116 protein-coding genes, 17 tRNA genes, 2 rRNA genes and 2 pseudogenes (1 of these 137 running past the window's edge) are annotated in these 115,343 nt (G+C 38.3%); 105 read left to right on the forward strand and 32 right to left on the reverse strand.

All coding sequences use genetic code 11. From position 1 onward, the window contains the following. The 20 genes and pseudogenes from F0527_RS11270 to F0527_RS11365 all read left to right on the forward strand — a co-directional run. Positions 1–124, forward strand: a 23S ribosomal RNA gene (locus F0527_RS11270); the annotation flags it as partial. A 126-nt stretch (positions 125–250) separates the two neighbouring features. Beyond that, positions 251–366: ribosomal RNA gene (gene rrf, locus F0527_RS11275) — 5S ribosomal RNA — on the forward strand. Between the two features lie 15 nt (positions 367–381). Continuing rightward, positions 382–458, forward strand: a tRNA-Asn gene (locus tag F0527_RS11280). 7 nt (positions 459–465) lie between these two features. Beyond that, positions 466–557 (forward strand) — tRNA-Ser (locus F0527_RS11285). A gap of 17 nt (positions 558–574) precedes the next feature. After that, a tRNA-Glu gene (locus tag F0527_RS11290) sits at positions 575–649 on the forward strand. 5 nt (positions 650–654) lie between these two features. Then, a tRNA-Val gene (locus F0527_RS11295) sits at positions 655–730 on the forward strand. A gap of 40 nt (positions 731–770) precedes the next feature. Continuing rightward, positions 771–847: transfer RNA gene (locus F0527_RS11300), tRNA-Met, on the forward strand. 4 nt (positions 848–851) lie between these two features. Then, positions 852–928 (forward strand) — tRNA-Asp (locus tag F0527_RS11305). 29 nt (positions 929–957) lie between these two features. Beyond that, positions 958–1,033: transfer RNA gene (locus F0527_RS11310), tRNA-Phe, on the forward strand. Positions 1,034–1,044: 11 nt separating this feature from the next. Continuing rightward, positions 1,045–1,120: transfer RNA gene (locus F0527_RS11315), tRNA-Thr, on the forward strand. Positions 1,121–1,124: 4 nt separating this feature from the next. Next, a tRNA-Tyr gene (locus F0527_RS11320) sits at positions 1,125–1,208 on the forward strand. Positions 1,209–1,216: 8 nt separating this feature from the next. Then, positions 1,217–1,290 (forward strand) — tRNA-Trp (locus F0527_RS11325). A 27-nt stretch (positions 1,291–1,317) separates the two neighbouring features. Beyond that, positions 1,318–1,393: transfer RNA gene (locus F0527_RS11330), tRNA-His, on the forward strand. Between the two features lie 40 nt (positions 1,394–1,433). Continuing rightward, positions 1,434–1,509 (forward strand) — tRNA-His (locus F0527_RS11335). A 3-nt stretch (positions 1,510–1,512) separates the two neighbouring features. Next, positions 1,513–1,584: transfer RNA gene (locus tag F0527_RS11340), tRNA-Gln, on the forward strand. A gap of 8 nt (positions 1,585–1,592) precedes the next feature. Beyond that, a tRNA-Gly gene (locus tag F0527_RS11345) sits at positions 1,593–1,667 on the forward strand. Positions 1,668–1,685: 18 nt separating this feature from the next. Continuing rightward, positions 1,686–1,760: transfer RNA gene (locus F0527_RS11350), tRNA-Cys, on the forward strand. A gap of 31 nt (positions 1,761–1,791) precedes the next feature. Next, a tRNA-Leu gene (locus F0527_RS11355) sits at positions 1,792–1,872 on the forward strand. 281 nt (positions 1,873–2,153) lie between these two features. Then, positions 2,154–2,659: pseudogene (locus tag F0527_RS11360) on the forward strand (GrpB family protein). A 146-nt stretch (positions 2,660–2,805) separates the two neighbouring features. After that, positions 2,806–3,723 carry a DUF3885 domain-containing protein gene (locus F0527_RS11365; protein ID WP_150284974.1) on the forward strand — a complete coding sequence of 306 codons (918 nt, stop codon included), beginning with the start codon at positions 2,806–2,808 and terminating at the stop codon, positions 3,721–3,723. Between the two features lie 147 nt (positions 3,724–3,870). Here the strand turns inward: F0527_RS11365 and F0527_RS11370 are convergent, their stop codons facing one another. After that, complete coding sequence (locus F0527_RS11370) at positions 3,871–5,073, reverse strand: MFS transporter (protein ID WP_150284975.1); 1,203 nt, start codon at positions 5,071–5,073, stop codon at positions 3,871–3,873. Between the two features lie 247 nt (positions 5,074–5,320). On the opposite strand from F0527_RS11370, the gene F0527_RS11375 reads away from it, so the two are divergent. Then, positions 5,321–5,899, forward strand: coding sequence for a TetR/AcrR family transcriptional regulator (locus tag F0527_RS11375; protein ID WP_150284976.1), 579 nt, complete (start codon positions 5,321–5,323; stop codon positions 5,897–5,899). Positions 5,900–6,172: 273 nt separating this feature from the next. Here the strand turns inward: F0527_RS11375 and F0527_RS11380 are convergent, their stop codons facing one another. Beyond that, a complete protein-coding gene (locus F0527_RS11380; RefSeq protein WP_150284977.1) occupies positions 6,173–6,586 on the reverse strand; it encodes a MerR family transcriptional regulator in 414 nt (137 codons plus the stop codon). Positions 6,587–6,806: 220 nt separating this feature from the next. Here F0527_RS11380 and F0527_RS11385 point away from each other — a divergent pair, with 220 nt between their 5' ends. The 6 genes and pseudogenes from F0527_RS11385 (at position 6,807) to F0527_RS11410 (ending at position 11,212) form a co-directional block, all read left to right on the forward strand. Next, positions 6,807–7,415: a flavin reductase family protein gene (locus F0527_RS11385; RefSeq protein WP_150284978.1), complete on the forward strand. Its 609-nt coding sequence runs from the start codon at positions 6,807–6,809 to the stop codon at positions 7,413–7,415. Between the two features lie 243 nt (positions 7,416–7,658). Then, positions 7,659–8,039, forward strand: a complete 381-nt coding sequence (locus tag F0527_RS11390) for a GNAT family N-acetyltransferase (protein WP_370454670.1) — start codon at positions 7,659–7,661, stop codon at positions 8,037–8,039. Between the two features lie 104 nt (positions 8,040–8,143). Continuing rightward, positions 8,144–8,600: pseudogene (locus tag F0527_RS11395) on the forward strand (GNAT family N-acetyltransferase). Between the two features lie 57 nt (positions 8,601–8,657). Next, positions 8,658–9,314, forward strand: a complete 657-nt coding sequence (locus F0527_RS11400; RefSeq protein WP_150285133.1) for an HAD family hydrolase — start codon at positions 8,658–8,660, stop codon at positions 9,312–9,314. Positions 9,315–9,420: 106 nt separating this feature from the next. Further along, complete coding sequence (gene wrbA, locus F0527_RS11405) at positions 9,421–10,032, forward strand: NAD(P)H:quinone oxidoreductase (protein WP_147196164.1); 612 nt, start codon at positions 9,421–9,423, stop codon at positions 10,030–10,032. A 208-nt stretch (positions 10,033–10,240) separates the two neighbouring features. After that, positions 10,241–11,212: a HEAT repeat domain-containing protein gene (locus F0527_RS11410; protein WP_190323460.1), complete on the forward strand. Its 972-nt coding sequence runs from the start codon at positions 10,241–10,243 to the stop codon at positions 11,210–11,212. 24 nt (positions 11,213–11,236) lie between these two features. Here the strand turns inward: F0527_RS11410 and F0527_RS11415 are convergent, their stop codons facing one another. Together F0527_RS11415 and F0527_RS11420 are read right to left on the reverse strand one after the other, a co-directional pair. Continuing rightward, positions 11,237–12,226, reverse strand: coding sequence for an EAL domain-containing protein (locus F0527_RS11415; protein ID WP_370454671.1), 990 nt, complete (start codon positions 12,224–12,226; stop codon positions 11,237–11,239). Between the two features lie 131 nt (positions 12,227–12,357). Next, positions 12,358–12,567 (reverse strand): hypothetical protein, encoded by a 210-nt coding sequence (locus F0527_RS11420; protein WP_066789666.1) that lies wholly within the window; start codon positions 12,565–12,567, stop codon positions 12,358–12,360. A 103-nt stretch (positions 12,568–12,670) separates the two neighbouring features. Between F0527_RS11420 and F0527_RS11425 the strand changes: the two genes are divergently transcribed. The 4 genes from F0527_RS11425 (at position 12,671) to F0527_RS11440 (ending at position 16,078) form a co-directional block, all read left to right on the forward strand. After that, positions 12,671–12,922 carry a hypothetical protein gene (locus F0527_RS11425; RefSeq protein ID WP_150284981.1) on the forward strand — a complete coding sequence of 84 codons (252 nt, stop codon included), beginning with the start codon at positions 12,671–12,673 and terminating at the stop codon, positions 12,920–12,922. 109 nt (positions 12,923–13,031) lie between these two features. Then, positions 13,032–13,952, forward strand: coding sequence for a S66 peptidase family protein (locus F0527_RS11430; protein ID WP_150284982.1), 921 nt, complete (start codon positions 13,032–13,034; stop codon positions 13,950–13,952). Between the two features lie 107 nt (positions 13,953–14,059). After that, entirely contained in the window at positions 14,060–14,980 is a 921-nt protein-coding gene (locus tag F0527_RS11435) for a S66 peptidase family protein (RefSeq protein WP_150284983.1), read from the forward strand. A gap of 12 nt (positions 14,981–14,992) precedes the next feature. Next, a complete protein-coding gene (locus F0527_RS11440; RefSeq protein WP_150284984.1) occupies positions 14,993–16,078 on the forward strand; it encodes a mandelate racemase/muconate lactonizing enzyme family protein in 1,086 nt (361 codons plus the stop codon). 60 nt (positions 16,079–16,138) lie between these two features. Here F0527_RS11440 and F0527_RS11445 read toward each other — a convergent pair whose 3' ends face one another. After that, positions 16,139–16,831, reverse strand: coding sequence for a B3/B4 domain-containing protein (locus F0527_RS11445; RefSeq protein ID WP_150284985.1), 693 nt, complete (start codon positions 16,829–16,831; stop codon positions 16,139–16,141). A gap of 63 nt (positions 16,832–16,894) precedes the next feature. Between F0527_RS11445 and queG the strand changes: the two genes are divergently transcribed. Both queG and trmL read left to right on the forward strand, forming a co-directional pair. Further along, a complete protein-coding gene (gene queG / locus F0527_RS11450) occupies positions 16,895–18,034 on the forward strand; it encodes a tRNA epoxyqueuosine(34) reductase QueG (RefSeq protein ID WP_150284986.1) in 1,140 nt (379 codons plus the stop codon). A gap of 76 nt (positions 18,035–18,110) precedes the next feature. Continuing rightward, complete coding sequence (trmL, locus tag F0527_RS11455) at positions 18,111–18,584, forward strand: tRNA (uridine(34)/cytosine(34)/5-carboxymethylaminomethyluridine(34)-2'-O)-methyltransferase TrmL (protein WP_150284987.1); 474 nt, start codon at positions 18,111–18,113, stop codon at positions 18,582–18,584. A 255-nt stretch (positions 18,585–18,839) separates the two neighbouring features. On the opposite strand, the gene F0527_RS11460 is transcribed toward trmL, so the two are convergent. Further along, positions 18,840–19,376 carry a DJ-1/PfpI family protein gene (locus F0527_RS11460; protein WP_150284988.1) on the reverse strand — a complete coding sequence of 179 codons (537 nt, stop codon included), beginning with the start codon at positions 19,374–19,376 and terminating at the stop codon, positions 18,840–18,842. A gap of 121 nt (positions 19,377–19,497) precedes the next feature. Here F0527_RS11460 and F0527_RS11465 point away from each other — a divergent pair, with 121 nt between their 5' ends. Then, a complete protein-coding gene (locus F0527_RS11465) occupies positions 19,498–19,815 on the forward strand; it encodes a hypothetical protein (RefSeq protein WP_150284989.1) in 318 nt (105 codons plus the stop codon). Between the two features lie 91 nt (positions 19,816–19,906). Here F0527_RS11465 and F0527_RS11470 read toward each other — a convergent pair whose 3' ends face one another. Beyond that, positions 19,907–20,266, reverse strand: coding sequence for a DUF952 domain-containing protein (locus F0527_RS11470; RefSeq protein ID WP_150284990.1), 360 nt, complete (start codon positions 20,264–20,266; stop codon positions 19,907–19,909). Further along, the gene (locus F0527_RS11475) at positions 20,263–21,339 is read right to left on the reverse strand and encodes a hypothetical protein (protein WP_150284991.1); all 1,077 of its coding nucleotides are present in this window, start codon (positions 21,337–21,339) and stop codon (positions 20,263–20,265) included. The genes F0527_RS11470 and F0527_RS11475 overlap by 4 nt, the downstream gene beginning before the upstream one ends. Positions 21,340–21,491: 152 nt before the next feature. Between F0527_RS11475 and F0527_RS17090 the strand changes: the two genes are divergently transcribed. Further along, positions 21,492–21,647: a hypothetical protein gene (locus tag F0527_RS17090; RefSeq protein ID WP_190323461.1), complete on the forward strand. Its 156-nt coding sequence runs from the start codon at positions 21,492–21,494 to the stop codon at positions 21,645–21,647. A 45-nt stretch (positions 21,648–21,692) separates the two neighbouring features. Here F0527_RS17090 and F0527_RS11480 read toward each other — a convergent pair whose 3' ends face one another. After that, the gene (locus F0527_RS11480) at positions 21,693–22,991 is read right to left on the reverse strand and encodes an NCS2 family permease (RefSeq protein ID WP_147196192.1); all 1,299 of its coding nucleotides are present in this window, start codon (positions 22,989–22,991) and stop codon (positions 21,693–21,695) included. 242 nt (positions 22,992–23,233) lie between these two features. Between F0527_RS11480 and F0527_RS11485 the strand changes: the two genes are divergently transcribed. Continuing rightward, positions 23,234–24,061, forward strand: a complete 828-nt coding sequence (locus F0527_RS11485; RefSeq protein ID WP_150284992.1) for an aldo/keto reductase — start codon at positions 23,234–23,236, stop codon at positions 24,059–24,061. 38 nt (positions 24,062–24,099) lie between these two features. Here F0527_RS11485 and F0527_RS11490 read toward each other — a convergent pair whose 3' ends face one another. Next, complete coding sequence (locus tag F0527_RS11490; RefSeq protein ID WP_150284993.1) at positions 24,100–24,624, reverse strand: thioredoxin family protein; 525 nt, start codon at positions 24,622–24,624, stop codon at positions 24,100–24,102. Between the two features lies 1 nt (position 24,625). Continuing rightward, on the reverse strand, positions 24,626–25,051 hold the full coding sequence (locus tag F0527_RS11495) for a disulfide oxidoreductase (RefSeq protein ID WP_066789636.1): 426 nt from the start codon (positions 25,049–25,051) through the stop codon (positions 24,626–24,628). Between the two features lie 191 nt (positions 25,052–25,242). Between F0527_RS11495 and F0527_RS11500 the strand changes: the two genes are divergently transcribed. Both F0527_RS11500 and F0527_RS11505 read left to right on the forward strand, forming a co-directional pair. Beyond that, positions 25,243–26,358, forward strand: a complete 1,116-nt coding sequence (locus F0527_RS11500) for a GAF domain-containing sensor histidine kinase (protein ID WP_150284994.1) — start codon at positions 25,243–25,245, stop codon at positions 26,356–26,358. 13 nt (positions 26,359–26,371) lie between these two features. Continuing rightward, positions 26,372–27,013 carry a response regulator gene (locus tag F0527_RS11505; protein WP_150284995.1) on the forward strand — a complete coding sequence of 214 codons (642 nt, stop codon included), beginning with the start codon at positions 26,372–26,374 and terminating at the stop codon, positions 27,011–27,013. Positions 27,014–27,115: 102 nt separating this feature from the next. Here F0527_RS11505 and F0527_RS11510 read toward each other — a convergent pair whose 3' ends face one another. Together F0527_RS11510 and F0527_RS11515 are read right to left on the reverse strand one after the other, a co-directional pair. Continuing rightward, positions 27,116–28,027 carry a cation diffusion facilitator family transporter gene (locus F0527_RS11510; RefSeq protein WP_066789630.1) on the reverse strand — a complete coding sequence of 304 codons (912 nt, stop codon included), beginning with the start codon at positions 28,025–28,027 and terminating at the stop codon, positions 27,116–27,118. Between the two features lie 92 nt (positions 28,028–28,119). Beyond that, positions 28,120–29,466, reverse strand: a complete 1,347-nt coding sequence (locus F0527_RS11515) for a hemolysin family protein (protein ID WP_223823591.1) — start codon at positions 29,464–29,466, stop codon at positions 28,120–28,122. A gap of 657 nt (positions 29,467–30,123) precedes the next feature. Between F0527_RS11515 and F0527_RS11520 the strand changes: the two genes are divergently transcribed. The 4 genes from F0527_RS11520 to F0527_RS11535 all read left to right on the forward strand — a co-directional run bounded on the left by F0527_RS11520 (position 30,124) and on the right by F0527_RS11535 (position 38,388). Next, positions 30,124–31,863, forward strand: coding sequence for an ABC transporter ATP-binding protein (locus F0527_RS11520; protein WP_150284996.1), 1,740 nt, complete (start codon positions 30,124–30,126; stop codon positions 31,861–31,863). Further along, positions 31,863–33,605 (forward strand): ABC transporter ATP-binding protein, encoded by a 1,743-nt coding sequence (locus F0527_RS11525; protein WP_150284997.1) that lies wholly within the window; start codon positions 31,863–31,865, stop codon positions 33,603–33,605. Before F0527_RS11520 ends, F0527_RS11525 begins: the two co-directional genes overlap by 1 nt. Positions 33,606–33,800: 195 nt before the next feature. Further along, entirely contained in the window at positions 33,801–37,610 is a 3,810-nt protein-coding gene (locus F0527_RS11530; protein WP_150284998.1) for a DEAD/DEAH box helicase, read from the forward strand. A gap of 7 nt (positions 37,611–37,617) precedes the next feature. After that, on the forward strand, positions 37,618–38,388 hold the full coding sequence (locus tag F0527_RS11535; protein WP_147196205.1) for a hypothetical protein: 771 nt from the start codon (positions 37,618–37,620) through the stop codon (positions 38,386–38,388). A gap of 39 nt (positions 38,389–38,427) precedes the next feature. Here F0527_RS11535 and F0527_RS11540 read toward each other — a convergent pair whose 3' ends face one another. After that, positions 38,428–38,631 (reverse strand): YheE family protein, encoded by a 204-nt coding sequence (locus F0527_RS11540; protein ID WP_066789620.1) that lies wholly within the window; start codon positions 38,629–38,631, stop codon positions 38,428–38,430. 129 nt (positions 38,632–38,760) lie between these two features. On the opposite strand from F0527_RS11540, the gene F0527_RS11545 reads away from it, so the two are divergent. The 10 genes from F0527_RS11545 (at position 38,761) to F0527_RS11590 (ending at position 50,303) form a co-directional block, all read left to right on the forward strand. Continuing rightward, entirely contained in the window at positions 38,761–39,900 is a 1,140-nt protein-coding gene (locus F0527_RS11545) for a DUF445 domain-containing protein (protein WP_223823592.1), read from the forward strand. Between the two features lie 68 nt (positions 39,901–39,968). Next, on the forward strand, positions 39,969–40,316 hold the full coding sequence (locus tag F0527_RS11550; RefSeq protein WP_066789619.1) for a YlbF family regulator: 348 nt from the start codon (positions 39,969–39,971) through the stop codon (positions 40,314–40,316). 161 nt (positions 40,317–40,477) lie between these two features. Continuing rightward, positions 40,478–41,992 carry a coproporphyrinogen III oxidase gene (locus F0527_RS11555; protein WP_150284999.1) on the forward strand — a complete coding sequence of 505 codons (1,515 nt, stop codon included), beginning with the start codon at positions 40,478–40,480 and terminating at the stop codon, positions 41,990–41,992. Between the two features lie 244 nt (positions 41,993–42,236). Then, on the forward strand, positions 42,237–43,097 hold the full coding sequence (locus F0527_RS11560) for a DUF2785 domain-containing protein (protein WP_150285000.1): 861 nt from the start codon (positions 42,237–42,239) through the stop codon (positions 43,095–43,097). A gap of 516 nt (positions 43,098–43,613) precedes the next feature. Next, positions 43,614–44,543, forward strand: a complete 930-nt coding sequence (locus F0527_RS11565) for an ABC transporter permease (RefSeq protein WP_150285001.1) — start codon at positions 43,614–43,616, stop codon at positions 44,541–44,543. Continuing rightward, positions 44,543–45,478, forward strand: coding sequence for an ABC transporter permease (locus F0527_RS11570; protein WP_150285002.1), 936 nt, complete (start codon positions 44,543–44,545; stop codon positions 45,476–45,478). Before F0527_RS11565 ends, F0527_RS11570 begins: the two co-directional genes overlap by 1 nt. 27 nt (positions 45,479–45,505) lie before the next feature. Further along, positions 45,506–46,564, forward strand: coding sequence for an ABC transporter ATP-binding protein (locus F0527_RS11575; RefSeq protein ID WP_147196214.1), 1,059 nt, complete (start codon positions 45,506–45,508; stop codon positions 46,562–46,564). Next, positions 46,557–47,453: an ABC transporter ATP-binding protein gene (locus F0527_RS11580; protein WP_150285003.1), complete on the forward strand. Its 897-nt coding sequence runs from the start codon at positions 46,557–46,559 to the stop codon at positions 47,451–47,453. Before F0527_RS11575 ends, F0527_RS11580 begins: the two co-directional genes overlap by 8 nt. 245 nt (positions 47,454–47,698) lie before the next feature. After that, complete coding sequence (locus tag F0527_RS11585) at positions 47,699–49,336, forward strand: peptide ABC transporter substrate-binding protein (RefSeq protein ID WP_150285004.1); 1,638 nt, start codon at positions 47,699–47,701, stop codon at positions 49,334–49,336. A 181-nt stretch (positions 49,337–49,517) separates the two neighbouring features. Continuing rightward, positions 49,518–50,303 carry an enoyl-CoA hydratase gene (locus F0527_RS11590; protein WP_066789601.1) on the forward strand — a complete coding sequence of 262 codons (786 nt, stop codon included), beginning with the start codon at positions 49,518–49,520 and terminating at the stop codon, positions 50,301–50,303. 58 nt (positions 50,304–50,361) lie between these two features. Here the strand turns inward: F0527_RS11590 and F0527_RS11595 are convergent, their stop codons facing one another. Beyond that, the gene (locus F0527_RS11595) at positions 50,362–50,547 is read right to left on the reverse strand and encodes a YhzD family protein (protein WP_066789599.1); all 186 of its coding nucleotides are present in this window, start codon (positions 50,545–50,547) and stop codon (positions 50,362–50,364) included. A 133-nt stretch (positions 50,548–50,680) separates the two neighbouring features. Here F0527_RS11595 and F0527_RS11600 point away from each other — a divergent pair, with 133 nt between their 5' ends. The 3 genes from F0527_RS11600 to yhaM are packed head-to-tail and all read left to right on the forward strand — an operon-like array spanning position 50,681 to position 55,708. After that, complete coding sequence (locus tag F0527_RS11600) at positions 50,681–51,892, forward strand: metallophosphoesterase family protein (RefSeq protein ID WP_150285005.1); 1,212 nt, start codon at positions 50,681–50,683, stop codon at positions 51,890–51,892. 22 nt (positions 51,893–51,914) lie between these two features. Beyond that, the gene (locus F0527_RS11605) at positions 51,915–54,773 is read left to right on the forward strand and encodes an ATP-binding protein (protein ID WP_150285006.1); all 2,859 of its coding nucleotides are present in this window, start codon (positions 51,915–51,917) and stop codon (positions 54,771–54,773) included. Further along, positions 54,770–55,708 carry a 3'-5' exoribonuclease YhaM gene (yhaM, locus tag F0527_RS11610; protein WP_147196222.1) on the forward strand — a complete coding sequence of 313 codons (939 nt, stop codon included), beginning with the start codon at positions 54,770–54,772 and terminating at the stop codon, positions 55,706–55,708. Before F0527_RS11605 ends, yhaM begins: the two co-directional genes overlap by 4 nt. A gap of 38 nt (positions 55,709–55,746) precedes the next feature. Here the strand turns inward: yhaM and F0527_RS11615 are convergent, their stop codons facing one another. Beyond that, positions 55,747–56,622: a peptidylprolyl isomerase gene (locus tag F0527_RS11615; protein WP_066789591.1), complete on the reverse strand. Its 876-nt coding sequence runs from the start codon at positions 56,620–56,622 to the stop codon at positions 55,747–55,749. Between the two features lie 157 nt (positions 56,623–56,779). On the opposite strand from F0527_RS11615, the gene F0527_RS11620 reads away from it, so the two are divergent. Continuing rightward, positions 56,780–56,890, forward strand: coding sequence for a YjcZ family sporulation protein (locus F0527_RS11620; RefSeq protein WP_147196225.1), 111 nt, complete (start codon positions 56,780–56,782; stop codon positions 56,888–56,890). A 94-nt stretch (positions 56,891–56,984) separates the two neighbouring features. On the opposite strand, the gene F0527_RS11625 is transcribed toward F0527_RS11620, so the two are convergent. From F0527_RS11625 to F0527_RS11650, 6 genes are all read right to left on the reverse strand, one after another. Then, complete coding sequence (locus F0527_RS11625) at positions 56,985–57,170, reverse strand: hypothetical protein (RefSeq protein ID WP_066789589.1); 186 nt, start codon at positions 57,168–57,170, stop codon at positions 56,985–56,987. A gap of 115 nt (positions 57,171–57,285) precedes the next feature. Then, a complete protein-coding gene (locus F0527_RS11630) occupies positions 57,286–57,870 on the reverse strand; it encodes a DUF3267 domain-containing protein (protein WP_066789587.1) in 585 nt (194 codons plus the stop codon). Between the two features lie 221 nt (positions 57,871–58,091). Continuing rightward, the gene (locus tag F0527_RS11635) at positions 58,092–58,607 is read right to left on the reverse strand and encodes an HTH-type transcriptional regulator Hpr (RefSeq protein ID WP_066789585.1); all 516 of its coding nucleotides are present in this window, start codon (positions 58,605–58,607) and stop codon (positions 58,092–58,094) included. 117 nt (positions 58,608–58,724) lie between these two features. Beyond that, positions 58,725–59,099 (reverse strand): YtxH domain-containing protein, encoded by a 375-nt coding sequence (locus tag F0527_RS11640; RefSeq protein WP_066789583.1) that lies wholly within the window; start codon positions 59,097–59,099, stop codon positions 58,725–58,727. A gap of 146 nt (positions 59,100–59,245) precedes the next feature. Then, positions 59,246–59,587, reverse strand: coding sequence for a DUF3147 family protein (locus F0527_RS11645; RefSeq protein WP_150285007.1), 342 nt, complete (start codon positions 59,585–59,587; stop codon positions 59,246–59,248). Next, positions 59,588–59,986, reverse strand: a complete 399-nt coding sequence (locus F0527_RS11650; protein ID WP_150285008.1) for a MarR family winged helix-turn-helix transcriptional regulator — start codon at positions 59,984–59,986, stop codon at positions 59,588–59,590. It lies immediately after the preceding gene. Between the two features lie 293 nt (positions 59,987–60,279). Between F0527_RS11650 and F0527_RS11655 the strand changes: the two genes are divergently transcribed. From F0527_RS11655 to F0527_RS11705, 11 genes are all read left to right on the forward strand, one after another. Further along, positions 60,280–60,807, forward strand: a complete 528-nt coding sequence (locus tag F0527_RS11655) for a GNAT family N-acetyltransferase (RefSeq protein WP_150285009.1) — start codon at positions 60,280–60,282, stop codon at positions 60,805–60,807. A 9-nt stretch (positions 60,808–60,816) separates the two neighbouring features. Beyond that, positions 60,817–62,289: an amidase family protein gene (locus F0527_RS11660; RefSeq protein ID WP_150285010.1), complete on the forward strand. Its 1,473-nt coding sequence runs from the start codon at positions 60,817–60,819 to the stop codon at positions 62,287–62,289. Between the two features lie 104 nt (positions 62,290–62,393). Continuing rightward, complete coding sequence (locus F0527_RS11665) at positions 62,394–62,912, forward strand: NUDIX hydrolase (RefSeq protein WP_150285011.1); 519 nt, start codon at positions 62,394–62,396, stop codon at positions 62,910–62,912. Positions 62,913–62,953: 41 nt separating this feature from the next. Further along, the gene (locus tag F0527_RS11670; RefSeq protein ID WP_150285012.1) at positions 62,954–64,219 is read left to right on the forward strand and encodes an acyl-CoA thioesterase/bile acid-CoA:amino acid N-acyltransferase family protein; all 1,266 of its coding nucleotides are present in this window, start codon (positions 62,954–62,956) and stop codon (positions 64,217–64,219) included. Between the two features lie 63 nt (positions 64,220–64,282). Next, the gene (locus tag F0527_RS11675; protein ID WP_066789572.1) at positions 64,283–64,561 is read left to right on the forward strand and encodes a YesK family protein; all 279 of its coding nucleotides are present in this window, start codon (positions 64,283–64,285) and stop codon (positions 64,559–64,561) included. A 78-nt stretch (positions 64,562–64,639) separates the two neighbouring features. Beyond that, the gene (locus F0527_RS11680; RefSeq protein WP_150285013.1) at positions 64,640–65,044 is read left to right on the forward strand and encodes a VOC family protein; all 405 of its coding nucleotides are present in this window, start codon (positions 64,640–64,642) and stop codon (positions 65,042–65,044) included. Positions 65,045–65,087: 43 nt separating this feature from the next. Further along, entirely contained in the window at positions 65,088–65,228 is a 141-nt protein-coding gene (locus F0527_RS11685) for an NUDIX hydrolase (RefSeq protein WP_150285014.1), read from the forward strand. 29 nt (positions 65,229–65,257) lie between these two features. Continuing rightward, the gene (locus F0527_RS11690) at positions 65,258–65,536 is read left to right on the forward strand and encodes a hypothetical protein (RefSeq protein WP_255476105.1); all 279 of its coding nucleotides are present in this window, start codon (positions 65,258–65,260) and stop codon (positions 65,534–65,536) included. A gap of 38 nt (positions 65,537–65,574) precedes the next feature. Then, positions 65,575–66,063, forward strand: coding sequence for a GNAT family N-acetyltransferase (locus F0527_RS11695; RefSeq protein ID WP_150285016.1), 489 nt, complete (start codon positions 65,575–65,577; stop codon positions 66,061–66,063). A 55-nt stretch (positions 66,064–66,118) separates the two neighbouring features. Beyond that, positions 66,119–66,637 carry a GrpB family protein gene (locus F0527_RS11700; protein WP_150285017.1) on the forward strand — a complete coding sequence of 173 codons (519 nt, stop codon included), beginning with the start codon at positions 66,119–66,121 and terminating at the stop codon, positions 66,635–66,637. Between the two features lie 19 nt (positions 66,638–66,656). Then, a complete protein-coding gene (locus F0527_RS11705; RefSeq protein ID WP_370454674.1) occupies positions 66,657–67,718 on the forward strand; it encodes a DUF2332 domain-containing protein in 1,062 nt (353 codons plus the stop codon). 42 nt (positions 67,719–67,760) lie between these two features. On the opposite strand, the gene F0527_RS11710 is transcribed toward F0527_RS11705, so the two are convergent. Together F0527_RS11710 and F0527_RS11715 are read right to left on the reverse strand one after the other, a co-directional pair. Further along, the gene (locus tag F0527_RS11710) at positions 67,761–68,288 is read right to left on the reverse strand and encodes a tryptophan transporter (RefSeq protein WP_066789563.1); all 528 of its coding nucleotides are present in this window, start codon (positions 68,286–68,288) and stop codon (positions 67,761–67,763) included. Between the two features lie 132 nt (positions 68,289–68,420). Beyond that, complete coding sequence (locus F0527_RS11715) at positions 68,421–68,846, reverse strand: HIT family protein (RefSeq protein WP_150285018.1); 426 nt, start codon at positions 68,844–68,846, stop codon at positions 68,421–68,423. Positions 68,847–69,092: 246 nt separating this feature from the next. Here F0527_RS11715 and F0527_RS11720 point away from each other — a divergent pair, with 246 nt between their 5' ends. Beyond that, on the forward strand, positions 69,093–69,833 hold the full coding sequence (locus F0527_RS11720) for an ABC transporter ATP-binding protein (protein WP_150285019.1): 741 nt from the start codon (positions 69,093–69,095) through the stop codon (positions 69,831–69,833). Further along, positions 69,826–71,007 carry an ABC transporter permease gene (locus F0527_RS11725; RefSeq protein WP_150285020.1) on the forward strand — a complete coding sequence of 394 codons (1,182 nt, stop codon included), beginning with the start codon at positions 69,826–69,828 and terminating at the stop codon, positions 71,005–71,007. Before F0527_RS11720 ends, F0527_RS11725 begins: the two co-directional genes overlap by 8 nt. Before the next feature lie 56 nt (positions 71,008–71,063). Here F0527_RS11725 and F0527_RS11730 read toward each other — a convergent pair whose 3' ends face one another. Then, positions 71,064–71,594: an antibiotic biosynthesis monooxygenase family protein gene (locus tag F0527_RS11730; RefSeq protein WP_150285021.1), complete on the reverse strand. Its 531-nt coding sequence runs from the start codon at positions 71,592–71,594 to the stop codon at positions 71,064–71,066. Positions 71,595–71,934: 340 nt separating this feature from the next. Here F0527_RS11730 and hemE point away from each other — a divergent pair, with 340 nt between their 5' ends. From hemE to F0527_RS11755, 5 genes are all read left to right on the forward strand, one after another. Further along, complete coding sequence (gene hemE / locus F0527_RS11735; RefSeq protein WP_150285022.1) at positions 71,935–72,996, forward strand: uroporphyrinogen decarboxylase; 1,062 nt, start codon at positions 71,935–71,937, stop codon at positions 72,994–72,996. An 83-nt stretch (positions 72,997–73,079) separates the two neighbouring features. Beyond that, the gene (gene hemH / locus F0527_RS11740) at positions 73,080–74,012 is read left to right on the forward strand and encodes a ferrochelatase (RefSeq protein WP_150285023.1); all 933 of its coding nucleotides are present in this window, start codon (positions 73,080–73,082) and stop codon (positions 74,010–74,012) included. A gap of 74 nt (positions 74,013–74,086) precedes the next feature. After that, positions 74,087–74,593 (forward strand): FixH family protein, encoded by a 507-nt coding sequence (locus tag F0527_RS11745; protein ID WP_150285024.1) that lies wholly within the window; start codon positions 74,087–74,089, stop codon positions 74,591–74,593. 113 nt (positions 74,594–74,706) lie between these two features. Beyond that, entirely contained in the window at positions 74,707–75,276 is a 570-nt protein-coding gene (locus F0527_RS11750; RefSeq protein ID WP_147196261.1) for a TetR/AcrR family transcriptional regulator, read from the forward strand. Between the two features lie 65 nt (positions 75,277–75,341). Then, on the forward strand, positions 75,342–78,149 hold the full coding sequence (locus F0527_RS11755; RefSeq protein WP_150285025.1) for a YhgE/Pip domain-containing protein: 2,808 nt from the start codon (positions 75,342–75,344) through the stop codon (positions 78,147–78,149). A 180-nt stretch (positions 78,150–78,329) separates the two neighbouring features. Here the strand turns inward: F0527_RS11755 and yhfH are convergent, their stop codons facing one another. Then, a complete protein-coding gene (yhfH, locus tag F0527_RS11760; protein WP_084246941.1) occupies positions 78,330–78,455 on the reverse strand; it encodes a protein YhfH in 126 nt (41 codons plus the stop codon). Between the two features lie 139 nt (positions 78,456–78,594). Between yhfH and lplA the strand changes: the two genes are divergently transcribed. From lplA to F0527_RS11790, 6 genes are all read left to right on the forward strand, one after another. Then, complete coding sequence (lplA, locus tag F0527_RS11765; protein ID WP_150285026.1) at positions 78,595–79,587, forward strand: lipoate--protein ligase; 993 nt, start codon at positions 78,595–78,597, stop codon at positions 79,585–79,587. Positions 79,588–79,685: 98 nt separating this feature from the next. Further along, a complete protein-coding gene (locus tag F0527_RS11770; protein WP_066789539.1) occupies positions 79,686–80,390 on the forward strand; it encodes a response regulator transcription factor in 705 nt (234 codons plus the stop codon). Between the two features lie 2 nt (positions 80,391–80,392). After that, positions 80,393–81,391 carry a sensor histidine kinase gene (locus F0527_RS11775; protein WP_147196267.1) on the forward strand — a complete coding sequence of 333 codons (999 nt, stop codon included), beginning with the start codon at positions 80,393–80,395 and terminating at the stop codon, positions 81,389–81,391. A 97-nt stretch (positions 81,392–81,488) separates the two neighbouring features. Continuing rightward, positions 81,489–82,262 (forward strand): ABC transporter ATP-binding protein, encoded by a 774-nt coding sequence (locus F0527_RS11780; RefSeq protein ID WP_150285027.1) that lies wholly within the window; start codon positions 81,489–81,491, stop codon positions 82,260–82,262. Next, positions 82,228–84,168, forward strand: coding sequence for an FtsX-like permease family protein (locus tag F0527_RS11785; protein ID WP_370454675.1), 1,941 nt, complete (start codon positions 82,228–82,230; stop codon positions 84,166–84,168). The genes F0527_RS11780 and F0527_RS11785 overlap by 35 nt, the downstream gene beginning before the upstream one ends. 119 nt (positions 84,169–84,287) lie before the next feature. After that, positions 84,288–85,844, forward strand: coding sequence for a fatty acid--CoA ligase family protein (locus F0527_RS11790; RefSeq protein ID WP_150285029.1), 1,557 nt, complete (start codon positions 84,288–84,290; stop codon positions 85,842–85,844). Between the two features lie 56 nt (positions 85,845–85,900). On the opposite strand, the gene F0527_RS11795 is transcribed toward F0527_RS11790, so the two are convergent. Then, the gene (locus F0527_RS11795; protein ID WP_066789530.1) at positions 85,901–87,253 is read right to left on the reverse strand and encodes an amino acid permease; all 1,353 of its coding nucleotides are present in this window, start codon (positions 87,251–87,253) and stop codon (positions 85,901–85,903) included. A 181-nt stretch (positions 87,254–87,434) separates the two neighbouring features. Between F0527_RS11795 and F0527_RS11800 the strand changes: the two genes are divergently transcribed. The 15 genes from F0527_RS11800 (at position 87,435) to F0527_RS11870 (ending at position 102,150) form a co-directional block, all read left to right on the forward strand. Further along, positions 87,435–89,408: a S9 family peptidase gene (locus F0527_RS11800; protein WP_150285030.1), complete on the forward strand. Its 1,974-nt coding sequence runs from the start codon at positions 87,435–87,437 to the stop codon at positions 89,406–89,408. 215 nt (positions 89,409–89,623) lie between these two features. Further along, a complete protein-coding gene (locus F0527_RS11805; RefSeq protein WP_223823601.1) occupies positions 89,624–90,268 on the forward strand; it encodes a DedA family protein in 645 nt (214 codons plus the stop codon). A 286-nt stretch (positions 90,269–90,554) separates the two neighbouring features. Next, positions 90,555–91,787 carry an EAL and HDOD domain-containing protein gene (locus F0527_RS11810; protein WP_150285032.1) on the forward strand — a complete coding sequence of 411 codons (1,233 nt, stop codon included), beginning with the start codon at positions 90,555–90,557 and terminating at the stop codon, positions 91,785–91,787. Positions 91,788–91,966: 179 nt separating this feature from the next. Beyond that, the gene (gene cccB, locus F0527_RS11815) at positions 91,967–92,365 is read left to right on the forward strand and encodes a cytochrome c551 (protein WP_066789520.1); all 399 of its coding nucleotides are present in this window, start codon (positions 91,967–91,969) and stop codon (positions 92,363–92,365) included. 153 nt (positions 92,366–92,518) lie between these two features. Further along, positions 92,519–93,460, forward strand: a complete 942-nt coding sequence (gene hprK / locus F0527_RS11820) for an HPr(Ser) kinase/phosphatase (RefSeq protein WP_066789518.1) — start codon at positions 92,519–92,521, stop codon at positions 93,458–93,460. Positions 93,461–93,488: 28 nt separating this feature from the next. Beyond that, positions 93,489–94,298: a prolipoprotein diacylglyceryl transferase gene (lgt, locus tag F0527_RS11825; RefSeq protein WP_066789516.1), complete on the forward strand. Its 810-nt coding sequence runs from the start codon at positions 93,489–93,491 to the stop codon at positions 94,296–94,298. A 36-nt stretch (positions 94,299–94,334) separates the two neighbouring features. Next, a complete protein-coding gene (ppaX, locus tag F0527_RS11830) occupies positions 94,335–94,994 on the forward strand; it encodes a pyrophosphatase PpaX (RefSeq protein ID WP_150285033.1) in 660 nt (219 codons plus the stop codon). Next, positions 94,987–95,505, forward strand: coding sequence for an acyltransferase (locus tag F0527_RS11835; RefSeq protein ID WP_150285034.1), 519 nt, complete (start codon positions 94,987–94,989; stop codon positions 95,503–95,505). Before ppaX ends, F0527_RS11835 begins: the two co-directional genes overlap by 8 nt. A gap of 193 nt (positions 95,506–95,698) precedes the next feature. Further along, on the forward strand, positions 95,699–97,219 hold the full coding sequence (locus tag F0527_RS11840; protein ID WP_150285035.1) for a tetratricopeptide repeat protein: 1,521 nt from the start codon (positions 95,699–95,701) through the stop codon (positions 97,217–97,219). Between the two features lie 90 nt (positions 97,220–97,309). Further along, positions 97,310–98,257: a thioredoxin-disulfide reductase gene (trxB, locus tag F0527_RS11845; RefSeq protein ID WP_066789503.1), complete on the forward strand. Its 948-nt coding sequence runs from the start codon at positions 97,310–97,312 to the stop codon at positions 98,255–98,257. Positions 98,258–98,532: 275 nt separating this feature from the next. After that, complete coding sequence (locus tag F0527_RS11850) at positions 98,533–99,015, forward strand: NUDIX hydrolase (RefSeq protein ID WP_066789500.1); 483 nt, start codon at positions 98,533–98,535, stop codon at positions 99,013–99,015. After that, positions 99,002–99,889, forward strand: coding sequence for an RNase adapter RapZ (gene rapZ, locus F0527_RS11855; protein ID WP_150285036.1), 888 nt, complete (start codon positions 99,002–99,004; stop codon positions 99,887–99,889). Before F0527_RS11850 ends, rapZ begins: the two co-directional genes overlap by 14 nt. A gap of 4 nt (positions 99,890–99,893) precedes the next feature. Continuing rightward, the gene (locus tag F0527_RS11860) at positions 99,894–100,880 is read left to right on the forward strand and encodes a gluconeogenesis factor YvcK family protein (protein ID WP_066789490.1); all 987 of its coding nucleotides are present in this window, start codon (positions 99,894–99,896) and stop codon (positions 100,878–100,880) included. A gap of 33 nt (positions 100,881–100,913) precedes the next feature. After that, positions 100,914–101,861: a DNA-binding protein WhiA gene (gene whiA, locus F0527_RS11865; protein ID WP_066789488.1), complete on the forward strand. Its 948-nt coding sequence runs from the start codon at positions 100,914–100,916 to the stop codon at positions 101,859–101,861. 31 nt (positions 101,862–101,892) lie between these two features. Continuing rightward, complete coding sequence (locus F0527_RS11870; RefSeq protein ID WP_066789485.1) at positions 101,893–102,150, forward strand: HPr family phosphocarrier protein; 258 nt, start codon at positions 101,893–101,895, stop codon at positions 102,148–102,150. A 229-nt stretch (positions 102,151–102,379) separates the two neighbouring features. Here F0527_RS11870 and F0527_RS11875 read toward each other — a convergent pair. Then, positions 102,380–102,451: transfer RNA gene (locus F0527_RS11875), tRNA-Arg, on the reverse strand. Positions 102,452–102,631: 180 nt separating this feature from the next. Between F0527_RS11875 and clpP the strand changes: the two genes are divergently transcribed. Next, positions 102,632–103,222 carry an ATP-dependent Clp endopeptidase proteolytic subunit ClpP gene (clpP, locus tag F0527_RS11880; protein WP_066789483.1) on the forward strand — a complete coding sequence of 197 codons (591 nt, stop codon included), beginning with the start codon at positions 102,632–102,634 and terminating at the stop codon, positions 103,220–103,222. Positions 103,223–103,304: 82 nt separating this feature from the next. Here clpP and F0527_RS11885 read toward each other — a convergent pair whose 3' ends face one another. The 3 genes from F0527_RS11885 to F0527_RS11895 all read right to left on the reverse strand — a co-directional run bounded on the left by F0527_RS11885 (position 103,305) and on the right by F0527_RS11895 (position 105,231). Next, positions 103,305–103,760, reverse strand: coding sequence for a spore coat protein (locus tag F0527_RS11885; RefSeq protein WP_066789481.1), 456 nt, complete (start codon positions 103,758–103,760; stop codon positions 103,305–103,307). 84 nt (positions 103,761–103,844) lie between these two features. Beyond that, positions 103,845–104,144, reverse strand: a complete 300-nt coding sequence (locus F0527_RS11890) for a hypothetical protein (RefSeq protein ID WP_066789479.1) — start codon at positions 104,142–104,144, stop codon at positions 103,845–103,847. A gap of 187 nt (positions 104,145–104,331) precedes the next feature. Beyond that, the gene (locus F0527_RS11895; protein WP_150285037.1) at positions 104,332–105,231 is read right to left on the reverse strand and encodes a TetR/AcrR family transcriptional regulator; all 900 of its coding nucleotides are present in this window, start codon (positions 105,229–105,231) and stop codon (positions 104,332–104,334) included. Positions 105,232–105,406: 175 nt separating this feature from the next. Here F0527_RS11895 and F0527_RS11900 point away from each other — a divergent pair, with 175 nt between their 5' ends. Beyond that, positions 105,407–106,933, forward strand: coding sequence for a DHA2 family efflux MFS transporter permease subunit (locus F0527_RS11900; protein ID WP_150285038.1), 1,527 nt, complete (start codon positions 105,407–105,409; stop codon positions 106,931–106,933). Between the two features lie 140 nt (positions 106,934–107,073). Here F0527_RS11900 and F0527_RS11905 read toward each other — a convergent pair whose 3' ends face one another. Then, entirely contained in the window at positions 107,074–107,682 is a 609-nt protein-coding gene (locus F0527_RS11905; protein WP_223823593.1) for a spore coat protein, read from the reverse strand. A 165-nt stretch (positions 107,683–107,847) separates the two neighbouring features. On the opposite strand from F0527_RS11905, the gene F0527_RS11910 reads away from it, so the two are divergent. From F0527_RS11910 to gpmI, 8 genes are all read left to right on the forward strand, one after another. Next, positions 107,848–108,426: a LemA family protein gene (locus F0527_RS11910; protein ID WP_150285039.1), complete on the forward strand. Its 579-nt coding sequence runs from the start codon at positions 107,848–107,850 to the stop codon at positions 108,424–108,426. Beyond that, complete coding sequence (locus tag F0527_RS11915; RefSeq protein WP_223823594.1) at positions 108,423–109,253, forward strand: TPM domain-containing protein; 831 nt, start codon at positions 108,423–108,425, stop codon at positions 109,251–109,253. The genes F0527_RS11910 and F0527_RS11915 overlap by 4 nt, the downstream gene beginning before the upstream one ends. A 34-nt stretch (positions 109,254–109,287) precedes the next feature. Next, positions 109,288–109,521, forward strand: a complete 234-nt coding sequence (locus F0527_RS11920; protein ID WP_066789471.1) for a glutaredoxin family protein — start codon at positions 109,288–109,290, stop codon at positions 109,519–109,521. A 557-nt stretch (positions 109,522–110,078) separates the two neighbouring features. Then, positions 110,079–111,131: a sugar-binding transcriptional regulator gene (locus F0527_RS11925; RefSeq protein ID WP_066789468.1), complete on the forward strand. Its 1,053-nt coding sequence runs from the start codon at positions 110,079–110,081 to the stop codon at positions 111,129–111,131. 23 nt (positions 111,132–111,154) lie between these two features. Then, on the forward strand, positions 111,155–112,159 hold the full coding sequence (gap, locus tag F0527_RS11930; protein ID WP_066789465.1) for a type I glyceraldehyde-3-phosphate dehydrogenase: 1,005 nt from the start codon (positions 111,155–111,157) through the stop codon (positions 112,157–112,159). Between the two features lie 284 nt (positions 112,160–112,443). Next, positions 112,444–113,628 carry a phosphoglycerate kinase gene (locus F0527_RS11935; RefSeq protein ID WP_150285040.1) on the forward strand — a complete coding sequence of 395 codons (1,185 nt, stop codon included), beginning with the start codon at positions 112,444–112,446 and terminating at the stop codon, positions 113,626–113,628. 26 nt (positions 113,629–113,654) lie between these two features. After that, positions 113,655–114,416 carry a triose-phosphate isomerase gene (gene tpiA, locus F0527_RS11940; RefSeq protein WP_150285041.1) on the forward strand — a complete coding sequence of 254 codons (762 nt, stop codon included), beginning with the start codon at positions 113,655–113,657 and terminating at the stop codon, positions 114,414–114,416. After that, a protein-coding gene (gpmI, locus tag F0527_RS11945) for a 2,3-bisphosphoglycerate-independent phosphoglycerate mutase (protein WP_150285042.1) crosses the window boundary here: on the forward strand, positions 114,409–115,343 show its 5' portion. The gene runs 592 nt beyond the window's last position; 935 of the gene's 1,527 nt are visible here — the first part of the coding sequence; it begins with the start codon at positions 114,409–114,411; its stop codon lies beyond the right edge, outside the window. The genes tpiA and gpmI overlap by 8 nt, the downstream gene beginning before the upstream one ends.

A 115,343-nucleotide genomic window follows, 5' to 3' on the forward strand; every position in this document is an offset into this window, starting at 1 on the left:
AGATGAGATTTCCCATTACGCAAGTAAGTAAGATCCCTCAAAGACGATGAGGTAGATAGGTTCGAGGTGGAAGTGTGGCGACACATGGAGCTGACGAATACTAATCGATCGAGGACTTAACCAAATTTCTTAAGAACCTTCAATTCACGTTTATCCAGTTTTGAAAGAACAAGAAAATTTTTTCTAAAAAAGTAGTTGACTTAATTAGAAAAAAGTGATATAATAATTCTTGTCTTTGAGAAATAACATGTCTAGTGATGATGGCAAAGAGGTCACACCTGTTCTCATGCCGAACACAGAAGTTAAGCTCTTTAGCGCCGATGGTAGTTGGGGGCTTCCCCCTGCGAGAGTAGGACGTCGCTAGGCTGTTGATTTTATTATTCCGAAGTAGCTCAGTTGGTAGTAGCATCTGACTGTTAATCAGAGGGTCGCAGGTTCGAGTCCTGCCTTCGGAGCCATTTTTTTGGAGAGTTGTCCGAGTGGCCGAAGGAGCACGATTGGAAATCGTGTAGGCGGGTAACCCTGTCTCAAGGGTTCAAATCCCTTACTCTCCGCCATGATTTTCAATACATATGGCCCCTTGGTCAAGCGGTTAAGACACCGCCCTTTCACGGCGGTAACACGGGTTCGAATCCCGTAGGGGTCACCATTTTCGGAGGATTAGCTCAGCTGGGAGAGCATCTGCCTTACAAGCAGAGGGTCGGCGGTTCGATCCCGTCATCCTCCACCATTTTAAGAACTTTATCAATCAAATAAGCATATATTATTATCGCGGGGTGGAGCAGTTCGGTAGCTCGTCGGGCTCATAACCCGAAGGTCGCAGGTTCAAATCCTGCCCCCGCAACCAAAATGGTCCGGTAGTTCAGCTGGTTAGAATGCCTGCCTGTCACGCAGGAGGTCGCGGGTTCGAGTCCCGTCCGGACCGCCATTTTAAATTATAATATTTAAAGTTATTATGGGTCGGTAGCTCAGTTGGTAGAGCATTAGATTGAAGCTCTAAGTGTCGGCAGTTCGATTCTGTCCCGACCCACCATAATAATTTTTGCCGGTGTAGCTCAGTTGGTAGAGCAACTGACTTGTAATCAGTAGGTCGAGGGTTCGACTCCTTTCGCCGGCACCATTCTGGAGGGGTAGCGAAGAGGCTAAACGCGGCGGACTGTAAATCCGCTCCTTCGGGTTCGGCAGTTCGAATCTGCCCCCCTCCACCATTCTTTACAGGGGCATAGTTTAACGGTAGAATAGAGGTCTCCAAAACCTTTGATGTGGGTTCGATTCCTACTGCCCCTGCCAATATAAAACCTTTAAATTTACATAACGGCGGCTGTGGTGAAGTGGTGAACACACCGGATTGTGGTTCCGGCATTCGAGGGTTCGATCCCCTTCAGCCGCCCCATATATAAAATGTAAAGATTAGGTTTTCCTTTAATACAATGGCGATTGTGGTGAAGTGGTTAACACACCGGATTGTGGTTCCGGCATTCGAGGGTTCGATCCCCTTCAGTCGCCCCATTTTGGGGTATAGCCAAGCGGTAAGGCAACGGATTTTGATTCCGTCATGCCCTGGTTCGAATCCAGGTACCCCAGTTATATATGCGGAAGTAGTTCAGTGGTAGAACATCACCTTGCCAAGGTGGGGGTCGCGGGTTCGAACCCCGTCTTCCGCTCCATATATTTTATAATGCCAAGGCGGCATAGCCAAGTGGTAAGGCAAAGGTCTGCAAAACCTTTATTCACCGGTTCAAATCCGGTTGCCGCCTCCATATAGTTAATTAAACTATATAAACACATCATGCCGGTGTGGCGGAATTGGCAGACGCGCACGACTCAAAATCGTGTTCCTTTGGAGTGTCGGTTCGACCCCGACCACCGGTATCATCACATCGTTTGCCAAGCGATGACTAAAAGTTCCTTACATTTGTAAGGAACTTTTTTGTATACATAAAATTGTTTCCACACCCTGTTATCAAATAAAGACAAATAAAAAAGTAGCAATGTGTATAATTGAATTAATTATTGAAACACTGTCTATCATTGATTTACTGAATTAGTGTGAAATAAATGTTAGAGAATACAAGCAAAAAATATTCCGAATATATTTGTGATATTACATTCTAATGTGGAAAAAGCAATCAGGATAAATAAGGAGTGATAAAGTGTTAGGATTACCCAAAGGAGAAGTTTTTCTAACTCCATGGACACAAGAATGGGAAAGAGAATTTTTATTAGAAAAAAGAAAATTCAAAAAGAAATTGGTGATAACATTGTGGAAATTCATCATATTGGTAGCACGGCTGTAAAAAAACTAAGTGCGAAACCAATTATTGATATTGCAGTGGAAATCAATGATTTTAACGAAGGTGAGAATTACGTTTCTTCCTTAGAAAAGATAGGTTATTCATATAAAGGGACAAACATTTTACCTGACAGACACTATTTCAGTAAAGGTGAACCAAGAACTCATCAAATCCATATGTATCAAAGTGGAAACAAATATTTACACGAACAATTGAAATTCAGAGATTATTTGAGAAACAATGACGAAGCAAGAATTGAATATGAACAACTTAAACTCAAATTATCGGAATTAAATAAAAGTAATAAACATAAATATGCAGAGGATAAGACTCATTTTGTTAAAACAATCTTAGAAAAAATTTAGTAGACGTTTCCCAAATGGCGACTAAACGTTTCTTACTTTTCTTCAATACAGTCCTTACATTTTTTTGATTATAAATTTTCACATCTTCGGGTTCTGGTATAATCAGGGTATTAAAGTAGTGAAGTAATAATTAAGGGAGTTTAAAGATGGAGCTATTAAACCAATTGAAGAATAACTCAAAATATTGGCTTCGTTTTGAACTAGGGCTTGTCGAACTAGAAGGCAAAGAATATTTTAAAGAAATTTATCATCGTATATTTTCTATTTTTGACTTTCTTTTTGATACGAAAGATACGATTATGTTTATTACAGCTATTAATGAATCTGTTGAATATAGTGGAAAAGATTTGCCTAATATACAACGTTTCCTTAAAGACAAAAAATTAATATATGGATTAAGTTGCAAAACAGTACCTTATGAGTTTGATGAAGAGGATATTGAAATGAGGACAACTCTATACAGTTTAAAGGTTAAAAAGGAGTCTATCCGTAGAGATTATCTTTTTCAAGCAATTAGTAATCAGGATTTTGCGAGAAAGCCTAGCATAATGGGAAATGTTTATTTGCTGAATTTATCACAGAATACATTATTGCACATGTATGATGACCGTGGATGTGATGTTTATGGTTTAAATAAAGAAAATCTATTGCCTTTATATCATAAATTTAGAAAATGGATCTTAGACTATAATCGTATACAAATTGACCATATTTTTGAGGAAGGGTTATTTAATTACTCTGAATCATCTACTGAAATGGAAGATAGACTTATAACCAATACATTTAGAGAAAATGAAACAGAGATTAATTTATATGGAGGCAATACATGCATAATTACTCATCAACTTGAAATACCACAAGAAGATGCAGAGAAATGTGTATATGAGATGAAACAAACAGGATTTAAAATTGAAATTGACAAAAATCAACTTGATTGTATTGTTCTTAAAGCCATAAAGACTGAAGCACTTGCAATGATTGATTATCAAACTGAATTGATGTCTTTATATTCAAAGAAGTATAACGGAAAGTATGAAGGTTGGTCAGCGAAAAGAGAACATTAATAAAAGTAAATAATAAGAACACATAATGCCAGTGTTTACTGCGTTTATGTGCATTATATTGTATATAAATTAGTTTGACGTAATTAAGAATAAAGCGAATTTGGAAGTTAGTAATTCCAAATTCGCTTATTTTATTTAGTATTAAAACTACTTAGCATTATTTTTTTCAGTAGCAAAATATAATAAGGAAAGTATAGAAGGAATTATTCCAATCCATAATGCAGTGCTCCATCCACCCATTGAGTAGGCCCAGCCGCCAATTGCCGATCCAATTGCACCACCAAAAAAGAACATTGCCATGAATAGACCATTCAGACGATTACGAACTTCTGGACTCAACGAGAAAAGCGCACGTTGACTGAGTACAAGATTTGCGGATACACCGGCGTCTAACAATAAAGATGAAATTACTAGTATAGCTATACCAATAGGTGAGTTAGTATGGATAATAATCGGTAATAAAAGAGAAATGACAACCGTAAGAAGTGCTATCCCAGTTGCAAGTTTCGTCACTCCACGATCTGCAATTCGCCCTGTAATAGGCGCGGCTACTGCACCAGCAACTCCGACAAGGGCAAATAATGCAACTTCTTTCTGAGAAAAATGAAATGATTGGCTAGTTAACAGTTGAGGAACTGTTGTCCAAAATAAACTAAAAGATGCAAACACACCTGCATGATATGCAGCCCGGCGACGTAATATTGGTGTTGTTCGTAACAAATACCACATAGATTTGAGGAGGGCTATATAGTGAGTGTCCGTTGAAGGCTTTCTTCTAGGTAATACCTTTGAAAGTACAATAGCCAAAACCATAATAGCTATGGCAGATAAAATAAATATAGCATGCCAGCCAAAAAAATCAGCAACTAGGCTCGACAGGGGGCGTGATAGCATGATTCCGAGTAACAGACCGCTCATGACATTGCCGACAACACGACCGCGTGACGAATCGGATGATAGATATGATGCAAAAGGAACAAGTACTTGCGCAGCAACCGAACCTAAACCTATGACAAACAAAGCAAATAAGAATAGAAATATTTGTTTCGTCATTGTTGTCATTACAAGGGCTACTGCCGTGATAAGTAAAGAGGAGACTATCAGCTTTCGGTTTTCAAGAATATCTCCTAAAGGCACGATAAACAATAAACCGACAACGTATCCAATTTGGGTTAACGTAACAATTAAGCCAGAAGTGTTTGCTGACAAACCGACTGATGAGCTAATTATCCCAACAAGAGGCTGTGCGTAATATAAATTAGCTACAATGATACCACATGCGGTAGCCATAAGAATGGTTAACCAAGTTGGAATCTTCTTTTCAATTGTTTGTTTCTTTAAATCAATCATTTAGTACAACTCCTTCTATGGAATATATATTGCTTAACAATAAACAATACCGTGGGTTAGATTCCCTCCATATTTGATTTTATTGTTTTCATTTTATAGTACTAAACGTACAGTTTATAAAATGATTAACCATATAATAAACTGAACGTTTAGTTTTGTAAATAGGGAATTCAAACTTTCTGTTTTAATATTAAATTGTTATACTGAACATACAGTTTATTAATTCCAAAGAAAGTTGGTAATTATGATGAATGGAAAAAGAGGCAGACCACGTAACTTAGAAGCACAAAAGTCAATTCTGTCAGCTTCTTATGATTTATTGTTGGAAAATGGGTTTCAAGCTCTCACAGTTGATAAAATCGCCAAATATGCTCAGGTTAGCAAAGCAACTATTTATAAATGGTGGCCAAACAAGGCTGCAGTAGTGATGGATGGTTTCCTTTATGCTGCCTCTGAAAGATTGCCTGTGCCTGATACTGGTTCGGCATACAATGATATTTTAACTCACGCTACAAATTTAACTATATTTTTGACGAGTCGTGAGGGGACGATAATTACGCAATTATTAGGTGAAGGCCAGTTTGATTCCGGATTAGCAGATGCCTATCGTGCTCGATATTTCCACCCCCGCCGACTTGAAGCAAAGAGTCTTTTGGAAAAAGGAATTCAACGTGGTGAATTGAAAAAAAGTATCGATATTGATATATGTATTGATTTAATTTACGGACCGATTTTCTATCGATTACTTGTGACTGGCGAACCATTAGATGAATCATATGTACGACAATTAATATTAAATGCTTTTGAAGGTATTCGTTCTTCCTAGAAGTATAGAATTAATCCAATAAACGTATTTTTTAATCTATATGATATCAGACTAATCAAAAACTACTGATCAGAGCAAATGGTAATGTTTTACTTTGAGAAGGCCAAGAGCAATCCAAAACTATTTGTGCGGACATCGTACACTTATAATTCCGTAAGAATTGAGAATCACTGGAGTAAATTAAAAGCCACGAATGTTGATAATCAACGTTTCGTGGCTTTTCTTATGAAAATGCAGTATCGACATATTTTCAAGTAATACTCAAGATCCTACTTAAATCGGTACTTCGTTGCTCTCTTTAGAAAGCTCGAAATAACCGGATAATTTTTCTTTTGTAAGTGAAATCATGTGCTCTAATTCCTGCTGCTTAGCTTCTAGGTCCATCAGATATTTCGAAAGTATTTCTGTTCGTTTATTTAACGTCTGAGTATATTTTGTAGGGTCTTCCCCTAATTGTATTTTTTCCATCACACAACCCTCACGAGTGAATTCTGTAATCTCTTCAAGTGATAGGCCTATCTTCTTTAGATTAGTCAGACACTGTATATATGATACTTCGCTCTCGGAGTAAGCCCGGGCTCCTCCTTCTCTTCGACTCGGACCTTTCAGAACTCCGATTTTCTCGTAATAACGCAATGTATATGGGGTTAAACCTGTTCTTTCTGACACTTGGCTAATGGTGAGCATGTGATGCATCCTCCTATGTAATACTGAATTGAAGTTATCATACACCTTAGAGCTAACTCTAAGTCAAGTATTTATAGTTTTTAAAATACCTTCTTGACTTCGAGTCGACTCTAATTTGTATACTGTAGCCATAATAATTTAGGAGGAATTGTATGACTTCTGAATGTATCATTAATCAATCTTTTTTAGATAAGAGATAATCAAGAGAGGATGAATCAACGTGGAAATTATTCCAGAAAACCTTACGTGGAAAGACAGTTACAAATTATATACAGGCTCTATCTTGCCTAGACCGATTGCTTTGGTCTCTACTATTTCAAAGGGAGGTATTTCTAATCTTGCGCCGTTCAGTAATTTTTGCGGGGTATGTCCTTCGCCATTTATGGTGGCCTTTGCCCCCTTGATTCGACCCGAAGATGGTACGAAGAAAGATACGACACTCAACATTGAAGAGACGGGACAATTTGTGATTAATATGGTTACGGAGGGTATTGTAACGAAAGTACATGATACATCCATAGAATTTGCGCCTGACATAGATGAGTTTCAAGAGACCGGTCTAACACCTATACCCAGCTCGAAAGTGTTGCCGTATCGAGTTAAAGAAAGTCCTATACAAATGGAATGTGTGTTAGAGAATATGCTGAAATTTGGAGAAGGTCCTGGATCATCAAACCTCGTTATTGGTCGTGTCGTTAAAATACACATTGAAGATACACTATACAAGGATGGAAAAGTAGATTTGTCTAAACTTAAGCCGGTAGGGCGCCTAGCGGGACCGTATTATGCGAAAATGTCAGAGTTATTTACTTTGAAGAGCTCCCAATGACGTTAAGGGAAATCATTTATAAATAAGCGATGAATAGGCGTTTCTTACATTTTGTAAGAAACGTTTTTTTATTTGACTTAAAAGTATGTCTACCTGATTTTAGTGAAGGAGAATTTAAAACGGTAAGGCAAACGAATTTACCATTACTAATCTGTTTAATAGTTAAAGGAAATCTGATCTTTATGTTGAGTTTTACCTGTATAAAAGGAACTGAATAGAAATTGACTTGTGGAGGAGAAAATTTTGCATATAAGTAAACCTAACCTCATTAAGTTAGATGAGATTGTAAACATCGATATAGAGGTAATCGGAAACGATAGTAGACGTCAGTCCATTAAAAAAGCTATCGATGAAGGGAGATGTATAGTAGTTAAAGATAATAATTCTATTGTTGGTTTTTTAATTTATGATACTCATTTCTTTGAATGTAGCTTTATTTCTTTAGTCATCGTTAAACTAACTGAAAGGCGAAAAAGGTATGCTACATCGCTTATTGAGTACTTTATAAGCATTGCTCCAACTAAGAAAATATTCTCTTCTACTAATCAATCAAATAAAAAAATGCAAAAAGTTTTTAAAGCTAATGGTTTTAAACAAAGCGGATTCATTGAAAATTTAGACTAAGGCAACGGGTAATGCTTTTTTCTTTTGGAATAACTTAAGTAGAACAATAAAGGAGATTATCACCAATAAGTCGTATATATAACTATTAAATGGGAGGGGGTAGCGTGTATCAATATTTTAATGGGGTAGTCATAAGAGAGGGAACAGATGGGATTCCTGCTGAAAGTGTTGAGACATTGTTTGAAGATGCGCGGGATGGGCAAGGAATACTCCAACTTGGCAAAAAGAGCAATATTCACATATTTTCAAAAACTCTACCTGCGCATTTACTGTTTGGAATCAAAATCAAATGATTGGTATGGTCAGAGCCCTTTCAGATCAAATTATGGCAGCTAACATAATGGACTTAGTCGTTTTATCAGAGTATCGCGGAAAAGGTATAGCTAAAAAACTTGTGGAGCTTTGTGTTCAAAAACTTCCGCATGGTGATTGGTTTGCCCATACTTCTGCAAACAATTTTAGCTTTTATGAAAAATGTGGTTTTGAGGTAAAAGATCTAACCCAAAAATGGTACATGCGCGTATTACGGCTATAAAGGCAAGGAAAGATCGGCATAGGTAAATTTATAGTATGTATTGTATAGAAAGGCAGTGTGGTTAATTGAGCGGTTATAAGGCAATGCTCTTTGATGTAGATGATACGTTGCTGAATCGGAATAGAGCAGTAGATAAAATGTTCTGCTTAGTTTTAGAAAAGTGTTATGAGGAAGTTGAACATTCAGTACAACAGCAGATGTTAAGGAAATTTAAGGTCTATGACAAAAGAGATTATGGTTATAGCGATAAAACAAAGGTTCTTGAATCATTCTTTGATAATTTCCCACCAAAATATAGATTGCCACACAGCGACATTCAAGAGTTTTGGAATAATCATTTTCCTCGTTGCTTTTCTATAGACCAACATACAATTGATATTGTAAATACTATTAAGAGACATATGAAAGTTGCCATTATTACAAACGGCTTGGCTGAGAGACAAAAAGCTAAAATAATGAACACCAATTTGAATAGTTGCTTTGAGATAGTAGTTATTTCTGAAGAAGCAGGCTTTAGTAAACCAGACAAGCGGATATTCGAAATAGCATTAAATAAGCTGAGTGTGCAACCGGAAGAAGTGCTATTTGTCGGAGATCACATCGAAAAAGATATTGGTGGTTGTCAAAGCGCAAATATAAAAGGCATCTGGTTCAATCCTTATATGCTTGAAAATGATACCGAAATAATACCAGACGCTGAAATAGATTCTTTGGATAGATTATTAAGTTACATAAAGTGAGAAACGGATTTGAATGTATTCTGTCTTTAATAACCTGTTGTTTTAAATATTGAAACTTCTTTTATTTGGGTATAAATATACTATCTACAAAAAAGGAGAGGAAGAAATGTCTAAAGTAAAGTTAGCAGTGATTTTCTACACAATGGGCGGTACGAATTATCAGCTTGCCAAATGGGCAAAAGAAGGGGCAGAAGAAGCAGGTGCAGAGGTAAGAATCTTGAAGGTTGAAGAGCTCGCACCTCAATCAGTAGTTGAGAATAATGAAAAATGGAAGAAAACAACCGAAATGATTAAGGATATTCCAGTTGCTAAGTCTGAGGATATTGAGTGGGCGGATGGTATTATCTTTAGTGTGCCGACACGTTTTGGAACAATGGCTTCTCAGCTGAAGCAATTTTTAGACACACAAGGCGGTTTATGGGCTTCAGGTAAAACTGTAAACAAGGTTGTCAGTGCCATGACCTCTGCACAAAACCCACATGGTGGCCAAGAAGCGACACTGTTATCACTTTATACATCGATGATGCATTGGGGAGCTATCATTGCAGCACCTGGCTACAGTGATCCTGTGCTATTTAAAGCAGGCGGCAATCCATATGGAACAAGTGTGACGGTCGGACAAGATGACAAAATGGTAGAAGATGTTGAAGCATCAGTTAAATATCAGGCCAAACGTACTGTGAACGTTGCACAATGGGTTAAGAATGGACAACAATAAAAAAGAAGCTAGCCATTATAAATTGGCTAGCTTTTTATATGCAATAAATATAAAGATTCACACATCCTAAATAAATAAAACTAAAAGTTCAATCAGCAATAAAGAACGTGTAAACTTTTAGATATCTAGTAAGGCTTTATCTATACATATATGAGTATTAACTTGTGCTACTTACTGCTCCAGAATATCGGAAAGGGAGAGACCTATGATGACTGAAAAAGAATTACTAAATTTAATAAACGACATGGCCAGTGATGAACATATCTACAAAGAGGAAAGTTTTACTAACGAAGATTCTCCATCATGGCTTGCTTATCGACAAGCAGAGGAATTAGAAGATATTACGATGATTCCTTATCTTGCCAATTTATTAGAGAAAACGAAAGATCGAGAAACTAGGATGCATATCTATTTTATACTTGGTAAAATTGGAACTAATACTGAGGAAAGGCATGTTGCTGATATTCTACTGAAAGGACTTGAAACAGAAACGAATAAATATGTGCTAGAGCAAATTCTAAATGCGCTTGCAGAACAAAGGAATGTAGAAGAATACTCAACCATTATTATTAAATTTCTCAATGATGACCGTTCCTCTATCCGACATACTGCTATTGAGGCATTAAATGGATGTAAAAATAAGATAGCTGAGGACGCACTCATTCAAATTATTTCAGAATCCTCAGATGAATATGATTTAATTTATGCAAGCAGCGTTCTTTCAGAGATAGGTTCAGATAGAGCTATTCCTCATCTTATAAATTTACTTAATCATCCTAAAGGTGATGTTAAATGTACAGCTATAGGGGCTTTAATTGAATTAGGAAACTCTTCATTACTTCCGGTTTTTTTAAAAGCCTTACAGGATAGGTCTGTTTATGTTAAAGGCTATGCCATGTTAGCGATTAATAGACATGGAAATGAAACTGCAATTCCAGCAGTAATAGAACGATTAAAGAGTATGTTAAAAAGAAAAAGAAAAATAGTAAGTGATGATCTAATCACAGGATTAGAGTTCCTTATACGTTACAAGGAAGACTATAAGGAGATCAGAGATTTATATGAATGGATAAAGAGCCGGAAAAGTGAAGTCCTCTTTGAGGAAGAAATGGACTGGATGAATACGCATAGCTATTCTGAAAATATTCACGATAAGGTGAGTAATCAAAACAAAAGCTAGCCTTATTAACAGGCTAGCTTTTTCTTATTGAGGCACAGGAGAAGGCTTTCCAAATAGATATCCTTGGAATAGCTGATAACCTTGTTGTTTTAACCATTCAAAGTCTTCTCGTTCTTCTACACCTTCTGCAAGGGGAGTAGTGCCTACTTCATTTGCTTTATGTAAAAAGGCCAGGGCTGTTTTTTGTTTTAATGGATCAGCCGCTACGCCTTGTACATATTTCATATCCAGCTTTATATAATGCGGTTTGAGAGCAGCTACTGAATCGATGGTATTAAAGCCTGCACCTACATCATCCAGTGCATATTCAAAGCCTCTTTCTTTATAATAAGTAAGTATTCTTTTTAGATGGTCTAGGTCTTCTACTTGCTCAGATTCCACTACTTCAAATACAAATTGGTGTGGTTCTATGCCTAGTTTTTTTGCAAGGGCCACAGTTGTTGCTAAACAGTGTTCAGGCGAGTAAATAGAAGTTGGAATAAAATTGATGAATACTTTCTTATTTATGGCGGCAGAGTTTTTAACTGCGTTCATTCTGCATAAGCGGTCCAGTGCATAAAGCCTGCCTCTTTTTTTGGCTGCATTAAATAGTTCATTTGGAAAAATCATCTGATCATTTTCATCTAGAAATCTCGAAAGAATTTCATAGGCATATGTTTCTTCATTTCTATCAACAATTGGCTGGAAGTGGCATGATACTCTTTCGTCTTTTATCACATTATCGACCCAATCACTATTTAAATATTGATCGATAGCAGAAAGAGCTTGCCATGCTTGTTGATCTACTCGAAAGGTAACCTCTTCTGGTGTCATATGGTGATAGAAGAAGTCCATTAACTCTTTCACACCACTTTCACCTACTAGCAATGCATTTTCAGAAGCACTTAGTTTTATCTTTCTTCTTTTCAAATGATTGATGACTTCTTCACGCATCGCAATATTACGGGTGCCTTCAAGCTTAAATTCATATTCTAACTCATTTATAATACAGCTTTTACACGGCAAATTGCCCACCATCCTCCTATATGTAGTAATTCCTCAGAACTATCATACTCAATTATTTCGCAGATGTATGATAAGTGCAATGTATTTTCTCTATGGAGATAGTAATAATCTAAAAAGAGCCCATCTCAGGCTCTTTTGTATTACTTTTTATTCGTTTGTTGTGTTTTGTTGTGGTTGATACTATTGTTTTTATTTTTTGCCTTGGAATCAAACTCAGGACCGAACTCTTCATTAATATTGTCATTTGGATTATTGTTATTGCTGTTGCTGACATTGTGGTCTGTGCTTTGATAGACATCAAAAGGATTATGAGTTCTCGTATTGATTGTTGCTTTGTTGTTTTTGCTCATAACTAGTCACCTCCTCGTTTTAATGTGTACAAAACAGTGAGATTTATGTGTATAATTTTTCCTCTATTTGCCGAGCATAGGGAAAAAACGATGGAGGGATTCTATGCAAGCGAGTACTGATTCTAAAATTCTTTTTTGCTATAATTGCGAAACAAAAACGATTTTTCATCATCAAGACCTGAATCGACACAGCTATGTTGAAAGTCATTGTGCCAATTGCGGTTGGCTAGAATGGCAAAATAGAGCGGTAGAGCGCGAGAAGGATAAATGGATTATATATAATAAAGAACAAGGTATTGGCATCGAAATAGTGGATATTCCTGAAACAGGAGAATGGAAGCGAAAGAGTGTGTAGGAGCAGGCGATGTCCTGCTTTTTTGTTTTGTGAAGCGAGTGGTTTTGTAGCCAATTTGCCTGTTTATTGCTAAAGTAAAGAAGAAATTACTTGTTTAGGAGCTGCAATGATGAAAATACGTCCAAAACGTTTACAAAAGGGTGATACAGTTGGTATTATCGCGCCATCTAGCCCACCGAATATTGAAAGGTTAACTAAAGCCCTCGATTTCCTCGAAGAACTCGGCTTGCGATATGTGCTGGGCAATACGATCCAACGCCGGGAGCATTATTTGGCAGGCACAGACCGAGAACGTGCCGCTGATTTGCAAGAGATGGTAGAGGATCCAACAATCAAGGCCATATTCTGTGCAAGTGGCGGTTATGGAGCAGCTAGAATAGCAGATCGAATCGATTACTTACTATTGGAAGAGAACCCTAAGATTTTTTGGGGCTTTTCAGATATTACATTTTTACATACAGCAATTGGTATGTATGCGGATCTGGTTACTTTCCATGGTCCGACACTGTCTAGCATTGGACGCGAACAAGTAGCAGAGCGTACAAAGCTCATGTTCAACCAATTGTTTGAGCCTGCGGAGATTTACTATGATGAAAGTATATCGAAACTTACGACCATTTCAGGTGGGCGTGCGCGAGGTGAATTGACAGGCGGCAATCTGACCTTGCTTGTAAATAGCTTGGCAACGAAATTTGAAATCAATACTGATGGCAAGATATTGTTGATTGAAGATATCGGGCTGGAGCCAGCACAAATTGACTCACTTTTAAATCAGCTGAAACAAGCGAGGAAGTTTGAAAGAGTTGCCGGCATTGTAGTTGGCGACTTTGTCGAAACAAATCAGCGGGAATATGAAGATTCACCGACTTTTCATGAGTTATTGGATAGTTATTTTGGCCATATGAATATTCCTGTTGTGAGCGGTTTTAAAATAGGTCATGATGAGCTAAATGTCGGCATACCTTTAGGAGTAGATGCAATATTGGATGCGGACAATAAAGAGTTGGCGATTTTGCCAGGGGTGGAATAGGCAGAAAAAGATCGGACTTTCTATTGGAGGAAGCCCGATCTTTTTTATAGTTGAGATTAATTTCACCCATCATCAGCATGCATTTTTAGGAAGGGGAAATAAAGCGAATGAAGAGACAGGTGAAGAGATTGCAGCGGGGCGATACAATTGGCATTATCGCACCAGCAAGCCCGCCAAATGAAAAGTTCTTGAATAAATCCTTAGAGTTCCTCCAAGAACTTGGTTTGGATTATAGATTTGGGGATTCACTCTTGAATGTAGACGGCTATTTGGCGGGGACAGATGACGAGCGCTTGAACGACTTGCACCAAATGTTTGCGGCACCTGATATTGCCGGTATTTTTTGTGCTTGTGGCGGTTACGGTACTGCACGGTATGCCGACCGAATTGATTTTGACTTGATATCGCAAAATCCTAAAGTTTTTTGGGGCTATTCTGATATTACATACTTACATACCGCTATCGGAAAATATGCTGATATAATGACATTCCATGGCCCTATGCTTGCATCTGATGTAGGCAAAGGTACATTTCAAGAGAAATCTGCGGAAATGTTTCAGCAATTATTTGCTCCGAGTATACTTCACTATGATGACACATTCGGTCCTATCCAAACATTTATGCCTGGTCAATGCCAAGGCGAACTCACAGGCGGCAATCTGAGTTTGCTGGCCAGTAGTATAGGAACACCTTATGAGTTGGAAACGTTCGGCAAAATTTTATTGATTGAAGATATAGATGAGGAACCGTATCGAGTAGACGGTATGCTGAACCAGCTGCGCTTGGCGGGGAAACTGCAGGGAGTAGCGGGTATTATTATTGGTGATTTCTCGCATGCTGAGCCGAAAAGAAAAGAGTCACAGACATTAGATGAGGTATTTGGACATTACTTTGATGATTTGCATGTACCCATAGTGAAAGATGTGAAAATAGGGCATTGTCAACCGCATTTTGCAGTCCCGCTTGGAGCGCATGCCTTTTTGGATGCGGATGAGAGAACATTTTCAATTCAACCAGGCGTTCGATAGGAGGAAGCCACCTTGAAGATTCAGTCGGTCGATACGTATAAAGTTGCCATTCCATTAAAAAATCCATTCAAAACAGCCCTACGTACAGTCAATGTAGCAGAGGCAATCTATATAAAAATCACACTGGAAAATGGTTTGTATGGTGTAGGAGAAGCACCGCCAACGCATGTTATTACGGGCGAGTCTCTTTCAAGTATCCAATTTGCTGTAGAAGAAGTATTTGCACCCTTAATTATTGGCAGTGATTTGCACAATTATGAAAGGCTTTTCCATACGCTGCACCGTTCTATGGTTGGCAATACGAGCGCAAAAGCAGCTGTTGATATGGCTATTTATGATTTGCTGGCACAAAGCGCTAACTTGCCGTTATATCAGTATTTAGGTGGCGCCAAGAATTCTATTACGACAGATTATACAGTGAGCGTTAATGCTCCTGAGATGATGGCGTTGGATGCCAAAAAATATGTTCAGGATGGCTTCCATACTTTAAAAGTTAAAGTCGGAATTGGAGAAATCAAAGAGGATATATTGAGGCTTGAAGCGATCCGGCAAGCTATTGGACCCAATCCTAAGATTCGAATTGATGCCAATCAAGGCTGGTCTGCGAAAGACGCGGTAAAAGCAATCCGTGAGATGGAACAGAGGGGACTTGGAATTGAGATTGTCGAACAGCCTGTGCCAGCACATGATTTGGCATCACTGAAATACGTGACGGATCACACACTCACACCTATCATGGCGGATGAAAGTGTCTTTTCTATTTACGATGCGAAAGAAATTATTCACATGCGTGCCGCAGATATGATGAATATTAAATTAATGAAAACAGGCGGTATCTATCAAGCCTTGAAGCTTGCTGCATTAGCACAAAGCCAAGATATGATTTGCATGGTGGGAAGCATGATTGAAACAAAGCTTGGGGTTGGAGCGGCCGCCCATTTTGCAGCAAGCCAGCCTAATGTTGAGTATTATGATTTTGATGCTCCACTGATGTTAACCATGGATTTATTACGTGGAGGGATTCAATACAACGGGGCTCATATTACATTTTCGAATACTCCTGGTTTAGGAATTGACGGGATAGAAGGTATATGCTGAATTTTCAAAGGGGAAGAAAAGCACGAATCATTGGATTGATTCGTGCTTTTATATGTTTTTTTATAGTTCAATTTCTGGTTGAGTTGTTGAAAGAAGACCTATTGTATAATCTCCTCCATGTATTTGAGAAAACATATTCCCAGCAGCGCCAAGTAGCTTCATACTTTCTTCCTCCGATAAAGAAGGGCGAAGATAGAATAACTGGATGGCATTAGTCGTTTGTTCCGTGACTGCTGTTCGTTTAGAATCAACGAATGGACTCCCAAATGGTCCTTCGTTATCTTTTGAATAGGCTATTCCTTTTAAAGAATTATAACGTCCGTTCAAACCCTCGTATCCTGTATTCTCATCGCCAAGGGCAATCTCAATGTCACCTTGAATAAGGTCTGCATCATAAATTCCTACTGGAATCTCATATTGAAGCGAAAAGAAATTGTTCAGATCTACTGCAGAGTGGAAAGGTTGCAAATAGTTTTGCTTTGCAATTCGTCGTAAAAGGCTTTCCGCTGAGAGTCTATAGCGATTGGGGTCAGCACCAAGCGCCTTCCAGGTTTTACGCCATTCTGATATGCCGGGTCTTTCCGTGACAGGTGATTCCTGTAATTCTAGATAAAGGTTTTCTTGATACAATTGTGTCCGTCCTTTAATCATTTGAGGAGATTCGGAGACGATTATTTTGGTATAATGGATCATGCCGATTTTAAAATCAGGCACTATCGTAGTAATGGATGAGTCTAATCTTATTTTCGCCATATACATCACCTAACTTATCATTTTCTTTAGTTTAACATAGAGAGTGAGTGACATAACAAATAAATGAAACCATTGCAATTACAGCAAGAATTAATCGCCTATGCGAAGAGCATCGGTGTGGATAAAATAGGCTTTACATCTGCAGCGCCATTTAGCGATTTAAAAAATAAGCTACGCATACAGCAAGAACTGGGTTACCAATCGGGTTTTGAAGAATCGGATATTGAAAAGCGTACAGAGCCTACGCTTCTTTTAGAGGATGCCGCAAGCATTATTGCGATTGCTGTGGCGTATCCTTCTAAAATGAAAAACGCCCCGCAAGGAAAAAGGGGAGCAAGAAGAGGCATCTTCTGCCGGGCATCATGGGGAACGGATTACCATACAGTTCTGCGCGAAAAGCTAGCACTAATTGAAGCGTTCTTAAAAGAAAAGGTGCCAGGCTGTCGAATCCGTTCCATGGTCGATACAGGAGAGTTATCAGATCGGGCTGTTGCTGAACGTGCAGGCATAGGCTGGAGCGGGAAGAATTGCGCCATTATTACGCCTGAATTCGGCTCTTACGTATACTTGGGAGAATTAATTACAGACTTACCATTTATGCCGGATGAACCGATAGAGGACCAATGCGGAGATTGCACTCTATGTCTCGACGTGTGTCCGACTGGCGCTCTAGTTCAAGGAGGCCAACTCAACGCACAAAAATGCGTAGCTTTCTTAACGCAAACGAAAGGTTTCTTGCCTGATGAATACCGCGGGAAAATTGGCAATCGTATCTATGGCTGTGATACATGCCAAACGGTTTGTCCGAAAAATAAAGGGAAAATCAACTGGCTGCATGATGCATTCCAACCGGATCCGGAAATTGCTAAACCACTGCTTGAGCCGTTATTAACAATTTCGAACCGAGAGTTCAAAGAGAAATTTGGCCATATCTCTGGGTCTTGGCGTGGGAAAAAACCAATCCAGCGCAACGCGATTATTGCACTTGCTCATTTTAAAGAAGAAGCTGCTCTACCAACTTTGATTAAAGTGTTCCAGCAAGACGAACGCCCAGTGATCAGAGGAACAGCCGCTTGGGCAATCGGTAAAATTGGCGGAGACGGAGCAAAAGAAGTGTTAGAAAAAGGGGCACTCATTGAAAAAGATGAAGAGGTCCAATTTGAAATTCAAAAAGGGTTAGATTTATTACTAGCCCAAAAATAAACTACTGCGGACGAGGGGACTCACCGGCTCGACATAAGTAGTCTTTAAATAGCAAAACATAAAGGAAGTGTTCAGTGTGTCATTACACATTGTGTTATATCAACCAGAAATACCGGCAAATACCGGCAATATCGCACGGACATGCGCAGCGACTAATACGCATTTGCATCTCATCCGACCTCTAGGTTTTTCAACAGACGATAAAATGCTGAAAAGAGCAGGCCTAGATTATTGGCATAGCGTAAACATCACATACTATGATTCGATTGATGAATTCTATGAGGCCATACAAGATGGGACTGTTTACTATATAGAGACATTCGGCCCGAAGACGTATTCAGATTTTGATTACAGTAACTCAGACGAAGAAATCTACTTTATGTTTGGGAAAGAAACGACAGGTATTCCAAGAGAGGTTATCCATAACCCAGAAGAGCAGTGCTTGCGTATTCCACAAAGCGATCATGTTCGTTCGATGAATTTATCGAATACAGCAGCTATCGTGATATTTGAAGCACTCCGCCAGCAAGGATTTAAAGGATTACAGTAAAAGTAAAAAAGGACAGCCATAACAGGCTGTCCCTTTTTATTTACATATTATTTTACAGGTTTGTCCTCATAACCAGCAGTAAAGATAGCCACTAAGAATGACAAAATCACACCAAGAATTAAGATTAATCTCATGGTTGTACCCTCCTAATTGAATGAAAAAATGAAAAGTTCTCTTACAAGTATAGCCTAATTTTTGTGAAAATGAAACGCTATTTGTTTAAGAATTGTGGCGATTAAACGATGGTTCGAATAGTTACTTGTTATACCAACTCTTATCAAACTCCAAATGTAATAACTCACCAAACTGTATTGCAAAATCTATAAAAGAGGATCCTTTAGCAGTTAACAGATTGCGATCAACTACAACAGAAGAATTCGCATATATGCCTTCATTGAAAGTTCCTAAAAAGGAACGCTGGTCTTTCGTTAATCCAGTAGTGTATTTTCGCCCGTTTAACAATCCACTCATCGATAAAAGATAGGGTGCGCTTGATATGGCTCCTATGACGATATCTCTTTGCTTAAAACGATGCAAAAAAGATTTTAATTCGGCATGGTTAACTAAGTGTTCGAAATCATCGACTCCTGGAAGAACGATGCTATCCAATTGATTTATGTCAATTTCCTTTATTGTGGTATCAGGCATACAAGGAAGGCCAGCTTCTCCTTTAACTACTTTATGATCTAGACCTATATATAAGATTTGTTTCTGTCCTTGCATGAGTACGGATAAGAGTACCGATAATTCATATTCGCTAAATCTGGGATATAAAAGGATTCCTGTGTACATATGTTTATTCTCCTATGATTTTGAGTGAGTAGATTTCAACCAAGATATTCCTCACTTTAATAATTCTATATTTGTAGTAAAATTGTATTGCAAATCAATTATGCTAGAGTGAGGTGTACATTTGGATAAAAAAGACCATTTTAAAAACTTATTGAAATCAAACTGTATGGATGAAAATATACCTTTACGAAAAGTTAAATATAATTGTACTGATAAGAATGTTTATATCCGTATTAAAAATGATATAAAAAGAGATGTAGAGTTAGATGTCATAGAAATTTTAAGCAAAATACTTACAGTTTTAGTAACCTTAAAAGTAGATTTTAATCACTATTACAGTTTATATCCACATAAAAAAGGGCTAGACGAATTTGTAATAGTATTTAAAAAAGAAGATTATTTAAATTTGAATTTAAAGCTTGAAACAGGAGACTTTTAAGTTGAAAGCCCCACTTTATTTCCACCTTTTTTTTGTTAAAGAGGGGCTATTATTGGACTCTAATATTTATAGAAGCTTAGATACTAATCCTTTATTTCTCCACCTGATAACTCTTAAGTTCCTCACTTAAAAGAAAATCCCCATGTTCATCTCTTAAGAAGGGAAGGACATCTACAATGGCGTTAAGGTTTAATTCACCATAGATATGTGGATATTCTATTCCGTAATTGCGGTCGTCCTCCCATTTGATTTCTGCTTCGACTTTATCGGTGTCTATGCATAATAGCAATAATGGTTCTTTTATTTCCTTAAAGTACGGAGCTACACGCCAAAAGTCTTCGATAGAGGCGCAATGGATAAAATTACTTGAACCGAGCAATTCCTTACCATAATATTTGTCGTTCTTAACAGTTTCCCATTCTTGTTGTGTTAAGCAATGTAAAATGATCATTCTCTTTCTCCGTCCTTTGATAGTAGTTCTTGGCATACCTCTAAAAAGAGGTGAGGTTCATCTGGACTAAGATGAATTTTAGTCACCTTTTTCGTAAAGCCATACATCAATTTTACTTCCTGTGGTGTGTAGCATTCAATCTCAATGGCTGGCTTTTCTTTTATGAAATCAGGGAGTACAGCATCAAGCGTTATATCAGCTTCCGCTTTGGATAGTTTTTCTGACCCTTGATACACGTGCACACTTTTTATTTGTGATAAGGGAATGGATGATTGTTTCATAACACCAATTTGCATATGCAGCATTTTATCTGTCATCACAATGGGACATAATCGAACTGCCTGAATCTCAGCCACGAATATTATTAGCCCATACAGATTCAAAATTAAAAGAATGATGGATACAGTAGGACTCCAATTATGAAGCAACCAATGAAATCCAATTGATTCAAAAATGAGAGCATGAATAAGCATGATATACACTGCGATAAAGCTTGTTTTTTTATGGATTGTAAAGGTTCTATATTTAGTCGTTGCAATAGGAAGCTCTGCTTTCCAAGAAAACAAGCTGTAATACCAGATAGATAATTCAGTACTGAACATATCCAGGGTTCTAGAGGGCTTTAAATGATTAGCAAGTCCTGATCTTAATCGGTATTGAAATATGGGTATGCCTTCCTGTGATAGCTTGAATTGCTTCATTACGGCAGGGAGCTTAGTTAGCAGTTTATATACCACATAAAGTTCTAATGAGATAAAGCTCCCTTCAGCTATAAATAAAATGATAGGAACAGATGAATAGCTTGAATAAATACCGCCTGGGACTATAAGGTTTGCTGTGTAAAAACCAATAATTATGACTGGAAGCACATACTTCAAGGAATACTTTTTACGAATGATAAAGAGATAGGTCAGTAAAGGAATAACAAGCATGAAGTCTAACATAGTGCCTAACACCATGTTTTTTGGAACAGGCTGCAAGGCATCAAGACGATAGGCGACTGTATTCGAGCCAACTACAGCTGTAAGAAGAAAAAGAAACCAAAACCTTTTTGTTTTAGAAATAGAAAGCATCGTATTCCTCCCTTCTATTTTCATTTTATGAAATTCGCTATGGTAATGGTAGTATCAAATGTGAAAAAACCCCTACATTTTGAGAGGCGCATATTTTCGGAACAAAAGGGTATAGATAAAGAAGTAATGCCAATAAGAAGGGTGGTTTGTATATGGATAAAGATAAGATTGAACAAGAGAATGGTTCAATGGCCACTTCATTTGAAGAAGTGCAACAGCTTGGCAAGCAAATGGAAAAACGCCGAGATGAAGAGGATTTAGAGGAAGCAGGACGTCAGCCAGATCCGGAACAATTTGATGATGAATAAACAAAAGGCTGTCCCGTTAGATGAACGGGACAGCCTTTCTTAGCGTTATTGCAAGAATATCAGCTGGATAGCAAATAGGATGGCAAATAGGTAAAGAAGCGGGTGCACCTTTTTCGCCTCGCCTTTCACTATTTTTAGAATTGGGTAAGAAATAAAGCCGAATGCAATACCTGTTGAAATGCTAGATGTTAAGGGCATAATCAAAATAATCAAGAATGCCGGGAATGCTTCATCAAAGCTATGCCAGTCAATGTCTTTTACAGAAGATATCATCAACGTACCTACAATAACAAGTGCTGGTGAAGTAATAGCAGAAACGCCGGATACAGCTGTCACTAAAGGACCGAAGAAAGAGGCAATGATAAAGAATACTGCAACTGTCAATGATGTTAAACCAGTTCGGCCGCCAGCTGCTACGCCTGCGGAAGATTCTACAAAGGCAGTAGTCGGGCTTGTCCCAAACATAGAACCAACAATTGTTCCTAGTGAATCAGCTAATAATGCTTTGCGCGCACGAGGCAATTCATTGTTTTTCATCAAACCTGCTTGTTTCATGACACCCACCAGTGTACCTGTAGTATCAAACAGCGTTACAAGAATGAAAGAAAAGACCACACCATATAGTCCATAATGGATCACGTTGGAGAATGCTTCGATTGGATTCCAAACGAGTATGCCTTTTGGTAGGTGAGGCAGAGCCACAACATGGTGGATTTTAAGCTGCCCTGTTACTATTGCGATAATACCTGTTATAACCATCCCTATAAACAAGGAACCTTGAATATTGCGGACCATTAGAATAACCGTAATTGCAAGGCCAACTAATGTTAGCAGAGCATTCGCAGAGGATAAGTCGCCTAAAGCTACAAGTGTACTGTCGCTTTTTACGATGACATCACCTGATTTCAAACCAAGAAAAGCAATAAATAAACCGATGCCGGCTGTGATGGAGCGCTTTATGTTTTCAGGAATAGCTGTGATCAGTTTTGCACGAAGTGGTGTAAGCGATAGAATAATGAACACAATCCCTGCGACGAACACCGAAGAAAATGCGGTCATATAATCCATTTTTCCGTTAGAGCCGAGAACAACCGAGTAGGTGAAAAAGGCATTTAAACCCATTCCCGGAGCGATAGCGATTGGATAATTAGCACAAAGCGCCATCCATAAGGTACCAACCACGGCGGAGATAATAGTTGCCATAAATACTTGGTCAACAGGCACGCCTGCATCATGCAAGATTTTTGGGTTAACCACAATGATATATACCATAGCTAGAAATGTTGTCATTCCAGCAGTTAATTCTGTTTTTGCATTAGTATTATATTCTTTTAGACGAAACAATTGAAAACCTTCTTTCTAAATACGAACGATAAAAACAACATATTATATATTATTCGTTCTTACATTAAATTTCAACCCTAAATCAGAAATCCGATATTCTCTAAATACTCAGGCAATAGTGTATAATAAAATGAAACTTAACTTCAATGGAGATATTATGCCCTATTGAAGAAAGTGCCAACACACTTTTTAGGCTGTTACCCCATTCATGTGAGGTAAAAACACAATAAGGAGGAGTTAATATGTATTCAATCACTTCTACAAAAAAATTACATAATGGAATCGAAATGCCGCGTTTTGGTCTTGGTGTCTATAAAATGACAGAACCAGAAGAAGCATTCAATGCGATCAAGAAGGCGTTAGATACTGGATATATTGCAGTAGATACAGCCGCATTATATGGCAATGAAAAACAAGTAGGTGAAGCTGTACGGGCATCGGGCAAAAGAAGAGAAGAAATTTTCATCACATCGAAAGTTTGGAATACAGATCAGGGATATGATGAAACATTAAGAGCATTTGAAAAAACGTTGAAAGAATTGGATACAGATTATTTAGATTTGTATCTTACACATTGGCCGGTACCAGATAAATTCATGGATACGTATCGAGCAATCGAGCGTTTATATGAAGAAAAGCTAATCCAAGTGCCTGGGGTATCGAATCATGAAATTCATCATTTAGAAAAAATATTTGCACAAGCAAATATCCAGCCAATGGTGAATCAAGTAGAGCTGCATCCTTATCTTACCCAAGAAGAGCTTCGCCAATTCTGCCAAAAGCATGATATTGCGATTACGGCATGGTCACCACTTGGACGCGGGGAAGTATTGAAGGATGAAACCATTCGAGCGATTGGCGAAAAATATGACAAATCAATTGCTCAAACAATTATCAGATGGCATCTGCAAAGCGATCATATTGTTATTCCGAAATCAGTTACACCAAGTCGTATAGAAGAAAATGCAGAAATATTCGACTTTGAATTAAGTCAAGAGGATATGAAAGCGATTGATGGGCTGAACCGAGACCAACGTTTTGGCTCACACCCTGACCATTTTAATTATTAAAAAATAGTCCATCCTTTTTAGGATGGACTATATTTATTTTACTTATCTTTATCTTTCAAAATCGAAGCTTCAAAGAATTGCTTAAACGTCTCTTTTGTCTGTTCTCCTACTACACGAAGCTGTTCCTTGCCATCTTTATAGTAAACAAGGGTTGGCGTACCTTCGATTTGATATTGATCCCATCCTTGTTCAAATTCTAGAAGGTTGTACTGATCTACGTGAACACCCATATCTTTTGCGAGAGGCATAAGGATTGGCGAAACTTTTTTACAATGGACACAATCTGATTTGAAGAAATACACCATTTCTCTTTTGCCACTTGCAATTTTCTTTTCCAACTCTTCTGGCAAGATGATATTTTGATAATTTTTATCATCTAGCAAATCAATAGTTGATTGTTTAAGCGAGTCTTTTTTATACGGATTGTCTGCTAGTTTATCTTTGTTTGATTGGTTATTCAAGAAGTAGAGTGCTACAAATGCAATAACTACAATTAAACCGATAACTAATAGGACTGTTAGTTTATTGTCATTCTTTTTTGTATTTGATGTGTTTTTAGCCAAATTATTTTTCCCCCTTAAGAACGTTCAGCATAAATATGCTTGTAGCAGCAATTAAGATAAAAGCTATGAGTGATAGAAACGGTATCGTGATAAAACCGAGCCAATTGATGTAATCGCCTATGCACGACACACGGCCGCATGATACAGCGGAATCTTGTAAGAAAGGAACCTTTTGGATTCCATAGTGATAGAGTGCTATACATGCACCTATACAAGAGAAGATAGCTGTAGTGACTGCGATGCGCGCATTTTTTTGGATATAGGCTACGCCAATAATAATGACGAGCGGGTACATAAAGATGCGCTGAATCCAGCATAACTTGCACGGCTCATAATGCTGCACTTCAGAAAAGAACAGTGAGCCCATCGTTGCGATTAGTGATACCACCCACATAAATAGTAAGCTATTTTCCAACTTTTTTGTCATGAGTAAACTCCTAATCTTTCAAAATTGAGATATTGATTGTTGCTATTTTAGCATACCTGCATAATGGTGAAAAGTGCAAGCAGACTTACTTGCTAACTTGCTAGCTTTTGGTCATGCCAACATAAATGCCAATATTAGCTAACAATGATATGATGAATAGTATCAGTAAAAGGAAGAGGGAGCGGTAACCGATGCAGCCGACAGATCATTCAAATATACGCTTATTAAAAGAGATTGCAGAACTGCTAAATGAAGGAACTGAATTAAAGCCTATGCTAGAAGGGGCTCTCCGAAAATTTTTAGGGGGGACCAACTTTGAGACAGGCTGGATTTTCTTCATCAACGGTAAAGGGAAGCATGAACTTTTAGCACACGATAATTTACCGGAAGCTTTGTCCTATAATAAGTGCCAATTTTTAGAAAAGGGTGGCTGCTGGTGTTTATCGAAATATCGCAATCAAGAATTAAAGAAGGCTTCCAATATTATTGAATGTCAGCGCCTAGAAAGCGCAGCTTCTGCTAATGTAGGCGATTGTGCACGTATCACACACCATGCAACAGTACCGCTTCAATCGGGTAAGGAACGTTTTGGTTTACTAAATGTTGCTTCTCCAAATACGATTCGCTTTACTAATGATGAACTGGCACTACTTGAATCTGTAGCTTTCCAAATGGGTTCAGCTATTAAACGAATTCTGTTAACAAAACAAGAGCAGGAATTAGCATTGGTGCAAGAACGTAATCGATTAGCGAGAGATCTACATGATTCTGTGAATCAACTTTTATTTTCTGTCACATTGACTTCTCGTGGTGGAGAAGAGATGACCGATCAGATTGAAATCAAGGAAACATTTAAGGAGATACAAAATTTGACGCAAGAGGCGTTAACAGAAATGCGGGCGCTCATCTGGCAGCTACGTCCTAAGGGCTTGGAAAGCGGACTGATGGAAGCCGTGAAAGGGTACGCTGAAATGCTCGGTTTACAGTTGAAAGTGAAAGTGACGGGGGTACTGCAATTACCATCTCGTATTGAAGAAACGCTTTTTCGACTGACGCAAGAGGCCTTAAATAATATACGTAAACATGCAGGAGTAAAGAAGGCTGAAATTTTTGTCACCATTACAAATCGAGATGTACTGCTCGTTATTAAAGATGAAGGTCGTGGTTTCCAAGTGGATTCGCTCGTAAATCTACCATCGTTTGGGCTAAGGAGCATGAAAGACCGAACTACTTCTTTAGGCGGTACTATTGATTGGGTTAGTGAAATTGGAAAGGGGACGGAGATTTTAATCCGCCTGCCATACTAGGGGGGAAGAAAAAATGATAAAAGTGTTAATCGTGGATGATCATCATGTTGTAAGAAGAGGCCTTTTGTTTTTCTTGAAAACACAAAAGGATATCGAAGTTGTTGGGGAAGCGAGTAACGGTAAGGAAGCGATTGAACTGACGGCATCGCTTCAACCTGATATTATCCTTATGGATTTGGTGATGCCAGAAATGGATGGAATCCAGGCAACCAAGCACATTAAAGCGAAATATCCAAATATCCAGATTATCATGCTGACAAGCTTCTCTGATCGCGATCATGTAGTTCCTGCCATAGAAGCGGGAGCAGCAGGGTATCAATTGAAAGACATTGAACCAGATGAGCTTGTGTTGGCCATCCGTAGAGTGATGGACGGAGAGAATATTATGCATCCGCAAGTAACCACTCAGCTTATCCAAACTCAAGAAATGACCAGCGAACTGCCGCATATGCTGCATCCGTTGACTAATAGGGAACAAGATGTCTTGGGAGAATTGACGAAGGGTAAAAGCAATAAAGAAATTGCGTCCTCTCTTTTTGTAACAGAAAAAACAGTCAAAACCCACATCTCTAACATTTTTGCAAAGCTTGAAGTACAGGACCGTACGCAGGCTGCATTGTACGCAGTTAAACATGGACTAACATCAACTGAATGACTTATTTGGATACGAGTAATATAGGTACACAAAATAAAACCGAGCAGATATGAAAATAAAATTCATATCTGTTCGGTTACTTTTATATGAGCATTTTTTAGGCTATTTTTTATGTGGATTAAATATATTTTGATCCAGAACTCGTTCTAATCCTTCTGGTTCAATGTGGACAAGTGAAACAGCAAAAGGCTTCGCTAGTTTAATTGTGTTTTCAATTTCCTCTGTAATCTGATGGCTTTGCCAAACATCTAATTGGGGATCGACGGTTACTGTCAAATCTACAAATATTAGGTTGCCATGATTGCGTCCCTTTAAATCGACTAGTTCAATCACACCATCTACATTTTTGATGAGAACGGACAAAGCCTCTAGCTCTGCTTCATCAAAGCCATCTGTTAACGCATGGACAGCTTCAAAGAAAATATCATAGGCCGTCTTAATAATTAAAGCACCTACTAAAAATGCTGTGATGGAATCAATAATTGGAAACCCAAAGATAGCACCTAAAATACCAATGGCAGTTCCGAAGCTGACCCAAGCATCCGAACGATTATCATAAGCTGCTGCTTTAATAGCAGAGCTATTAATTCTTTTTGCTAGGCGAATATTGAACATATATACCAGAAACATGACAATGCCACTGCCAAGGGCTACAACAGCTGTTAAGAGGGAAGGAGCCGTATGATGTTCCTCAAAAAAGCTTTTCCCAGCATTTAATAGTACCTGCAAACCGACAATTGCCATGATAAATGACGCGATAAGGGAGGAAATGGTCTCTGCCCGTAAATGGCCATATTGGTGATCTTTATCTGGTGGCTTCTGTGAAATCCTAAGGCCTACTAGAACGGCCGCGGAGGCAATGATATCTGTAGTATTGTTTAGTCCATCTGCTTTTAAAGCTGTCGAATGGCCGATAAAGCCGATGATTAACTTTACGCTGCTTAAGACTAGGTACGTCAGAATACTAAGCCAGGCTCCTTTTTCCCCTTGCCTTAAGTTTGTATATAAGTCCACAATGTTTCCTCCTCGCAAAAGTTTCAAACAAGCGAAAACGACGCACACTACAGAATAGTGTGCGTCGTTCCATGTTTTGTTAAACAAGATAATTAGTTAGGCTGTATTGGATCTGCTACAGTAGCAGCAGTCTCTGAACTCTTTGGAAGTTTTATTACTTCTAAGTATAGTATATGGTGGCCATCTAATTCTTTAATAATAAATTCATAACCTTGCTCAGTGATTTTCTCACCTTTAATCGCTTCAAAATCTTTTGTCATAAACCATCCGCCAATTGTATCGATATCATCCTCTTCAATACGAATGCCTAAGAAGTCATTTACATTTTCAATCAGCATCTTAGCATCGAAAATAAAATGATCCTTGTCAACTTTGCGAATCTCAGGCACTTCATCTTGGTCGAATTCATCGCGGATGTCACCAACGATTTCCTCAATAATATCTTCAATTGTAACAAGGCCGGATGTGCCGCCGTATTCATCCATTAAAATAGCCATATGAATACGTTCACGTTGGAATTTTAAAAGTAAATCACTAATTGGCATTGTTTCAAATACCCGTATAATCGGCTGCATATATTGTGTTACGGATGTATCGCCTTTTGCGGGATTTTTGATATACGCTGTAAGCAAGTGCTTCATATTAACAAGGCCGATGATATGGTCCTTGTCACCTTCAATAATAGGGTAGCGCGTATATTGTTCAACACCCATTACTTCAAATACTTCTTTTAGTGTCAGTTCTTTTTCAATGCCAATGATTTCTGTACGAGGGACCATGATTTCCTTGGCTGTACGATCATCGAATTCAAAAATGCTATTCACATATTTGTATTCGGATTGGTTGATCTCGCCGCCTTTTAAACTATCGGATAAGATAATCCTTAATTCTTCTTCCGTCATGGCAACCTCAGATTCATTTGTAGATTTAAGGCCAAACAGTCTTGCTAAACCATTTGCGGACGAATTTAAAATCTTAATGAATATAAACATCACATTGTGGAAACCAATTAAAAATCCGGAAACGCCGAGTGCGACATTTTCTGCTTTTTGAATGGCCAATGTTTTTGGTGCCAATTCTCCGACGACAACATGTACAAATGTCACAATCGAGAAGGATATGATAAATGAAAGGACCGTTGTAACACTATTATTAAGTTGCAGCAAGTTAAAGAGCGGCTCTAACAATTTGGCTACTGTTCCTTCACCTAACCAACCGAGACCGAGTGAGGTAATCGTAATACCCAGCTGGCACGCGGATAAATATTCATCTAAATTAGAAATTACTTTTTTCGCTTTAATGGCTTTTTTGTTGCCTTCAGCGATTAATTGATCAATACGAGTTGTTCTAACCTTTACGATAGCAAACTCTGTTGCTACGAAAACTGCTGAACATGCGATCAAGACAGCAAACGCTGTCAATCGTATGGCTATGTCCAAAGACTTCCTTTGTTCCAAGACCCAAATGAGGGGGAGAACAAAGTGTACACCTCCTGTGAAATGAAAAATATTTTAGTAAGATAATCATAAAATATTTAGCGAAAAAAAACAAATCATCACCTTCTATTTGTTATGATTTACTAATAAAATTGGTCTTTTGCCACCAAATAGGGGAAATAGTATATTCATTGGTAGTGTATTAACTCTATTAAAGTACCTATCAAAAGACATGAAAAATCAGAAAAAAAGGTTGATTAAATATAAAATAACTAATTTTATAAATTTTTAGAAAAATCATTGACACTAACAAAAACGCAATGCTAATATTAAGGAACACTAAATAATAAATGGGAAATGGAGGTAATTAACATGAAAATGATACGCAACAATCTTATAACTCAATATCATAATGTTTCTCCTGCTCCTATTAACTTCAATTGAATTAGTAGATGTTACGGGAGGGTTCCGTACTCTTTTATGCTGGCGCATGCTCTTATAAGGGTATGCGCTTTTTTGTGTTCCTAATTCAATCATTAGTGCAAAACAAACAAAGGAGAGAGCAGTATGTACTACCAAAAAATGAAAAAGCATTTAAACAAGGATTCGATAGAAGATGGCTAGCTAAGAAAGCGAAAGAAGAGAGGAAGGAAAAGATAAATGTTCGATGTATTAGTGAAATTACAGTGGTTTTTTAAAGAAAATAGAAAAAGATATACAATCGCAGTGGCCTTGCTTATAGTGGCTAACGCTTTTGAAGTTATTCCACCATGGCTAATCGGCAAGTCGATAGACGCTATCCATAGAGAAACGCTGACGACTACCTTGCTATTTCAATTCCTTGGGGGTTTGGCAATTGTCATGACTTTAGCCTATATTGTCAACTTCGTATGGCAATTCCAACTATTTGGCGGCTCCAACGTGATTGAACGTAGGCTTCGTAAAAACTTAATGCAGCAATTTTTACGAATGTCTCCGCCATTTTACGAACGTAACCGTACAGGTGACTTGATGGCAAGAGCTACCAATGATTTACGCGCTGTTTCTGAGACAGCGGGTTTTGGTATTATGACACTCTTAGATTCGACCTTATATCTAGGCACGATATTGTTGATGATGGCTTTTTCTGTATCTTGGAAATTAACGCTAGCAGCTATTATTCCACTACCTATTTTAGCGATTACCATGCAAATGCTAGGGAAAAAAATTCATGAAAAATATACAATCGCCCAAGATGCGTTTGGCCATATGAATGATAGTGTACTAGAGGCAGTTGAAGGTGTGCGTGTTGTTCGTGCATATGTGCATGAGAGAGAAACAGAAAACAAGTTCGGTGAAATGACAGAAGATGTATACAAAAAAAATATGGACGTAGAACGGATTGATGCATGGTTTACGCCCATCACAAGAGTCTTAACAGGCCTCAGCTATATGATCGGTCTTGGATACGGAGCATATTTGGTTTCCATCGGGGATATAACACTAGGCAAACTGATTTCGTTTAACGTGTATCTTGGTATGATCGTTTGGCCAATGTTTGCAATTGGCGAGCTGATCAATGTCATGCAGCGGGGAAATGCATCGCTTGACCGTGTGCAAGAAACGTTAAATGAAACAGAAGATGTGAAAGACCCGTCCGCACCAGTCGTAGTGGAAAGTCCAAATTCAATCGATTTCCAAGACGTCACATTCCAATATCCGCAATCGCAGTCTATTAACTTAGCTCACTTAGATATTTCATTGAAGAAGGGGCATACATTAGGGATTGTAGGGAAAACAGGAAGTGGCAAAACGACAATTGTCAAACAACTACTAAAAGAGTATCCGACAGGTGAAGGGGCATTACAAATTTCTAAAGAAGAAATCGGTGCCCAAAGTAAAGAACAAGTACGGAAGTGGATCGGCTATGTGCCTCAGGATCATGTGCTTTTCTCTCGTACGATTAGAGAAAATATTCTATTTGGAAAACAGGATGCCACAGAGGAAGAGCTTAAAGAAGCGATCCGTGTTTCATGTTTTGATAACGATTTACAGATGCTGCCTATGGGGTTAGATACCATGGTAGGAGAAAAAGGCGTTTCACTTTCTGGAGGGCAAAAGCAACGGATATCTATTGCACGTGCTTTAATCCGTGATCCTGAAATTCTTATTTTGGATGATTCCCTGTCAGCTGTGGATGCAAAAACAGAAAGCAGAATCGTGAAAAATATCCAAGAGGAAAGACAGGATAAAACAACGATTATTGTGACACACCGTTTGTCTGCTATCATGCATGCAGATTGGATTATCGTCCTTGAAAACGGAAAGATCATAGAAGAAGGAACGCATAGCGATCTCCTCAAGCAAAACGGTTGGTATAAAGAGCAACACAATCGCCAGCAGATCGAGGGGGCGAAATAATGAACACTACACAAAGACTTTGGCAATACGCGCTGCTTTATAAAAAAACATTGCTGGTAGGGCTATTCCTCTTGGCAATCGCCGTAGCAGCAGATTTGGCAGGACCGTTTGTCGCCAAGAAAATCATTGATGACCATATCGCCAAATCAGTAACAAATGGTTTGAAATTCAAGCCTATTGCAGTTTTATTGGCAGTATTCTTCGGCCTAGCGGTGACAACAGCTATCTTCCGTTATGGCCAATATATCATGCTGCAAGTGGGCGCGAACCGCATTATTCAAAAAATGCGAAACGATGTCTATAAGCATATTCAAACATTGCCGATCAACTATTTTGACCGATTGCCAGCAGGTAAGGTGGTCTCTCGCGTAACGAATGATACAGAGGCCATTCATGATCTGTTCGTGACAGTTGTCTCGCAATTTGCGGCTAGCTTCATGACTATCTTCGGTGTCTACATTGCGCTTTTCATCTTAGATTGGAAAATGGCCTGCTACGCATTGCTTGTTATTCCGATGCTGATTGTATGGGCCATTCTTTACCGTAAATATGCGGCGAAATACAACCATATCGTTCGTGGAAAACTGTCAGATATGAACGGTATGATCAATGAATCGATCAACGGTATGACGATTATCCAAGCGTTTGGTCAAGAAAAGCAAATTGAAGGCGAGTTCAATGAATTAAATGATGAATATTATAAATATCAAAACAAACTAGTTTTTTTGGATGCTGTGACTTCTCACAATTTAGTAAATGTCATCCGATCACTGACATTTATTATGTTCATCTGGTATTTTGGAAGCGCAGAGTTGGATGGTCAAACAGCCATTTCTGTCGGGATGCTATATGCATTTGTAGACTACATCACTAGGCTTTTCAACCCTGTTACTAATATCGTCAATCAGCTTGCACGCCTTGAAAGAGCAAATGTTGCCTCTGAACGTGTATTTGAATTGCTAGATGAAGAAGGGGAAGCAGTCGATGATACCCGTATTCCACGATATAAAGGTGATGTAGCATTCAACCATGTATGGTTTGCATACAAAGATGAGGAATATGTATTAAAAGATATTAATTTTGAAGCAAAGCAAGGGCAGACAGTCGCGCTAGTGGGTCATACGGGATCTGGCAAAAGCTCCATTATGAATTTGCTGTTTCGTTTTTACGATGTAACGAAAGGGTCGATTACCGTTGACGGCAAAGATATACGAGACTGCTCCCGCCAAACTCTTCGCGAACATATGGGGATTGTTTTACAGGATCCGTATTTATTCACAGGGACCATCGCATCGAATGTTAGCTTAGATGATCCGCATATCTCAAGAGAGACTGTGGAAGAAGCGCTAAAAGCAGTTGGCGGAGATCGAGTGTTAGAGAACTTGCCAGGTGGACTGGATGAGCCAGTGATTGAAAAAGGAAGCACTTTGTCATCTGGACAGCGCCAGCTCATTTCTTTCGCTCGTGCGCTTGCATTCAATCCAGCGATTTTGATATTAGATGAAGCAACGTCCAATATCGATACAGAAACGGAAGAAATCATCCAACACGCAATGGATGTATTGAAAAAAGGACGTACGACATTCATCATCGCCCACAGGCTTTCTACTATTAAAAATGCAGACCACATTTTAGTACTAGATAGAGGCGAGATTGTGGAACAAGGAACGCATGATGAACTTCTGCTTCATGGCGGAAGGTATAACCAAATGTATAAACTGCAGTCCGGTGAAATAAAGTAAAGCTCACTTAGTCGGCTTAAGGAAAATAAGATTTACGCCGCCCTGTATGCAAAAAATCCAACGATGAAGAATCTTTCTTCGTTGGATTTTTTCTTTTTGGCAAATTTCCACACCACGCATAAGGCAAAAAACTGGTATGATAGAAATTAGTTTTTTAAAAAAGAGATTGAGTTTAAAAGAAAGGAAGTTATGTTCATGGGACAAGTTATTGCTAAGCCAAGCACATTGCGTACAAACATCATATTAACGAACAAATCACGTGCAGGCATATTAGCATTCATGAAAGATGAACAAGCTTTTTTTCATCTTCAAAAGTCGTTTGTAGTCCATATTGAACACGTTCAAAACACTGCAAAAGATGAAATGGCAGCTACACTTTATTTCGGACCAGACGAGAACCAATCACTCTCCAAAGTGCTGGATGGTTGTGTTGCCGTGATGAATTGTGTCGTGAAATATGACGGGCTGCTAGCAACAAACTTTCGCGTACTTAGCAGTGGTGTTCCTGTTCACACAAATAGGCGGCTAAAGACTACCATTGACTTTGCTATTAATGCGAGCAACACAGTTGGTTTGCCGATTGAGCTGCATAATGCGATCCGTCAATTGCCTATTGCAGAGGAACGATCTAAATATGTTCAAAAGCGGATCGCCAGCTGGGAAGGCTACTTAAGTATACAAGAACGCGATGCAACGATGGATGACTTCCGTGCTACATTTACAGATTATAAATGCAACGAAAATTTCACTTATATGACTATTGCCATCAATGGGATAAAGGAAAAAGAGTGGCAAAAAGTGAAGGGTTTAAGCGTTAAAATTCAAGGAGCGAAAGAAGACCTTGGAACGGTCATTAAATCAAATCAAAAAAAGAAAACAGTCGAAATCGAACTGCGGCCGTTTATTCAAAGTCAGCTTCGAAAGGACAAATGGCATCCGAAATCGAAAGAATTAGTGTTTAGCAACTTTGCGACACTTAGCCAAATCAGACGTCTTCGCAAGGGGTTCAGCGATTTGGAGAAGGGGCTTGCTGCCAATGCGAATCTAGAAAAAATCTTATTCGAAGAGAGACCGAGAATTAATCAGCCTAAAAAGAAAGTTTCATTGGATTTCGATAATCGCTTAAATGAATTTCAGCGCGAAGCTGTTGCCGGAGCGCTTTCAGCAGAAGATTTATACGTCATTCAAGGTCCGCCTGGTACAGGGAAGACGACGGTTATATCAGAAATCTGCCAGCAAAATGCCAAGGCTGGGCTTAGAACATTAGTGGCGTCACAATCCAACTTGGCTGTCGATAATGCGCTAAGCAGGCTCCTCTCAAATAAAGATATCCGAATTCTTCGCTATGGACGTACGGAAAGCATCGAAGAAGAAGGCAAAAGGTTTATTGAAGAGAATGTAGCGCAATATTGGCGAGAGCAAACGCTGCATGATCTAGAAGAAGAACTGTCGAGACAAACCGACAATACAGCATTATTAGATGAAAAAATAGCCAAAAAAGAAACCGAACTTCAAGGGTTGAGATCTGAAATTGAAAGCCTTCAAAAGAAATTGGAAGAACAAAAGCGGGCCGAAGTAGAGGTTGAAGCAACACAACAAGAAATCAAAGAATTAAAAAAGAAATTGGGCGCTTTAAGAAAAGAATCACGTGAAGCTGAGGAACGCTTAGAAGCCATCATCAAGCAAAAGACACAAGAAGAGCAACAAATCAGGGAGTTCGAGGAGTTGCTTGGGCAATATGGTTCTCTTAGCCAGTTAGAAGAGCTAGAAGCCCAAAAACAATCCGAAAAAGCAAGTCTACAAAAAGATATTTCATATTTAAACAACAAAAGTGAGCTAGAAAAAGCAGAGCACGCTTTGGAAAACGCACGGCTTGCCTATGGAGATTGGCATGAAAAACATCAAGCATTGCAGAAAGCTCAGCAGGATGTTGAAGGTTGCGGCAAAATTCAAGAACTGCAGGGAATCATGGAGAAAAACAACATTCAGCCGAATGCAAAGATAGAGTGGCAACAGCAATCATTTGAACGCATTCAAGCGCAAATGTTCGGATACACCGAGTGGAAAGAAGTAAGAGAACGATTATTTTCTGCAATCGGCTACTTAGAAGGTAAAATCGGTCCCTCAAAAAGCGAGGAAATTCAAAAACAAGTAGAAGCGCAAGCCGCAAATGGCTATTCTTCCTACGCTATCAGAGAAATTGATTCAGCGATTGATCATTTCAAAAGGTTTTTAGTAGATACAAAAGAAGTCTATGTTAACCAGCTGTATGTATATCTTGAACGCCTATATAATCGTCGCATCTTTGTCGACGAACAATTTGGCATGCTTGAAAACCAACGGCAGGAGATCATGCGCCTGTTCCATATGATGAAGGAAGAAGTAGCGAGTCTCGTCTCTTATCTTCTGAATGCTTCATTACAGCATAAAAGCAGCTTGATGAATGCAGGGAACAGATGGAAAAGCGAAGTAGAACAGTTGCAGCAACGATTGCCAGACTCGTCTGAAGAAGATAAAGAATTGCTGCCGCTTGAAGAATTAAAGGAAATTCTTGCAAGCCAAGAGGCAGAGCTACAAGAACTTCTAGCACATAAACAAAAGATCCAAATCACCACGCCAAAAATTGAAGAGATAAAAGGACAGCTGGAACACTCTTTAATAGAAGAAAGAGAAATATCTGCACAGCTGATTGAAATAAAAAAAGATAGCCAAAAAACGAATGAAGAAGGCTTGGCACAAGAGAAAAAATTAAAAGCATTGGAAGAGCTGCTCAGAGAAGATGTAACGCGCAAGCTCGATTATGTCAAAGAAGCGATCCAACATGTAGAAGCAGCAATAGCAGAATTGCAGCATGAGAAACAGCAATTGCCAATAAAGCAAGAACTCCAAAAGCAATGGCACAAGCTTCTGCTTGAAGCTAGCGAACATGATTTAGACGAAATTAAAAAACTATACGTAAACCATGCTAATGTGATTGGGACCACCTGTGTCGCATCGGCTCGTAAAGAATTTATGGACAACTACCCTACATTTGATGTTGTGATCATTGATGAAGTATCGAAAGCAACACCACCTGAATTGTTGCTACCGATGCTTAAAGGCAAAAAGATTATTTTGGTAGGAGACCATCACCAGCTTCCTCCGCTTATTGGCGATGATACATTGGAAGAAACGTTAAAGGCCATGATGGAGGAAAACAAAGAGCTAGATGAAACAAACGAATTAAAAAAACTGCTGAAAGAGTCATTATTTGAACGCCTGTTTAAAAACCTGCCGAAGACAAATAAACAGATGCTGGCAATTCAGTACCGTATGCATGAAAAAATTATGGATACGATTTCTCCATTTTATGAAAATGAGGATGATCGACTTCAATGTGGGCTTGAGGATTCTGATACAGCACGAGACCATTTCTTAGAAAGTCACTTTGTAAAGCGCCATAATCATTTATTGTGGGTTGATACACCGAATGAAAAGCCATATTTAGAAGAGCAGATGAAGAACGGCAAAAGCCGATATAATCCAGGCGAGCTTGATATCATTCGAGATATGCTGCGGGATCTAGATTCTGCGACAGAAATGGCAATCAGCCAGGGTAGTCTTGAAGCTGGTGTGAAGAAGAGTGTTGGCGTGATTAGCTTTTACGGAGAACAAGTGAAGAAGATCGACCATTTAATTCAACAGGAACTACAATTGCCGAACCTTCATTTGCGTACAGGGACAGTTGACCGTTTCCAAGGGATGGAGATGGATGTCATCATTGTCAGTATGGTCCGCAACGCTACACATAAAGGCGGAGACATTGGCTTTGCAAATGACTATCGCCGTTTGAATGTAGCACTGTCTCGAGCAAGGGAGTTACTCGTATTAGTCGGCAGTACTGAAATGTTTACAAAGCGTGCCAAACGAAAAGAATCCCGCAACATGTACAGCCATCTGCTACAAGTGGTGAAAGAGCAGAAGGGATGGCTTAATCATGAAGGAAATCCCGTTGTAAGGAAGTAGAAGAAACATGTTAAATGAATTAGAGAAAAAGCTCACAGAGCAAGTAAACAAAGACCCGCAAGTTAAAATTCTATCCGTATCCCGCTGGTGTTTTCCTGTTCAAACGGTTGAGTGTATCTTCCATCCAGTGAAGCGGGAAACCATGGATATTTTGATGAAAATGATTTTATTAAGCGTCCAGAAGGCAGAAATAAAGGATCCGAAAGAACTTAGTGATTTATTGCTAGTGGAAGAACTGTTTGTGTTGGATTTATTGCAAAAGCTTATGCGTAAAGGTTTGGTTGAAAAAGAAGTCTATTACCAGTTGACCGTTAAAGGGGAGCGTCAGCTGGAGAATGGCATCTATGAAGAGGAAATGGAAGAAGAAACACAGCAGCTTCTCTATAGTGCTACCCATCATCTATTGCTTTCAGGAGATATGGATAAGGTAGACCGTATCGATGAGCTACCGGAACCATTCAAGTACGCAAGCGAAGAGACGATTGATCTAGACGAAATGGAGATCATCGATGCGCTTCAAAAAACACGCGAAATGCAGGAAGAGGAAGATCAAGACGAGGAGAAAGTTCAAACATTCATTACGTCAATTGATTCCAAAAAAACGATTCAAATTCACGATGTACCATGTATTCAATACGTCCTCTATAATCGTGACAGTGATTTACTATATGTACGCGTTTGGAATACATTAACGGATCAATGGGATGAAAACCTTGAAAATATGCTGGCAGCAAAAGATCTACTCGATTTTAGGAGAGAGTATTTGGAGAAAGAATAATTCGCTCGTATGCTTGTACACGCTACGAGCGAATATGTATTAGTCATACACATGAAAAAGCATTAATTCATGTACCATTTTTTTTACTTTTTCTTCATCTGGCGGAATGGCACCAGTCCATTTAATACTGCCATCTTGTTCATATATGCCTTCATAGCGATTTTGCTTATAAAAAAACTGTATAGTCCAACCAGGCAATTGCTGATTGTCAAAGAATGGCTTATAACTAAAATGCTGAATCACAAATCCATCTCCCTTCTCCTACTTTAGTATAAGTTGCGACTGGTTTATTTGAAAGAAATTGCTAATATTTTTATTATCATGAACGTCTCTGTTATAATATAGCTACTTCAGAGAAACGGGTGAAAAAGGTTGAATACTATACTGACAATCGTATTTATGACGGTAATTGGTGCAGTGATTGGCGGATTTACAAACCATATCGCTATCAAAATGCTTTTTAGGCCGCATAATCCTATATATATCGGTTCGTGGCGCGTCCCATTTACGCCAGGTTTGATTCCGAAACGAAGAGAAGATTTAGCAAGGCAACTAGGGAAAACAGTAGTGAATTATTTGCTGACGCCTGAGATGTTCCGCAAAAAACTATTTACCGTAAAAAATAGGGAACTAGTAGAAGGCTGGTTGAATGACAAAATCCGAAAGCTCTTATTCACGGATGAAAAAACACTCAACGATTGGCTGACGCAAATAGGCGCTGCTCATATGCCTGATATAATAGAACAAAAAGTAGATCAGGCTGTAGCGGAGCAGTTGGACAAGATAAAGAACGTACTATCCAACGAATCGATTGAGTCTTTGCTGCCAGAATCATGGGAAGCAAAAGCGAATAAAAAAATCCCAGAAATGTCTCGTTACATTTTAGAAAAAGCAGGCGGCTATTTCGAATCGCCTGAAGGAACACAAACAATCAAACGTTTGATCGATGACTTCTTAGAATCAAAGGGAACAGTTGGCGGTATGATTCAAATGTTTTTAGGCGATTCCAAATCGCTTGTAGGCCGTGTCCAAAAAGAAATCAACAAATTCATTCAGGCGCCTGGAACGATGGTTCTATTAACTAACCTCTTGTCCAATGAATGGCAAAAAGTAAAAGTCCAATCTGTTACAAATTTACTTGGAGATTTAGATTTCACATCAACGACAAACAGGATCCAAAGCTATGCGAAAAAGGAACTTGCGTTGCAAAGCCGCTTGGACAAGCCACTTGTGCATTACTGGCAAGACGGACCAGAATGGTTTGCAGGCAATATAGTACCGCAAATGACCGAAAAGGGTTTTGCTCTTGCTGAAAGTCAGCTTGAAGATGCCATCAAACGCTTAAATCTAGAACAAATCGTTAAAGAACAGGTAGACTCCTTCCCAGTATCTGTACTGGAGGATCTGGTGCTAGGCATCTCGAAAAAAGAATTCAAGATGATTACTGTATTAGGTTTTGTACTTGGAGGACTTATTGGGATTATTCAAGGAATTGTCGTGATCATCTTCTAATTGAAGAGCCTTTTGAATATATCTACTAGAGAGTAAATGACGAAAACAAAAAGAAAGCAGGGGATCATATGGTTAACATTTACAACGAAATCAATGCATTAGAAGGAACTTTCCGTAAAACTAATGAATATTCAGCCTTGAAAAAAGCGATTGAAACAGTAAAGGGCGATAAAGAAGCAAAGGCTATTTTTAAGAGTTTCAGAGAGGTACAAATGAAACTTCAGAAAAAACAAATGCAAGGCGAGCAAATTGGCGAAGATGAGTTGCAATATGCTCAAAAAACTGCACAGCTAGCACAGCAAAATAAAAAAATCGCCAACATGCTGCAAGCAGAAATGGCTTTAAGCGGATTGATTGAAGAAATTAATCGTACATTAGTCAAACCAATTGAAGGATTGTATAATGAATTAAATTAGTTTTGAACAGCAGGCAACGTGAAAATACGTTGTCTGCGTTTTTTTGTGGAAAGAGAATGCACCTAAAACTAATTACGCTTTGCACGATAAAATTTGCTACAATAGGTGAGATGGTTTGAAATCAGAGGGATTGAAACACATGGTAGAAAGAAGTGACTGGAATGAAAGTATTAAAAATAAATCCCGCATATCCGCAAGACTTTATGCGTGTTTTTCATGATATTACAAACTTATTTTTTGAAGATACAAAGATAGCGAAAAAAGAGATGGTGCCTGATTTAGAAGTGTATTTTACACATTCAATCAGTGATGACCATCTAATTAAAACAGAGGCAGAACTACATGCAGAGGATGAAATTTACCGAAGCCATTATGAACAACAATATGCAAACGAAGGCACGGAAAGAGAACAGAAGATTCGTTTGAAAAGAGCTTTATCACATGTTTTGCTCGATACCTTAGAGCAAATGACAGAGATTAAGCAGCAGTGGGGAATCCTAACGGGCATACGTCCGACAAAGCTTTACCATAAATTTCGTAAAGCAGGCTTATCAGACGAAGAGATTCATCAAAAATTGGTATCTGAATTTAGCTTGTCAGATGAAAAGATAGACATGCTCAAGAAAATTGTTCAAACACAATTAAAGACGATTCCTGATTTAGATCAGATACACCAAGAAGTCAGCATCTATATAGGTATTCCTTTCTGTCCCACGAAATGTGCGTACTGTACGTTTCCTGCATATGCAATCCAAAGTAACAGAAAACAAGGACGTGTTGCGACATTCCTAGATGGCTTACATTATGAAATAGAAGAAATGGGCAAGTGGCTTAAAGAAAATAATATAAAAATCACTTCTGTTTACTTTGGAGGAGGTACTCCAACTTCAATAGAAGCAGATGAAATGGATGCGCTATACAAAACGATGTTTGATTCATTCCCACATATGGAGGCTGTCCGCGAAATTACAGTAGAAGCAGGAAGACCGGATACCATTACAGAGGAAAAGTTGGAAGTGCTGAAAAAGTGGGGAATTGATCGCATCAGCGTAAATCCTCAATCGTATACAGACGAAACGTTGAAAGCGATTGGACGGCACCATAGCGTTCAAGAGACCATAGATAAATTTTGGATGGCTAGAAAGTCTGGCATGAATAATATTAATATGGACTTGATTATCGGCCTTCCAAATGAAGGGCTAGATGAATTTGAACATTCAATAGAAGAAACAGAAAAAATGATGCCGGAATCTTTGACAGTCCATACACTAAGTTTCAAACGCGCTTCTGAAATGACGCATAACAAGGAAAAATATAAAGTGGCGGATCGTAAAACAGCGGAAGCCATGATGCACCGTGCTCATAGCTGGACAGAGGAGCATGGCTATACACCGTATTATTTATATAGACAAAAAAATATTTTGGGGAATTTAGAGAATGTCGGCTATTCGCTACCAGGCGAAGAAAGCATCTATAATATAGCAATCATGGAAGAAGCTCAAACCATCATTGGCTTAGGATGTGGTGCTTCTACAAAGCTTGTTAATAATGCCACAGGAAAAATTAATCAGTATCACAATCCTAAAGAACCAGCCCAGTATATTCTAACGTATCAAGATGCCTTCGATAAAAAAATCGACGCACTTAACGAACTATATGATATTGTGAAGAAATAAGCACCCATGCAATTTCTATACGGATTCTGTATAGAAATTGCTTTTTATTTCCAAATACAGACATATCTTGTAGATAATCAGGCTATACATAAATAACACATATTTAGCATAGGATAAATCATGTTAGGCAACGGACAACCTAGAGCAATAATGGTATAATAATTAGTACAATACAGAGTAAACGACATTATTCGACAGATTCATAGTCTTTAGTCGGCGGGCTATTCGTATTGGAGGTTTAATTATGGACGAATATACACTCAAAACACAACTAACGGCAATCCATCAAGGAGAAGCCGAAGAAGAACAAAATCTATCTGAAATCATAACAGCGATGATTGAACATATAGGTTCTCCCGATAGCGACCTTAGAGAAAATCTTATCTACCAAACACTCTCTCGCTATATTGAAGACAATCGTTTGTCAGATGAGATGCTGACAGATCTCTTAAAGCTAGCTTTAAGTGATGATTATTTATTTTACGAAATTGGTGATGTGGGAACAGATCATATTTTCAAAAGAGCATCTGCTGTCTTATTAATTAAGTGGATACTCACGAAGGATCTAGAACGCGCATTCCTTTCTTTGCCACTCCTCGATAAAGCGAGGAATGAATTAGTCTTATATTTAGATTTAGAACAAGATTTAAGAGGTTACATTCCCGAAAAGGGATGGGCATGTACGATTGCTCATACAGCAGATGCAATTGATGCTTTAGTAAAGAATCCAAAATTGGATGTTGAGCAATTCCCTTCTATATATGAAGCTCTTGTGAATAAAGTATTTACAGCAACCATTGTATATGTAGATGACGAGGAAGAACACTTATTGGCACCGATCGTAACCATGCTTGGAATAGGATTATCTATTGAAACGGTTAGCGGCCTATCTCAGAAAGTACCAGTCTTTTTGGAACTCCAAAAAGAAAAGATGGAAGAGGAAAAATACGTAAGACTCTATAAAAATAGCAAAAATTTCTTAAAGAGCATGTATATTGCGACCGAGGAAAAGGAAGAATGGCTTCCTATCCACTCGAAGATTAATGTATGTTTGACTAATATTAATCAGATGCACCCTCAAAGAAACTATATTGGAAAAATTTAATACTCCAAGACCTTCTCATTCATTAAATGAAAGAGAAGGTCTTTTTTATTAGATCTTATTAGGCTAATTAAAGCAAAATGCATGAAAAAAGTGCTATTACGACAATAAATAGATTAAAAAGAGAATTTAATATTAATTTCTAAGTTACCTATCCTATAATATCCGACATAAAAAATGATGATTCTCACTTTCTATCGCAAAATACGTAAAAAAATAATATAAATGTGACAATAGACTGAATATACTGGAACTAATATTTATGCTATTTTATTTATTTTTATTAAGTTAATTAACTATTTAGATGATTATCTATAAATAAAAATACAAAATCAACTAATAAATTGGGAAAACGATGACATTTTTGAATTAGGCTAATTGTATCTCATTTAAAAATATTCTATCAACTTCTTTTTTTCTTGTTATTAGTTTGATATAGTATTAACAAGCAAGGTTGTCGAAAAGCTGTTTTTGGTGACGACAACTACTTCTAACTATTAGATTGAGGAGGATATGAGAATGGTTAAGTATATCTTAAAAAGGCTTGCCTATATATTAGTTGCATTGTTTGTAATTGTTACAGCAACGTTTTTCTTAATGAGAATTGCTCCAGGTAGTCCTTTCGCTAGTGAGAAAAGTGTACCGCCTGAAATTCAAAAGGCATTAAATGAGGAATATGGATTGAATAATCCATGGTATATCCAATATAAAGATTATTTGGTTTCCACTGCAAAATTTGATTTTGGTGAATCAATGAAATATAAAGGTCGTTCAACAAACGATATGATTTCTGAAAGTTTCCCAATTTCACTTACTTTAGGGATTGAAGCAATGCTATTAGCTGTTGGCTTCGGTATATTAATTGGTGCGGCATCCGCGCTTTATCATAATAAATGGCCCGATTATCTCGGAACCACGTTTGCCGTCTTAGGCATATCTGTCCCGTCCTTTATCTTAGCAGGTTTATTGCAGTATTTTGTCGGGTTAAAGTGGGAGTTACTGCCGATAGCCGGCTGGAATGGCTTCATGTATAGCGTTTTACCAGCTATATCTATTGCCATCATGGATATGGGATTTGTCGCTAAATTAACTCGATCAAGTATGCTTGAACAAAATCATAGTGAATATGTAAAGATGGCTCGTGCCAAAGGGATTGGCAAGTGGACAACTCTTTTCAAGCATTCATTGCGTAATGCTTTAATGCCGGTTGTGACTTATTTAGGACCACTAGCTGCTGGTGTTATTACAGGTAGTTTCATTATCGAACAGATTTTTGCGATTCCTGGCTTAGGTAAATACTTCGTTACAAGTATTTCGAATCGTGATTACACTGTAATCATGGGTACAACAGTATTCTATTCAATTATTCTTTTATTTGCGGTATTACTCGTAGATATTCTATATGTAATTATCGATCCACGTATTAAGTTGAAAGGAGCGAAAAAATAATGACGCAATCATTTAAAGAAATTCCGAAAATTTCAAAAGATAAGTTTAAGATTATCGGAAGAAATGATAAAGATACAGAGAAATTAGCAGATAAATCCGTATCCTTCTGGAAAGAAGTAAGACTGCGATTTTCTCATAATAAGCTAGCTGTTTTTGGTTTAGTAGTTTTAGTAATCGTTGCATTGCTAGCTATTTTCGTTCCTTTGCTTTCTCCATATAGCTATCGCGAACAACTAGGTCTTTATAATGCACCACCTTCTTCAAAACATTGGTTTGGTACAGATGACCTTGGACGAGATGTGTTTGTACGTGTTTGGTTTGGAGCTCGAATCTCCTTATTTATTGGTCTGTCAGCAGCAATAATTGACTTAATTATTGGCGTAACATGGGGAGCAGTTTCAGGTTTATTGGGCGGACGCGTAGATGATATTATGATGCGTATTGCCGATGTTCTTACAGCGGTTCCTTATCTATTAGTAGTTATTATCTTGCTAGTAGTAATGAAACCAGGTTTAATTCCTTTAATTGTTGCTTTATCTATCACAGGTTGGGTAAAGATGGCTCGTATTGTACGTGGTGAAGTATTATCTATTAAAAATCAGGAGTATGTACTTGCAGCAAGAACTCTAGGTGCTGGCACGAAGCATATTATCCTAAAACACCTTGTACCTAATGCTCTAGGTGCAATCTTAGTTACTATGACATTAACGATCCCAAGTGCTATTTTTACAGAGTCATTCCTAAGTTACTTAGGATTGGGTGTTTCTGAACCAATGGCAAGTTGGGGAACAATGGCCTCAGAAGGGAATAAAGCAATTGATACAGCACCATGGCGTCTAATCTTCCCAGCTGTATTTATCTCATTAACAATCTTTGCGTTCAACGCAGTAGGTGACGGCCTTCGTGATGCGCTTGATCCAAAATTACGTAAATAATAATCTTTTAAAGAAGTAGGTGAGAGTATGAGCGAAACATTATTAGAAGTAAAAGATTTGAAAATAAACTTTAAAACTTATGCAGGGATTGTCCAAGCGGTACGCGGTGTTAACTTTGATTTAAAACAAGGCGAGACATTAGCTATTGTAGGGGAGTCAGGCTCCGGGAAATCCGTTACAAGCAATGCGTTGATGAAACTCATTCCACAACCACCTGGCATATATGATCAAGGTCAAATTCTCTTTGAAGGAAGAGATTTGATTCCATTGACAGAAAAAGAAATGACAAAAATCCGCGGTAATGAAATTGCGATGATCTTCCAAGATCCGATGACTGCGTTAAACCCAACGATGAAAGTTGGTAAGCAGATTATGGAAGTAATCTTAAAACATAATAAAAAAGCAACTCGTGACTCAGCTAAAAAGAGAGCGATTGAATTGTTGGATGAAGTAGGGATTCCTTTCCCAGAAAAACGGTTCAAACAATATCCACATGAGTTTTCAGGCGGTATGCGTCAACGTGTAGTTATTGCGATTGCGCTTGCAGCAGAGCCGAAACTATTAATCGCCGATGAACCGACAACAGCACTTGATGTAACAATCCAAGCGCAAATTATAGAACTAATGAAGAAAATTCAAAAAAACAGCAATACATCCATCATCTTTATTACGCATGACTTAGGAGTCGTAGCGAATATCGCTGATCGTGTAGCTGTTATGTATGCTGGCCAAATTGTCGAATATGGTTCAGTAAATGAAATATTCTATAATCCAAGACATCCATATACATGGGGCTTACTTGGCTCTATGCCGGATTTAGAAAACAGTGAAGATGAATTATTGCGCACAATTCCAGGTTCACCACCTGATTTAACTAATCCTCCAAAAGGGGATGCCTTTGCACCACGAAATGAGTTTGCTATGCAAATTGATTATGAAGAAGAACCGCCAATGTTCCAAGTTAGTGAAACACACTTTGCGAAAACATGGCTCTTACATCCTGATGCACCGCAAGTTCCAATACCGGAGGCAGTGCAAAAACGTATTGATGGTTACTTAGCAAAGGACGGTGTTAAACATGTCTGAGAAAATTCTAGAAGTCAAAAACTTAACGCAGCAATTTGGTTCTATTAAGGCTGTTGATGGTATTAGTTTTGATGTTTATAAAGGTGAAACATTGGGTCTTGTAGGGGAATCAGGCTGCGGTAAATCGACAACTGGCCGTTCCATTATCCGTTTGTATGATATGACAGATGGTGAGATCAAATTCAAAGGCGAAGATATTAATGGGAAAAAATCAAAAAGGGATTTAAAAGAATTTAATCGTGAAATGCAGATGATTTTCCAAGATCCCTATGCTTCATTAAATCCTCGTATGACAGCAGGAGAAATTATTGAAGAAGGCTTCGAAATACATGGCCTCTATAAAAATAGAAAAGAACGCAAAGAAAAAATAGGTTCTTTACTAGAAGTAGTAGGACTAAATCGTGAACATGCGAACCGCTATGCGCATGAATTTTCAGGCGGACAACGCCAACGTATCGGTATTGCTAGAGCGCTAAGCTTAAATCCAAGTTTCATTATTGCGGATGAGCCAATTTCTGCACTAGACGTATCCATTCAAGCGCAAGTCGTGAACTTATTGAAAGAACTGCAAAGAAAACATGGGCTTACTTATCTGTTCATCGCTCATGATTTATCAATGGTGAAATATATTAGTGATCGCATTGCAGTAATGAGACGCGGAAAAATATTGGAACTCGGCACTTCAGAGGAAATCTATCAAAATCCGATACACCCTTACACGAAGTCATTGCTTTCAGCAATTCCATTGCCAGATCCTATTTCTGAAAGTACACGTGTAAGAATACCGTATGAACACGAAGACACTGATGCTGAAGCAACAATGCATGAAGTATTTCCGGGACATTTTGTATACGGTACAGATCAACAAATTGCAAAATGGTATAAATAGTTTTGTCTTTTATTTAATAATGAAAGATTTACTATATAAATCAGAGAGAAGCTATAGTTATATAACTAAAAATACAGAAAATTATAATAAAAGTATGTAAATAAGCTATATAATTAAAATATAAGAAAATTAAATTATCACTGAAAAATTAAATAATTTTCTTTTTTTATATAGTTTCCTCTGATATAGTTATAATAGTTACTCTTTGCTAGTAGCTAAAATGTACACCATAGAGGGGGATATTTATGAAGAAAAAGTTTTTATCGCTAGTGCTATTATCAGCATTAATGCTAGTGCTTGCGGCATGTAACTTTGGCGGTTCTAAAGACAAAGATGAATCATCTGGCTCAGGCTCTAAAGGCGGAGACAAAACATTGAATCTATCAATCACTTCAGAGCCACCAAGTTTAAATCCACAACTTGCTAATGACAGTACTTCTGGTGCGGTTATTCGTGCAGCATTTGAAGGTCTTACTCGTGTAGACAAAGACGGTAATGTTCAAAATGCAGCAGCAGAAGATGTAAAAGTAAGTGACGATAAATTAACGTATACATTCAAGTTGCGTGATACAAAATGGTCAAATGGCGATTCTGTAGTAGCTGGCGATTTCGCTTACGCTTGGAAATGGGCATTAGATCCAAAGAACGCTTCTGAATACGCTTCAATTTTGTACCCAATTAAAGGTGCAGAAGCATACAACAGCGGAAAAGGTTCTGCTGATGATTTAGGTATTAAAGTTGTAGATGACAAAACATTAGAAGTAACACTTGAAAATCCAACACCTTACTTCTTAGAATTGACAGCATTCTATACATACATGCCTGTTAATGAGAAAGTAGTAAAAGATAACAAAAAATGGTACGCTGAAGCTGGCGATACTTATGTAACAAACGGTCCTTTCACATTAAGCGAATGGAAACACAACGACTCAATCACTCTTAAAAAGTATGCTGACTACTGGGATAAAGACAATGTAGCTTTATCTACTGTTAACATCAAAATGGTTGAATCTGAAACAACTGCTAACCGTATGTTCAAAAGTGGCGATATCGATTACTTAGGTTCTCCTTATCAAACTGTTCCACTTGATGCAATGGATGCCTACAAAAAAGATAAATCTTTAAAATCAGTTCCATATGCAGCAATCTATGAATACAAATTCAATACAAAAGGTAAATTCACTAAAAACGCTAATATCCGTAAAGCATTATCTTATGCAATCGACCGTCAAGGTTTAGCTGATAATGTATTAAAAGGCGGTCAAAAACCTGCGTTGAGCAATGTGCCAATCGCAATCGAAGGCTTTGAAGAAGAAAACAACAAATTCAAAGACAACGATATCGAAGCTGCGAAAAAAGCACTTGCAGATGGTATGAAAGAATTAGGCGTTAAGAAAGCAAGCGATATCAAAATCGGTATTTCTATCAACACAAGTGAAGCACATGCTGCTATCGCACAATACATTCAAGAAGGCTGGCACAAAAACCTAGGTATCGAAATTAAAATCGATAACTCTGAATGGCAAGTATATCTTGATAAAGTAACTGCTTTAGACTTCGACGTTGCTCGTATGGGCTGGATCGCTGACTATAACGATGCATACACATTCTTAGAGCGTTATGATACAGCTAAAAATGGTAACAACGATACAGGCTGGGAAGATCCGAAGTATAAATCTTTACTAGTTTCTGCTACAAAAGAAACGGATGAAAACAAACGTCTTGATTTGTTAAAACAAGCTAACACATTGCTAGCTGAACAAATGCCAATCGCACCAATCTACTTCTACGTTAACAACTACGTAGCAAAAGATTATGTGAAAAACATGGCACCTAACAAAATCGGCGAAATTGATTTAAAAGCTGTAGATATTCAAAAATAATTTTGTTTAAGACTGCTTCCATCGAAACAAATCGATGGAATGCAGTCTTTTTTAAATGAGTCTATAAGGATAGCTATTAGAAATTGTATATTAAAAATTAATTTTATTATGACAGCAAAATAAAGAGGTTTTTACATAAAAAAATCGAATTTATTCATTAAGCAAAGAATGGGGGGAGAATATGAGATTTCAAAGTATAACGTTTGAAAAGAATGGGAGATTAGCGATTATAAGCTTGAATCGTCCCAATGCGATGAATGCTATGGATGATACGATGCTCCAGGAATTGGCCGAGTGCTTTGAATTGCTTAAAAATGATGGAAGTATTCAAGTGCTGATGCTAAAAGGGAGTGGCAAAGTATTCTCTGCTGGCGGCGATATTAAAACGATGCTCGGAACAGGAGACGATTCAATTGATATGCTACAAGCTATGGATACAATCTCTCGCATGATTAGAGCTTATTATACCCTTCCGATGATTACAATCGCGGCTGTCCATGGGGCTGCAGCTGGGCTTGGATTTAGTCTTGCCTTAGCAAGTGATATTATTATCGCTGAAGAGAATAGCAAACTTGCCATGAATTTTATCGGCATAGGTTTGATTCCAGATGGAGGCGGCCATTTCTTTATGAAAGAAAGAGTCGGTGTACCAAAAGCGAAACAGCTGATATGGGAAGGCAAGACGTTGGATGGTCCTTCAGCAAAAAGTCTGGGGCTGATTGATCAAGTAGCAGAAAAAGGGACAGCTGTTGAACAAGCTGTACAATTGGCACAAAACTTACTACATTCACCTCTAGCAGCCATGATTGAAACAAAAAGAATTTTAAATGGCCATAAACAAAAAGAATTAGATGAAATATTAGCGTTAGAAGCAAAAGGCCAACAGCTAATGAGACAAACTAGTGACCATTTAGAAGGCATACAAGCATTTATAGAGAAGCGTGACCCACATTTTGAAGGAAAGTAAAAAGAGACATTTCGACTTGAAATGTCTCTCTTTTCATTTATTCTTTCTAAAACTTCCACTATACATGAAATAGAATTAGCTTGCCTTGAGGATCTACTAGGCGATGAGTTTTTTCGCTATAGCCTAATTCTTCAATTTTTTCAGCCCCTTGTGATTTTGCTGTTGCCTGATCTGGAAAATCCCAAGCTTCATCTTTTAAAATTTCTCCCGATTTCTCGAATGCTGTAAAACGGTATGTTTGCATTCTAATCACCCCTTATATGAATATGTATTCATTATACAAAAAAATTGAAATAGCTGTACAATATATCGATACAAAATGTTAGAATAGTATGATAAAGTAAGAACAAATATTCGTATAAGGAATGAGGGATACAATGTCATCTATACGATTTTTCCACTGTGCTGATTTGCATCTGGATAGCCCTTTTAAAGGAATGTCTGATTTACCTTCCCATGCTTTCAAACGGCTTAGAAATAGCACATTCGATGCTTTTCAACAATTGATAAATGATGCCATACAAGAAAGACCAGATTTTATTTTAATAGTCGGCGACTTGTATGATGGAGAGGAAAGAAGCCTTAGAGCCCAACAAATTTTTCAAAAAGGGATGGAGCAGCTCGCGTTGTATAATATCCCTGTCATTATTAGTTACGGAAACCATGATCATCTAAGCGGCAAGTGGACGCGTTTCTCGTTGCCGTCCAATGTCCAAGCTATGCCAGCAGAAACCGAGACCATCACTCTTCATATAAGAGGAATGAACGTCAATATTACGGGATTCAGTTATCGTGAAAGACATATTCCACAAGCGATGGTACAGAGTTATCCAGCCGCAAAAGATCGAGAAGCAATACATATCGGCATGCTGCATGGCAGTATTCGTGGGGATGCTACGCATGATGTCTATGCGCCTTTTACAATAGAAGATTTATTATCAAAACAATATGATTACTGGGCGCTTGGCCATATCCATAAACGCCAGATTTTGCATGAGAATCCGATGATCGTATACCCTGGTAACATTCAAAGTAGGCACCGTAAGGAACTAGGGGTAAAGGGTTTTTATGATATCGAACTATCTAAGGGACAGGCCACCTACAATTTCAGGCCTGCTTCCGCCGTAGTCTTTGAAGAAATAGAAGTGGACTGTAAAGAGATTCTGCATGCAAATGATTTGCTGAAAGTCTGTGCTGAAGCAATCGACGGATTTCGTAAAGAATACGGTGCTGGCCTCGTATGGCTCCATTTAAAAAATATCAATGAACGAGCCCGCACGTTGTTTGAAGATGCACAGCTTGCAGAATGGGTTGACATTATGAGAGAAGAACAAGAGAATGAAATGCCATTTGTTTGGATACAAGCTATTGCTGTCGACCTGTCTAGCATTTCTCACTATAAACCTACGTTTGCATCAGAATCAGTTTTGCAGGCGATCAATGAATGGTCTGATGATGAGATGAGAGAAATACTTAAAGAACTTTACCAGCATCCAAAGGCTGGGCGCTATTTAGATGAACTGACCTCTGAAGATTTAAAGAATCTTAGGTTTGATGCTGAGCATCTGTTTAAATTAGGCTTTCAATAAATAGAAGGATAGGGGGCATCATATGCGTATTCGTCGACTGGCTATTTATGGTTTTGGCCAACATGAAGAAATCAATATAAAGCTTCAGGAAGGGATCAACGTGTTTTATGGGATGAATGAAGCCGGGAAAACAACAATCCAGCAATTTATCCTTCAAATACTGTTTGGCTTTCCACAAAAGAATCAACAGCTCCCACGTTATGAGCCTAAAAAAGGAGGCAAATATGGTGGGCTGATTGTGCTGGAAGATGAGGAATTTGGTGTTTGTACAATAGAACGAATCCGAGGAAAGGCTGGAGGCGAAGTAACTGTCCACCTTGCAAATGGTGAATCGGGTGGTGATGAACTATTATCAAAAATTCTGCATAACTATAATCGACAGAGCTTTGAAGCTATATTTGCTTTTTCGGTGCATCCCCTCCAGCATATAGAAAAGCTTTCTGAGGAGGAACTGAGCCGTGTGCTTTTAGCATCAGGGACTACTGGTATTGACCAGCTATCAGCCCTTGAGCAAAAACACGATAAAATACAAAAAGAACTATTCAAAAAATCCGGGAAGCTTCCAATCATCAACAAACAAATAAATGAGATAGCCGCACAAGAAGCAGCCTTGAAAGAATATAAAAGAGCATTAGAGGAATATGAACCTGCCATCAAAAGAATTGATATCCTTGAAAATAAATTAGCTCAATTAGAAAATGATGAAGAAAGACATCGACAAAAGATACAGGAGTTAACCAAATACAAACAGATTTATCCATTGTTAAAAAGAAGAAAAAAAGCTCAAGAAGAGCTTTCATCTATTCGCTATACTACTTTTCCAGTCAAAGGACTTAGTCGATTAGAACAATTGGAAGAAAGGCATTTAGCCAATGAAGCGTCAATAGGAAGTATAAGGAAAGAGCTTAATCGTTTAGAAGATGTGCTACAAAAAGAATGGGATGAAGATCATTTCTTAAAAGTGCAGGAACTGTTGAATAGAGATAGTGAATGGCGGGAATGGCAAGCACAAATTCGCCAATTGAATAGAGAGATAGAAAAACAAAGACAAAGTATGGATGAGCAATTTCAATTAGTAGGTGTCATTCAGAAAGATGAACAGCGCTCATTGTTGGAAGCGGAGGTTTCCATACAGCAGGAAAATCAATTCTATCATCACTTAAAAGAGTTAAAACACCATGAAGACCAATTGGACATGCAGCAAAACATTCTCGATCAAATTCAAAAAGAAATACACTCACTAAGCTACAAGCTTGATGAAGCCTATCAAAATGCACCGACAGAACAAGAGCACACACGCTTAAAACGTTGGCAAGAAGAACGCTCTTCTCAATCACAGCAAGAAAATAGGCAATCGATTAAAGGAGGCAAACAGCAACCGGCAAAACTATTGGCCTTTGGACTAGCAGTAGTTTCCCTTGCTGTAGTTTTTATGTTCAACAGAACTGAGCTTGGCTTTATTGGATTGGCGGCTGCTATCTTTATCTATATAGCGTTTGATCGAAAAAAGACAACACAGAGACAGAATGGACCATATGCCGCAAATGACGCTGAGATGAGAGAAATTGAGGGGCATATTCTTCAATACGATCAGCGAGTGCTCTTCATTGAACAGCAATTAGAAGACAAAGAGAAGGATCAAAAAGCTGCTTTGCAAGAGTTTAATGATCTAACAATTAAAATGAATGAGAGTAAAAGAAAGCTCACTGAATTTCTACACGCTTATCGAATAGGCGGTCAATTCCAGTATGAGTTGTACAATGAACTTTTCCGTCTGATTCGTCAACTACAGCAAGCAAATAAGCAGCTTGAAATGAATCTTGAGCAATTACAAACACTTGAACGTCTTAGCGCTGACAGGCTCCAGGAAGGCTATGAAATCTGTGGCATCGCTTGTACAGCTGAAAACTTTGCGGCTGTATTGAACAGCACGCACCAACAATTAATGCAGCAAAAAAATACCTATGAAAATGCGATCGCTACAAAGCAACAACTTCTTTCTAAGTGGGATGAATTATCACTTCTCCAGCAATCTTATATGGATGAAATGAAAAAGTTATATGCTGAAGCCGGGGTCGACAGTAAAGAAGAATTCTATAAAGCTGGGGAACAATCTGTTTTGAATGCTAATCTAACCACTGAATTATCACAGATTAATGATCAATTGTCTTCCTACGACACAGATCTACTGAATCTAGACTTGCTAGATGAAGAAGCAACGGCTCGTTTAAATGACGAGATGAAGCATGAAAAAAATGTGCGTGAAGAGAAAAATGCCCTGTTAAAAGAAAGAGCAGAGCTGATTGCTAAAACGCAACATCTATTAGAAGACGATCAATACAGAAATCAGATACAGTTATTTGAGCAGCAAAAAGCAAAGTTAAACCAACAGGCAAAAGATTGGATTGTATCAAAATTGATCTCTCATGCGATTGCCCAAACAGTCACGAGTTTAAAAGATAAAAAGCTGCCTGCAGTATTAGAGGAAGCCTCTCGATTTTTCGGTCTTTTAACGAACGGACGCTATGATTCACTTTATATCAATTCCGACGGTTATTTTGAAACAGGAGCTGCAGATGGCATGCACTATTCAATGTCTGAACTATCACAAGCAACGAAGGAACAAGCATATATTGCACTTCGCTTTGCATTAGCAAAATCCTTGAAAAATTCTGCGTCGTTTCCGCTTGTTATGGATGACCCGTTTGTCCATTTTGATACTTTGCGGATTCAGAACATGGTACAATTAATTGAGCGCATGATGAATGGCCATCAAATACTTTATTTTACTTGCCATGAAAGAATGCTAGATAAGTGGAGTAATGCAAAAATTATCCATGTAGAAGAATTAAAAAATGAAAGGGGATTGACTTCGGTATGAATGGGGTTGCAACATTACAAGCAGGAGCACCAGTCGATCAATATTTGCTCATTAAACAAGCGACAAAAGGCGTAACCACAGTGGGTAAGCCTTTTATGACACTCATTTTGCAGGACAAAAGCGGGAGTATCGAGGCCAAGCTTTGGGATACAGGAGAAGAGCAAGAGAAGTTGTATCAAGCTGGCGGCATTGTTCGCATCGGTGGCGAAATTCATGATTACCGTGGAAAACTTCAATTGAGGATAAAGGCGATACGTCCGGTAAAAGCGGATGAGAACATATCTGTTACAGATTTAGTCCAGTCTGCAGAAATACCAAAAGAAGAGCTATTCAATCAATTAATGGAATTCTTCTTTGAGATTCAAAATCCAACGATATCTCGTATTACAAGATATTTAATCATGGAAAATCAACAATCATTGATGACATATCCAGCAGCTACGAAAAATCATCACGATTATGCATCTGGATTGCTCGATCATGTTGTTTCTATGCTGAAGCTTGGAAAAGCAATAGCAGACTTATATCCAGTGCTAAACCGGGATCTTTTGTATGCGGGCATTATCTTGCATGATATTGGTAAGGTAATAGAGCTTTCTGGACCTATTTCAACAAGCTATACGGTAGAAGGTAATATGCTTGGCCATATTTCAATAATGGTAACTGAAATAGCGATTGCAGCCAAAGAATTAAATGTGGATGGGGAAGAGGTTATGCTATTGCAGCATATGGTTCTATCACATCATGGCAAAGAAGAGTGGGGCAGTCCGAAGAAGCCTATGCTTCAGGAAGCTGAAATCCTCCATTACATCGATAATATTGATGCCAAGATGAATACATTAAAACGTGCACTTGGTAAAACGAAGCCTGGAGAATTCACAGAACGACTTTTCCCATTGGATAATCGTTCATTCTATAAACCAACAATAGAATAAAAAAAGCCCTGGATCATGGATCCAGGGTTTTTTATGCATTATTTTGTAGCTGCTGAGCTTTTAAATTGAGCTAATGCGTCTTTTAAGTCTTTGTCTTTAATTTTCACGTCTGCATCTTTTACAAGTTTAGATACTTTTGACAACAGTTGTGATTGGTCAGCTTTTTGAAGTTGAAGTTTTTTCTTAATTTCAGCTTTGTTATCTTCAAAAGAGCCTTTCACTTTTGCATCGCGCTCATCTTCTAATTTAATGATGTGATAGCCATATGATGTTTTAACAGGTTCACTGATTTCACCCTTTTTAAGAGCATAGGCAGCTTTAGTAAATTCAGGGACCATTTTGTCTGGACCGAACCAACCAAGTTCGCCGCCAGCTTCTGCTGAGCCAGTATCTGTAGAGTTTTTCTTAGCAAGCTTAGCAAAGTCTTCACCTTTATCTAATTTTGCTTTGATGTCTTTAGCTGTTTTTTCATCAGCTACAAGGATGTGGCTTGCTTTCAACTCTTTTGACATCTCATCATAATAAGATTTCATATCTGCTTCTGAGACTTTTACGCCATCAGCCATAGCAGCTTCTTGTAACAGATTCAATTTAATGCTGCGTTTGAATGATTTGTCATTTAGATTTTGAGCTGCCAACGTTTGTTCGTAGTTTTCGCCCATTTCTTTCTTTTGTTTTTCGTATTCTTTATTAACTTCTTTATCCGACACTTTATATTTATCGTTCAATACTTTTTCAATGACAATCAATTGCAATGCTGATTCACCAACGGAATCCTTCATTTCACTGTAAAGCTGATCTTTTGTCACATCGCCGACTTTTGAAGTTGCGACTTTTTCATCTCCGGCATTTCCGCATGCTGATAACGCGAGTACAGATGCTGCAAGTGTTAATGATAGTACAGTTTTTTTCATCTTTCTAATCTCTCCCAACTTGAGTTCCTACTACTTATGCACATGTAACTATACCATAGAACGATGAGAAAAGGAAAAGGTTGCAGGGGAAATCGCCTAAAGAAGTTTTAAAGTACTGAATAAGATATAAAAGAAATGAGCAAAGGAGGTGCTAAGAATGAGTGGTGGAGGACACGGCGGCTACGGCGGTAACTACGGTTCTGGTTTCGCTTTATTGGTAGTTCTTTTCATTTTATTGATCATTGTAGGTGCAGCTTACATCTACTAATTGAAGAAGGAAAAGCCGCTTACATTGACTTGTAAGCGGCTTTCTTCTTATACACTATAGGCACGAAAAGACTCATGACCATGCATAGTCTATTTTAAACTGTAAACATCATTTCTAAGTAAAATGATACAAGTAAGATTGTGATCAGTACATTAATAGTGCGATAAATTTTAGGTTGTTTCTCCTCGGGGATTTCTTTCTGTGCGCAAAGTGTAAAAGTCATGCGGTTAATTTGGAACAGATAGAATACCGAGAATAGGACGACAATAGCGATGATCAAGTCTTTTCCTCCCCTCTATTAATACCCCTTAAGCATAACAAAAGAGAGATAAATATGACAAGCCAGTTCTCTTTTTATGCTCCACAAAAAAGTAGAAAAAAGAAACAAGCAAAAATCATGGAAGATGAGTAAAGTTTCTGCTTAGGACAGTTTCACTCTCATTGTCATAGGAAATCAAAATTTCAAAGCCTTTATCTGTCTCTTCTATAAATGCTTTTTTAGGTGAATGGATTAAATGTTTTACATACAGCAAATCGATTACGCACAAACCACAGTGATAGGCCAATAAAATGGCGAAATAATGACGGTAAGTCGAATAAATCAAGCCACCCATAATGAGTATGCTATTGAGCACGACAAAAGGAATCGTCAAAGCAATCATATAGCGTAGTTTAATAATGGGTTCGGTAATACGAATGGAGAGCAAAGGAATAACACCAAATTGCTTTTCAAGCTTAAAGCGCAACCGATTGTGGCAACGAGCCAATGGTAAAAAGTGCAGTAACTTATGTGCCGGGTAAACCATTAAAAAACCAGCCAAAAATAATGGGAATAATCGATCTGTCACTGGACTGTCCCGATAGGCAGTCATCGTAATATAAAAGAAAGAAAAGGCCAGTAACATAAATATAGCTGAGAAAAGAAATAGTCGATGATGGCCGTATTGTTTTTTGACATTAATGTGTTTCCAGCAGTGCACCTCTTAGCATCTCCTTTTCTATACGAATAAAAAGCTTAGATACATACAGTAAAGCTTTTTATATAGAAAATCAAGATGAATTTTTTACGTCTCAACATCGTCTACAATGCACAGGAATTTGGCATTAGAAAAAGTACATAAATCTACAAAATTCCACCATGTATTTCGAAAAAAATAAATCCAATATCATCCCAGTAAAAGGCATGATATTGGATATAAAGTCAATCTTCCATCTTCTTTAATGAAACTTCAAAAATCTCCATAAAATCATCGCCGTAGATATTACGAATTAGGGCGATTAATTCGAAAAATTGTGGAAATTCGCCATACAACTCTCTTAGAGGGATAGAACCATCGATCACAGTATGTCTCGAATGATTAAAGTTTCCATACAGTTCTAAAAGTAATTCGTGGCCTTTCTCGGTTAGTTCAACATATGTATTTCGTTTGTCATTATCGCGTTTTGAAAATGACAGCAAGCCGCGCTCTTCTAAATTTTTCGAAAAATTAAAAGCCGTCGAAACATGCATAACGCCGAACTTAGCAATATCCGAGATAGAAGCGCCTTTTAGATTGTTTGCAATAAGCAATACATGATGCTCGTTAATATTTAACCGGTAGGGCTTAATCCATGCTTGCCAATCCTTTTCCACGGCTTTCCAAAGAGCCTTGGATAATTGGGCAATACGTTGTGAATAAAGCATGGCTTCTTTAGCCGCGATCATTTCTTCAGACATAGCGATCACCACTTTCGTCATTTCTTCATATTATAGCATTTTCATAAGTAGTATAGAATGAAATTCGAAAATATTAAAGAAGGAAATTTTTTTGTAATACTATATTGCCCAAGTAAATTATTTCTTTTTACGATTTTTAAATTCTTCCACTTGTTGTTGAATTTCTTCAACAGAGCTTTGCAATGATTTAATATCGCTTTGCAATTTGTTTTGAACGGGTGTTGTTTCCTGTTTCCATTCATTAACGGAAGATTTCACATCATCCACGAAGTGTGGAATAGTTGATTTTGATTCTTCTTTAATTGTTTTAATAGAGTCTGTCATATTTTGAACCTGTGTTTTTAGGTCTTGTAGTTGTGCATTCATTGAATCTTTTGTATCTGAAAGAGATTTGCGAAAGTCCTTGCCAGATTGAGGTGTTGTGAATAGCATAGCTGCTGCCCCTCCTAATAGGCCAGTAGTCATGCCAAGTAAGAAATTAGAGATTTTCATAGTATTCAGTCTCCTTTCATTATTATATTCATTTCCTTTATATACTATATTAAAACATGTTTTTAGAAAAATAAATTGTTATTTTTTTGGACTGGTAGGTAGAGAAAAGAGAATCAGGTCTTCACAGTTAAACTTTCATATCTACACTATGAAATAAAAGCGCCTATGATAAATTTTTGACCGATTAAAAATACGCCCCAAACAGCTATTCCTAATGATAATGCCAATGCAAGATGTAAAGAATGCTTTAAGGAGATATATATGACAAACAGCATAATCGCAGTTGCCGGAAAACCTGCCAGAACACCGAGTGTAAATTTATTGATTGTATGCGTAGCTTCTCCTTGAATCGTTAGCCAAATAATACTTAAAATACTGATCAATGGTAGTGCAGCTACAATACCTCCATATAAAGGGAATCGTCTTGCCAATTCTGTAACAACGCCAATAATGACTGCTGAACTTAAAATTTTTAGAAGTAAGTACATTTATTTGGATACCTCACTTAATAGTTGAAACGCTTCAACTATCTTATTTCTCTCAACGCTTGTTAATTTATTAAGCGCGTCCTGCAATTTTTCTTCGTCTAGTTCCGTGTTTTTTTTCAAAATAGCTTTACCTTTATCAGTTAAATGGAGATAGACTTTTCGTTGATCCTCAATGGATCTTTCTTTATGGATCCATCCATTATCTACTAACTTTTTCACATGTTCCGAAGCGGTATTATGTGAAATTGTCAGATGATCTGCAATATCACGGATTGTGACAAATTGTTTTTTCTCTACAATTTGCAAAATACGAACACTTCGGTGGGAAATAGCTTCCTCTTGGTTAGGGTGTAAATAGAAATAAATATTAGTAAAATATTTATTTATGTCTTGAATCATATAAAATGCACTCCCTTTATATCGTGTATACAGATTATATCGTATTTATAGATATAATTGTAGTGTTTTAATATTTTTAATTTTGGAATTCAATGAAAGGAATGTAATTTGGAAAAAAATCCTATTAATTAGCAGGAGTTACATAGATTAAATGCGAATATTATATTTAGTAGATTTTGTCGATTTTTTTATTGTTAGAGGATTTTTAGTGCACATTGTAATCGAATGTTAGAAATCGGGAACAGCTTTTATTCAAAGGTCAGTCGTAATTCTATATGAATCGAGGTAGAGTCATGGAAATAAGAAGGGCACAATCGAATGATGCATCAGGAATTGCAAAAGTTCACGTGGATAGCTGGCGAACAACTTATAAAGACATTATTCCAGAAGACTTTTTAAATAAATTGTCGTATGTGAAACGTACTGAGTTATGGGAGAAAAACATTGCTAGTGGAGATAAGTATGCCATTGTTGCGGTCAATAATGAGGGACAAATTGTTGGATTTGCGGACGGGTGGAAGAGAGAAGACAACCTGGTGGAAAACGCATGTGATCTGACCTCCATTTATATCCTAGAGGAGTACCAAGGAAAAGGCATTGGGAAGTTGCTGATGAAGGAACTATTCAAACATTTTAACCAAATGGGTTATGAAAGAATTTTTGTAGAGGTCCTAGAAGAAAATAAAACTCGCCTATTTTATGAACATTATGGCGCTAATTTAATCAGAAATGTCCAAATTCAAATTGGCGGGAAAATGTTGAATGAATTGATTTATGAATGGGAGAATGTCGATGAAGTGTTACAAAAACTTAGGGATTGAAGAACTAGCATGGATATAAGGTTTAATAGTTTTTTAAAAGAAGAACTCACTATCAATGACATTCAAGAAGCAATGAGTGAGGAAGCAATAACTTCAAAAGAGCTCGTAATGTACTATTTATATCGAATAGCTAAGTATGACCAAAGCGGGCCAACCATCAATTCTATGATTGAGATAAACTCAGAAGCCATATTTATAGCTGAAGCATTAGATAATGAAAGAAAGCGAAAGGGTGCTAGGGGACCATTACATGGTATTCCAGTTGTCATCAAAGATAATATAGAAACAAAAGATTCCATGCATACGAGTGCAGGAACAATTGCCTTAGAAAATCATTTAGCTAGGCAGGATGCATTTCTCGTGAAGAAGCTACGTGAAGCAGGGGCTGTTATTTTAGGTAAAACAAATATGACAGAGCTAGCCAATGCCATGTCGAGTGAAATGTGGGCAGGATACAGTTCTAGAGGAGGACAAACATTAAACCCTTATGGTGATCCTAAGCTATTTGTTGGGGGATCCAGTTCGGGTTCTGCAGTGGCAGTTGCCTCGAACTTTTCTGTGTTATCGGTAGGAACAGAAACTGATGCCTCCATCCTTAGCCCGGCTATACAAAACTCAGTAGTTGGTATTAAACCAACTGTCGGTTTAATTAGTCGAAGTGGCATTATGCCTTTTACATACTCACAGGATACGGCGGGGCCATTCGCAAGAACTGTTACAGATGCGGCCATTTTACTTGGTACCTTAACAGGGACAGATGAAAATGATATTGCCACCTATAAAAATGAAGGGAATTCACAACAAGATTATACAGGGTGCTTAGATTCAAAAGGATTATTCGGTGCTAGAATCGGTATATTTAATAACATTTCTGAAGAATACAAAGAGTCAGAGGAATATGATGAACGATTATTTAATAATTCTATTCAGTTAATGATTGAACAAGGAGCTGAAATTATTGAGAATATAGAAATTCCGTCTTTTTATAGAGAATGGAATTGGGGTGTCTCAATGTATGAATTAAAGCATAGTTTAAACAATTATCTTGCTAAATTACCAGCTTATATTCCTGTTCACTCAATATCTGAATTAATACAATTTAATAAGAGTATCAAAGAACAAGCATTGAAATATGGTCAGGATAAATTGGTACAAAGAGAAGATATCTCTAACACGTTAAGAAATCCTGAATATTTATTGTCGAAAATAGAAGATATATATTTTTCTCAAGAACAAGGAATTGACCATGCGTTGAAAAAATATGAACTGGATGCTATTGTCTTTCCTTCATATATTGGGTCTACCATAAGTGCTAAAGCAGGTTATCCATCCATAGCTATACCTGCGGGATATATGGAAAGTGGAAGACCCTTTGGTATAACTTTTGCAGGCACTGCCTTTAGTGAAGATGTCTTAATCAAACTAGCTTTTGCTTTTGAACAAGCTACTAAGTGCCGAAAGCCTCCGGAATTCTATAAATAGTATGAAATGTTTATCAGACGTAAAATTAACCTGATAAGTCTAAAAGTATTTAATGGAGAACCTGTATAAACTTGTACCAATTACGATCGGACGGGGGAATCTTCATGGACATGTGGGATGTTTACGACAAAGACAGAAAGCTGACAGGTAAACAGATGAGGCGCGGTGATGCTTTTGAGCAGGGGGACTTTCATTTAGTTATACATGTATGTCTTTTTAATCAGCAAGGTGAAATGCTGATTCAACAGCGGCAGCCGGATAAGGATGATTGGCAGAACATGTGGGATCTTACGGTGGGCGGCAGTGCATTAGCAGGGGAAACAAGCCAACAGGCTGCAGAAAGAGAAGTGGAAGAGGAGATTGGTCTTGTGCTTAATCTTCAAAAACTGCGCCCTTCTGTAACAGTTAACTTCGAGTATGGATTTGATGATTACTATGTGATTGAAACAGATGTAGACCTCCCGAAACTTCCACTGCCAACTGAAGAAGTAAGCCAAGTAAAGTGGGCAGCTAAAGAAGACATTTTTAATTTAATTTCGGAGGGCCAATTTATTCCATATCACGAGTCATTGATTTCATTATTATTTAATACGAGACATATGATAGGAGCACATAAAAACTAGTGGATCATGACAGCTAACGAAATTTACATAGGAGGAAAGCAATGAATCCAGTAATACATGTTGCACAAAATAGTTCATTACTAGATACATCTTTAGAAATCCAAATTTCAAACCTTCCATCCCATCAGGTTGTAACAGTCCAAGCAAAAATGAGGGATAACCTTGGAACTAGCTGGCAATCTTTTGCAGAATTCAAGTCTGATTCCAAAGGAGAAATTAACTTGGCGAAAGCACAGCCGCTATCAGGTACTTATTCTGCGCCTGATGCAATGGGGCTTTTTTGGTCAATGATTCCGCTGACTTATGAGCCAAAGAGAAAAACGCCTCTACAGCCATTGGAAACAAAAATAACGGTCATGAAGGAACATGAAATCTTAGCCACTCATTCTGTTACGCGTCATGTAGTATCTCCAGCAGTGGATAGAATTCCAGTACGTGAACGAGGGCTGATTGGTACATTCTTTTGTCATTCAAAGAGCGGTCCACTCCCTACCATCATTGTATTAGGCGGATCAGAGGGTGGCTTGCGAGAAAGTAATGCCGCATTGTTAGCTTCCTATGGATTTAATACATTAGCTTTGGCGTATTTTGGTATGGAAGACTTACCAAAAGAGCTAATAGATATCCCTTTGGATTACATTGATAGAGCCATTGATTGGTTGATTGATCATCCAAAGGTAGACGATACAAGAATTGGGTTAATGGGAACATCTAGGGGAGGTGAACTAGCCCTGTTAAGTGCTTCCATTTTTCCGTCTATCAAAGCAGTTGTAGGCTTTGTGCCAAGTGGCGTTATTTATCCAGGGATCGGGCAATCAGCCATTGGCGTTCCTTCATGGCAATTTAAAGGGAAATCATTTCCCTTTGCTTATGGTGAGGTGCCAAAGGAAGTTGGCGAAGAAATTCAACAGGCAAAACAATCAGGAAAGCCTATATCATGGCGCAAAACCTACCACTTTTGGGCAGTGGGTGAGAAAGAGGCAGAAATAGAGGTAGAAAATATTAAGGGACCAGTTCTTTTGATTTCAGGTGGAGATGACCAGCTATGGCCTTCAGATGTGTTGTCAGAAAAAGTGATAACCAGATTGAAAGAACACAATCATCCTTATGATTATGAGCATATCAATTATCCAAAAGCAGGACACTCTTTTGGCCCTCCTGGTTTACCAACCACTCAATTGGTTCTCCCTTATGGGAACGGGATGCAATTGTTGTTTGGTGGAAATCCAAAAGATAATGCACATGCACAATTTGATGCGTGGCAAAGAGTAAAGGTGTTCTTTGATCAGCACTTAGCCGATTCCTGAATCTCTGCGCTAGGTTCGTTTAACAGGATGACAGAATAGAATAATAATGGAGGTGATAAAAAAATGAGTACATTAATGCTGGCGGGATGGACGCCTATTTTGGTTCTAGGGATTCTATTTCTTATGGTTGTTTACTTTATTGCCCACAAGGTATCTAGAAAAACTTTATATTCCGTTTCAATTATATTGAGTTTAATATGTATCGGTTTAGTAATTTATAGTATATATTTTGTTCGTGGGTGGGATGGATTGGGTTACTTATTTACTGCTGTAAGTGTTCTTGCAGGAACATGGATCGGCACTCTAATGGGACTACTCAATACTAAGAAACAAGCGTATTAAATTATAAATAGACAGGGCTAATTTTTTAGCCCTTTCAGTCTTAATTAGAATACATACAAGAAAAAGGAGTAAGATTTCATGCTTAAACGTTATATACACCATTTGTGTATACAAACTAATACATATAAAGAAAGCTTAGAATTTTATACAAAGGCCTTAGGGTTTGAAGTGGTTGAGGAAACACCAAAATTTCATGGACGAGCATTTAATACTTGGTTGAAGTTAGGTGACTTTTATATCGAATTACAAACAGGCAAGTTTGGTGAAAAGCTAGTCGCGGCTAATTCGAATAGTGAAGGATTAGTTCATTTCTGTTTATGGGTGGAAAACCTTCCACTAGAAGTCGAGCGATTAAAAGAATTGAAATCCCATTTTATTTTGAAGGATGAGGAAATCATCTATCATGTCGAAAATGGATCTTTATGTAAGGTGAAAGCACCTGAAGGAACGATTGTGGAATTACGTACTAACAAAGGAATTTAAAGGTGAAGTGTTAAAACTAAAATATAAATGAGATGAGAAATATATGATTTTAGTTGTTAGTGTATCGATTACAAAAGATAAGGAATTATTAATGATTGAAGAAAAAAGAGATTCTGGAATAAATCAATGGAATTTTCATTCGGGTCGAATAGAAAAAAATGAAGATATTATGGCGCTGCCATAAGAGAAGTTAAAGAAGAAACAGGATTAGATGTGGAATTACTTCTTACAACTGGCGTTTATAATTTCACAAGTGATTCAAGTGATCAGATTATTTTATTCCACTTCATAGGAGAAATTGTAAGTGGAGAAGTGAGCATAAGTGAAGAAGCTATTACTAATTTTAGGTGGGTACATTCAAAGGATATTTTAGCTATGACTGATGGTTCATTAAGGAATGCGAAAGTGATCAGACAAATAACAAAGAATATCGTAAACCGAAATTTTTATCCAACTGCTTTATTTAATAGAGACTTATTAACACAGTCATAGTGAATGAAAGTTAATTAAATTGATAAGTGGGTTAAAGGATGGAAATTAACCTAGTAAAGGCAACAGATAATGATGCACAAGCTATTTTTAATATGCAAGTAGCAACATTTAAACCATTGCTAGAGAAATACAAAGACGATGAAATCAATCCAGCAAATGAAAGCATGGAAAAAGTATTAAAAAGAATTAATAGAGAGGATGGTACCTTTTTTAAAATCGTAGCTAGCAACAAGCTGGTAGGGGCTATATTTATTTCGTGGAAAGAAGAAACACAATTTTGGATTAGCCCTATGTTCATCTTACCTACATATCAAGGGAAAGGTATTGCTCAGAAAGTTATTCATTTAGTTGAAGAAATGTACCCTCAGGCTGTTAGTTGGGAGTTAGCGACGATAGTAGAGGAAAAGAGAAACTGTTATTTGTACGAAAAGATGGGTTATAAGCAGACGGGCTTCAGCAAGAAAATAAATGATTGTACAACTCTTATCTATTATAAGAAAGTTTGTCCAACGAGCTTTACTAAGTAAGCTATATGTAATGAAAAGCTAGTGTCGCATTAAATGAAAATAAGGAGAATCTTTCATGGATGAACAAGTAGTAATCGAAGAATATAATGCCGATTGGCCAAGAATGTATGAACAGGAAAAGATAGATTTAATAAAAGTATTCAACGATAAAAACGTTGTAATCGAACATTTCGGCAGTACTTCTATCAAAGGATTAGAAGCAAAACCAATATTGGATATAATGGTTGCCGTAAGAGACTTGGAAGAGGTAGATGAGTTCATACGGCCGTTAGAGAGATTAGGCTATGAATATGTTGAACATAAGGAATTTCCGAATCGCAGGTTTTTTAGAAAAGGGGCACGCAGAGCGGGGACACATCATCTGCATGTCTATAAGTACAATAGCGGTGAGTGGAATAACAAAATTCTCTTTCGGGATTATTTAAGAACCCATCCCACAGAACTTTCACAATACGCCCGATTGAAGAAAGTGCTAGCGGAAAAATATAAGTATGATAGACCTGCCTATACGAAAGCAAAAGAGCCATTTATTCTAGAAGTTATAAAGAAAGCAAAGGGAATTAGCCCAAAGTGATTTGCAAAAGGAATTATTTATGCAAAATAACGATATGTTAAAAAGATTATCCCAAAGATTTATTACTTTTGCCGAAACAGAATGTAAGGACTCCAGTGAATTATATGAAACACTTTCATTGGCCATTGCAAAGGATGATGAACTCCTAGAATTATGCACACATGCGCGTAGTGGACAGCCTGTTCCTAATTTATTATTTGGAGCAGTCCATTATCTTTTATTAAAAGGGACCGAACATAAACTAAAAGAGTTTTATCCTAGCATTGTGGTTGAAGCGAAATTACCTAATGAAGCATTCGATAACTTTAAAGAGTTTTGTGTGCAACATAAAAATGACATTATTCATCTACTGCAGACGAAACTGGTTCAAACGAATGAAGTGCGAAGATGCGCTTATCTTTATCCTGTGTTTAGCTTTATTTATGAAAAGTCACAAAAACCCTTAGCGCTTATTGAAATCGGTACAAGTGCCGGTTTGCAACTTCTCTGGGATCAGTACGCCTATTCCTATAAAGAAGATGAAGTTTTTGGAAATATAGAGTCAAGGTTACATATCACCTCCATCTTAAAAGGAGAGATGGCTCCTCCTGTCTCCTCAACACCTCCACCTGTGTCATCAAGAGTAGGAATTGATTTAAATACAGTCGATTTAATGGATGAGGAAGAATATATATGGCTCAAGTCGCTCATATGGCCAGAGCACAAAGAAAGACTTGCGATGTTTGTAAGCGCTGCCAGTTATATTGAAGAATGTCCTGTACAATTGGTGGAAGGGGATGGCGTTTCGCTATTGAGAGATCTTGTGAGCCAACTTCCAACAAATAGTACGGTCTGTTTATTTCATACACATGTAGCTAACCAAATGCCACAGGAGACAAAAGAACAACTTTTAAGTATTGTAAAATCCATTGGTCAAGAACGGGATGTTTTTCATATCTACAACAATATTCAAGACCGCAATTTACATCTCGATTACTACTTGAACGGAGTAGAACACCAACAGACAATTGCTGAAACAGAAGGACATGGCAAGTGGTTTAAATGGTTGCTGAAGGAAACTGAGACGACATCAAAACTATAATTATTATTAAAAAGAGCTAACCCATTTGGGTTAGCTCCTTTTTTATGCTTTCGTTATAGCTGTTATAAAATTAGATCGCTTCACTAAGTTCACGATAATTGGATAGATGATGATAAAAGCGATTATATTCATCGCTGTAGCCGGCAATACAACTGTTAGGAAAAGCAGTGTAAATGGAACCTTTGCACCTACAAGGAAAATAGCAGTGCTAAGGAACACGCTACCAGATACAATTGTGCCAACTCCCACTAAAATAGTTGATACAGGGAGTTTATGGGCTGCCTTTTTCAGTAAAGCCACTGCCGCATAAATAATAAAGGCTGTGACAATTTTATCGATAATATTCGGTACAAAACCTCCAGGGAAAGTAGAAAATAACCCCGAAATGACACCTGTTGCAATGGCAAGCAGAAATACTTCTTTTGGACGGGGGAACAATAATATTCCGATTAACATCATGGTCAGCATGAAATCTGGCTTCATGCCTCCATTAAAACCTGGAATCACCACATATAATGCGGCACCGATCCCTACAAGCAATGCCATTAACACAAGATTTTTTGTCTTCAACTCTCATCTCTCCTATTCTATTGACTAAACTCAACTCTCGTTCTCCTTTCGTATCCTCCTGATCGAAAGCGAAAACTTATATTGATTTTACAATTGCCATCGTTAAAAGGCAAGGGGATATCCTTGAAAGATTTATTTATTCAAATTCGCGATTACTTCGTCTGCCAATGTTTTTAACATTTCTGGAGCAAACTCATCTTCTTTTGTAATCCAAGTTGTTTTAAATCCATCCGTTTCATCATATCTTGGTATAAAGTGCAGATGGAAATGGAAGACGCTTTGGCCGGCGGCTTCTTCGCAGTTGTTCAATAAATTCATCCCTGAAGGTTGGAAACTATCTTTGATAGCATTTGCTATACGCGGTGCTACTTTAAAAAGATTGGCTGCAGTTTCTTCAGACATTTCATACACATTTTTCACATGTTCTTTTGGGATAAGCAATGTATGGCCTTTGGTTAATGGCATAATATCCATAAAGGCATAGACATATTCGTCCTCATAAATCTTTGTACTTGGAATAGAGCCGTCAATGATTTTGCAAAATAAACAATCGCTCATAATAACACACCTTTCACTAATTTGCTTTTCATTTTACCATATTTGGAACTCTTATATAGAATGAAGTAAAATTGGGTTAGAGATCTTCCAGTGGGAAGAGAAGCGGCCGATAATTAGATTTGTCGCTCTGAAGAATGCGTTATTTAGATTGAAAATAGCAGCGTATTCGTTGAAAAGCCCTTAGTTTGTTCTATATAGATAGAAGAATTTTTGCTAAACTAGAAGAAGAATAGGAGTGACGTAGAAATGACGGTATTACAATTACAGTCAGTAACGGGCGGCTATACAAGAAAGCCTGTAATTCATGATTTATCTTTTGCAATTGAACCAGGAGAGTTAGTTGGATTGATCGGTCTTAATGGTGCGGGTAAAAGTACAACAATTAAGCATATTATTGGCTTGATGACGCCGCAAAAGGGTGAAATATTGCTTAATGGCGTTTCCATTAAGGATAATATAGAAACCTATCGTTCATCATTCTCCTATATTCCAGAAACCCCCGTTCTTTATGATGAGCTAACATTGAAAGAGCATCTTGAATTAACGGCAATGGCATACGGAATTGACGCTGAAACAAGGGACAAGCGTGTAGAACCGCTATTAAGAGAATTTAGAATGGAAAAAAGACTGAACTGGTTCCCATCTCATTTTTCAAAAGGGATGCGGCAAAAGGTGATGATTATGTGCGCCTTTTTAGTAGATCCATCACTATATATTATCGATGAGCCGTTTGTTGGCTTGGATCCATTAGCAATCCAATCATTGCTCGACCAAATGGATGAAAAGAAAAAAGAGGGAGCTTCTATTTTAATGTCTACGCATGTGCTGGCGACTGCTGAGAAATATTGCGATAAGATTTTGTTGTTGCATAACGGCAATCTACGGGCTCATGGCACAATGGATGATTTGCGCCAAGCATTCAATATGCCTCATGCTACGCTCGATGATTTATACATCGCGATGACAAAGGAGCAGCATTATGAATAATTTGCTTGATGTGTGGCGCGTGCGATTTGGCCATTATATGGGCGAAATCCAAAAATACATGCGATACGTTTTCACCGGACATTTGGCGATTGTCATAATGTTCGTTCTTGGAGCGGGTGGCTATAAATACAGTGAATGGCTTAAAACAGCTTCTAGCGATTTTCCTGCCATTTGGCTGACAGGTGCTATTATTGGTCTAGTGGTCGGTTTAAGCCGTCCAGTTACCTTAATACGAAAGCCTGATGAAGTCTATTTATTGCCGCTTGAAACGAAGTTGCCCCTGTATTTTAAAAAGGCGCTCAAGTATACGTTCAGCTCCCAAATGATCTTGGTGCTGGCTCTTTATCTAGTAACATGGCCGATGCTGCGACAAGTTGCAGGATTAAAGCCATCTCTCATATTTGTTGGATTAGTAGCAGCGCTCTTAATAAAATACTGGAATGTACACAGTGAGTTTATGTATAGATGGGCATACAAAGGCCATTATGCCTGGGTAGACCGCCTTGTACGCATGATTATTTCTGGGGTCCTCATCAGTTCTATTCTTTCTGTGCAAATCATACCGATTGTTGTGCTGGTAGTGATTCTAGTAGTGTATCCAATTAACTGGCGTAACAAAATGAAAGAATTGCCATTCCCATATGAGCATTTTGTTAAATTGGAAGAAAATCGCATGATGGGTATCTATCGATTTGCCAATTATTTCACGGATGTACCACATATTCATGGCAGTATTAAACGTAGAGCATGGTTGGATTTCCTTTACGGGGTTATTCCTTATGCTAAAAAGAATACGCAGGAATATTTAGTTTTCCGTACATTTATTCGAACAGATGACCACTTTTATCTATGGGTAAGATTAACTGCGATAGCCGCTTTAGTAGCCGCATTTGTTCATATGCCGATTGTGATTGGCGTAATTGTCGGTGCAATGGCCTTCGCTACAGCTATTCAGCTGAAACAAGCGCTCACATCGTCTAACGATTTTCGAATGGACATGCTATTTCCTTTACCAGACAATTCACGTCAATTAGCAAGCGTAAAAATTGTCCGTTATACCATCATTGTCCAAGGTCTCATTGTTGGGCTTGCTGGTATCATGACGCCTTACTTCTATATTCAAGCGTTGATTGTATGGGTTGTAGGGGAGATGACACTTCGTTTGAGCAAGTAAAATGAATTAAAAGAAGATGGAATGCCAGTTGGCGCTTTCCATCTTCTTTTTTATTATTATTCTTCCTCTTCTTCTTCTAGTTTGGTTGTGGTATATGTTTTTACGTATGGATGGCTGACAAAGATGTTACCTGTATCCACTCCATTGATATTCTTTTTGGGATGTTCGAAGGTTTCTTTGTAGGTTGGGCTTGCTTTCCAAGCTTCAAATGAATGTGGACCATTCCACACAGTCAAAGAAATATAGGCTTCATCTTGGAAAGGACGTGGTCGTAATAGTCGGTAGGAATTAAAGCCTGGCTCCTCTTTCAGTTTTTCGATTACTTTTAAGAAGTTATCTTCAAATACAAGATGGCTTTCTTCTTTTACAGGAATATAGTTTAACGCGTAGAATCCATTTTGTTCGAGTTGACCTACTTGATGGACAATCTCATAGCTTTTAGGCGTGGCGAAGACGCTCTTCTTCTCAGATTCATGAAGCAGGACGGTTTTGTCGGCTCCATAAAGTAAGATCATATTTTCAGTGTTATGCTTTTGTTGAATGCTTTCCATAAATTCCGGTGTGCCTGAAGTTAAATATACGTACATAATTTATTCCTCCTAATGAAAGTAAAAAATAAGCGCTGGAGAAAACCTTTACTTTATTATATGTATTCCCTAATAGCTTTAAGTATAAACGTTTGCTAGGTTAGTTAATAATAGAAACAGTTACTAAAGGGTATAAGTGAGAAAGGTCTGAAATAGGAGCCGAAGTTCACTAGACTATTGCTGATTGCAAGGCATTGTCAAAATAATGTCGCAAATTCCTACGTTTTTTTGACAAATTGCACGTTGAACTATACAAGTCTGAAATAAACGTCTATCATAAAATTGGATATGAATGTCGAGTCAAACTAATTTACTAATTATGAAAGGAAGATTACTTGCCATGGGAACATTTAATGATACGCTCCTGCGCGCGGCGAGAGGAGAAAGAACGGCGTACACGCCAGTTTGGTATATGAGGCAAGCGGGTCGTTCGCAGCCGGAATATCGCAAGATTAAAGAAAAGTATTCACTAGAGGAGATTACTCACCAACCGGAGCTATGCGCATATGTAACACGTTTGCCAGTGGAAAACTATAATGTAGACGCTGCCATTTTGTATAAAGATATTGTTACACCGCTTCCTGGAATGGGAATAGACGTGAAGATTAAAGAAGGAGTCGGACCGGTTATTACCAATCCAATCAGGACTGCAAACGATGTCAGCAAGCTGCAAGAGTTCCATCCTGAAGAACATGTACCGTATGTGCTTGAAACGATTAAACTTTTAACAGAAGAACAGCTGGATGTTCCTTTAATTGGCTTTGCCGGTGCACCATTTACGCTAGCAAGCTACATGATTGAAGGGGGCCCTTCTAAAAACTATGCGTTAACAAAGTCCTTTATGGTATCAGAACCAAAAGCATGGTTTGTCTTGATGGATAAATTGGCTGATATGATTGTTGCTTATCTAAAAGCTCAAATCAAAGCAGGCGCGAAAGCGTTCCAAATTTTCGATTCTTGGGTAGGCGCATTAAGCCAACAAGATTATTCCATCTTCATCAAACCTGTGATGGAAAAAATCTTTAACGAAATGAAAGACGAAGGTGTGCCAATGATTATGTTTGGTGTTGGTGCAAGCCACCTAGCTATGGAGTGGCATGACCTTCCAGTAGATGTAGTCGGCTTAGATTGGCGTTTGCCAATTAAAGAGGCACGCCAAATGGGCATTACTAAACCGGTACAAGGTAATTTAGATCCTACATTGTTATTAGCTGACTGGTCAGTACTAGAAAATCGTACGAAGGAAATTATTGACCAAGGATTACAAGTTCCTGGGCATATTTTTAACTTAGGCCACGGTGTATTCCCATCTGTAAATCCGGATGTCTTAAAGCGTTTAACAGCGTTTATTCATGAATACAGCGCACAAATAGTAAAAGCAAACGCAAGCACTGCAAAATAACGTCTAAGCATTTAAAGGGAAAGAAAACTGTTATATCCCTTTATATTTGAGCATAAGAAAAATATAAATGAGGTGTCTTAACTATGAAAAAACAAATCGGACTATTAGTAATGGCATATGGAACGCCAAATAGCGAAGAGGATTTAATTCCTTACTATACGCATATTCGTCACGGTCACCGTCCAAGCGATGAGCATATTGAAGACCTGCGTAGCCGTTATCAAGCAATCGGCGGCATCTCACCTTTAGCAGAAACAACAAGAAAACAAGGTAGAGCGTTAGAAGCACGCTTAAATGAGATCCAAGATGATGCAGAATTCAAATTGTATATCGGTCTAAAACACATTGCGCCATTCATTGAAGATGCAGTAGAACAAATGCACAATGACGGCATTACAGAAGCTGTATCAATCGTACTTGCACCGCATTTTTCATCTTTCTCTACCAAGTCTTACAACTCAAGAGCTTTAGACAAAGCTGCTGAACTTGGCAATCTAACAATCCATACGATTGACAGCTGGTATAAAGAAGAAAAATTCCTGCAATATTGGACAGAAAAAATTAATGCAGAGTTCGATGCAATGTCTGATGAAGAACGTGAAACAGCATGTTTAATCGTTTGTGCACACTCACTTCCTGAAAAAATTATCGCAATGGGTGACCCATATGCAGATCAATTGCATGAAACAGCTGAAATTCTGCAACAACGGACTGGCGTGAAGAATATGGAATTTGGATGGCAATCAGCAGGCCAAACAAAAGATCCTTGGCTTGGGCCTGATGTTCAAGATTTAACTCGTGATTTATACAATAACAAAGGATACCGTTCATTTGTGTATACACCAGTTGGATTTGTAGCTGAACACTTAGAAGTGCTATATGACAATGACTATGAATGTAAAACAGTTTGCGAAGAATTAGGTGCTAACTATCATCGCCCTAAAATGCCAAACGACAACCCGTTATTCATTGACACGTTAGCAGATGTTGTACAAAAAACATTGGCGAATGCCTAAACAACAACTTAACTCTATCTCTTAAGGGATAGAGTTTTTACTAAGAGAACACTCTTTCTAAAAGGAGATAAGAAATGAAAAAAGCTTTTATTAGTGTTGCGATCATTGCTGGTGTTCTAGCAGGATGCAATAATGCAGATACATCTAAGAATGATGATGCCTCTAAAAATGCAAGCCAATCTGCTATAGAGGTGAAGGTGGATATCCAAACACCTGATCATGTAAAGGCGAAGAAAGATATAGAATTAGTGGCACACGTTACACAAGCGGATAAAGCTGTGGACGATGCAGACGAAGTAAAATTTGAAGTATGGGAATCAGGCCACCGTGATAAAAGTGAAATTTTAATGGGTGAACTCGATAAAGACGGTGTGTATAAAGCAACAACTAAATTTAGCCATGATGGTGTTTACTATATGTATGCACATACTACTGCACGCGGCCTGCATGTAATGCCAAAGAAAAAAATAACTGTAGGCAAACCAGACCTCAGCAAAGTCAAAGAAGATAAAGATGATGGAAAAATGGATATGAATATGATGGATATGGACCATTCTAAAAAGGATGAAGACGACCATTAATAGCTGAAAAAAATAGTTGCTCATTCTAAAAATATGATGTAGTATTATTGACCAGGTGACTGAAAATGTTTTCTGGTCAATTTTATTTTTGAGGGAAGTAGGTGAGAAACAAAATGGATCGTAAGCAAGAGATTCTAGAAGCGGCTTCCAAGTCTTTTTCACTGTTTGGGTACAAAGCGACTACAATGGAACAAGTCGCTAAATTAGCAAACGTTGGGAAAGGAACTATTTATACTTTCTTCGCCAATAAAGAAATCCTGCTTCAGGAAATTGTATTAAAAATGATACTAGAAATGAAAGCAGAAGTAGAGGTTGAAATAGATCCTACATTGCCTTTTAGAGATAATGCACACCGTGTATTGATGAAAATCCTGCAATTCCGTGAGGTGCATCAACTTTATGCGAAGCTGGTAGAGGAAGAAAAAGAACTTCGAACACCAGCGGTTAAAATTATGCTTGAACGGGTAGAAAGTGAGATAGTTTCCTATATTGCTGAAAAATTTGATATTGCGATAGGAAAAAAGGAATTGCGTGAATGTGATTCTGAGCTTGTTGCATATTTGTTATACAAAGCATATATTGCATTTGTAGCCGACTGGGGTCAAACACATGAAAAAGAGTTAACCGAAGACCAAATCGCTTCATTGTTTCAAAACACTATTTTTCGTGGGCTTTTGCCCTAATTCTTTTTGAATAAAATTGACCAATTGAACAATTGGGTCAGTTGGTATTAAGGAGGACTAAAAGCGTGATTAAAGCAGAATGGAGTGCGATTTTTCATTCTAAAAAGGTTTTAGTTGCTATCATCGCCATTTTATTTGTTCCTATTATTTACGCGGGTACATATTTATGGGCGTATTGGGATCCATACTCACACTTGGATGAACTCCCAGTAGCTATTGTAAATGATGATACTGGAGCAAAATTGGATGGCAAAAAGCAAAACCTAGGGAATGACCTTGTCGAAAGGTTAATCGACAGCAATAAATTTAAGTTTAAGGAAGTCTCCGATTCAGCCGGAAAAGATGGTTTGAAGAATCGCGATTATTATTTAGAAATTCTTATTCCAAAAGATTTTACTAAAAATGCAGGTTCTTTATTAGAAGATGATCCCGAACAAATGAAGATCATATACCGGCCAAATGAAGGGTATAACTTCTTGGGAAGCCAAATCGGGAATTCAGCAATCGAATTGGTTCGTAAAGAAGTCAATAAACAAGTATCAGCAACTTATGCAAAAACATTATTTGCTAATATAAAGAAAATGGGCAATGGATTTGGCGATGCAGCCGATGGTGCTGGCAAACTAGCAACAGGTGCCGGCAAGCTGGATAAAGGCGCAAATCAGCTCAATGAAGGTGTTCAATCTGCAAAAGAAGGCTCCACAAAACTGAATAACGGAGCACAATCAGCCAAAAATGGCGCCTATGACTTAAAAAATGGCGTGGATTCAGCAGCGAACGGTGCGAATAAGCTAAATGATGGTGCCAGCTCAGCAGCCACTGGTGCAAAGGATTTAGAAAATGGCATTAACTCAGCAGCAGATGGCGCGAATAAATTAAATGATGGTGCGAATTCGGCAACCACAGGTGCAAAAAATTTAGAAAACGGTATTAACTCAGCAGCAGACGGTGCGAATAAGGTAAATGACGGTGCCCAATCCGCTATCAATGGCTCGAAAGATTTGCAGAATGGTATCAACTCAGCTAAGAGTGGTTCCACTCAATTGCAGACCGGTTCATCTGACTTGAAAAAAGGAACAGAGAGCCTCGTTTCGGGGTTAGAAGGCAATACACCTAAAATTAAAGCTTTAAATGATGGTGCACAACAAGTAAATAACGGCGTGGCAACATTAAGTGGTAGTTTATCACAACTAGCACCTGGTGCGGCCGATGTTTCAAATGGTGTGACGAAACTGGTGGATGGCCTAGGAGAAATACCTAATCAAATCCAATCGTTAAAAACAGGTGTGGCAGATTTAAACGGTGGAGCAGCCGACTTAGCAAATGGCACTCAAACTTTATCTGCGGGTACGAAGAAATTAATTCAACAAATTAATGCCATGGATATCCCAGAGGAGCAAAAACAGGCATTGCTTCAGACAGCAAATGTTGTAAATCAAGGAGCAAGTGAAGTGGATTCAGGTGCGAAAAAATTGAGCGCTGGCACTTCAGTATTAAACCAAAGTGTAAGTGGCATAAATGCACCAACTACAGGAGAGTTATCCAAATTAAAACAAGGTGCAGCGAAAGTATCAACAAGTTTAGATCAAATGAATCAATCTGTCTCTAATGAACTTGCCCCAGGAACAAAAGATTTGGCAAACGGCACAAGCCAGCTTGCAGACAATTGGAACAGTTCAATTGAGGGTGCGAAAAAATTAGATGCAGGTGCTGGTCAGTTAAACACAGGTATTTCTTCGCTTGATAATGGATTAGGCCAATTGCAAACAGGTTCAGGTAAATTAACTTCAGGCCTTGGTACACTAAGCAATGGCACAAACTCACTTGCAAATGGTATGGGTAAACTACAAAATGGTTCTACTCAATTAACGACAGGATTAGGTACATTAAGCAATGGTACCAAATCATTAGTTGGCGGTATTGGTCAATTGCAAGCAGGTTCAGGTCAATTATCAACAGGATTAGGTACATTAAGTAACGGTACCAAATCATTAGTTGGCGGCATGGGTCAATTGCAAACAGGTTCAGGCCAGCTGGCAACAGGTTTAGATACATTAAGCAACGGTACCAAATCATTAGTCAGCGGATCAGCACAGCTATCTGATGGTTCTAGCCAGCTTGCATCAGGAGCAGGCGAATTGCAAGACGGTGCGGGTAAACTGCAAGGTAAACTAGCAGATGCCCATGACCAAGCTTCTAAAATTAAAGCAAATCAAAAAACATATGATATGGTCGGTGAACCGGTCGAAGTAGAGAAACAAGAAGTAAATAAAGTACCAACCTATGGTACAGGTTTTGCTCCATTTATGCTTTCTCTCGGCTTATTCGTTGGAGCCCTCATGCTGTCGATTATTTATCCATTTGTAGACGCAGCAATCAGACCGAAAAACGGCTTTTCTTGGTTCTTAAGTAAAGTATCCGTTTTAGCTGTTGTTGGATTGGTTCAATCGACACTTGTTGTCATTATCGCTTTATTTTTCCTAAAAATAGAGGTAGTCAATGTACCAGCGTTTATATTCATGACTGTTTTGGCAAGCTACACATTCTTAGCACTAATTCAAATGCTTGTTTCTATCCTAGATAATCCAGGCCGTTTTATTGCGATCATTATCCTAGTATTGCAATTAACAACAAGTGCGGGTACATTCCCATTAGAATTAGTGTCAAAACCATTACAAGTATTTAATAAATTCTTACCGATGACGTATTCAATCCAAGGGTTTAGAGCAGCCATCTCCACAGGCGATATGAGCTTCTTTGCCTTTAATGCAGTTGTATTAATTTCCTGCATGGTTGTATTCTTAATCATTACTTGCGGCTATTTCATTTTGCGTTACAAAAAACGTTTCTCAAGAGAAGCAGCAGCTGAATAATTAAAAAGAAAAGACCAGAGAATTATATTCTCTGGTCTTTTCTATGTATCTAATAGAAAAAGGATTGCGAATGAGATTCACAATCCTTTTTCTGCGATTTTGTTGTAAGCAAATGTTGTAAGCAAATTACTTATAGGTTCATTCTCTAAGGAATGAGCACAAGAGCAAGTAATATGGATGTTATAAGGTATTGCAATGTTCACAAGTGTTTGCATAGCACTCACTTTGTTCATCGATTTTTTCGCCACATTCTACACAGTGTTTATCAGGTAAGTTTTTGAAAAATTCTACAACGTTTTCTAACATTGAATTCTCCTCCTTAACATATCTGTTATATTACTGCTTTGTTATAATGTATTGTATTATAACAGGTGGAGAAATGTCAATACAAAAACCCAAATATATTGTAAAATAAACGTAGTATTGTAACTGAGGAGTGTATTCAATGTATTTTATAGATAATAAAGGAATCACAGATCCACGTATTAATTTGGCTATTGAAGAATATGCACTGAAAACGTTAAATGTGGAAAACGAATCTTATTTGCTTTTTTATATAAATCAACCATCTATCATTATTGGAAGAAATCAAAACACAATTGAAGAAATTAATACAGATTACGTGGAAGAGCAGAATATTATTGTTGTGAGACGCTTATCAGGCGGCGGCGCAGTCTATCATGACCTGGGCAATTTAAATTACAGCTTTATCACAAAAGATGATGGCGAATCGTTCCAAAACTTTAAGAAATTTACGCAGCCTGTTGTGGATGCGATGAAAAACCTAGGTATCCAATCGGAGCTGTCTGGCCGCAATGATATCCTTGCTGAAGGACGCAAAATTTCAGGAAACGCTATGTTTTCTACAAAAGGCCGCCTATTTAGCCATGGTACCCTTTTATTTGATACAAATATTGATGAAGTCGTAAATGCATTAAAAGTGAGAAAAGAAAAAATTGAATCAAAAGGAATCAAATCTGTCCGTTCTCGTGTAGCCAATATCGTGGACTTTATGGACAAACCAATCACAGTTGAAGAGTTCCGAATGGAAATCCTAAAATCGATATTTGGCGGAGAAGAAAATATTCAATACTATGAATTCACCGATGAAGATTGGGCAAACATTCATAAACTATCAGAGGAGCGATATCAACAGTGGGATTGGAACTATGGCCAATCACCGAAATTCAATGTTCAACGCTCTAGTAAATTTCCATCTGGTTTTATTGACTTGCGCTTAGAAGTCAACAAAGGCTTGATGGAGGATGTGCATATTTTCGGCGATTTCTTCGGCGTAGGGGAAATGAAAGATATCGAAGAAGCTTTAAAAGGGAAAAGATACAGCTTAGATGCAATAGGAGAAGCTCTTGAAGGAATCGACATTCCGACTTATTTTGGCGGTGTATCGAAAGAAGAATTCCTAAAGCTTATATACTAAACGAACAAAAAAGTTGTTTCTGTACAGGCAGTCACACTAATCGGCTGTCTGTATAGAAATCCAATAGACACGAACACTTATTGAAAGGGGGGAGTTTAATGGCTACACATCGAATCCTTATTGTAGAAGATGACTTAAAAATAGCATCTCTGTTGGCGGAAACGCTCAGAAGGTATCATTATGATGTAAAGGCAGTAGAATCCTTTGAAAACATTTTGGAAGAGTTTCAAATGTTCAGCCCTCATATTGTCCTGTTAGATATCAATTTGCCTTCATATGACGGTTATTATTGGTGTCGCCAGTTAAGGCAAGTGACGACATGCCCCATTATATTTATTTCGGCTCGCTCAGGCGAAATGGATCAAATCTTTGCATTGGAGAATGGCGGAGATGATTTTATAACAAAGCCATTTAATTACGAAATTGTTCTAGCTAAGATTAAAAGCCATTTAAGAAGAACATACGGGGAATATGCGGCAACCCAAAAAGAAAGAGTCATTAAACTTGGGCAATTTCAGCTTTATATAGAAAGAATGGAGCTCCACAGCAAGAACGAAATTATACCTCTGCAGAAAAAAGAATGTGTCATTCTGGAATTATTAATGGGCTCAACTCCAAAAGTCGTGACGCGTGAACAGCTTTTAGAAGAGCTATGGGATGATCAATCATTTGTAGATGAAAATACGCTTAATGTGAATATGGCTCGCGTACGAAAAAAACTCTCCGATTACTCCATCCAATCTTCTATCGAAACAGTTCGGGGCGCTGGTTATCGATTTGTATTATGTGAAGAGGAACAATAACAATGGATTCTATCAAATTATTTATAAAGGATCATATTGGTTTTTTAATCTTTAATCTGCTCCTAGTTTTATTTATTCTTTTGCTCTATTGGCTAGATGGCTTTAGAAATACAGATACAGCCATATATACAGTAATCATCTCAATCATTTTGACTATTACTTTCCTGTTCACACGCTATGTTATGAGACAGTCCTTCTATGGGAAAATACTGCAAAAACCTTTAAAGATGGAAGAGGCTTTGCAGAAAAATGCTAAAATGCCGGAAAATATAGCCACTGAAAAGTATATACACGAGCTATATCGGTTATATGAATTAGAAGCTCAAGCCCTATACGCTCATCAAAAAAGGCAAATGCAGTTTATGAATCAATGGGTACATCAAATGAAAACGCCCATCAGCGTTTTGGAGCTGTTGCTGCAAGATGAAACTGAACTGGACCGAGAAAGTGTTCGAGAAGAAGTCGAGAGATTAAGGCGAGGTTTAGAAACCGTTTTGATGAATGCGCGTCTAGATACTTTTGAAGAGGATATGAAAATTGAACAGGTAGCATTATTACCATTGGTCAGCTCGGTTATTAATGAAAACAAACGTTTATTTATTAAAAATCAGGTATATCCTCAAATTAAAGTGGACGAAGATTGTATAGTAGCGACAGATGCAAAATGGTTTAAGTTTATCGTTGGGCAATTCATTACCAATGCGGTGAAATATACGTTTGAAAAAGGAAAAAAAGTATATATATCATCCTCCCATGACCATGGACACGTCATCCTTACCATTAAAGATGAAGGCATTGGAATTCCGCCTTCTGATTTAAAACGTGTAACCAAAGCCTTTTTCACAGGAGAGAATGGCCGGAAAACAGCCGAATCGACCGGTATGGGACTATATTTGGCAAAAGAAGTATGTGAGAAACTTGGCCATCATATGGAGATTGATTCAGCAGTCGGGGAAGGTACAACAGTGCGCATTTCTTTTAAGTGTCACTTCCACGAATGAATTTGACTAGACCTACAAAAATTTTGTTTCCCTAGCTTTGTCTACCCGTTTATGTGAAAGAAAGCCTTCTAGAAAATGATAAAAGCGAGGAATTCATATGGCATTATTGAATATACAAGACGTGACAAAAGTATATGAAGGAAAAGTAACGCACCGTGCAATCAATCAGTTAAGCTTTGAAGTTGAAAAAGGCGAATTCTTGGCTGTTATGGGTCCATCAGGAAGCGGAAAAACCACATTGCTTAATATGATTTCAACTATAGATACGCAAACATCTGGCGACATCGTAATAAACGGGATTAAACCCTCTGAACTTAAGAAGAATGATCTGGCTTACTTTCGAAGAAGGCAGTTAGGTTTTGTTTTTCAAGACTTCAATCTTTTACAAATGCTAACGGTTGAGGAAAATATGGTGTTGCCTTTGTCACTCGATGACCAAGATCCTTCCATGATGCAGGAAAGGGTACAGCTGGTTGCCAAACAATTGGGCATATTGGATATTCTGCAAAAAAGGCCAAATGAGATATCAGGTGGTCAAGCTCAACGGACAGCAATCGGACGGGCCATTATCCATCAGCCATCCCTTCTGTTGGCTGATGAGCCTACAGGGAATCTGGATTCCAAGGCTTCAGGAGATGTGCTGCAATTGCTTGGCCGTATTAATCAAGAGGAAAATACAACCATCGTAATGGTAACGCATGACCCGATTGCAGCAAGTTATTGTGACCGTGTACTTTTTATAAAGGATGGCGAGTATTTTAACGAAATTTATAAAGACAACCATCGTCAAACCTTCTTCCAGGCGATTTTAAATGTGTTGAGCTTATTAGGAGGGCATGTCGGTGACTTTTCGACAATTCGCATTCCGTAATGTAATAAGAAATCGTCGAGTCTATGCAGCTTTCTTTCTCTCAAGTGTTGCCTCTGTTATGGTTTTCTTTATTTATTCAATGCTGATGTTCCATCCCAAACTCGAAAATGAATTTCTGCAGGAAATTGCTTTTCAAGGGATGGTCATAGCAGAAGTAATTCTTGTTTTATTTATGTTGTTCTTTTTGCTGTACTCGATGAGAGCCTTTTTGGAGGCACGCCTAACGGAATTTGGCTTACTGCTTCAGTTAGGAATGGAAAAGAGAAAGCTAAATAAACTGATTTTATTTGAGACAATGATTATCGGTATGGCAGCAATCATTGTGGGCATTCTTTTTGGCTATGCATTTGCAAAATTTTTCTTTATGATTGTTCGAGAGATTTTGCAGATTGATAGCCTTCCGTTATATTTTTCTTGGAAACCATTTGCGCTGACCATTAGTATTTTTACAAGCCTATTTGTCATCATTTCTTTTATTAGCGTAATGTTTATAAAAGATGTTCATTTAGTCAGCTTGTTGAGAGGTTATTGGCGGAATGAGCAGTTATCCAAGTTTTCCGTTTGGAGAGGGCTTCTTGGTATGCTGTTGCTGTTGGCTGCCTATATAATGGCGAGCCAAATACAAAAACAGTATCTAGTCATCTTTACAATATTGACTCCGCCTTTTGCTGTGCTGGGAACGTATTGGTTTTTTACAGACTCCGTACCTTTTTTATTATCACGCTTACGGGCACATAAGAAATGGTACTGGAAGAAGTACCATATTATATCGCTTGCAAAGATATCTGCCATCATGAGGGAAAATGCAAGAATGTTTTTTATCACATGTATGGTATCGACATTAGCCTTTTTAGCTGTTGGAACGCTAAGCTCTATGTCTACATTTACGCATCAATATCATCAGCTCAACCCGTTAGGCCTTGTCTACTCTAGTAAATATGGAAATCCGTATGAACGAGAGCATATATCAGGGTTGATTAATGAATTAGAGGAGAAGGGGCTAAGCTATCACCTGAATAAATTTGATATCAAACGTCAAACTTCCTCCTATACAAAAAGGTCTGTCAAGATTATGAAGCAGTCGGATATCAATCGATTGGCCATTGTTTTTGGCTATCCAGTCGTCAATTTAAGACCTGGTGAGGCGATGTTTTTGCCGTATTCACTCGATTCTATTAATGAGTTAAAGACGAAAAAAGTAAATACGGTCCTTGAGGAAAATAACGTTTCGCTTTCCATTGATAAGGTCTACCCGAAGGTACTATTTTCGCCGACTGAATTAGGTACGAATGTGATTATCGTTAATGACATTGACTTTCACATGATTATAGATCCTATCCAAGGAGCAGAAACAAGACAATCAACAACCCATATCTTTGTATTCTATGTGCCTCAGTGGACTGAGACGAAAGATATTGGAACAGATTTAGATGTAATGGTTTCGAACGCCTATGTGGCCAATCAGCAGGATCAGCTGCCTTTCTACTTTGAAAATCCGGGCTTAGAATATTCATTTTTCCGTTCTACTTTTGCGTTATTGTTATTTATCGGCCTATTGGCATCAACCGTCTTCTTCCTTGCTTCTGGCAGCTTTATATACTTCAAGTTATATACTGGTCTTGAAGAAGACAAAAAACAATTCGATACACTCCGTCGAATGGGCGTAACACATAAAGAACTAAGAAAAATTGTCGATAGCCAATTAATTACGCAATTCTTCTTACCATGGGGATTGGCAATGCTCCATAGCACATTTGCCTTTATGGCGTTGCAAGTATTCTGGAAAGGCATAGCAGATCTCTCTATCATAAAAGAAACGATCATCGTGTTAGCTGGGATTACCGCTATCCAGATTTGTTACTTCTATTTGATTCGCTGGCGTTACCTTGCACATATAAGAGCTTAAACAAAAACAATAGACACTAGAAATAGCTGTCTATTGTTTTATTATTCTGATTTCTATATAATAGAGGAGAGTAAAAATGAATGGCTATTCATTTTATTCTAACAAAAAGGGGTGGGAATATGAATTTAGTGTCAGAGATTTATAACACATCTTTAAAGCAAGCCGACAAGATTGCGTATCATTTTGGGGGAAAAGATACGACATATGGGGAGTTTGAAGAGTCCGTCTCGAAGCTTGCTACTGCATTAAAGGATTTAGGGGTAGAAAAAGGGGATCATGTGGTTTTCTTATTAGGAAATACACCGCATTTTATTATCTCTTTATATGCCACGATGCGTATTGGAGCCACAGCCATTCCAGTGAATCCATTGTATTCGCCGGATGAGATTACATATATTGTTCGAAATGGAGATGCGAAAGCGATCATCGCGTTAGATGCATTGCTTCCGCTCGTAGAGGCTGGCTTAAAGGCTTTCCCAGAAGTAGAAACATATATTGTCTGTGAAACAAATGAAAATACAATCGAAAAACTGAAAGCATTACCGCCAAATATAAAAGAAAGAGTCCATTCTTTTGGACAAATTATGAAAGAATCTTTACCTTCTATAAAGCCGATGGAGATTCATAGCGATGACACGGCTGTTATTTTATACACTTCAGGTACGACAGGTCGCCCAAAAGGTGCAATGTTGACACATGGTAATCTTTATTCAAATGCTCGGGACATTGCAGACTATTTAACCTTCACTGCGGAAGACCGTGTGATCACTACATTACCTGTATTTCATGTTTTCGCGCTTTCCGTTGTAGTAAATGCACCATTACTAACATCAGCCGAGTTGATCATAACACCTACTTTCAGTCCAAAAGAAATCTTCCGTATTGGACGAGAATTCAAGCCGACTATTTTCGCAGGTGTTCCAACTATGTACAACTTCCTTTATCAATATCCAGAAGGAAACCCAGAGGATCTAAAATCGTTGCGACTCGCAATCTCCGGGGGTTCTTCTATGCCGGTCGCGCTGCTTCATAACTTCGAAGAGAAATTCAATGTTCGTGTTTCTGAAGGCTACGGATTATCTGAAGCTTCACCAGTTACTTGCTTTAACCCACTAGATCGGGAACGCAAGGCAGGTTCTATTGGTACGAATATCGTAAATGTTGAAAATAAAGTGTTCAATGAGTTAGGAGAAGAAGTGCCGGTCGGAGAAGTCGGAGAGCTTGTTGTAAAAGGACCGAATGTAATGAAAGGGTATTATAAAATGCCAGAGGAAACAGCTGTGGCCATTCGTGATGGTTGGCTGTATACCGGAGATTTGGCGCGAATGGATGAAGAAGGATACTTCTATATTGTCGATCGTAAAAAAGATATGATTATTGTCGGTGGCTATAACGTCTATCCGAGGGAAGTAGAAGAAGTATTCTATGGCCATCCTGGCGTTCTGGAAGCAGCGGTAGTGGGCATTCCAGACCCTAACTTAGGAGAAGAAGTATTAGCATATGTTGTATTGAAGGACACTACTATTACGGAAGATGAATTGCATACCTATTGCAAAGAGCATCTAGCAAAATACAAATGTCCAAAAGAAATTATTCTATTAGAAGAGCTACCAAAAAATACAACAGGTAAAATACTGCGTAGAAATTTAAAAAGCCAAGCATTGTCCCGTGCATAAAGAATACAAAAAGATGGTTTGGGGTTGTCTCCCAAAACCATCTTTTTTTATGTCTCTTATGCTTTTTTGTATTTTACGAGATATAAAACGACTAAGAAAATGATCCAGATCGGACCAACTATAAGTGCTACACGAGTATCAGGGAACACAGCCATTAAGCATACGACTAACACTAAAAATGCAATAGCAAGGTATGAGCTGAATGGATATAAAAACGCTTTATAGCTCAATTTAGAAACTTGAGTTTGGGATAAAGATTTACGGAATTTCATTTGACTAATCAATATGACAATCCATGTCCATACAGCGCCAAACGTAGAGATACTTGTCACCCAGACGAAAACTTTTTCTGCTACCACATAGTTTAGAGCAACACCAATCAGCAAAACGAATGCTGAAGCGATGATCGCAACCGACGGAACACCGCCTTTGCTTACCTTCTTAAATAGGGCAGGTGCCTGTTTTTGTTCAGCTAGATTGAACAACATACGGCCTGTACTAAAAATGCCACTATTGCAACTAGATAGAGCAGCTGTCAAAACCACAAAATTGATAATCCCTGCTGCATAGCGTAATCCTATTTGATCGAACATCAATACAAATGGGCTATTATTGGTATCTATCTCGTTCCATGGATAAATCGACATGATAACAGTTAACGCACCAATATAGAAGAGCAAAATTCGCCATAAAACGGTGTCAATCGCTTTAGGAATCACTTTTTTCGGATTTTTAGCTTCTCCTGCAGTAACACCAATCATTTCCACCCCTAAGAATGCAAACATGACGATTGGGAGCGAATAGAATATTCCTTTTACACCGTGAGGCATAAAACCGCCGTGACTCCAGAGATTGCTAATGCCGACTGCAATTCCGCCATTGCCAATTCCAAATAGGATAACACCTAGGCCCAATACTATCATCGCGACAATAGCAAATATTTTAATGAAGGCAAACCAAAATTCAAATTCGCCAAATGCACTAACGGCAATTAAATTAATGATTGTCATGAGAATTAAAGCTGCTAGCGCCCAGACCCATTTCGGAGAATCAGGGAACCACAATTGCATATAAATGCCGACTGCTGTGATTTCTGCCATACAAGTGGCAATCCATAAAAACCAATAGTTCCAGCCAGTAATAAATCCTGCCATTGGTCCAAGATAATCCTGGGCATAACGACTAAAGGAACCGGCGACTGGATTTTCGACAGCCATTTCACCAAGTGCTCGCATGATGATGAAAATTACAATCCCTCCGAGAGCATAGGCGATTAAAATAGAGGGACCAGCTAACTGAATAGCGCCTGCTGAACCTAGGAATAATCCAACTCCAATAGCAGCGCCAAGCGACATCAAGGTGATATGTCGGGACTCCAACCCACGTTGAAGATGTGGTTTTTTGCTCATAAGTAAAACTCCTTCAATCCTTAAAATAATATTTACTCTAGCATCATACCATATTAGGTACTAGATAAAAAAGAATAATCTGAATTCTGTTACTATATAAGTAAAAAAGCAATAAAAACATTTCCTTAGTATTACGAAATAAGTTATAGTATAAATAATCTGAAAATAAGGAGTGTTAAATATGAAAAAAACGATTCAAACGCATGACTTGTTTCAATTGACTTCAGTAGGGGCACCTGTTTTATCACCTAGTGGGAAAGAAGCTGTGGCGATACAAACAAAGATGGATAAAGAAAAGAATAAGTATTTTTCGTATTTAATCCATATCGATTTGGAAACGAACGATGTAGTGCCATGGACATTTGGAGAAGAGCGTATTTCATCTGTTAAATGGTCAAATGATGGCCGTTCCATTGCTTTTTTGTCGACAAGAAATGAAAAAAATCAGTTATTTGTGTTATCTGTTGGTGGTGGAGAAGCAAAACAATTGACTGAGTTCGACAAGGGTGTCGACTCATTTCTTTGGGCCCCGTCGAATGAAGAAATTTGGTTTTCTGCACGCGTAGAAGACGGAAAAGAATTTACTGATAAAAAGGAAGAGAAAAAAGAGGATTTACTCGAAGCTTATGTAGTAGACGGAATGAAATATAAGCTCAACGGCGTAGGATTACTTCCAAAAAAAACACATAGCCAAATTGGGCAAATTAATATTCATAGTAAGACAATCAACCGATTATTTACTGATACATATGATTATAGCTTGCAAGATATTTCTCATGATGGGTCGAGCTTAATTGTTTCAGTGAATCGCGTAGAGAACACAGATAATGATTGGCGTTCACCTGTTATTTTGATCGATCTAAAGACCAAAGAAGAGGAAATCATAGTTGAAGAGGAAGGATATTACGGATCTGCTACCTTTTCATTTGATGATCGGTATATTGCCTATCAAGGCAGTGATTTTGCATACAAAAATGCAGCTCAGGGCAACCTCTTTATATATGATAGGGAAAGCAAGCATTCTTGGAATTTAACACAAGCGCTTGATGTGCCAGTAGGAGACTTATCAGTTGGCGATGTGCAGCAAAATACAGAGCTAAAAACAGTAGTGTGGACTGAGCATAATGACTTGTACTTCGTCTTATCCACATTTGGAGATGTAAGACTGTATTATGCAACTCTAGAAGGAGCGATTTATCCTGCAAGCCCTGAAGATGAGCATATCTATGGATTTGATGTATCAAGAGACGGAAAAACCGCTATTTTAGCTGTAAGCAACCCTGTGTTTCCTGGAGAGCTTTTCAAGTATGACATTGCACTTGGGAAAAGAGAACAAATCACACATTATAATGATGCATGGCTTGAAGAAACAACGCTTGTACAACCGGAAAAAATAAGCTATGAGGGTGATGAAGGTTGGACTGTGAATGGCTGGATTATGAAGCCTGCTACTTTTAAAGAAGGCGAGAAATATCCACTCATTGTCGAAGTTCATGGTGGACCGCACACTATGTATGCCAATACATTCTTCCATGAGCTGCAATTGTTAGCTGCACAAGGCTATGGTGTTTTATATGTGAATCCACGAGGTAGCCATAGTTATGGTCAACAGTTCGTTGATGGGTGTCGCAATCATTATGGTGAAGGGGATTATGAAGATATAATGGCAGGAATTGACCATGTCCTGGCTGACTATAATTGGATTGATACGAGCAGATTAGGCGTGACAGGTGGCAGTTACGGCGGCTTTATGACCAATTGGATTGTCGGTCATACAAATCGTTTTAAGGCAGCAGTCACACAACGTTCTATTTCAAACTGGGTAAGCTTCTTTGGCGTTTCAGATATCGGCTACTATTTCACTGAATGGCAGATAGGTGCTGACATGACGGATGTAGAAAAACTTTGGCACCACTCACCATTAAAATACAGTCAAAACATCGAGACACCACTCTTGATATTGCACGGGGAAGAGGATGATCGCTGTCCGATTGAGCAAGCAGAACAGCTATACATTACTTTAAAGTCGATGGGCAAAACAACACAATTTGTCCGTTTCCCAAAAGCTGAACACAACTTATCACGCACAGGATTGCCTAATTTAAGAATTCAAAGACTAGAGCAAATCTTAGATTGGTTTAAGAAGTATTTATAAGAGGGCGTAATTCAAGTATTTCAATATAAGCTCGACCTGGAGCAGAACAAATTGAATGAGTAGAAGTTAGGCAGTTCGTTTATGCTAATGAAATTTTTCAGAAACCTTCTATTGAAGCAATCGTTTGTATGTATAGAAACTTCTAAACAGTGACATCATTTCGAGAAAAATGTATGATGGTTAAGATGATACTATAGAATGAGAGTGGAAGAATGATTGATCTAATAGTAGGGTTATTTAATTTTATTATGCATATTGACGAACATTTAAAAAGTATAGTCAGCCAATATCCAAAGTGGGTATATGGGATACTATTTTTAATCGTATTCGTGGAGACTGGTGTTGTTATTATGCCATTCTTGCCGGGCGATTCATTACTATTTGCGGCTGGAGCCATGGCTGCAATTGGTGGTTTAAACCTATGGACTGTTCTTGGCATATTCTTTGTAGCAGCCATATTGGGCGATTCATTGAACTATGAAATCGGTAAGAAAGTGGGTGGAGCTATTTCAAACCACCGCTTTTTTGGTCGATTTATAAAAAAAGAAAATTTGGATCAAGCGCATGCCTTCTTTGAAAAACATGGCGGTAAAACCGTTATGATTGCTCGGTTTATGCCATTAATTCGTACGTTTATTCCATTTGTGGCAGGAGCCAGCAAAATGCGTTATCCATACTTTATTATGTACAACGTGGCAGGTGCATTGCTGTGGGTACTAATCGCAGTCTTTTGTGGTTACTTCTTTGGAAACATCAAAATTGTGAAAGATAACTTTTCCGTTTTCATTTTAGGAATTGTATTTGTTTCAATTCTGCCAGCCATTATTGGTTTGATCGCTCCGAAGTTTAAAAAAAAATAAAAGTATAAGAAAGCATCCCTTGTAAAAGATAAATATTTATAAGGGATGCTTTTTGTCGATTAAAAAGGTTTTTATAACTTTTTACAGATATTATTGAAATAAATGTTATAATATTGAATAAAAGTGAAACTTCGCTCAAACGAAATTCTACCGAGTGTTAGTTGACTAATCGGGCTTTAAAGGCAAAGGATTCTCACCATTATTTTATCAATTTATTTACATATGGGTGGGAGCAAAACCAAATTAAAAAGAGATAAAAAGTAGCGTAAAGCGGAGGGGCGTCAAAATGGAAGTCTTTATTGGTAGGCAGCCTATATTTAATGGCTTTGATCAAGTTCAGTCATATGAATTGTTATATAGAAGCGGGAGTGAGAGTAATAGATTCCCTTCCATTGATGCTGATTTAGCAACAGTAGATGTGATTGTTAATTCCCTCTTCTCTATCGGGATGGATGTTCTGTCGAATGGGAAGCCTTGTTTTATCAACTTTACAGAAAATTTATTGATGAGCGATATTTTTGACCACTTAAATCCTGTGCAGTTTGTTATTGAAATACTGGAGGATATCCCTATAACGAAGTCTCTAATCCGTCGTTTAAAAGAATTAAAAGCAAAGGGCTACCGAATAGCACTTGATGATTTTGTTTTACATGATTTCTCTGCGACCTACGAAGAATTATTTACATATATAGATATCATTAAGGTAGACTTCCTGAATACTAAAAAGGAGGACCGGCAAAAAATTGAATTGCTGGTCAAACGAAAGTTTCCACATATCACGCTTTTGGCAGAGAAGGTAGAAACAAGAGAAGAATATGAAAAAGCATTGAAAAAAGGATACAAACTGTTTCAAGGTTACTACTTCATGCAACCGCAAATCATAAAAGGACAAGATGTGCCTGCTAATTTATTGCATTATTATCAGGTAATAGCTTTATTACGAGCGGAAGAGCCTGATATCAACCAAATTAGCGAGAATATTGAGCATGACATTGCATTATCATATAAACTTCTACAGTTAATTAATTCCTCCGCTAAACGCACAAAATCCAAAATCAGATCGATCAAACAAGCGATACTGCTTCTTGGTCTAGACGATTTGAAAAGATGGGTGTATATCTTAATTTATCGTGAATCACAAAAGTTTAATACAGGTGGCACATTTGATGAATTGATGAAAACCTCTCTAGTACGTGCTAAAACGTGTGAGTTATTAGCGAAACATACTAGAAAAAAGAATATGTCTGAGTATTTCTTGATAGGTATGTTTTCGTTAATAGATGCCATACTACAAAGGCCTATCCATACAATCCTTCAGCATATGCCTTTAACAGACGAAGTGGCAGAGACAATCTGCGGTGGGGATACGGATATGCAGCCGTTTCTTCAGCTAGCCATCGCTATAGAGAGAATGCATTTAGAGCAAGTCAGCGTATTAGCTGACGATTTAGAGATCCCGTATGATTCCATTGTTTCTATTTCGAAAGCTTCTGCCAAGTGGGTTAATACTATTTGCTAAAAAATGAACTATTATTGTTTAAAAAGAAAAAATACGGGTATAAATAAAGGGCTATTATTTTATAGTTCTAATTGCATGAAAGCGTCACAATTAAATAATATCACCATGTTTAATTTGTGAATGTCTTTGGTATACTTACTGTGTAAGCGTACTAATCCCAATCCCTAGGAGGTATGATGATGAAAAAAGCTTTATTAGCAATGTTGTTCGGTTCAGCGCTTGTACTAGGTGCATGTGGTGGCGGAAATGATAGCGATAAAGACAAATCCGCTACTGATACTACAACAACTGAAAACAATAAGACGGATAATACTGCAGACAACAATAAGACTGACGAGTCTACTTCTAACTCAACAGCAAAAGTTGATGCAGAAGCGGTTACACAACAAAAATGTATCTCATGCCACGGCAATGAATTACAAGGTGCAGTCGGTCCTGACCTAAGAAAAATTGGTTCACAGTTATCTGAAGATCAAATCAAAGATGTCTTGAAAAACGGTAAAGGCAACATGCCAGCTGGTCTAGTAGAAGGCGATGAACTAGATGCTGTTGCAAAATGGCTATCTGAGAAAAAATAATGATTTAAACTAGCTTTCATCTAAGGGAGCTAGTTTTTTTGTTGTTTGCGAATAAATACTATACATAAACTAAGCAAAGTTGCATGATATGTTCTTCTATATACTTATGTTAGAATGTTGATAGCATAGAGATTTGAAAAGGTGGTCAGAAAGATGGCATTAGACCAAGTGAGTACAAAGGACATTATTGAAGCATTACATCTGACGTTAATTAGCGGTGAAGAAGGAATCGGCCGCCATATTTTAACAAGTGATATATCGCGCCCAGGCCTAGAAATGGCGGGATATTTTACGCATTATCCGGCAGAACGCGTACAGCTATTAGGGAAAACGGAGCTGTCTTTCTATGAGTTGTTGTCAGAGGAAATACAAATTGATCGAATGAACAAGCTTTGTTCAAAAGAGACACCAGCAATCATTGTTTCACATGATATGGAAGTGCCAAAGGCTCTTGTTGAAGCCTCTAAAAAACATCAAGTCCCAGTATTAACAACAAAACTGCCAACAACCCGTTTTTCGAGCCAGTTGACCAATTATTTAGAAAGTCGTTTAGCGCCTTCGACAGCTATGCATGGCGTACTGGTCGACATTTACGGCATTGGCGTACTGCTTACCGGGAAAAGTGGTGTGGGCAAGAGTGAAACAGCGCTAGAATTAATAAAAAAAGGGCATCGTCTTGTTGCGGATGACTGTGTAGAAATTCGCCAAGAAGGAGAAAGCTTAATTGGAAGTGCCCCTCCGTTAATCAATCATTTATTAGAAATTCGTGGGCTAGGTATTATCGATATTATGACGTTATTTGGGGCGAGCGCTGTTCGCAAACATAAGCGAATTTCTCTCGTTGTCGATTTAGAAATTTGGGATTCTGACAAAACCTACGATCGGCTAGGTCTTGAAACAGAAACACTGAAAATTATTGATACAGAATTGCCTAAGCTAACAATCCCTGTAAGGCCGGGAAGAAACTTATCTGATATTATTGAAGTAGCTGCTATGAATCACCGCCTGAAAACGCTAGGCGTTAACGCAGCAGAAGAATTCTCTAAAAGATTAAATCGAGTGATTGAAGAGAAAGATGAATCAGGATTAAAGTAAAGAAGCTAGAGCGGAAGGAGCAACAAATGTGTTTGATTCAATTTTATTAGCCATAGATCCTGTGGCACTTAAGCTCGGACCTATTTCGGTCAGATGGTATGGAGTCATTATTGCAACAGGTATTGTAATAGCCTATATCGTAGGGCAACGTGAAATGCGCAAAAGAGGGTTTAATGAAGATTTTCTAACCGATTTACTAATATGGGCAGTGCCCATCTCTATAATTTGCGCGAGAATTTACTATGTCATTTTTGAATGGCCATATTATGCTTCACATCCAGATCAAATTATACAAATTTGGCATGGAGGCATAGCCATCCATGGAGCATTAATCGGTGCATTCATCACGGCGATTATTTTCACACGTAAACGAGGCGTTAGCTTCTGGAAGGTAGCTGATATCTTGGCCCCTTCACTTATTATCGGTCAAATCGTTGGCCGTTGGGGAAACTTTATGAACCAAGAGGCATATGGCGGTGTTGTGAGCCGTTCATTCTTAGAGAGTTTGCATTTGCCAAATTGGTTAATTGAACAAATGAATGTAAATGGTTTCTATCATCATCCTACATTTTTATACGAATCGTTATGGAATCTAGTAGGATTGGTTCTATTATTATTGCTTCGTAAAGTGAACTTACGTCGTGGGGAAATATTCCTTACATATATAATGTGGTATTCGTTTGGGCGTTTTTTCATCGAAGGAATGCGTACAGACAGTTTGTTGATCGGTAATTTGCGAATGGCCCAAATTGTATCGCTAATTGGTTTAATCGTAGGAGCCATCCTGATTATTTACCGCAGGGTAACAATAAAAAAACCCGTGCGCTATAAGGATTAGGAGAAGTTATTGGACAGGAAAAGGGGTATGTGAAAAATGACAGATACAAAATTTAAAGGATTGCTTTTTGACTTTGATGGGACATTATTAGACACGAATGAATTGATAATCCAAACATTTTTATATGTGTTAGATGCGGAATTTCCCGGGAAATTTACAAGAGACGACATGCTTCCTTTTATCGGCCCGACATTAATCGAGTCATTCTCATCCATAGATGCTGAAAAGGCTGAAGATTGGATATTGAAATACCGCGTTTGGAACGAAGAACATCATGATGAGCTAGCAAAGGAATTTGATGGTGTAAGAGAAACGTTGGAATTGCTTTATGAGAAAGGAATTCGCCTAGCAATTGTCTCAACGAAAAGAAGAGAGCCATTATTAAAGGGTCTTCGTTTGCTAGGTGTTGAGCATTTGTTTGAAGTAATTGTCAGCATAGATGAAGTAACACATGCCAAGCCAGATCCCGAGCCAATCTTATTAGCCCTAAACAAAATGAACCTTAATAAAGATGAAGTAATAATGATTGGAGACAATTCCCATGATATTGAAGGTGGGAAAAATGCGGGTGTCAAAACGGCAGGTGTTGCCTGGTCTGCAAAAGGAGAAGAATTCTTGATGGGCTTCAATCCTGATTATATGCTACACCACATCACTGACCTATTAGCCATAATAGAGGAGCCTGTGAATGCGTAGAACAGAGAGGTACTCTGTTACAGGGTCCACCTCTCTTTGGCAAATCTATAAGACCGTTTCTTTTTGGAAAGTCGCCAAATGCTTTATCGTGATTGAAATCGCTCGCTATACCCCTTTCCTTTCTATGAAAAATTGGTTGTATCGGACTTTCTTGAAAATGGAAGTCGGAGAAAAAACCTCTTTTGCATTGAAAGTCACACCAGACACAATGTTTCCTGAACGGATAAAGGTGGGCAGCGATACCATTATTGGCTTTAATACAACCATCCTTGCTCACGAGTATTTAGTTAATGAGTATCGCTTAGGCGACGTTATCATTGGGGATCGTGTTATGATTGGTGCCAACACGACTATTTTGCCAGGAGTTGAAATTGGCGACGATGCGATTGTCTCAGCTATGACACTTGTAAACAAAGATGTGCCAGCAGGCGCATTTGTTGGTGGCAATCCAATGAGGATTATTTATACAAAGGAAAACAAAGCCTCTGATGGACCAGATACCACTAAATAGAGATCTGAGGGAGGAAAATCAACGAGACAACACAATGTATCGCTGATTGGAGCTCAGATTAACTTCTCGCCAAGTAGATGAGGAAAGATTTTTTACGTATGAAATGAACAAATATATGATATAATGGTGGATACTATGTTTAAGGAACGTATGAAAGCGTTCCTTATTTTATTTCGGAGGATCATATCAAGATATGAAAAGTGAACATAATACACGGAAAAATGTTGTTTCCTTTATTCCTAACGGAGAATTCTACTATAAAAAAGCTGTACAAGCACTAAATCGAGATCAAGAAGGAAAAGCACATAAATATTTAAAAAGGGCAGTGGAGCTTAGCCCAGATGATTCTCTTATTTTATTGCAATATGCTATTCTCGAATTGGAAGCGGGGCAACTTGACCATGCCTTAGATTTATTAAAAAAAGCAAATGAGATTGATCCCAATGAGCCCGAGATTCTCCTCTTTTTAGCAGAAGCTTCTGCCCAAGCTGGCTTTACAGATGATGCTAAATATTATGCGGAAGAATATCTTCGCCTTGATGAAATGGGTGAATATGCGGAAGAAGCCATTGATATTATTGAGTTTGCTACGTCAATGGAAGAGAGCGGCTTTTCACTTCAACCAGTGGAACGTGAGGTTGCTTATTTGCAGGAAAAAGCCAGAAAGTATATGGAAACTGGCGAACTAGATGAAGCTATTACAATATTAGAAGGAATTATTGCGGATCATCCAGATGTTTGGCCTGCATACAACAATCTATCACTTGCCTATTTTTATAAAGGTGATGCAGAACAAGCAAGAGCCTTATTGTATCAGGTGTTGAAAGGGAATTATGGCAATTTGTTTGCATTATGCAATCTAACGGTCATGGCCTATTATGAAAAAGATGATAGTGAGGTCGAAGAATTAAAGTCATTGCTTGTGAAGCTTTGCCCATTTTCCTTTGAACAGCGTTATAAACTGGGTGCGACATTAGCTTTAATCGGCTGTTATAAAGAAGCGTACCATTGGCTACATAGTATGAAAGTGCAGGGCTTTCAAGGAGACTCTGGCTTTTACTTTTGGCTATCACATGCCTCGTATTTTACTGGACATGAAGAAGAAGCGAGAGAAACATGGGATGAGCTGATTGCTATTGATCCAGAAAAGAAAGGTTTTGAACCTTGGCTGATCAATAATGTGCTTGAAGATGAAGAAGCTATTGAAAATAATCGAAATTTCATTATAGAAAAATTAGAAAGTGGCTATAGTAGCGAGAGGCTGCTTGGTTTATTTTTGCTTGGCAAATCGCCGTACCAACAAGAAATCGTCGGCCATCCTAGCATCATCAATGTAGATGAATACACCACTATCGAGAAATTATTTTTGGCGTATGCACTAGATCAAGACTTTTTAGGAGACGGCGAACGTATAAAAGTGTTTTTGAAAGCAATTGAAGTAGCAGAACTTCTATATAAGGAATTTAAGCCACTGAAGTTACACGACACATTTATATTCCAAATGTGGTTTGTTCTTTTTGAACGGGCATGGGAAAAAGAGTATCCATTTAAAAATCCTAAAGCTCTTGCAGCGGCCACTGAATATATGTATAAATCGTCGCGTACGAAGGATATCACAAAAAAAGAGATTGCTAAGTATTATGGTATATCTTCACAGACTTTAACGAAATATGTGAATGAACTTATTCAGTATTTGCCTTTATTTGACCAATAGAGGCATGCTGCAAGCAGATATCTTGTCATAATGAAAGGATATCCTCTAAGATTAGAACTAATGAAATAGATCCAACTAGGAGGAGCAAATATGTCAGAAGAAAAAATTTATGATGTTGTGATTATTGGTGCAGGACCTGCCGGAATGACAGCAGCGGTCTATACATCACGCGGTAATCTTTCTACTTTGATGTTAGAAAGAGGTATTCCAGGCGGACAAATGGCCAATACAGAGGAAGTCGAAAACTATCCTGGTTTTGATTCCATTTTAGGACCTGAATTATCGACTAAAATGTTTGAACACGCCAAAAAATTTGGTGCAGAATATGCTTACGGCGACGTAACAGAAATCGTTGATGGCGAAGAATACAAAACAATCAAAACTACTTCTAAAGAATTCAAAACACGTGCAATCATTATCTCTACAGGTGCTGAATACAAAAAAATGGGTATACCTGGCGAGAAAGAGCTTGGTGGCCGTGGCGTCAGCTATTGCGCTGTTTGTGACGGAGCATTCTTTAAAAATAAAAACCTGATTGTAGTTGGCGGCGGAGATTCTGCAGTCGAAGAAGGAATTTATCTAACACGTTTCGCGAACAAAGTGACAATCGTTCATCGCCGTGACCAATTGCGCGCGCAAAAAATTATTCAAGACCGTGCATTTGCAAATGAAAAAATTGATTTCATTTGGAACCATACAGTAAAAGAAATCCATGAAAATGATGGAAAAGTTGGCAGCGCAACACTTGTATCTACAGTAGATGGTACAGAACAAGAAATGCCAATTGATGGTGTATTCGTTTATATCGGAATGCTGCCTTTAACAAAACCATTTGAAGACTTAGGTATCTTAAACAAAACTGGTTATATTGAAACAAATGACTTAATGGAGACTTCTATTAAAGGCATTTATGCAGCAGGTGACGTAAGAGAAAAATCATTGCGCCAAATCGTGACAGCGACAGGCGATGGCAGTATCGCTGCGCAAGCAGTCCAACATTATGTAGAAGAATTAAAAGAAAAATTTGAGGTTCAATAATTGTAATATAAACTCTACATTGTTGACATCTCTCTGTTAAATAAAAGGGCTATAATATTCGCATAACCCCTTATAAGATTAATATTTCTTGTGGCTGATTCTTTTCGTTTTTTTAGGCGAAAGAGTCAGCCTTTTTTTCGATATTTCTACTAGAAAGAGTTATAGATAGGCTTTGTCCGATGGAGTAAACTGAGCGGATGTTAATTCCTTTGTACTCATGGTGCAGTAGCCTGTATAATATAATTATATGGACAAAGAGAAACGAGGTGTCGTGTGTGCAAAGAATCGCCAATTTATTAGTGATGAAAGACGATCAAGTACTATTATTAAAGAAGCCACGACGCGGCTGGTATGTAGCACCGGGCGGTAAAGTAGAGGGCGGCGAGTCGATTTTTGAAGCGGCGAGCAGAGAATTTTATGAAGAGACAGGCGCTACTGCCATTCACCCCCATCTAAAAGGTGTATATACAATGGTCATTAAACGAGATGAAGAGATCGTGAATGAGTGGATGCTCTTTACCTTTGTGGCTCAAGATTTAGACGGTGCCCCATATAAGGAAACACGTGAAGGGATACTTGAGTGGCATCCCGTTGAAGAATTAAAAACATTGCCTATGGCAGAAGGTGACCGTACAAATTTGCTTTATGCTGTTGAACAGACTGGTACTCAATATGGAACGTTTACATATACAGAAGACTTCCAATTGCTAGAGGAGCGCATTCAAATGTCCTCTGAAAGGAACGATGATCATGTCTAATCAAAACGCCGTAAACGAATTAATTATTATTACAGGAATGTCTGGTGCAGGAAAAACCTTGGCTATTCAAAGCTTTGAGGATCTGGGTTTTTATTGTATTGATAATTTGCCACCTGCTTTATTGCCAACATTCCTTAATCTAATGAAAGAATCTAAAAAGGAGATATCACGTATTGCAGCCGTAATGGATTTACGCGGCGGTGATTTTTTCTCCGCATTGAACGAAGCGCTAGAGCAGATTGAAAAAGAAGATTTAGTTGCGACAAAGATTCTGTTTTTAGATGCGGATGACGAGTCGCTTGTCAGACGCTATAAAGAAACAAGGCGTACCCATCCTTTAGCGGATAATGGACTGCCGTTGATGGGGATTCAACGTGAAAGGGATCTCTTGGCAGATGTCAAAGAACGAGCGCAATATATTTATAATACAACGAGCATGAAACCTAGAGAGCTTCGCGAACGCATCCGTGCCCAATTTTCAGAAGTGAATTCACGTCAATTTACAGTGAACGTCATGTCATTTGGCTTTAAACATGGCATGCCAATTGATGCGGATCTCGTGTTTGATATACGCTTTTTGCCAAATCCTTATTATATAGAAGGGCTTCGGCCAAAAACTGGATTAGATGAAGATGTTTCTTCATATGTATTGAAATATGACGATACAAAAGCATTGATTCAAAAGCTAACAGATTTGTTCCAATTTATGATTCCGCTTTATCAAAAAGAAGGGAAAACGCAGCTGGTTATTGCGTTTGGATGTACTGGTGGTCAACATCGCTCGGTTACATTAGCAGAGTACTTTGGCCATCTTTTGGACGAACAGGCTCCAACTGTTATTACCCACCGCGATATAGTGAAGAGAAAGGAATAATGCTATGCAAAAAGCACTTACGCGTGTTGCTATTATCGGCGGTGGCACTGGATTATCTACATTGCTTAGAGGCTTAAAAAAATGTCCTATCGATTTAACAGCAATCGTAACTGTAGCAGACGATGGCGGTAGCTCAGGGAGAATCCGCGATGATTTTCAAATCCCACCGCCCGGCGACATTCGCCAAGTAATCGCTGCGCTATCAGAGGTTGAACCGCTGGTAGAAGAAATGTTCCAATATCGCTTTCAAGGAAAAGAAGAGCTAGGGGGCCATTCTTTAGGGAATCTGATGCTCACAGCCTTAACCGCTATAACGGGTGATTTTTCGCATGCAATCGCCGAAATGAGCCGAGTATTAAATGTACATGGCAAAGTGTTGCCTGCAGCCAATCAGAGAATCACGCTTATGGCTGAGCTTGAAAATGGAACGATTGTAAAAGGGGAATCTAAAATCCCTTCGTATAATCAAAGAATTCAGCGTGTATTTTTATCGCCGGCGGATGTGTTACCGGTGCAAGAGGCAGTGAGCGCTATTGAGAGTGCTGATATCATTATTATTGGTCCTGGTAGCCTTTATACAAGCATCTTGCCTAATTTATTGGTAAATGGTATTCGTGAAGCAGTATTGAATGCAAAAGGCCATAAAATTTATATATGCAATCTTATGACGCAAGCAGGTGAAACCTCTCATTATTCTGCCGGAGATCATGTCCAAGCGTTAATCGATCATGTGGGTGCGAACTTTCTTCATACCATCTTGATTAATAAAGAAGAGCTTCCACTGTCAATTCGAGAAGCATACAGCAAAGAATTAGCGGAGCCTGTCAGGTTTGATGTGCCAAGACTTGAAGGAATGGGGCTAGAGGTCATTAAAAAGGATATAGCATCCATTCATGATGGCGTAGTGCGGCATGATGCCAATAATGTAGCGGCATGGATTGTAGAATATGCAACAAATTATCAACAAAAAAAGCAATCTTCGGCGAATTAGCGTCTAAAATATAACAAGGAAGGGGGGATTGCTATGTCATTTGCTTCTGAGACGAAAAAAGAGCTTACACAAGTGGAAGCAAAGGATAGCAGTTTAAAAGCAGAGCTCTCTGCCCTCATTCGAATGAACGGTTCATTATCGTTTGCCAATCGACAACTGAGCCTAGATGTCCAAACAGAAAATGCTGCTATCGCTCGTAGAATGTATACAATCATCAAGAAATTTTACAACTATCGAATAGAGCTTTTAGTGCGGAAAAAAATGAGGCTGAAAAAGAATAATGTCTACATTTGCCGCGTGCGCGAAGGTGCAAAGGAATTGCTAGAAGAGCTGCAGATTGTAACAGGAAATTTTCTGTTTCATCATGATATTGAAGAAAAAATCATTCCTACACCTGATGAAAAAAGAGCTTATTTGCGCGGCGCATTTTTAGCGGGAGGCTCTGTTAATAATCCAGAGACATCATCTTATCATTTAGAGATCTATTCTCTATATAAAGAACACGGTGATGCATTGATGGAACTGATGAATGTCTTCGAACTGAATGCCAAGACAATCGAACGGAAAAAGGGCTTTGTCACATATTTGAAAGAAGCAGAGAAGATTTCTGATTTTTTAAGTCTAGTAGGTGCCCATCAAGCGATGTTGAAATTTGAGGATGTTCGGATTGTTAGAGATATGCGTAATAGCGTGAATCGTCTAGTGAATTGTGAAACAGCCAATTTAAATAAAACAATCGGTGCTGCTATTAGACAAGTAGAAAACATACGCTTTATTGATCAAGCAATCGGGATCGATCAATTGCCTGAAAAACTTCAGGAGATTGCTAGGCTGCGAGTAGAGTATCAAGATGTAACACTAAAAGAGCTAGGGGAAATGGTCTCGACAGGCACAGTCAGCAAATCAGGTGTCAACCATCGTTTGCGTAAGATTGATGCGATTGCAGACTCACTTAGAGGCGGCGAGACAGCGAAAGTTTAAAATAAGCTTACTGGAAGGATTGGATGATTGAATGGTAGAACAACAGGCAAAAGTAAATTTGAAATCAGGTTTGCAAGCAAGGCAAGCCGCTTTATTTGTTCAAGAAGCAAACCGCCATGCAGCTGATATTTTCTTGCAAAAAGACGATAAGAAAGTAAATGCCAAAAGTATAATGGGCATTATGAGTTTGGCGCTAGCACACGGAACACCTGTTATTTTAAGCGCAAGCGGAGATGATGAGGATCAAGCTCTTTCTAATCTAGTCCAACTTATTGAAGTTGAAGAGTAACACAATCAACTATTGAAAAAAGCCTCTATTCGCAAAAAATGAATAGAGGTGATTTTTTTTATACCGAATTGGGTATAAATAGTATAGTTCTCCCTTATTGCACAGATCCTCATTTCTGGGTTTGTGCGTTGTTTTTGTTTCTTCCTTTTAAGGAACAACAATCATAAGTGGAGAAATAAAAAACGCTGCACGCCAAAGTTGGCAGCAACGCTTAAGAGGATTTCAATAACGCCCTCGGAGGGAATCGAACCCCCAGCCTAAGAACCGGAATCTTATGTTTTATCCGTTAAACTACGAGGGCATATATACTTAACGACTGTTTTATTATACAGATAAAACAAAGAAATATCAATAGAGGAAAAAAACAATCGTAACATTTGACCTTTGTTGACCATAATGTGTAATATAATGGTACAGCTGAAGAAGAAGCTCAGCAAATGTCATTATGTAATCTATTTTTTAATTGAGGAGGCTATTTCTTATGAACTTAATACCTACAGTTATTGAACAAACAAACCGCGGTGAACGTGCCTACGATATTTATTCACGTTTATTAAAAGACCGTATCATCATGCTAGGCAGTGCAATCGACGACAATGTGTCAAACTCAATCGTTTCACAATTGCTATTCTTAGAAGCTGAAGACCCTGAGAAAGATATCTTCCTTTATATCAACTCTCCAGGCGGAAGCGTTACTGCAGGCATGGCTATCTATGACACAATGCAATTCATCAAACCAGATGTCCAAACAGTTGGTATGGGTATGTGCGCATCTATGGGCTCATTCTTGCTAACAGCAGGCGCTAAAGGCAAACGCTATGCATTGCCAAACTGTGAAGTGATGATTCACCAACCTTTAGGTGGAGCACAAGGGCAAGCAACTGAAATTGAAATTGCTGCGAAACATATTCTTAAAACACGCGAAAAATTAAATGCAATCTTATCTGAACGCACTGGCCAACCAATTGAAGTTATTGCGCGCGATACAGATCGTGATAACTACATGAGCGCTGAACAAGCAAAAGATTACGGCTTGATCGACCATATTATGGAACGCAACGAGCTAAAATAATGAATTAAAAAAGGCTGCAACCATAGTCTAACTCTGGTTGCAGCCTTTTTATTTTATATAGGAAGTACGGAACTGCTATTATTTAAAGAATATCTAATTGGGCAACGAGAGCTACTAGAATTTGAAGTAGTAATTGTAGGGAAATTGCAACGTCTGTATCTGTTGTTGTTACATTTACAGAGCGGGAGTTAACGATGACAAGTTTTTGGCGATTTGCTTGACGAATTTGTGCTCTTTGTAATAGCTCTTGTGTCACCGTTTCTGCACGCGAACTATCTGCGATTGTAATATTAACTACGATAGCAATGGCAACTTGTAAAGCTGCCTGAAGCGAAACAGCTACCTGAGTATCAGTTGTTTCAACGGTAATATCACATGAGTCACGAATAATAATAATCTCATTTGAAGATTGGTCAATATCCGCAACTTCAGTAGCATTGTTATTTATGTCCTCATTATTATTGTGGCATGGGTCACATGGGTGGTCCATGCTTGAGTCCATTGCAGACCACTTATTAGAATTCTCATATTCACTCATTTTCACCCCTCCTTTCATCTTTTATAGTAGATGCTTTCACCTTAGTTTTTGTATAGACAAAGAACACGGGTGAGGGATAAAATTTTATTTTTCTGTATCCTCATTTTCTGCTTTTGCCTGCTTCAGCTTTTCTCTTAGTGGGCTTGAAGGCTGTTCTTTAGGTTCTTTTTCAGTAATACTTTTGGTATTGTTTGAGTTGATGAACTCCTCCACCTGCACTTTTAGTTGATCTACGGTTTTTTTAAGCTTTTCACGTTGATCATCTGATACCTTTGATCTAATTTCATCCATATTGACTTTGTTTTTTGAAAAAATATCCGCTATGAATATTTCAATAAATTGATTTGAAAGGCTGTATAACTCCTCGCGATTGTTCTTAAACAACTATTCCACCTCCCCTCTTATATTGCATATTCATAAGAGAGAAGAATGTCAGGGCAGATGTACCAGAATTTCGGTTATTCGTTTGAAAATAACTGTTTGGAATTAAAAAAACGTGTACCTCATGCAAAATTAGACAATACTAAAACCAAGCAGTCCATCCAATGGTAAATGAATGAACTGCTTGGTTTCAAAATTGTTCGTCGTTCTGTTCAATTCGGACAAGCCGCCAAATATAGTTGGCGATTTCCCTTGCTTCCGCTGCATGAGTTGTTTTGGCGAAAGCTTTACGAAACGGTGTTAAAAGTGCTTCGATAATAAAGTATTTGGGATTCGATTCGCTTAATTCACTTAACAAATAGCTTGCATACTCCAGACCCTTTTTGGAATCACATGGTCCTAATCCCTTAATGAAACCGTCTAACTGTTGTGTCACCATCTCCTGACTCATGATATGGTGTTCTACATTATTCTTTATAAAATGTATAGTCTCAATACCGATAATGACTTCTTTCGTTTCAAGCATACGGGGGATAATAGCATCGATATTGCGAAGGGACATTTTGATGATAGCTTCTGGTTCTACATAGCGGTCTTCTGCAAAAATTAAAATACGGAGAGTATGCTGAATCATCGCAAATACTTGGATGGCACATTCATAGCTCATAATGCTTATTTCATCACCATATACTTCGACAAGCCTTTTGGCTAGCCATTCAAGTTCTTGAAGATGGTGGCTCATTAGGGCCATTCGTAATGATTCATCCTGTGAATTCGAAACAGATTCAAAAATTCGCATTAAATTTTGCTCACGATTAATTTGCATCAAGACGGCTATTTGTTTAGTCAGTATATCAATATCCTTTATATCCTGTCCGAAGATTAATTCATGGCGTCGGATACTCGTTTCCTCTCGGCTTTCACGCAAGATGGCGATGAGGCAATCGTTTTTTGAAGGGAAATAGTTATAGAAGGTTCCTTTAGAAATCTGGGCTCCCTGGATAATGTCCATTATAGAAGTTTCTTTGAAGCCTTTTTCAATAAAAAGCTGCCTCGCCACATCAAGAACTTTTCTTTTTCGCGTATTCATTTAGTCACCTTTTCGTCATAAATGATTTTAAATTATACCAGTAGTCTATACCAAAAACGCTTTCATATCAATGTTTTTGAGAGGTTAATAATTTTTAGTTGAAAAAAGTGAACTAGCGGTATAAAATAATAAACATCCAATAAAAATGAGATATAAAGAAGAGTGAGGGGAAAATATGAGTAATCAGCAAAAACCACCTTATGGAATGATAGCCATTCTATTCGTGGGTGCTTTTGTTTCTTTTTTAAATAATACTTTAATGAACGTTGCCTTGCCGACCATTATGACAGACTTCGATGTTACTTACTCGCAAGTTCAATGGTTGTCAACAGGATATATGCTTGTGAGCGGTGTGTTAATACCGGCATCCGCATTTTTTGTCGTTCGCTTTAAGAACCGTCATTTGTTTATTGCAGCGATGTCTATCTTTACGATTGGTACAATTATCGCCGCTGCAGCGCCAAATTTTAGTGTTTTAATCGCAGGTCGTATGGTACAGGCTGCAGGTTCTGCTGCAATGTCACCACTTCTTATGAATGTAATGCTTGTCAGCTTCCCAGCTGAAAAACGTGGTTCTGCTATGGGGATCTTCGGTTTAGTAATGATCGCAGCGCCAGCAATTGGCCCGACATTATCTGGTTATATTGTCGAACATCATTCATGGCGCATGCTTTTTGAAATGATCATTCCATTTGCAGTGCTAAGCCTTTTGTTTGGTATCTGGAAATTGAAAAACGTAATGGATACAAGAAAAGTATCACTAGATTATCTATCTCTAGTATTCTCAACAATCGGATTTGGTGGCCTTTTATACGGCTTTAGTTCTGCTGGTGATAAAGGGTGGGGCGATCCACTTGTTTACGGTACGATTACAATCGGGGCGATTGCGCTTATTATCTTTATCTTTAAGCAACTTCGCATGGAAGAGCCGCTTTTAGATCTTCGTATTTACAAATATCCAATGTTTGCATTAGCATCAATCATCTCAGCAGTAGTATCTGTAGCGATGTTCTCTGGTATGATTTTAACACCTGCTTATGTACAACAAGTTCGTGGTATCTCGCCATTCCACGCTGGGCTAATGATGCTTCCAGGTGCGATTGTGATGGCATTCATGTCTCCAATCACTGGTAAGCTATTTGATAAATTTGGTCCGCGTATATTAGCTTTCATTGGTTTAACGATTACAACTGTGGCTACGTATTTCTTAACTAAATTAGAAGTAGATTCATCTTACACATATATCATTACTGTTTATACTGTCCGCATGTTCGGTATGTCTATGGTAATGATGCCGATTATGACAAACGGTTTGAACAGCTTGCCAATGTTGAAAAACCCACATGGTACAGCGATCAACAATACTGTTCAACAAGTTTCTGGTGCAATCGGTACAGCGATTTTAGTAACTGTTATGAATAACCACATCAAATCAAGTGCAACAGAACTAGCAGCTGAAGCGAAAGCTAAAGCTGTGAAAGCTGCTAAAAAAGCGGCTGAAGCAGGAATTACACCTTCTTCACCAACAGCTGAACAATTAGCTAAGTTAAAAGCTCAAATTACACAAACAGCTTTGTTAGATGGTATTAACTACACATTTATGGTTGCAACCATTATTTCGGCTGTAGCTCTTGTGTTGTCAATATTCCTAAAACGTGTACGTGTAGATAAAATAAATAAACCTGAAATGGAACAAAAATAAGTAATAAAAAGCGCTTTTGGTCATAATACCAAAAGCGCTTTTTGTATGCTGTTTTTATCCCGCATAATGGGAGGAACATTTGTTCAACTCACTAAAGACGGATGATTGAAGAAAATCCCTATCTCGCGTGAAGTTTCACCTTATTGCAATTGACTGCTTGTAGTGTCGTAGCAATTTGTAATTGTCACCGTATCTTGTGATGATAATTGAGGTACTTGGTAGTAGCCTTTGCGGTTTTGGTAAATGGAGACTTCATACGCCATTTCAATGCAATTAGGGATTGAATCTGCTAACACGCGGCGTACAACAGGGTTTGTTGTTTCGAGAGAGGCAGCTAATTTAGCTGTTGCAGTAGCTTTATGTGAGCTCAATAAATAGCCTGAAATCATCTCGTCATTGAGTTCGCTAGCTTGTGTAATTGGCTTTTTCGGTTGGCCTGGTTTAATGCCATAAGTAAATTTATTGTCTTCAGTCATTTGATAATGGCCTGTTGGATGTGATGGATCACGTCCTGTTTTGAAGCATTCCACCAAGATGTTGTATTCATCTACACAGAATTGATATTGACGGTCCATCATATTGCGTAGTTCAGGATCTTGGATTTGGTCACGTAACAATACGCATTGGTCTAAACCGGCAATCACCGTTGATAATGTTTCATGCATGTCCATTACTTCATGTGCGCCATGGTTGTACTTTGCTGAATCTACATGATACAGTTCGTTTGATTGGTTTTGTTGGTTTGTCAAAGTAGTACCTCCTTTTTTTTCGCGCTCTCACGCAGAAATAGTATGGACTGCTTCAATGCTTCCATACATTCAAAATGGCAGTCATTTCGGTACACCTAACCAGAAGAATGTTTTATAATTTTTATTAAGGAGAAATAATATAGTAAGAAGACAGGAGGGAATGAATTGAAGAAACTTTTAGCACCCATTATTATCATTATTGCAGTAATTGCACTCATCGCTGCGATGCTAGTGCCACGATATAACAAGCTTGTCTCGATGGATGAGCAAGTGGATTCCAAATATGCACAAGTGGAGAACCAATTGCAAAGAAGGATAGATTTGATTCCAAACTTAGTGAATACAGTAAAAGGATATGCGAAACATGAAGAAAGCATTATGAAAAGCATCGCTGATTCTCGCGCAAGATTGGCATCAGCCAAAACACCGCAAGACCAAGCGAATGCCAATGATGAATTAACCGGCAATTTAAATCGATTGCTTGTTATCAGTGAAAAGTATCCAGACCTAAAAGCGGATAAAAACTATCGCCAGTTAATGGATGAACTTGCAGGCACAGAAAATCGATTAGCTGTTGCACGTGAAGATTATAATGAAGGCGTCAAAGAATATAATGGACTTGTACGCAAGTTCCCAGGAAGTCTAGTCGCAGGCATGTTTAATTTCGATAAACGGGAATACTTTAAAGCAAGTGCCAATGCACAAAATGCACCAACTGTTGATTTTGGAGACGATAATCAATGAAAAAGCGCAGATTCCTTTTAGGGGCAGTCTGTGCGCTAATCGCCTTACTAAGTTTTTCAGCAACCACTCAGGCTAAGGGACAGCTGCCTGAAATGGACTATTATGATGACACACCATATGTGCAGGATTTCGAGCATAAATTGTCCGATGACACACAGCAAGAATTAAATGCATTAGCAGAAAAACTAAATAAAGCAACAGGTGCCTCGATTGTCATTCTTACAACAGATACCTTGAATGGCTACGAGGCGCCAGAGTATGGCACCAAGGTAATCCGCAAATGGGGAATCGGCAGTAAGCAGAAAAACAATGGCGTATTAATATTTGCAAGCTTTGCACAAAAAAAGGGAGAACGGGATGCATACATTTCAGTCGGCCAAGGCCTTGAAGGCGCATTACCAGACGGAAAAATTGGTCGAATACTTGATGACTACATGTATCCTTATTTAGCCCAGGATAATTACGATGAAGCATTTCGTTCCGTCTTCATCAAAGTATATAACGAAATAGCCAAAGAATATGATTGGAACGGGCAGTTAGATAACCCTCAAAAACCGGAAGAAGAGGAAGGCGGTCTTTCGACGACAACGATTATTATTTTAGTTATTGTCGGCCTCATCATTTTCTCTTTCTTCTCCAAAGGAAACGGAGGAGGCGGCCCAGGTGGACCTGGTGGAAGAGGACGCTTTGATGACAGTAGCTTCCCTGGAGGCTTTGGAAACTTCGGCGGCTTTGGAAATGGCTCATCCGGTGGAGGTAGCAGTGGAGGCTTCGGCGGATTTGGCGGAGGCTCATCCGCAGGCGGCGGTGCAGGCCGCAAATGGTAACACAGTCTAAATAATGAATGTAGTGAGGATAACTATGGAAATCACGTATTACAGCAGGCCCAATTGCGGTCTTTGTGAAGAAGGGAAATTGCTGTTAAAGCTAGTATGTGAAGATTTTCCCTTCCAACTCAATGAAATTAATATTGAAGAAGATGAAGAAATTCATGAGAAATATATGCTAATGATCCCTGTCGTCATGAAAAACAATGAAATCATTCAGTATGGCCAGCTTGATTATGTGACATTGCTTGAAGGCATACAGGAGTAAGCGTAGCGAAATGAATTTACAATAGAATAAGTCATAGAACACAGTTGAAGTGGGAATAGCGAATACTCCTGCGGGAAAGCGAGACAGACGAGACTCCGTAGCTTATTGAGGAGGCTTGTCGCTCGCCCGCGTAAAGGGCAGCTATTCCCACTTCAGGGTTTACTAAATAGAAGAGGGGATTTTTGAAGATAGCTAACCGCTTTTTAGATTACACTGAGCAAAATACAATACTTAAAAAGCATAAAATTTCATTCAGTAAAAAATCTTAAATTGAGTTGATTGGTGTGAAAGGCGACGACTCCTGGGGGAATAGCGGGACAGGTGAGACCCCGCAGCGAAGCGAGGAGGCTTACCGCCCGCCCCCCGGAAAGCGGCGCCTGGAATGGAAATCAACAGTATCACCTCTCTTGTAAATGCATCTTCTGGTGAAAAATCTTTATATAGTTCAAAAATTTGCAAGTAACGTTCACAAAATGTATACTTATTTCAGGAAGTAAATTTTTTTATAGTAAGTGGGACATTTTTTAAATTGCTGGGACAAAATTTGTCCCGTTAGTATGAGAGGAGAGAGAAAGGACATTATTACAGTATCTGAAGCTCAATTAAAAATAATGCCGGAAATGTCTGAACTTCTTCATACGCGTTATCGTTTTTTACAAATGATTGATATGTTGGGTCCTGTAGGCCGAAGAGGTCTTGCAGAGAATCTTTCTATTGGAGAAAGAGAAGCCCGCAAAGAAACGGATTTGCTGCGAGAACAAGGCTTGATTATTGCAAGCCATTCCGGCATGAGAATATCCGAATCGGGTAAAGAAGTATTAGAGATTTTAAAGCCTCTTGTCTACGAATGGTCAGGTATTTCTGTAATGGAAAAACAACTGACTCAAAAATTAGGCATACAAAGAGTGCTTATAGTAGATGGTGATATAAATGAAACACCTTCTATTAAAATCCTTCTTGGATTAGAAGCGGCCAAAGTGCTGAGCAAGGTTGCGAAAGAGAAGGAAATCATCGCTGTGACAGGTGGAAGTACATTAGCTGCAATCGCAGACAGTGTAACCCCGTCTGACCAGCCGAACAATTTGACTTTTATCGCAGCAAGAGGCGGCATGGGCGTCGATGATATGAGACTCCAAGCCAACACGATTGCAGCGACATTTGCCCAAAACTCAGGTAATGCCTATCGTACGTTGTATTTACCAGAGCATTTAAGCGAGACAGCTTATAAAGCAATCATTGAAGAACCAATGGTCAAAGAGATGATTGATTTATATGATCGGACAGATGTTGTTATTCACGGCATCGGGTCGGCGATCGAAATGGCGTCAAGGCGAAATTCCACAGAAACAGAGAAAAGTAACCTTCTCGAGCATGGCGCTGTCAGTGAAGCTTTTGGTTATTACTTCGACGAATCGGGTAAAGCTGTACAAAGGATTCAAACTGTAGGGATCCAACGCGAACAAGTAAATAGGTGTAAAAGTATTATTGCGGTAGCAGGTGGGAAGAATAAAGCAGCAGCGATTCTTTCATACTTTAAACAGGGAGCAAATCAGACGATTCTCGTCACAGATTCTGCCGCAGCGAAGGAAATGCTTCACTTACTAAAATAACAATTTAACTGGAGGAAATAAAAATGACTTTAAAATTAGCGATTAATGGTTTTGGACGTATTGGCCGATTGGTATTCCGCGAAGCGTTTAAACGACAAGATATCGAAATCGTAGCAGTAAATGACTTAACAGATTCAGCTATGCTTGCACACCTTCTAAAATATGATTCTGTACACGGTATTTTAGATGCAGAAGTTTCTGCTGAAGGCGATGATCTAGTTGTAAATGGCAAAAAAGTTCGCGTTTACGCTGAAACAGATCCTGCAAAACTTCCATGGGGTGATTTGAATGTAGATATCGTTGTAGAATCTACAGGTCGTTTCACTGATTATGATTCAGCTCATAAACATGTGGAAGCAGGCGCTAAAAGAGTCATCGTTTCTGCACCTGGTAAAGACATGCCGACATACGTAATGGGCGTAAACAATGATCAATACAATGCAAAAGAAGATGTAGTTGTATCAAACGCTTCATGTACAACAAACTGCCTATCTCCAGTGGCAAAAGTGTTGGATGAACAATTTGGTATCAAACGTGGCATGATGACAACTGTCCACTCTTATACAAATGACCAACGTATCTTGGATTTACCGCATAAAGATTACCGCCGTGCACGTGCAGCAGCGCAATCTATGATTCCAACAACAACTGGTGCAGCTGTTGCGGTAGCAAAAGTATTGCCACAATTAAAAGGCAAATTAGATGGTATGGCGATTCGCGTCCCAACACCTAATGTATCTCTAGTTGACTTGGTAGTTGAATTAGAAAAAGATGCTACACCTGAATCAATCAACAGCGCATTGAAAAATGCATCAGAAAATGAACTAAAAGGCGTAATGGCTTACTCTGAATTACCACTTGTATCAATCGATTACAACGGCAATACTTCTTCATCTACAGTAGATAGCCTATCTACAATGGTGCTTGAAGGCAACCTAGTAAAAGTACTTGCTTGGTATGATAATGAATCTGGTTATTCTACACGCGTAGTGGACTTAGCGGAATACATGGCTAAACAAGGCTTCTAAGTCAAACTAATCGTCAAATGACACTGTGCGTAATCCTGCATGAACGGGCAGCATAACCACTACAAACTTATAGATAAACAAGAAAAACTAGTGGGAGACAACTGCCCGTATATGTGCAAATTATCGAAACGAAAGACAAGGAGATAAAAAATATCCCCTTTGTGTCAAGTTTCACTTATAATGGATTATGGCAAAAAAGGAGAAGCGTATTATCTGACTTCTCCTTTTTTTGCGAATGTAGTAAGCGCTTTATTCAATCATTTGATAATTGGAGGATTGGCAAAATGAATCAAAAAAAGACAATGACTGATGTAGAAGTACAAGGGAAACGCGTATTTGTCCGAGTTGATTTCAACGTACCAATGGAAGACGGTAAAATCACAGATGAAACACGTATTAAAGCAGCATTACCAACGATTCAAGCTTTAGTAGAAAAAGGTGCAAAAGTTATTTTAGCAAGCCATTTGGGTCGCCCAAAAGGCGAAGTAAAAGACGAATTCCGTCTAACAGCTGTAGGCGAACGTCTTTCTGAATTACTAGGCAAAAACGTTCAAAAATTAGACGAGTCTATTGGCGAAACTGTTGAGAAAGCAGTAGAAGCTATGCAAGATGGCGACGTTATCTTACTTGAGAATGTTCGCTTCCATAAAGGCGAAGAAAAGAATGATCCAGCACTTGCAGAAAGCTTTGCGAAGTTAGCGGATGTTTATGTGAATGACGCATTCGGCGCTGCTCACCGCGCACACGCATCTACTGAAGGTATTGCGAAATACTTGCCAGCCGTAAGCGGATTATTAATGGAGAAAGAACTAGATGTATTAGGCAAAGCTTTATCTAATCCTGAACGTCCTTTCACAGCAATCATCGGTGGTGCGAAAGTTAAAGATAAAATCGGCGTAATTGAAAATCTTCTTGAAAAAGTAAATCATTTAATTATTGGCGGTGGTCTTTCATACACATTCATCAAAGCACAGGGCTATGAAATCGGCACTTCATTGTTAGAGGAAGATAAGATTGAGTTAGCTAAATCATTTATTGAAAAAGCAGCTGAAAAAGGTGTGAAATTACATATGCCTGTAGATGCTGTGGTAGCAAACGAATTTTCGAAGGATGCAGAAACAAAGGTTGTCGACATTGATCAAATCCCAAGCGATTGGATGGGACTAGATATTGGACCGAAAACAGTTGAAGAATATGCAGACGTAATCAAAAATTCGAAGCTGATTATGTGGAATGGGCCAATGGGTGTCTTTGAAATGGACAAATTTGCAAACGGCACAAAAGGCGTAGCAAAAGCTATGGCAGAGACAAACGGCTATACAATTATCGGCGGCGGTGATTCTGCTGCAGCTGTCGAAAAATTCCATGTAGCAGATCAGATGGACCATATCTCAACAGGTGGCGGTGCATCATTAGAATTTATGGAAGGCAAGGAATTGCCAGGCGTTGTAGCGCTAAACGATAAATAGTAAAAACAAATTGGAGGACGATTAGTGTGAGAAAACCAATTATTGCAGGTAACTGGAAGATGTATAAAACTTTATCGCAAGCTGTGGAGTTCGTACAAGAAGTAAAAACATCCATTCCTGAGAGTACAAAGGTAGACGCAGTAATCTGCGCACCAGCATTATTCTTGCCATCACTTGTAAAAGAGGCAGAGGGTTCAGCACTTGAGATTGGTGCTCAAACGATGCATTTTGAAAATGAAGGTGCATTTACAGGCGAAATTAGTCCAGCCCAATTAGAAGATTTGAAAGTAAACTATGTGATTTTAGGGCACTCAGAGCGCCGTGAATACAATAATGAAACAGATGAAAGCGTCAATAAAAAAGTGCATGCTGCATTTGAACATGGCATGACACCAATCATTTGCGTTGGCGAAACATTGGATGACCGCGAAAAAAGTCATACGATGGTGAAAGTGTCCTCACAAGTAGGAGCCGCATTAAAAGGTCTTACAAAAAATCAAGTCGCTAAAACTGTGATTGCGTATGAACCAATCTGGGCAATCGGCACAGGTAAAACAGCTACTTCAGAAGATGCCAACACAGTATGTGAAGGAATCCGTAAAACAGTTGCAGACATCGCTGGTGAAGAAGCTGCAGAAGCAGTTCGCATTCAATACGGTGGCAGTGTAAAACCTGCAAACATCAAGGAATTGCTTTCAATGGAACATATCGACGGTGCATTAGTCGGCGGTGCAAGCTTAGAGCCAGATTCTTATGTGCAATTATTGGAGGCGGGTGCAAATGCCTAACAGACCAGTAGCATTAATTATCCTTGATGGTTTCGGCTTCCGTGATGAAGTATTCGGGAATGCCGTGGCACAAGCGAAAAAACCAAACTTTGAGCGTTATTGGAATCAATTTCCGCATAATATGCTGACAGCTTCAGGTGAAGCAGTTGGTCTTCCAGCAGGACAAATGGGGAACTCTGAGGTAGGCCACTTAAATATTGGTGCAGGCCGAATTGTTTATCAAAGTCTTACAAGAATCGATAAGTCGATCCGAGAAGGCGACTTCTTTGAAAACAGCGCATTTTTAGATGCGATAAGATATGCAAAAGAAAAGCAATCTAAACTCCATCTTATGGGACTGTTATCAGATGGTGGCGTACACAGCCATTATGAACATCTATTTGCTTTACTGAAATTAGCCAAAGACCAAGGGATTAAAGAAGTATATGTCCATGGTTTCCTTGATGGCCGTGACGTAGGTCCAAAAACAGCTGTCACATACGTGATGGAAACAGAACGCCAAATGGCTGAAATCGGTGTCGGCGAGTTCGCAACGATTAGTGGTCGTTATTATGCAATGGACCGAGATAACCGTTGGGACCGCGAAGAAAAAGTCTACAAGGCATTAGTGGATGGAGAAGGCGTCGTAGCAGATTCTGCTGTTGCAGGTGTAGAAGCTTCTTATAAAAACGATGTCACAGATGAATTCGTCGTGCCATTCGTGATCAAAAAAGAAGGAAAACCTGTCGCAACAATTGAAGACAATGACGCGGTAATCTTCTTTAACTTCCGTCCAGACCGCGCGATTGAACTTTCAACAGCGCTAACAAATCCGTTGTTTGATGGCTTTGAACGAAGCAAAAATCATCCTGAAAACTTGAAATTTGTTTCATTCACGCATTATAGCGATACAGTACTTGCTGAAGTAGCATTCCATAGCATCGATTT

The organism is Rummeliibacillus sp. TYF-LIM-RU47, assembly GCF_008638315.1.
GTDB classification, from domain to species: Bacteria; Bacillota; Bacilli; order Bacillales_A; family Planococcaceae; genus Rummeliibacillus; species Rummeliibacillus stabekisii.

Excerpts from the sequence above, each read along its gene's own strand:
- F0527_RS11365 (WP_150284974.1), top strand. The coding sequence starts at position 2,806 with ATGGAGCTATTAAACCAATTGAAGAATAACTCAAAATATTGGCTTCGT.
- F0527_RS11370 (WP_150284975.1), bottom strand. The coding sequence starts at position 5,073 with ATGATTGATTTAAAGAAACAAACAATTGAAAAGAAGATTCCAACTTGG.
- F0527_RS11375 (WP_150284976.1), top strand. The coding sequence starts at position 5,321 with ATGAATGGAAAAAGAGGCAGACCACGTAACTTAGAAGCACAAAAGTCA.
- F0527_RS11380 (WP_150284977.1), bottom strand. The coding sequence starts at position 6,586 with ATGCTCACCATTAGCCAAGTGTCAGAAAGAACAGGTTTAACCCCATAT.
- F0527_RS11400 (WP_150285133.1), top strand. The coding sequence starts at position 8,658 with ATGCTCTTTGATGTAGATGATACGTTGCTGAATCGGAATAGAGCAGTA.
- wrbA (WP_147196164.1), top strand. The coding sequence starts at position 9,421 with ATGTCTAAAGTAAAGTTAGCAGTGATTTTCTACACAATGGGCGGTACG.
- F0527_RS11410 (WP_190323460.1), top strand. The coding sequence starts at position 10,241 with ATGACTGAAAAAGAATTACTAAATTTAATAAACGACATGGCCAGTGAT.
- F0527_RS11420 (WP_066789666.1), bottom strand. The coding sequence starts at position 12,567 with ATGAGCAAAAACAACAAAGCAACAATCAATACGAGAACTCATAATCCT.
- F0527_RS11425 (WP_150284981.1), top strand. The coding sequence starts at position 12,671 with ATGCAAGCGAGTACTGATTCTAAAATTCTTTTTTGCTATAATTGCGAA.
- F0527_RS11430 (WP_150284982.1), top strand. The coding sequence starts at position 13,032 with ATGAAAATACGTCCAAAACGTTTACAAAAGGGTGATACAGTTGGTATT.
- F0527_RS11435 (WP_150284983.1), top strand. The coding sequence starts at position 14,060 with ATGAAGAGACAGGTGAAGAGATTGCAGCGGGGCGATACAATTGGCATT.
- F0527_RS11445 (WP_150284985.1), bottom strand. The coding sequence starts at position 16,831 with ATGGCGAAAATAAGATTAGACTCATCCATTACTACGATAGTGCCTGAT.
- queG (WP_150284986.1), top strand. The coding sequence starts at position 16,895 with ATGAAACCATTGCAATTACAGCAAGAATTAATCGCCTATGCGAAGAGC.
- F0527_RS11460 (WP_150284988.1), bottom strand. The coding sequence starts at position 19,376 with ATGTACACAGGAATCCTTTTATATCCCAGATTTAGCGAATATGAATTA.
- F0527_RS11470 (WP_150284990.1), bottom strand. The coding sequence starts at position 20,266 with ATGATCATTTTACATTGCTTAACACAACAAGAATGGGAAACTGTTAAG.
- F0527_RS11475 (WP_150284991.1), bottom strand. The coding sequence starts at position 21,339 with ATGCTTTCTATTTCTAAAACAAAAAGGTTTTGGTTTCTTTTTCTTCTT.
- F0527_RS17090 (WP_190323461.1), top strand. The coding sequence starts at position 21,492 with ATGGATAAAGATAAGATTGAACAAGAGAATGGTTCAATGGCCACTTCA.
- F0527_RS11485 (WP_150284992.1), top strand. The coding sequence starts at position 23,234 with ATGTATTCAATCACTTCTACAAAAAAATTACATAATGGAATCGAAATG.
- F0527_RS11495 (WP_066789636.1), bottom strand. The coding sequence starts at position 25,051 with ATGACAAAAAAGTTGGAAAATAGCTTACTATTTATGTGGGTGGTATCA.
- F0527_RS11500 (WP_150284994.1), top strand. The coding sequence starts at position 25,243 with ATGCAGCCGACAGATCATTCAAATATACGCTTATTAAAAGAGATTGCA.
- F0527_RS11505 (WP_150284995.1), top strand. The coding sequence starts at position 26,372 with ATGATAAAAGTGTTAATCGTGGATGATCATCATGTTGTAAGAAGAGGC.
- F0527_RS11520 (WP_150284996.1), top strand. The coding sequence starts at position 30,124 with ATGTTCGATGTATTAGTGAAATTACAGTGGTTTTTTAAAGAAAATAGA.
- F0527_RS11525 (WP_150284997.1), top strand. The coding sequence starts at position 31,863 with ATGAACACTACACAAAGACTTTGGCAATACGCGCTGCTTTATAAAAAA.
- F0527_RS11530 (WP_150284998.1), top strand. The coding sequence starts at position 33,801 with ATGGGACAAGTTATTGCTAAGCCAAGCACATTGCGTACAAACATCATA.
- F0527_RS11535 (WP_147196205.1), top strand. The coding sequence starts at position 37,618 with ATGTTAAATGAATTAGAGAAAAAGCTCACAGAGCAAGTAAACAAAGAC.
- F0527_RS11550 (WP_066789619.1), top strand. The coding sequence starts at position 39,969 with ATGGTTAACATTTACAACGAAATCAATGCATTAGAAGGAACTTTCCGT.
- F0527_RS11555 (WP_150284999.1), top strand. The coding sequence starts at position 40,478 with ATGAAAGTATTAAAAATAAATCCCGCATATCCGCAAGACTTTATGCGT.
- F0527_RS11560 (WP_150285000.1), top strand. The coding sequence starts at position 42,237 with ATGGACGAATATACACTCAAAACACAACTAACGGCAATCCATCAAGGA.
- F0527_RS11565 (WP_150285001.1), top strand. The coding sequence starts at position 43,614 with ATGGTTAAGTATATCTTAAAAAGGCTTGCCTATATATTAGTTGCATTG.
- F0527_RS11570 (WP_150285002.1), top strand. The coding sequence starts at position 44,543 with ATGACGCAATCATTTAAAGAAATTCCGAAAATTTCAAAAGATAAGTTT.
- F0527_RS11575 (WP_147196214.1), top strand. The coding sequence starts at position 45,506 with ATGAGCGAAACATTATTAGAAGTAAAAGATTTGAAAATAAACTTTAAA.
- F0527_RS11580 (WP_150285003.1), top strand. The coding sequence starts at position 46,557 with ATGTCTGAGAAAATTCTAGAAGTCAAAAACTTAACGCAGCAATTTGGT.
- F0527_RS11585 (WP_150285004.1), top strand. The coding sequence starts at position 47,699 with ATGAAGAAAAAGTTTTTATCGCTAGTGCTATTATCAGCATTAATGCTA.
- F0527_RS11590 (WP_066789601.1), top strand. The coding sequence starts at position 49,518 with ATGAGATTTCAAAGTATAACGTTTGAAAAGAATGGGAGATTAGCGATT.
- F0527_RS11595 (WP_066789599.1), bottom strand. The coding sequence starts at position 50,547 with ATGCAAACATACCGTTTTACAGCATTCGAGAAATCGGGAGAAATTTTA.
- F0527_RS11600 (WP_150285005.1), top strand. The coding sequence starts at position 50,681 with ATGTCATCTATACGATTTTTCCACTGTGCTGATTTGCATCTGGATAGC.
- F0527_RS11605 (WP_150285006.1), top strand. The coding sequence starts at position 51,915 with ATGCGTATTCGTCGACTGGCTATTTATGGTTTTGGCCAACATGAAGAA.
- yhaM (WP_147196222.1), top strand. The coding sequence starts at position 54,770 with ATGAATGGGGTTGCAACATTACAAGCAGGAGCACCAGTCGATCAATAT.
- F0527_RS11615 (WP_066789591.1), bottom strand. The coding sequence starts at position 56,622 with ATGAAAAAAACTGTACTATCATTAACACTTGCAGCATCTGTACTCGCG.
- F0527_RS11620 (WP_147196225.1), top strand. The coding sequence starts at position 56,780 with ATGAGTGGTGGAGGACACGGCGGCTACGGCGGTAACTACGGTTCTGGT.
- F0527_RS11635 (WP_066789585.1), bottom strand. The coding sequence starts at position 58,607 with ATGTCTGAAGAAATGATCGCGGCTAAAGAAGCCATGCTTTATTCACAA.
- F0527_RS11640 (WP_066789583.1), bottom strand. The coding sequence starts at position 59,099 with ATGAAAATCTCTAATTTCTTACTTGGCATGACTACTGGCCTATTAGGA.
- F0527_RS11645 (WP_150285007.1), bottom strand. The coding sequence starts at position 59,587 with ATGTACTTACTTCTAAAAATTTTAAGTTCAGCAGTCATTATTGGCGTT.
- F0527_RS11650 (WP_150285008.1), bottom strand. The coding sequence starts at position 59,986 with ATGATTCAAGACATAAATAAATATTTTACTAATATTTATTTCTATTTA.
- F0527_RS11655 (WP_150285009.1), top strand. The coding sequence starts at position 60,280 with ATGGAAATAAGAAGGGCACAATCGAATGATGCATCAGGAATTGCAAAA.
- F0527_RS11660 (WP_150285010.1), top strand. The coding sequence starts at position 60,817 with ATGGATATAAGGTTTAATAGTTTTTTAAAAGAAGAACTCACTATCAAT.
- F0527_RS11665 (WP_150285011.1), top strand. The coding sequence starts at position 62,394 with ATGGACATGTGGGATGTTTACGACAAAGACAGAAAGCTGACAGGTAAA.
- F0527_RS11670 (WP_150285012.1), top strand. The coding sequence starts at position 62,954 with ATGAATCCAGTAATACATGTTGCACAAAATAGTTCATTACTAGATACA.
- F0527_RS11675 (WP_066789572.1), top strand. The coding sequence starts at position 64,283 with ATGAGTACATTAATGCTGGCGGGATGGACGCCTATTTTGGTTCTAGGG.
- F0527_RS11680 (WP_150285013.1), top strand. The coding sequence starts at position 64,640 with ATGCTTAAACGTTATATACACCATTTGTGTATACAAACTAATACATAT.
- F0527_RS11685 (WP_150285014.1), top strand. The coding sequence starts at position 65,088 with ATGATTTTAGTTGTTAGTGTATCGATTACAAAAGATAAGGAATTATTA.
- F0527_RS11695 (WP_150285016.1), top strand. The coding sequence starts at position 65,575 with ATGGAAATTAACCTAGTAAAGGCAACAGATAATGATGCACAAGCTATT.
- F0527_RS11700 (WP_150285017.1), top strand. The coding sequence starts at position 66,119 with ATGGATGAACAAGTAGTAATCGAAGAATATAATGCCGATTGGCCAAGA.
- F0527_RS11705 (WP_370454674.1), top strand. The coding sequence starts at position 66,657 with ATGCAAAATAACGATATGTTAAAAAGATTATCCCAAAGATTTATTACT.
- F0527_RS11715 (WP_150285018.1), bottom strand. The coding sequence starts at position 68,846 with ATGAGCGATTGTTTATTTTGCAAAATCATTGACGGCTCTATTCCAAGT.
- F0527_RS11720 (WP_150285019.1), top strand. The coding sequence starts at position 69,093 with ATGACGGTATTACAATTACAGTCAGTAACGGGCGGCTATACAAGAAAG.
- F0527_RS11725 (WP_150285020.1), top strand. The coding sequence starts at position 69,826 with ATGAATAATTTGCTTGATGTGTGGCGCGTGCGATTTGGCCATTATATG.
- F0527_RS11730 (WP_150285021.1), bottom strand. The coding sequence starts at position 71,594 with ATGTACGTATATTTAACTTCAGGCACACCGGAATTTATGGAAAGCATT.
- hemE (WP_150285022.1), top strand. The coding sequence starts at position 71,935 with ATGGGAACATTTAATGATACGCTCCTGCGCGCGGCGAGAGGAGAAAGA.
- hemH (WP_150285023.1), top strand. The coding sequence starts at position 73,080 with ATGAAAAAACAAATCGGACTATTAGTAATGGCATATGGAACGCCAAAT.
- F0527_RS11745 (WP_150285024.1), top strand. The coding sequence starts at position 74,087 with ATGAAAAAAGCTTTTATTAGTGTTGCGATCATTGCTGGTGTTCTAGCA.
- F0527_RS11750 (WP_147196261.1), top strand. The coding sequence starts at position 74,707 with ATGGATCGTAAGCAAGAGATTCTAGAAGCGGCTTCCAAGTCTTTTTCA.
- yhfH (WP_084246941.1), bottom strand. The coding sequence starts at position 78,455 with ATGTTAGAAAACGTTGTAGAATTTTTCAAAAACTTACCTGATAAACAC.
- lplA (WP_150285026.1), top strand. The coding sequence starts at position 78,595 with ATGTATTTTATAGATAATAAAGGAATCACAGATCCACGTATTAATTTG.
- F0527_RS11770 (WP_066789539.1), top strand. The coding sequence starts at position 79,686 with ATGGCTACACATCGAATCCTTATTGTAGAAGATGACTTAAAAATAGCA.
- F0527_RS11775 (WP_147196267.1), top strand. The coding sequence starts at position 80,393 with ATGGATTCTATCAAATTATTTATAAAGGATCATATTGGTTTTTTAATC.
- F0527_RS11780 (WP_150285027.1), top strand. The coding sequence starts at position 81,489 with ATGGCATTATTGAATATACAAGACGTGACAAAAGTATATGAAGGAAAA.
- F0527_RS11785 (WP_370454675.1), top strand. The coding sequence starts at position 82,228 with ATGTCGGTGACTTTTCGACAATTCGCATTCCGTAATGTAATAAGAAAT.
- F0527_RS11790 (WP_150285029.1), top strand. The coding sequence starts at position 84,288 with ATGAATTTAGTGTCAGAGATTTATAACACATCTTTAAAGCAAGCCGAC.
- F0527_RS11795 (WP_066789530.1), bottom strand. The coding sequence starts at position 87,253 with ATGAGCAAAAAACCACATCTTCAACGTGGGTTGGAGTCCCGACATATC.
- F0527_RS11800 (WP_150285030.1), top strand. The coding sequence starts at position 87,435 with ATGAAAAAAACGATTCAAACGCATGACTTGTTTCAATTGACTTCAGTA.
- F0527_RS11810 (WP_150285032.1), top strand. The coding sequence starts at position 90,555 with ATGGAAGTCTTTATTGGTAGGCAGCCTATATTTAATGGCTTTGATCAA.
- cccB (WP_066789520.1), top strand. The coding sequence starts at position 91,967 with ATGAAAAAAGCTTTATTAGCAATGTTGTTCGGTTCAGCGCTTGTACTA.
- hprK (WP_066789518.1), top strand. The coding sequence starts at position 92,519 with ATGGCATTAGACCAAGTGAGTACAAAGGACATTATTGAAGCATTACAT.
- ppaX (WP_150285033.1), top strand. The coding sequence starts at position 94,335 with ATGACAGATACAAAATTTAAAGGATTGCTTTTTGACTTTGATGGGACA.
- F0527_RS11835 (WP_150285034.1), top strand. The coding sequence starts at position 94,987 with ATGCGTAGAACAGAGAGGTACTCTGTTACAGGGTCCACCTCTCTTTGG.
- F0527_RS11840 (WP_150285035.1), top strand. The coding sequence starts at position 95,699 with ATGAAAAGTGAACATAATACACGGAAAAATGTTGTTTCCTTTATTCCT.
- trxB (WP_066789503.1), top strand. The coding sequence starts at position 97,310 with ATGTCAGAAGAAAAAATTTATGATGTTGTGATTATTGGTGCAGGACCT.
- rapZ (WP_150285036.1), top strand. The coding sequence starts at position 99,002 with ATGATCATGTCTAATCAAAACGCCGTAAACGAATTAATTATTATTACA.
- F0527_RS11860 (WP_066789490.1), top strand. The coding sequence starts at position 99,894 with ATGCAAAAAGCACTTACGCGTGTTGCTATTATCGGCGGTGGCACTGGA.
- whiA (WP_066789488.1), top strand. The coding sequence starts at position 100,914 with ATGTCATTTGCTTCTGAGACGAAAAAAGAGCTTACACAAGTGGAAGCA.
- F0527_RS11870 (WP_066789485.1), top strand. The coding sequence starts at position 101,893 with ATGGTAGAACAACAGGCAAAAGTAAATTTGAAATCAGGTTTGCAAGCA.
- clpP (WP_066789483.1), top strand. The coding sequence starts at position 102,632 with ATGAACTTAATACCTACAGTTATTGAACAAACAAACCGCGGTGAACGT.
- F0527_RS11885 (WP_066789481.1), bottom strand. The coding sequence starts at position 103,760 with ATGAGTGAATATGAGAATTCTAATAAGTGGTCTGCAATGGACTCAAGC.
- F0527_RS11895 (WP_150285037.1), bottom strand. The coding sequence starts at position 105,231 with ATGAATACGCGAAAAAGAAAAGTTCTTGATGTGGCGAGGCAGCTTTTT.
- F0527_RS11900 (WP_150285038.1), top strand. The coding sequence starts at position 105,407 with ATGAGTAATCAGCAAAAACCACCTTATGGAATGATAGCCATTCTATTC.
- F0527_RS11915 (WP_223823594.1), top strand. The coding sequence starts at position 108,423 with ATGAAAAAGCGCAGATTCCTTTTAGGGGCAGTCTGTGCGCTAATCGCC.
- F0527_RS11920 (WP_066789471.1), top strand. The coding sequence starts at position 109,288 with ATGGAAATCACGTATTACAGCAGGCCCAATTGCGGTCTTTGTGAAGAA.
- F0527_RS11925 (WP_066789468.1), top strand. The coding sequence starts at position 110,079 with ATGAGAGGAGAGAGAAAGGACATTATTACAGTATCTGAAGCTCAATTA.
- gap (WP_066789465.1), top strand. The coding sequence starts at position 111,155 with ATGACTTTAAAATTAGCGATTAATGGTTTTGGACGTATTGGCCGATTG.
- F0527_RS11935 (WP_150285040.1), top strand. The coding sequence starts at position 112,444 with ATGAATCAAAAAAAGACAATGACTGATGTAGAAGTACAAGGGAAACGC.